Raw genomic sequence first — 84,041 nt, 5'->3', positions numbered from 1 at the left:
GCCGATGGTACTGCAGGGGGGACCCTGTGGGAGAGTAGGACACCGCCGAACAATCATTCAAAGGGCTGGACCCGGAACTTCCGTTCCGGGTCCAGCCCTTTTTTGGTATGCGTAACGCAAAGTTCACGTTGCGCGCCGAGCATCCCAGCATGGGTACTGCTGCAATGCTCAGGGCCGCCGGCGTCGGAGTCGGTGACGAGGTCATCGTGCCTGCCTTCGGGAACGCGGAAGTCGCCGAGGCTGTGACACTCGCCGGTGCGCTTCCGGTGTTCGCCGACATAGATCCGGTGACCTACTGCCTCGACGCCTCGGCGGTGGAGGCGGCGGTAACTGCCCGGTCCGCGGCCGTGGTTGTCGTACACCGCTTCGGACGGTGGGCCGGCATCCGGGAGTTGCATGCGCTGGGGCAGCGGCACGGGCTGCTGGTGCTGGAGCAGGGCGAGTCCGAGGTGCCGTACGACGAGGTCGCTCAGCGGCGGCAGCGGGCCGCCTACCTCGATGCGAAGCTGCGCGGGGTGCGGACGCCGGACGGTGGCGACGGGCACACCTACCAGCAGTACGTCGTGCGGGTGCCGGGGAACGGCCGGCCGGACCGGGACGCCTTCGCGCGGGCCCTGCGGGGCAAGGGAGTCGACTGCCGGGTGCCGGTGAAGACGCCCGTGCACCGGCTGCCGGAATTCCGGCGCTGTGTCTCGCTGCCGGAGACCGAGCTGGCCGCCGACGTGACGCTGGCGCTGCCCGTGGACGCCTCGCTGACGAAGCGGGAGATGCAGCGGATCGTCTCCGCCTGCAATGCCCTCGGCGGACTGCTGCAGCCCGCCTTCTGAACGAGTTTGGGAACTCGGGTCCGTTCAGGGTATGATCTATTCCGTTGCCGCGGGGGAAACCCCGAAAAGGCAACTGGCCCCTATAGCTCAGTCGGCAGAGCGTCTCCATGGTAAGGAGAAGGTCAACGGTTCGATTCCGTTTGGGGGCTCCGACAGGAAAAGTCCCGCCCGAAAGGGCGGGACTTTTTTGCGTCCTCTTCCGTCCCCGCCCTCAGTCCTTCTGAAGGCCGGGGACTCGCATCGCCAGAATCGCCATGTCGTCCGACGGAGCGTCCGACGCGAAGCGCTCCACCGCGCGCATGATGCGTGCGGCGACCGCGCCCGCCGTCAGACCCGTGCAGGTCGTGAGGACGTCGGCGAGGCCGTCGTCGCCGAGCATGCGGGCGCCCTCCCGGCGTTCCGTCACGCCGTCGGTGACGCACAGGAGGACATCACCCGGGTCGAGGGTGATCGTCTGCTCGTAGAGCTCCAGGTCCTCGATGACACCGAGGAGCGGCTGGGGTTCGGCGGCGGCCTCCACCGTGCCGTCCTGGCGCAGGCGCAACGGCAGCGGATGGCCGGCGCACACCACCTTCATCTCCGCGCTGCCGTCCTCCTGCGGGCGCATCTCGCCGTACAGGAGGGTCAGGAAGCGGCTGCGGGCGCCCTCGTCCAGGATGGCCGAGTTGAGGCGCTCCAGGACCGCCGGGCCGCTGAGGCCCTCCCGGGCCAGCAGGCGCAGCGCGTGCCGCGCCAGGCCCGTCACGGCGGCCGCGTTGGGGCCCGTACCGCAGACGTCGCCGATGGCGAAGCCGTACGTGCCGTCGGAGATGGGGAAGACGTCGTAGAAGTCGCCGCCGACCTCGTTGCCCTCGCCGGCCGCGCGGTAGATGACCTCGACCTCGACGCCCTCGATGTGCGGGGTGCCCGGGGGCAGGAGGCTGCGCTGGAGGGCCTGGCTGATGGCCGTGCGCTCCGAGTACAGGCGGGCGTTGTCCAGGGCCAGGGCGGCCCGGCGGGACAGGTCCTCGGCCAGTTCCAGGATTTCCTGGCGGAAGTGTTCGTCGGTGGGCTTGCCCAGGGTGAGCATGCCGATGACGCGGTTGCGGGCGACCAGGGGGAGGACCACGGTCTCGCCGCCCACGGCGGATGCCGTGGCGAGCGTCGGGCCGATGGCGGAGGAGATCTGGCGGGCGGGGCCGCCGGTCAGGCCCAGGCTGCGCATGGAGCTGCGCAGGGCGGCCTGGTGGGCGTGCTCGCCGGGGGCCGTCCAGACCCGGGCGCCCGGGGTGGGTACCGGGTCCGGCGGGGGCACCTTGGACAGCAACGACTTGATGCCGTCGATGAGTTCCTCGTCCTCGTGCAGGACGTACGACAGGTACGGCTCGGAGGCCTGGTCGGCGATCGTGTAGACCGCGCACCAGGTGGCGAGGGTCGGGACCGTCATCTGTGCCATCAGGGCGAGGGTCTGGTCGCGGTCCAGGGTGCCGGCGAGCAGGTCGGAGGCCTCGACCAGGAAGCTGAGCGAGCCGCGGCGCAGCCGCTCCAGCTCGCCCAGGCGGGCCGACTCGACGGCCAGGGCGATGCGGTCGGCGGCGAACTGGAGGCGCAGTGCCTCCTCGTTGGAGTATCTGCCCGGGGCCTCCGCGGCGACGCCCAGGGAGCCCGTCAGACGGCCCTCGACCTTCAGCGGGACCGTGACGACCGAGCGCATGCCGGTGCCGCCCAGGAGGGGGACCGCGCCCGGAACGGCCGTCAGATCCTCGTGGACGGCCGGCATGCGGGCCGAGCCGTAGCGGCCGGGGCCGGCTTCGACGGGCACGCGCGCGAAGCGCTGGCGGGCGGACGGCAGCCCCGTGGAGGCGCGGACCTCCAACTCGGTCTCGTCGTCGGTCGCCAGGAGCAGGAACGCGGAGTCGCCGTCGAGCATGTCGCGGGCGCGCTCGACCGTGCGCTGGAGGAGGCCGTCGAGGTCGTCCGGGGCCGGCGAGCCGATGAACACCTCGAAGGGGTCGGTGCTCTGGCCGTCGGAGGAGCCGCCGGCGTCGGAGGCGGGGAGGCGCAACGGGGTCTGGAGTACGGCGCGTTCGTGGTCGCGTACCAGCAGGCAGACGGTGGAGGGCTCGCCGCCGGTGTCGCGGACCCTCAGGTGCGAGGCGTAGACGGAAGTGACCCGGCCGTCGGCGCCGCGGATGCCGTAACTGCCCTCCCAGCGGGAGAGCTGGAGGGCCTCGGCGACGCCGGTGCCGGTGCCCGGGGTGTGCGGCCAGGCGGCGAGGTCGGTGAGCGGCTTGCCGGTGACCTCGGCCGCGGTGTGGCCGAAGAGTTCCTCGGCGTCCTCGTTCCAGGCCGTGACGGAGCCCTTGCGGTCGATCTGGACGACCGCGACCCGGACCCGGCCGTCGGCGAGGGGCAGGAGGTCGGCGGGGAGGGACGGGCCGGCCGCGCGGGTGCCCACGGGGCGTTCGGGGAGATCGAGCTGGAACCAGACATTCTTGTACGTGGGCGTGTACTCGACACCCCAGCGGGCGGCGAGGGCCGCGCAGAGCTGGAGGCCGCGGCCGCCCTCGCGGTCGGGGCTGCCCATGTTGACGGCGGAGCCCTGGAGCGGGACCTCGCGTTCCGGGTAGCGGTCGGCGACCTCGATGCGCACCCCGTCGTCCGAGCGCAGGCACAGGACGTCGGCATGGGTGCCCGCGTGCACGACCGCGTTGGTCACCAGTTCGCTGGTGAGGACGACGGCGTCGTCGATGACGTCCGCGAACCCCCAGCCCTGGAGCGTGTCGCGGACGAAGGCCCGGGCGGTCGCGACCGATCGCCCGACGGGCTCGAAGCTGGCGGCCGCGCGCGCGGTGATCACAGAACTCCTCGACCGGTTCTCGGCATACGGGCTTCCCTGGCCGGCCGACTCGTGCCGCTGCTGCGGCATCCGCTCGCCCGTGGGCCGTGGCTCCGGGGTGTGTCCCCCGGGGATCACTCCGGTGGTCATGGTCTGCGGCCGCCCCTCCGAATGCCCGCTCGTTCTCCTGCCACCGCCCAGGCCGAACAAACCGGCGCGGCTGGACAGCCGCATGCAAGGTTACTTACCTTCGCCGTCCGAGCGGATGCCGGTCGCCAGTGTTTACGTCCCCAGGGTGTGCGGACGATGTGCGAAGCTGCCGAACTGTTATGGCCTGGTTCGGCCAGGGTGAAACACTGGGCAAGCTTCTGATGAAGGTACGGGCAGGCTGAATGCGTTGCGTGTACGGCGGGCAGCAGCCCCTGGTGTGGCCGGATCCGATCCGGCAGAAGGACGCAGCAGTAACGGGTACGCCGAAGTAAGCGGTACGCCGACTAGGGCGGTATCCGAGCACAGTGGTACGGGCACAGTGGTAACGGTCTACCCCTGCGGGAGGGACACAGTGGAGTCTGGCGCAGCGGCGCGGGGCACTAAGGCGCGCGCGAAAGGCGGACCGTCCCTGAGCAGGCAGCGGGGCGGCGACGGGACCACCGCGGTGGACACGGCTGCCCTGAACCGGCTGCTGGTGGCTCTCACGTCGATGAGGGACGGCAACTTCCGCAAGCGGCTCACGGTGTCCGGGGACGGCGTGATGTCGGAGATCGCGGCGGTCTTCAACGAGGTCGCCGACCGCAATCTCCACCTCACGGGTGAGCTGTCACGGGTACGGCGGGTGGTCGGACGTGAGGGAAAACTCACGGAACGGCTGGAGACGGGCGCCTGCGAGGGCTCCTGGGCGACCGCCGTGGACAACTCCAACGCCCTCGTCGACGACCTCGTACGGCCGGTCTCCGAGGTGGGCCGGGTCCTGACGGCGGTGGCCGAGGGCGATCTGTCGCCGCGGATGGATCTGCGGTCGCCGTCGCCGGACGGGGCCGGGCATCCGCTGCGCGGTGAGTTCCTGAAGGTCGGCCGGACCGTCAACAACCTGGTGGACCAGCTGTCGACGTTCACCGACGAGGTCACGCGCGTGGCCAGCGAGGTGGGTACCGAGGGCAAGCTGGGCGGACAGGCCCGGGTGCGCGGTATGTCCGGTTCGTGGCGGGACCTCACGGACTCGGTCAACACGATGGCGTACCGGCTGACGGCCCAGGTGCGGGACATCGCGCTGGTGACGACCGCGGTCGCCAAGGGTGATCTGTCCCGGAAGGTCACGGTTCAGGTCGCCGGCGAGATGCTGGAGCTGAAGGAAACCGTCAACACGATGGTGGACCAGCTGTCGGCCTTCTCCTCCGAGGTGACCCGGGTCGCCCGTGAGGTGGGTACGGACGGCATCCTAGGCGGCCAGGCGCATGTGCCCGGGGTCGCCGGTACGTGGAAGGAACTCACCGACTCCGTCAACACCATGGCCGGAAATCTGACGGCCCAGGTGCGCGGGATCTCCGAGGTGACCACCGCGGTCGCCAGCGGTGACCTGTCGCGCAAGGTGACCGTGCCGGCCCGCGGTGAGGTCGCGCAGCTCGCCGAGACGATCAACCAGATGACCGAGACGCTGCGGATCTTCGCGGACGAGGTCACGCGCGTGGCCAACGAGGTCGGTGCCGAGGGGCAGCTCGGCGGGCAGGCGAACGTGCCGGGGGCGGCGGGTACCTGGAAGGACCTGACGGACTCCGTCAACACGGTCTTCAGGAACCTGACCACGCAGGTGCGGGACATCGCCGCGGTGACGACGGCGGTGGCCAACGGTGACCTCTCGCAGAAGGTCACCGTGGACGTGGCCGGCGAGATGCTGGAGCTGAAGAACACCGTCAACGGCATGGTCGACCAGCTGTCGTCGTTCGGTGCCGAGGTCACCCGGGTGGCCCGGGAGATCGGTGTCGAGGGTGAACTGGGCGGCCAGGCGCAGGTGGCCGGGGCCGCCGGTACCTGGAAGGACCTGACCGACTCCGTCAACACCGCGTTCCGCAACCTCACCGGCCAGGTGCGCAACATCGCCCAGGTGACGACGGCGGTGGCCAACGGCGACCTCTCGCAGAAGGTCACGGTCGACGTCTCCGGCGAGATGCTCCAGCTGAAGAACACCGTGAACACGATGGTGGACCAGCTCTCCAGCTTCGCCGACCAGGTGACGAGGATGGCCAGGGACGTGGGCACGGAGGGCCGGCTCGGCGGTCAGGCCCGCGTGGACGGCGTCTCGGGCACCTGGAAGGAGCTCACGGACTCCGTCAACTTCATGGCCGGCAACCTCACCTCGCAGGTGCGGCAGATCGCCCAGGTGACGACGGCGGTGGCGCGGGGCGACCTGTCCCAGAAGATCGACGTCGACGCGCGCGGCGAGATCCTGGAACTGAAGAGCACCATCAACACGATGGTCGATCAGCTCTCCGCCTTCGCCGACCAGGTCACCAAGGTGGCGCGTGAGGTGGGTACGGAAGGCCGTCTGGGCGGGCAGGCGCAGGTGCCCGGTGTGGCCGGTGTGTGGCGGGACCTGACGGATTCCGTGAACGGCATGGCCGGCAACCTCACGGCCCAGGTGCGCAACATCGCGCAGGTCGCGACCGCGGTGGCCCGCGGTGACCTCTCCCAGAAGATCACCGTGGACGCGCGCGGTGAGATCCAGGAGCTGAAGAACACCCTGAACACGATGGTCGACCAGCTGTCGTCGTTCGCCCAGGAGGTCACGCGCGTGGCGCGCGAGGTGGGCACCGAGGGCATCCTGGGCGGTCAGGCCGAGGTGCAGGGGGTGGCGGGCACCTGGAAGGACCTCACCCAGTCCGTGAACTTCATGGCCAACAACCTGACCATCCAGGTCCGCAACATCGCCGAGGTCACGACGGCGGTCGCCAAGGGCGACCTGTCGAAGAAGATCACCGTTGACGCGAAGGGCGAGATCCTCGAACTCGTCACGACGGTCAACACGATGGTCGACCAGCTGTCCAGCTTCGCGGAGCAGGTGACCCGGGTGGCCCGTGAGGTGGGTACCGAGGGCATCCTGGGCGGTCAGGCGCACGTTCCGGGTATCACGGGTATCTGGAAGGACCTCAGCAACAACGTGAACCTGATGGCCAACAACCTGACCACGCAGGTGCGCAACATCTCGCAGGTCTCCGCGGCGGTCGCCAACGGCGACCTGACCCGGCAGGTCACCATCGAGGCGAGCGGTGAGGTGGCCCAGCTCGCCGACACCATCAACACGATGGTCAAGACCCTGAGTTCGTTCGCCGACCAGGTCACCAAGGTGGCCCGTGAGGTGGGCACGGACGGCATCCTCGGAGGTCAGGCGCACGTACCGGGTGTGGCGGGTACGTGGAAGGACCTCACCGAGTCGGTGAACGGCATGGCGTCCAACCTGACCGGCCAGGTGCGCAACATCGCGATGGTCACCACGGCCATCGCCAAGGGCGACCTGACCAAGAAGATCGACATCGACGCCCGTGGCGAGATCCTCGAACTCAAGACGACGATCAACACGATGGTCGACCAGCTGTCCAGCTTCGCCGAGGAGGTCACCCGGGTGGCCCGTGAGGTGGGCACCGAGGGGCAGCTGGGCGGTCAGGCACGCGTGCGTGACGTCGACGGCACCTGGCGGGACCTCACCGAGTCGGTGAACGAGATGGCCGGGAACCTGACCCGGCAGGTGCGTGCCATCGCGCGCGTGGCGACCGCGGTGACCCGCGGCGACCTGAACCTGAAGATCGACGTGGACGCCTCCGGCGAGATCCAGGAACTCCAGGACTACATCAACAAGATGATCGCCAACCTGCGCGACACCACGGTCGCCAACCAGGAGCAGGACTGGCTCAAGGGCAACCTTGCGCGTATCTCCGCGCTGATGCAGGGCCGCCGCGACCTGGCGGACGTGGCCTCGCTGATCATGAGCGAGCTGACGCCGGTGGTCACCGCGCAGCACGGCGCGTTCTTCATGGCGATGCCCCTGGTCGACGGCAAGGACCTGAGCGCGGAGACCGAGGAGGCCTACGAGCTGCGCATGCAGGGGTCGTACGGCTACTCGATGGGCTCCATGCCGACGTCGTTCCGGCCCGGTGAGGCGCTGATCGGCACGGCCGCCCAGGAGAAGCGCACGATCCTGGTGGAGAAGGCGCCCACCGGCTATCTGAAGATCTCCTCCGGGCTCGGCGAGGCCCCGCCGGCGCAGGTGATCGTGCTGCCGGTGCTGTTCGAGGGCAACGTCCTCGGCGTGATCGAGCTGGCGTCCTTCACGCCGTTCACGCAGATCCAGAAGGACTTCCTCAACCAGATCGCCGAGATGATCGCGACCAGCGTCAACACCATCTCCGTCAACACCAAGACCGAGGTGCTGCTGAAGCAGTCGCAGGAGCTGACGGAGCAACTGCAGGAGCGGTCGGCAGAGCTGGAGAACCGGCAGAAGGCCCTCCAGGCGTCCAACGCCGAACTGGAGGAGAAGGCCGAGCTGCTGGCCCAGCAGAACCGCGACATCGAGGTGAAGAACACCGAGATCGAGGAGGCCAGGCAGGTCCTGGAGGAGCGTGCCGAGCAACTCGCGGTCTCGATGCGCTACAAGAGCGAGTTCCTCGCCAACATGTCGCACGAGCTGCGCACCCCGCTCAACTCGCTGCTGATCCTGGCCAAGCTGCTCGCCGACAACGCCGAGGGCAACCTCTCCCCGAAGCAGGTGGAGTTCGCCGAGACCATCCACGGTGCCGGCTCCGACCTGCTCCAGCTGATCAACGACATCCTCGACCTGTCGAAGGTCGAGGCGGGCAAGATGGACGTCTCCCCGACGCGTATCGCGCTGGTCCAGCTCGTGGACTACGTGGAGGCCACCTTCCGGCCGCTGACCGCGGAGAAGGGCCTCGACCTGTCGGTACGGGTCTCCCCGGAGCTGCCCGCCACTCTGCACACCGACGAACAGCGGCTGCTGCAGGTGCTGCGCAACCTGTTGTCCAACGCGGTGAAGTTCACCGACTCCGGTTCGGTGGAGCTGGTGATCCGCCCGGCGAGCGGCGATGTGCCGTTGGGGATCAGGGAGCAGCTGCTCGAGGCCGGTTCGCTCAGCGATCCGGACGCGCCGCTGATCGCCTTCTCGGTGACCGACACCGGCATCGGTATCGCGGCCAGCAAGATGCGGGTCATCTTCGAGGCGTTCAAGCAGGCCGACGGCACGACCAGCCGCAAGTACGGCGGTACGGGCCTCGGCCTGTCGATCTCGCGGGAGATCGCGCAGCTGCTCGGCGGTGAGATTTACGCGCAGAGCGAGCCGGGCCGTGGGTCGACGTTCACGCTGTACCTGCCGCTGCACCCCAGTGAACTGCCGCCGCAGGGCTATCAGCAGTCCGTGCCCGCGCTGGAGGCCGGGGACCTGGTCGCCTCGCAGAACCACGGCTCGGAGTTGTCCGGCGTGGAGATCGAGACGCCGGCGGAGGTGAAGTCGTACCAGGAGACCCAGAACGGTGCCGCCGCGCTCTTCAGGCGCCGCCGGCGGGTCATCCCGCAGATCGCCGAGTCGTGGCCGGTGCTGGCCGAGCAGGAGGCGACGTCCCCGGCGCCGCGCCGGGGCGTACGGTTCACCGGGGAGAAGGTGCTGATCGTCGACGACGACATCCGCAACGTCTTCGCGCTCACCAGCGTCCTGGAGCAGCACGGTCTGTCGGTGCTGTACGCGGAGAACGGTCGTGAGGGCATCGAGGTCCTGGAGCAGCACGACGACGTCGCGGTCGTCCTGATGGACATCATGATGCCCGAGATGGACGGCTATGCGACGACCACGGCGATCCGTCGGATGCCGCAGTTCGCCGGGCTGCCGATCATCGCGCTGACCGCCAAGGCGATGAAGGGCGACCGGGAGAAGGCGATCGAGTCCGGCGCCTCCGACTACGTCACCAAGCCGGTCGACCCCGATCACCTGCTGGCGGTGATGGCGAAGTGGATGGGCGAGGAGTGACCGGAACGGACGGATGTGATGTGAACGTTTCGGGAACCTTCCGTGTGCACGGGGAGTTGCTGACTCAGGGTTGCGGAACCCGTGTAGAAGTGCGGGATTGGGGGAACCTTCTGGTCCCCGGCTGCGTTTCTGCTACGTGCACAGTGACATCGCGGTGACAGGGTGTGGCGACAGGCGGGGTGCGGCTACCATGACCGGCACAAGGACGGGCGGCGAAAGGGAGTCGTCCCCTGGGGCGGCGCCCGGTGCACATCCGGGGCGAGGAGGGCGGGCCATGGTGCAGAAGGCCAAGATCCTCCTGGTCGATGACCGGCCGGAGAATCTGCTGGCGCTGGAGGCCATCCTCTCTGCGCTCGATCAGACACTGGTGCGGGCATCGTCCGGGGAGGAAGCGCTCAAGGCACTGCTCACGGACGACTTCGCGGTCATTCTGCTGGACGTCCAGATGCCGGGCATGGACGGTTTCGAGACCGCGGCGCACATCAAGCGGCGGGAGCGGACCCGGGACATCCCGATCATCTTCCTCACGGCCATCAACCATGGCCCGCATCACACCTTCCGTGGGTACGCGGCGGGCGCGGTGGACTACATCTCCAAGCCCTTCGACCCGTGGGTGCTGCGCGCCAAGGTCTCGGTGTTCGTCGAGCTGTACATGAAGAACTGCCAGCTCCGTGAGCAGGCGGCGCTGCTTCGGCTCCAGTTGGAGGGCGGCGGCAAGGGTGCGGTCGCCGGCAAGGAGTCCGCGGGGCTGCTCGCCGAGCTGTCGGCGCGGCTCGCGGCCGTCGAGGAGCAGGCCGAGGCGCTGTCCAAGCAGCTGGACGACGAGTCCGCGGACGCGGCGGCGGTGGCCACGGCGGCCCATCTGGAGCGCAAACTCACCGGCCTGCGCCGGGCGCTGGACGCCCTGGAACCGGGCACCGGTGGCGGCGCTCCACCGCTTCCCTCGCAGAACTGACCACGAGGGCGGCCACAGTTGCCGATGAGCGCGCGTCAGTTTCGCGCCCCCGTAAGGGCGACACGAACGGGTGAAGCAGTGGGCACACGTGTCCCCTGTCGCATCCCCCGGTAACCTCACACCCATGGCCTCACGTCCCTCGGCAGCCAAGAAGCAGCCCCCGAAGAAGGCCGCTCCCTCGAAGGCGCCGGCGAAAAAGGCCGCCGCGAAGAAAGCCCCGGCCAAGAAGGCGCCTGCCAAGAGGGCCGCGGCGAAGAAGTCCGCGCCGGCGCCCAAGCCGGCGCCCAGCCCGACCGGGGGCGTCTACCGCCTGGTGCGCGCCCTCTGGCTCGGCCTCGCGCACGCCGTCGGCGCCGTCTTCCGCGGCATAGGACAGGGAGCCAAGAACCTGGACCCGGCCCACCGCAAGGACGGCATCGCGCTGCTCCTGCTCGGTTTCGCCCTGATCGTCGCCGCCGGCACCTGGGCCGACCTGCGCGGCCCGGTCGGCGACCTGGTGGAGATCCTGGTCACCGGCGCTTTCGGCCGCCTCGACCTGCTGGTGCCGATACTGCTCGCGGCGATCGCCCTGCGGTTCATGCGCCACCCCGAGCAGCCGGAGGCCAACGGCCGGATCGTGATCGGCCTGTCCGCGCTCGTCATCGGCGTGCTCGGCCAGGTCCACATCGCCTGCGGCTCGCCCGCCCGCAGCGACGGCATGCAGGGCATAAGGGACGCCGGCGGCCTCATCGGCTGGGCGGCGGCGACCCCGCTGACGTACACCATGACCGAGGTCCTCGCCGTACCGCTGCTGGCGCTGCTCACGGTCTTCGGGCTGCTCGTGGTCACCGCGACCCCGGTGAACGCGATCCCGCAGCGGCTGCGCGCGCTCGGCATCCGCCTCGGGCTGCTGCACGACCCCGAACCCGACGAGTACAGCGAGTACGACGAGCACACCGACGACGAGCGTTACGACGAGCAGTGGCGCCAGGCGCTGCCCGCACGCTCCCGCAGGCGCTCCGGCGCCCCCCAGGACTACGACCCGGACATCGCCGAGCAGGAGGCCCTCGCCAAGCGCCGGGGCCGCCCGCGGCGCTCCGCCGTGCCGCAGCCCGAAATGGGCCGTCAGATGGACGCCGTGGACGTCGCCGCGGCCGCCGCTGCCGCCCTCGACGGCGCGGTCATGCACGGCATGCCGCCCTCGCCGCTCGTCGCCGATCTCACCCAGGGCGTCAGCGTCGGCGACCGCGAGGACACCACGCCCACGCCCGTGCCGGCCCCCAGCCCCAGTCCGAGTCCGGTCCCGGCCGCGCGGCCCAAGCAGGAGATGCTCAAGGTCGAACCGGTCGTCGCCGACCTGACCAAGCCGGCCCCCGCAGAGCCCCGCGACCTGCCCCCGCGCGCCGAGCAGCTCCAGCTCTCCGGCGACATCACCTACTCGCTGCCCGCCCTGGACCTGCTCACCCGGGGCGGCCCGGGCAAGTCGCGCAGCGAGGCCAACGACAAGGTCGTCGCCTCGCTCTCCAACGTCTTCTCCGAGTTCAAGGTCGACGCGCGCGTCACCGGCTTCACCCGCGGCCCGACGGTCACCCGGTACGAGGTCGAGCTCGGCCCCGCCGTGAAGGTCGAGCGGATCACCGCCCTCACCAAGAACATCGCGTACGCCGTCGCCAGCCCGGACGTGCGGATCATCAGTCCGATCCCCGGCAAGTCCGCGGTCGGCATCGAGATCCCCAACACCGACCGTGAGATGGTCAACCTCGGTGACGTGCTGCGGCTCGCCGAGTCCGCCGAGGACGACGACCCGATGCTGGTCGCCTTCGGCAAGGACGTCGAGGGTGGCTACGTCATGCACTCGCTGGCCAAGATGCCGCACATGCTCGTCGCGGGCGCCACCGGCTCCGGCAAGTCGTCCTGCATCAACTGCCTGATCACCTCGGTCATGATGCGGGCGACCCCGGAGGACGTCCGGATGGTCCTGGTCGACCCCAAGCGGGTCGAGCTGACCGCCTACGAGGGCATCCCGCACCTGATCACGCCGATCATCACCAACCCGAAGCGGGCCGCCGAGGCGCTCCAGTGGGTCGTCCGCGAGATGGACCTGCGCTACGACGACCTGGCGGCGTTCGGGTACCGGCACATCGACGACTTCAACCAGGCCATCCGCGACGGCAAGCTGAAGACGCCGGAAGGCAGCGAGCGGGAGCTCAAGACCTATCCGTATCTCCTGGTGATCGTCGACGAGCTCGCCGACCTGATGATGGTCGCGCCCCGGGACGTCGAGGACTCGATCGTGCGTATCACGCAGCTCGCGCGGGCGGCCGGCATCCACCTGGTGCTCGCCACCCAGCGCCCGTCGGTCGACGTGGTCACCGGCCTGATCAAGGCGAACGTGCCCTCCCGGCTCGCCTTCGCGACCTCCTCGCTCGCCGACAGCCGCGTCATCCTCGACCAGCCCGGCGCCGAGAAACTCATCGGCAAGGGCGACGGGCTCTTCCTGCCGATGGGGGCGAACAAGCCGACCCGTATGCAGGGCGCGTTCGTCACCGAAGAAGAGGTCGCGGTGATCGTCCAGCACTGCAAGGACCAGATGGCGCCGGTCTTCCGGGACGACGTCACCGTGGGCTCCAAGCAGAAGAAGGAGATCGACGAGGACATCGGCGACGACCTCGACCTGCTGTGCCAGGCGGCCGAGCTGGTCGTCTCCACGCAGTTCGGCTCCACCTCCATGCTCCAGCGCAAGCTGCGCGTGGGCTTCGCCAAGGCGGGCCGGCTCATGGATCTCATGGAGTCGCGCGGGGTGGTCGGGCCGAGCGAGGGGTCCAAGGCGCGCGACGTTCTGGTGAAACCCGATGAGCTGGACGGAGTGCTTGCTGTGATCCGTGGGGAGTCTGAGGGGTAGGTCTGTCTCAGGGCCACGGGCGCCTGTGGACCGGGTGGAGGCTGTCGTGATCCACCCGTTAGAGATCGTCGGGCAACCGTTTCCCTTTGACGTACGTCAAGTTGAGCGAGAGGAAAGGTGGATACCCCACCCTGGGGCGCACGCCTGACCCGTCATCGGGATGCCCGGCCATACCGATGGCGTACAAAGTCCCACCGCCCGGTTGCCCCACCCTTTCGTACCCCCCATAGACTGAACTTCCAGCACAGGTGGCTACACGCTCGAAAGGCGCCCCCGTGTCCATCGGCAGCAACTCCCCTGAAGACGAGCGTCCGTTCCCAGACGTGTCCGAGGAAAACCGCCCCTCCGTAGGCCGAGCCCTCAAGCAGGCCCGCATCGCCGCCGGGCTGACCGTCGACGAGATCAGCGGGAGCACCCGGGTCCGCATCGCCATCGTGCATGCCATCGAGGCCGACGACTTCGCCCCCTGTGGCGGCGACGTCTACGCCCGCGGGCACATCAGGACCCTGGCCAGGGCCGTCGGCCTCGACCCCGAGCCGCTGCTGGCGCAGTTCGCGGCCGAGCACGGTGGTGGGCGGCCCGCGCCGACGCCCGCCGCCCCGCTGTTCGAGGCGGAACGTATCCGCCCCGAGCGCCGAGGACCCAACTGGACGGCGGCCATGGTCGCCGCCATCGTCGTCGTGATCGGATTCGTCGGCTTCACCGCCTTCAAGGGCGGCGACGGCGACGACGCCAAGCAGTCGGTCGCCGGGGGAGCCGCCCCGACGACCAGCAAGCCTGCCTCGCCGACGCCCAAGGAAAGCAAGCCCGACAAGACCCCCGAGCCTTCCGACAGCGCGATCGCCGCCGCACCCCAGGACAAGGTCACCGTCCAGGTCAGCGCGGTGGACGGACGCAGCTGGATCTCGGCCAAGGACCACAACGGCCGGATGCTGTTCGACGGGCTTCTGAAGAAGGGCGACTCCAAGACCTTCCAGGACAGCTCCAAGATCAACCTGATCCTCGGTGACGCCGGAGCCATCCAGCTCTACGTCAACGGCAAGAAGATCGAGGACCAGTTCCGGCCCGGAGCCGTGGAGCGTCTCACCTACACCAAGGGTGACCCGGAAGTCGGATAACCGTTCGGATCGAGCACGTGCCCAAGGGGTTGGCCATGATCGGCCAGCCCCTTCGACGTGGGCTGTCGGTGGGACGAAGTAGTCTTGAGCCCATGCCTGAACGCCGTACCGTCGCACTAGTCACTCTCGGCTGCGCCCGTAACGAGGTGGACTCGGAGGAGCTCGCAGGCCGTTTGGAGGCGGACGGCTGGCAGCTCGTCGAGGACGCCCAGGACGCGGATGTCGCCGTGGTCAACACCTGTGGATTCGTCGAGGCCGCCAAGAAGGACTCCGTCGACGCCCTGCTCGAGGCCAATGACCTCAAGGGTCACGGCAGAACCCAGGCCGTCGTGGCGGTGGGCTGCATGGCCGAGCGGTACGGCAAGGAACTCGCTCAGGCGCTGCCCGAGGCGGACGGCGTGCTCGGCTTCGACGACTACGCCGACATCTCCGACCGGCTGGGGACCATCCTCAACGGCGGCATCCACGCCTCGCACACCCCGCGCGACCGGCGCAAGCTGCTGCCCATCAGCCCGGCCGAGCGGCAGGACTCGGCCGCGTCGGTGGCACTGCCCGGGCACGGCCCGACCGACCTCCCGGACGGCCTGGCGCCCGCCTCCGGCCCGCGCGCGCCCCTGCGCCGCCGGCTGGACGGCGCCCCGGTCGCCTCGGTCAAGCTCGCCTCCGGCTGCGACCGGCGCTGCTCCTTCTGCGCCATCCCGTCCTTCCGCGGCTCCTTCATCTCACGCCGCCCCAGCGACGTGCTGAACGAGACCCGCTGGCTGGCCGAACAGGGCGTGAAGGAGGTCATGCTGGTCTCCGAGAACAACACCTCCTACGGCAAGGACCTGGGCGACATCCGCCTCCTGGAGTCGCTGCTGCCGGAGCTGGCCGAGGTCGACGGCATCGAGCGGGTGCGCGTCAGCTACCTCCAGCCGGCCGAGATGCGCCCCGGCCTGATCGACGTCCTGACCTCCACACCGAACGTCGTGCCGTACTTCGACCTGTCCTTCCAGCACTCCGCCCCGGGCGTGCTGCGGGCCATGCGCCGCTTCGGCGACACCGACCGCTTCCTGGAGTTGCTCGACACCATCCGGACCAAGGCCCCGCAGGCCGGCGTCCGCTCCAACTTCATCGTCGGCTTCCCCGGGGAGTCCGCGTCCGACCTGGCCGAGCTGGAGCGCTTCCTGAACGGCGCACGGCTCGACGCGATCGGCGTCTTCGGGTACTCCGACGAGGAGGGCACCGAGGCGGCGACGTACGAGAACAAGCTCGACGAGGACGTCGTCGCCGAGCGTCTCGCCCGGGTCTCCCGGCTCGCCGAGGAACTCGTCTCGCAGCGGGCCGAGGAGCGCGTCGGAGAGACCGTGCACGTCCTCGTGGAGTCCGTGGACGACGAGGACGGCATCTACGGCCGGGCCGCCCACCAGGCCCCGGAGACGGACGGGCAGGTGCTGCTCACGAGCGGCGAAGGGCTGCGCGTCGGCCGTATCGTCGAGGCGAAGGTGGTCGGTACGGAAGGTGTCGACCTGGTGGCCGAGCCGCTGCAGGGCGTGCCCGCGTGGAGTGAGGAGGCCGGCAGATGACCGGAGTCCCGGCGTCCGCCGCGGGCGGCTCCTCCGGCGCACAGGGCGCCCCGGGCTCCGCCGCCACCTCCGGTGCCGCTCCGGATCCCTCCGGTCCTCAGAACGCTGGTGCGGAGAACTCCGGTACGGACAACTCCGGTGCCGAGAGCGCTGGTGCCGGGAACGGCGGTGCCGGGAGCGTCGGGGCCGAGGGTTCCGGTTCCCTTGACGGGGAGAGGCCCGTGCGCGGTGGGAGGAAGATCGCCGCTGCCGCCGTCAACCAGGCCAGCCTGTGGAACGTCGCCAATCTGCTGACCATGCTCCGGCTGCTCCTGGTCCCCGGCTTCGTCGCCCTGATGCTGGCCGGCGGCGGATACGACCCGGCCTGGCGCTCGCTCGCCTGGGCCGCCTTCGCCATCGCCATGATCACCGACCTGTTCGACGGGCATCTGGCGCGCACCTACGACCTGGTCACCGACTTCGGGAAGATCGCCGACCCCATCGCCGACAAGGCGATCATGGGGGCGGCGCTGATCTGTCTCTCCTCGCTGGGCGATCTGCCCTGGTGGGTGACGGTCGTGATCCTCGGCCGGGAACTCGGGATCACCCTCCTGCGTTTCCTGGTCATCCGCTACGGCGTGATCCCGGCCAGCCGCGGCGGCAAGCTCAAGACCCTCACCCAGGGCGTGGCCGTGGGGATGTACGTACTGGCACTGACGGGGTGGCTGGCGACCCTGAGGTTCTGGGTGATGGCCGCGGCCGTCGTGCTGACGGTCTTGACGGGTCTCGACTATGTGAGACAGGCCATTGTGCTGCGGCGGCAGGGAATCGCCGAGCGCGCAGCGGCGCTGGAGGAGACGGAAGCGTGAATTCCACGGCCGCCGAACTGGTGCGACTACTGACGGTGAGGGGTTGGACCCTGGCTGTCGCCGAGTCGCTGACCGGCGGTCTGGTGGCGGCGGAGATCACAGCGGTCCCTGGGGCGTCCAAGGTGTTCCGGGGCTCGGTCACCGCCTACGCCACCGAGCTCAAGCACGAGGTGCTGGGTGTCGACGCCACCCTGCTGGCCCAGCGCGGCGCGGTGGATCCGCAGGTCGCGGCCCAGATGGCGGCCGGAGTGCGGAAAGCGCTGGGCGCCGACTGGGGCCTCGCGACCACCGGAGTCGCCGGCCCCGAACCCCAGGACGGCCGCCCGGTCGGCACGGTCTTCGTGGCCGTCGACGGCCCTTCCGGCGCCGGTTCGGGTTCTGCCGCTGGCGGAAAAGTGGAGGCCCTGCGGTTGAACGGCGACCGTGCGGAAATTCGTAGAGAGAGTGTACGGAGCGTACTCGCACTGCTTCTGAGGGAGCTTGCGAGCGAACAGACCGGGAATGAGCGGACACAGGATACGGAACAGAACGGGGGGTTTTGATGTTTGCAGCCCTGAGTGAACACGACATCGCTCCCCGCACGGCCGCGGCGCAAGGCGGTACGGTGGGGCGTGAAGGATGCGGCTACGCGGTCCGAGGAGGGAGCCACCGATGATTCTGCTCCGTCGCCTGCTGGGTGACGTGCTGCGTCGGCAGCGCCAGCGCCAGGGCCGTACTCTGCGCGAAGTCTCCTCGTCCGCCCGAGTCTCACTCGGCTATCTCTCCGAGGTGGAGCGGGGGCAGAAGGAGGCTTCCTCCGAGCTGCTCTCCGCCATCTGCGACGCGCTGGACGTACGGATGTCCGAGCTCATGCGAGAAGTGAGCGACGAACTCGCTCTCGCCGAGCTGGCCCAGTCCGCTCAGGCCACCGAGTCCGTGCCCACGTCGGTTCGCCCGATGCTGGGAAGCGTCTCGGTGACCGGTGTGCCACCGGAACGGGTGACCATCAAGGCGCCCGCCGAGGCAGTGGACGTGGTCGCCGCGTGACGCCTGTGCGGGCGTAGACCGACGCGGCGCCGACCCGGCGTCGAAGAAGTGTGCGAGGCCCCGGCCGGGGCTTCTCCAGGCAGACCTGGGGAGGCGTGGCCGGGGCCTTCGTATGCGTGCCGGCGGTGTGCGTCCATTTGCCGGTGTCCGGTGGTGCGGTCATGGTGGAGGGACCGACAGGGGGCGAAACGACCGGAGAGACGCATGTACGTCGTGAAGAGCCCGCTGTCCGACGCGGACCTGAAGACCGTGGCCGAGGCGCTCCAGGGCGCCCTCGTCGATCTCGTGGACCTGGCACTGATCGCCAAGCAGATCCACTGGAACGTGGTCGGCCCCCGCTTCCGGACCGTCCACCTCCAGCTCGACGAGGTCGTCGGCACGGCCCGGACACACTCCGACACGGTCGCCGAGCGGGCCTCGGCGCTGGGCGTCTCACCGGACGGACGCGCGGCCACGGTGGCCGCCGACAGCGGCATCGCCAACGCCCCCGGGGGCTGGGTCAAGGACTCGGACGCGGTGGGTGCCCTGGTGGACGCGCTGGGCGCGGTGATCACCCGGATGCGGGGGCGGGTCATGGCCACCGCGGAGCCGGATCCGGTCTCCCAGGACATCTTCATCGGGATCACGGCGGATCTGGAGAAACATCACTGGATGTTCCAGGCGGAGAACGCGTAGCTGTGGCCGACGCCGGCCGACGGCCGTTGCATCGGTGAGCCCTCGGTGCGCCTCCCCGGTGGACCGGGCGGCGTTCTAGCGTCCGGCTGGAGGTGGCGGCCATGGTGGGACGGATAGTGCGCTGGGGGGTTGCCCTGGGATTCGCGGCGGTGTGGTGGTGGGCCGTGCTGCGGATCACCTTCGCCGACGGCGCCGGGGCCCTGGAGGGGGCCGTGGCCGCCGGGGGGTGGGGACTGAGCCTGCTGCCGGTCAACTGCGTGCCGAGGACCCGGGCGGCGGGGGCCCTGGGCCCCGGGCGGTGGCGGGCCGCCTGGCGGATACCGGGCGCTACCAGGGCATCGCGACCCCTCCGTTCGGGCGCAGGATCTGGCCCGTCGTGAACGAGGAGGCGTCGGAGGCCAGATACAGCACGGCGTGTGCGACGTCCGCCGCCTCGCCGACCCGGCCCAGGGGCGACATCCGGGCCATCCACGCCTCCGTCTGCCGCTGCTCCTCGCCGTCGTCGCGATCCGTCATGGGGGTGCGGGTCCAGCCCGGGGCGACCGCGTTGACGCGGATGCCGTGCCGGCCGACCTCGTTCGCGAGCGTCTTGGTCAGCTGGACCACGGCCGCCTTGGCGGCGCCGTAGCAGAGCAGGCCGGGGCCGCCGGTGTCGATCGCACCGGAGGCCATGGTGACGATGCTGCCCCCGGTCTGCCGGTCGAGCATCAGGCGTGCCGCCTCCTGGCAGGAGTGCAGGACGCCCTTGAAGTTGACGTCCAGCACCCGGTCGAGGTCCTCGTCGCGGGTCTCCAGCACCGGGCTGCGGTGCATGATCCCGGCGATCGCCGCCATGACGTCCAGCCGCTCGCAGGACCGTACGGCCTGTCCGAGCTGCGCCCGGTCGGTGACGTCGACGGTGTGGGTGTGGGCGGTGCCGCCGGCGTCCTTGATCAAGGTGGCTGTCTCGTGCAGGCCTTCCGCGTTCCGGTCGGCACAGTGCACGGTCGCGCCCGCCTCGGCGAGCAGCACGGCGGAAGCCCGGCCGATACCGCCGGCCGCCCCGGTGACGAATGCGGTGCGTCCGGTGAGGTCGTACGCCTTGAGGGACATGAGGGGACGGTACGAGCGTTTCTGACGGGTCGTCAATCAGTCGGGCGGGAGCGGCTTCTCGGGGTGCCCAGAGAGCCGGGGGCGGGGCCGGTCTGGCAGACGGGGCACCAGTAGGTGGGGCGCTCACGGGAGCCGTCGCCCTGGTCGGCCACCCGGATCGGGGTGTGGCAGCGCAGACAGGGGCGGGGTGCGCGGCCGTAGACGAACAGGTCCTGGTTGCGCAGGCCCGTGGTCTGGCGGACCGGGCGGTCGCGGTTGGCCTCCAGGAGGCGCTTGGCGAGGCCGGGGAGTTTCGCGGCCCGGTCGGCGGGGAGCGCACCGACCGGGAGCCAGGGCGTCGCGCCGATCAGGAAGCAGAGCTCGCTCTTGTAGATGTTGCCGATGCCGGCGAGGTTGCGCTGGTCGAGCAGGGCCTCACCGAGCTGGCTGGCGGGGTCGGCGAGCAGGTTGGCGAGGGCGCGGTCGGGGTTCCAGTCGGGGCCCAACAGGTCGGGGCCGAGGTGGCCCACGGCGCGTTCCTCCTCGCCGGTGCGCAGGAACTCCAGGACCTGGAGACGGTAGCCGACGGCCGTGCGGTCGGCGGCACCGAGAACGGCCCTGATCTGGTGGGCGGGGCCGCCCTTCCAGCGCTCGCTGCTCCCGTAGACCTTCCACGCGCCCTCCATCCGCAGATGCGTGTGCAGGGTCAGGCCGCCCTCGAAGCGGGTGAGCAGATGCTTGCCGCGCGGGATGGTGCCGAGGACGGTACGGCCGGTGAGGTCGACGGTGGCGTACTTGGGCACCCGGAAGTCGCTGCGGGTCAGCACCTTGCCCGCGAGCGCGTCGTGCAGGCGCCGCGCGGCCTGCCAGACCGTGTCACCTTCGGGCATGGGTCAAGGGTGACACGGGGGCGTGGAGCGCGCGGTGGGGGCACGGGCGCGGGTGGCGGTGGCGCGTGCGGCGCACGGGGGTGCGGTGTTCATGTTCCTGGCGGGTCACGCCCGCAGGCGCAGGCCGCGCGGGGTCGCGATGAAGCCCGCTCCTTCCAGCAGGGTGCCCAGGGGTGAGGTCAGGGCCGTGGCGCCGTTGACGCGCTCCACCGTCACCGTGCCGAGGGTGCCGGCGCGGGCGGCGGCCGCGAGTGCCTCGGCTGCCGTACGCAGGCGGGGGTCGTCGCCGGTGTCCATGTCCGGGGCGGACGGCCAGGCCAGCAGGGTCTTGCCGCCGCGCTCCATGTAGAGGGTCAGTTCGCCGTCCACCAGGACGACCAGCGAGCCCGCCTTGCGGCCCGGCTTGTGACCGGCGCCGGTCGGGGGCTCGGGCCAGGGGAGGGCGGCGCCATAGGCGTTGGCGGGGTCGGCGGCGGCGAGGACCACGGCTCTGGGGTCGGGGACGGCCGGGGTGCGGGTGTGGTGGTTGCCGTAGGTGTACGGGTTCGCGGGGCTGCCGCCGCGGGGGCCGCCGTAGCCGGGGGCGGCGAAGGGGTCGGCCGGGGCGAGGTCCTTGGGGGAGACGTAGTCGCCGGGGGCGGAGGGGGGCTCGGGGGGCCAGGTGAAGTCGCCGTCCAGGCCGGGGAACTCGGCTTCGTCGATGGGGCCGAGGGGGGTCTCGGTGCCGAAGGCGGCGGAGGTGACCGAGCCGCCGTTTCCGAAGGCCGCGTGAGCCGCTGGGCCGCCGTTCTTGAAAGAGGTGCCCGGCAGCGTCTCGCCGCGCTCGCGGGCGTTGGACACAGCGCGCAGCCGGTCCACCGCGCCGTCCATCGCGAACTGGGCCGCGCCGAGCCCCTCGACGACGTAACCCCGGCGGGCCTGCCCGCTCTCCTCGAACGCCGACAGGATGCGGTACACCGCCGAGAAGCCGCCCTCGACGCCCTCCGCCGCGACCGCTCCCCGGGTGACCACGCCGTGCCGGTCGAGCAGGGTGCGGGCCAGGGCATGGGCGCGCACTGTGGTGTCCGGCTCGCGCTGCGGGAGCAGGGACCAGCGGCCGGCGACGGTCGGCGGGCCGGTGCGGGAGGCGGTGCGGGCGGCGGCCGTCAGGGAGCCGTAGCGGCCGCGCGGGACGGTGCGCTTGGCGCGATGGGCCGTGGCACCCGCGGTACGACCCGAGCCCAGCAGGGCGCGCATCGGGGACAGCGTGTCGTTGGTGAGCCGGCCGGACCAGGCCAGGTCCCAGACGGCGTCGGCCAGTTGGGGGTCGGTGGCGTCGGGGTGGGTGGTGGCGCGGACCTGGTCGGCGATCTGGCGGAAGAACAGGCCGTAGCCACCGGAGAGGGTGTCCAGGACGGACTGGTGGAGGGCCGTCAGCTCCAGGGGGTGCGGCGGTGACAGGAGCAGCGGGGCCGCGTCCGCCAGATACAGCGAGACCCAGCCGTCCTTGCCCGGCAGGGCGCCCGCGCCGGCCCACACGATCTCTCCGGCGGCGGTGAGTTCGTCGAGCATCGAGGGCGTGTAGCCGGCCACCCGGGACGGCAGGACCAGCTTCTCCAGGGCCGACGCGGGCACCGACGCGCCCTGCAACTGCTCGACGGCGCGCACCAGTCCGTCGACGCCCCGCAGCCCGTGCCCCTTGCCGATGTGCTGCCACTGGGGCAGGAACTGGGCGAGCGCGGCCGGTGCCACCGGCTCCAGCTCGTGCCGGAGCGCGGCCAGGGAGCGGCGTCGCAGCCTGCGCAGCACGGCCGCGTCGCACCACTCCTGGCCGATGCCCGCCGGATGGAACTCGCCCTGCACCACCCGGCCACCCGCGGCGAGCCGCTGCAGCGCGCCGTCCGTGACCGCGGCTCCGAGCCCGAACCGGGCCGCCGCCGTGGCCGACGTGAACGGGCCGTGCGTGCGCGCGTACCGGGCGAGGAGGTCGCCGAGCGGGTCCTTCACCGGCTCGGTGAACGCCTCGGGGACACCGACCGGCAGGGCCGTGCCGAGCGCGTCGCGCAGCCGGCCCGCGTCCTCGATCGCCGCCCAGTGGTCGGCGCCGGCGATCCGGACCTTGATCGCCCGGCGGGCACCGGCCAGCTCCTTGGCCCAGTGCGGCTCGGCGCCCCGCTCGGCCAACTCGGCGTCCGTGAGCGGCCCGAGCAGCCGCAGCACGTCGGCGACGCCTTCCGGGTCCTTGATCCGGCGGTCCTCGGTGAGCCACTGCAGCTCGCGCTCCAGCTCGGTCAGCACGTCCGCGTCGAGCAGCTCGCGCAGCTCCGCCTGGCCGAGCAGCTCGGCCAGCAGCCGGGAGTCCAGGGAGAGCGCGGCCGCGCGGCGCTCGGCGAGCGGGGAGTCACCCTCGTACAGGAACTGGGCGACATAGCCGAACAGGAGGGACCGGGCGAAGGGGGACGGCTCCGGAGTGGTGACCTCGACCAGACGGACCTTCCGGGACTCCAGGTCACCCATCAGCTCGACCAGGCCCGGCACGTCGAAGACGTCCTGGAGGCACTCGCGGACCGCTTCCAGGACGATCGGGAAGGACCCGAACTCGCTCGCCACCTGGAGCAGTTGGGCGGCACGCTGACGCTGCTGCCACAGCGGGGTGCGCTTGCCGGGGCTGCGGCGGGGCAGCAGCAGCGCGCGGGCCGCGCATTCGCGGAACCGGGCGGCGAACAGGGCCGAGCCACCGACCTGGTCGGTGACGATCTGGTCGACCTCGCCCTTGTCGAAGGCGACGTCCGCGGCGCCGACGGGTGCCTGCTCGGCGTCGTATTCGGTGCCCGCCTTCGTGGGGGCCTGGTCGAGCAGGTCCAGGCCCATCAGGTCGGCGTCCGGCAGGCGCAGCACGATGCCGTCGTCGGCGTGCATGACCTGGGCGTCCATGCCGTACCGCTCGGACAGCCGGGCGCCGAGCGCCAGCGCCCACGGGGCGTGGACCTGCGCGCCGAACGGGGAGTGGACGACGACCCGCCAGTCGCCCAGTTCGTCGCGGAAGCGCTCCACGACGATCGTCCGGTCGTCGGGGACATGGCCGCAGGCCTCGCGCTGTTCGTCGAGGTACGACAGCACGTTGTCCGCCGCCCAGGCGTCCAGGCCCGCCGCGAGCAGGCGCAGCCGGGCGTCGTCCTTGGCGAGCGAGCCGACCTCGCGCAGGAACGCGCCCACCGCGCGGCCCAGTTCGAGCGGGCGGCCCAGCTGGTCGCCCTTCCAGAAGGGCAGACGGCCCGGCACCCCGGGCGCGGGGGAGACCAGGACGCGGTCGCGCGTGATGTCCTCGATGCGCCAGGAACTGGTGCCCAGGGTGAAGACATCGCCCACCCGGGACTCGTACACCATCTCCTCGTCCAGCTCGCCGACCCGGCCGCCGCCCTTCTTGGGGTCGGCACCGGCGAGGAAGACGCCGAAGAGGCCGCGGTCGGGGATCGTGCCCCCGGAGGTGACGGCGAGGCGCTGGGCGCCCGGGCGGCCGGTGACGGTGCCCGCGACCCGGTCCCAGACCACGCGCGGGCGCAGCTCGGCGAAGGCGTCGGACGGATAGCGGCCCGCGAGCATGTCGAGGACCGCGGTGAACGCCGACTCCGGGAGCGAGGCGAAGGGAGCCGCGCGGCGGACCATCGCCAGCAGGTCGTCGAACTGCCAGGTGTCCAGCGAGGTCATCGCGACCAGCTGCTGTGCCAGCACGTCGAGGGGGTTGGACGGGACCCTCAGGGACTCGATGGAGCCGGTGCGCATCCGCTCGGTGACCACGGCCGCCTGCACCAGGTCGCCCCGGTACTTGGGGAAGACCACGCCGGTGGAGACCGCGCCGACCTGGTGCCCCGCGCGGCCGACGCGCTGCAGGCCGGAGGCCACCGAGGGCGGGGACTCGACCTGGACGACCAGGTCCACCGCGCCCATGTCGATGCCCAGTTCGAGGCTGGACGTGGCCACCACGGCGGGCAGCCGGCCGGCCTTCAGGTCCTCCTCGACCAGGGCCCGCTGCTCCTTGGAGACCGAGCCGTGGTGCGCGCGGGCGATGACCGGCGGGGCACCCTGGGCCGCGCCCGAGCCGCCCATCAGCTCGGCGGGGGAGTGGTGCTCGTCCAGCGGCTCGCCGGTCACGCGCTCGTACGCGATTTCGTTGAGCCGGTTGCACAGCCGCTCCGCCAGCCGCCGCGAGTTGGCGAAGACGATCGTCGAGCGGTGGGCCTGGACCAGGTCGGCGATCCGCTCCTCCACATGCGGCCAGATCGACGGCCGGTCCCCGCCCTCCTTGGCGTCGGTGGCCGGGGAGCCGCCCAGCTCGCCCATGTCCTCCACGGGGACTACGACGGAGAGGTCGAACTCCTTGCCGGACTCGGGCTGGACGATCTCCACCTTGCGGCGCGGCGAGAGATAGCGGGCCACCTCGTCGACCGGGCGGACGGTCGCCGACAGGCCGATGCGGCGGGCGGGCTTCGGCAGCAGCTCGTCCAGCCGCTCCAGGGAGAGCGCGAGATGCGCGCCGCGCTTGGTGCCCGCGACCGCGTGCACCTCGTCCAGGATCACCGTCTCGATGCCGGTCAGCGCGTCGCGCGTGGCCGACGTCAGCATCAGGAACAGGGACTCCGGGGTGGTGATCAGGATGTCCGGTGGGCGGGTGGACAGGGCGCGGCGCTCGGCGGGCGGGGTGTCGCCGGAGCGGATGCCGACCCTGACCTCCGGCTCGGTCAGACCGAGGCGCACGGACTCCTGGCGGATACCGGTCAGCGGACTGCGCAGGTTCCGCTCGACGTCGACCGCGAGGGCCTTGAGCGGCGACACGTACAGCACCCGGCAGCGCTTCCTGGGGTCGGCCGGGGGCGGGGTCGAGGCCAGCTGGTCCAGGGCCGCGAGGAAGGCGGCCAGTGTCTTGCCGGAGCCGGTCGGGGCGACCACCAGCACGTCCGAGCCCGCCCCGATGGCCTGCCACGCGCCCGCCTGGGCCGCGGTGGGCGCGGAAAACGCCCCCGTGAACCAGCCGCGGGTCGCGGGGGAGAAGCCGTCGAGGGCCCGGTGTGCGGATTTCGCCATGGGTCAATCCTGCACCCGGCCACTGACAATAAGCCTGACCTGCGAAAACGGGGATGCGGACGGAGTCGGGCAGGGTGGACAATGGCCGCATGGCGGGATCCGGGGAGCGGGCGCGGCACTGGCGGTACGAGGCGCTGCCCGATGTCGATCTGCTGCGCGCCCGGTATGTCCGGAAGACGTTTGTCCGGCACACCCACGAGCACTTCGTGATCGCCGGGATCGTGGACGGGGTCGAGGTCTTCCGGCACCGGGGGTCCGACGTGACCGTCGGCGCCGGGGCGCTCGCGCTCGTCAATCCCGACACCGCGCACACCGGCCGGGCCGCGGTCCCCGAGGGCTGGCGGTACGGGGCGGTCTACCCGTCCCCGGAACTGGTGGCGGCGATCGCCGCGGAGACCACCGCGATCCGGGGCACCCCCGGCTTCGTCAGCCCGATGCTCGACGACCCGTACTGCGTCGCCCTGGTGCACCGGGTACTGCGCGCCGCCGACGAGGGCAACGCGCTCGCCGCCGACACCCTGCTCCGGGTGGCGGTGACCCGGCTGCTGCGGTCGAACGGCGGCCCGCTGCCGCAGCGGCAGGTCCGCACCGCCGGCGCGCAGCTCGCCGCACGCGCGCGTGCCGTGCTGGAGGAGCGGATGGCCGGGCCGCCGACCCTGGAGCGGCTCGCCACCGACCTCGGCACCAGCCCCTTCGCGCTGCTGCGGGCGTTCCGCGACGCCTACGGCATGCCCCCGCACACCTGGCTGACCGACGCCCGGGTGCGCCGCGCCCGGCTGCTGCTGGACGCGGGCACGGCACCCGCCGAGGCGGCCGTCGCCGTCGGCTTCACCGACCAGCCGCACCTCAACCGGCACTTCGCCCGGATCGTCGGCGTCCCACCGGGGGCCTACCAGCGCGAACGCGGTCCCGGAGCGGACCCGCGCGGGCGCGATCCGGTGGCGCACCAGCGCAAGCGCGGTCCCGGTGCCCGCCCGAGCGGGCGCAAGAACGTACAAGACGCGCGGGACGGCGGTACGTAGCGTCCTGGGCGTGGCACAGCAGACAGCACTCACAGACATACGCGGCGAAGGCGAGCCGAAACCGGACTCCGCCGTCGTCCGGGACGCCCTCGGAGTCGGCGTCGCCGTGGGACTCTCCGGGTTCGCCTTCGGAGTGACCTCGGCCGGCAGCGGGCTCGGCCTGCTCCAGACCTGCGTACTCAGCCTCCTGGTGTTCACCGGCGCCTCCCAGTTCGCCCTGGTCGGGGCACTCGCGGCCGGCGGCAACCCGCTCACCGCGGCGGCCGGCGCCTTCTTCCTGGGGGTGCGCAACGCGTTCTACGGGCTGCGTCTGTCGCAGGTGCTGGCCCTCCCGCGCGCGCTGCGGCCGCTGGCCGCCCAGTGGGTGATCGACGAGACCACCGCGGTGACGCTCGCCCAGCCGACGCGGCGCGCCGCGCGGATCGGCTTCACCGTCACCGGACTCAGCCTGTACGTGCTGTGGAACCTCACCACCCTGCTCGGCGCGCTCGGCGCCAAGGCCGTCGGGGACACCGGTGTCTGGGGCCTGGACGCGGCCGGGCCCGCTGTCTTCCTGGCGCTGCTCGCCCCCATGCTGAAGACCACGACCGACCGCGCGGTCGCCGCGCTCGCCGTGCTGCTGGGGCTCGGCCTGCTGCCCGTGCTGCCCGCCGGGGTGCCGGTCCTGGCGGCCGCGCTGGCGGCGCCGGCCGCCCTGTACGTCTCCGGCCGCCGGTCCGGCCGTACCCGCGACGACGCTTCCGAGGAGACCCGTTGAACACCTGGATCGCGATCGCCGCGACCGTCCTCGGCTGCTACGCCGTCAAGCTCGCCGGGCTGCTGGTGCCCGCGGGCGTCCTGGAGCGGCCGATGGTGCGGCGGCTGGCCGCCCTGCTGCCGGTGGCCCTGCTCGCCGCCCTCACGGCCCAGCAGACGTTCGCCGACGGGCACACGCTCGTGCTGGACGCCCGGGCCGCGGGGCTCGGGGCGGCCGCCGTGGCGCTGGTGCTGCGCGCGCCCTTCCTGGTCGTCGTCGGCGCGGCCGTGCTGGTGACGGCGGGGGTGCGGGCCATCGCGGGCTGAGCGGGGCTGAGCGGGGCTGGGGTGGGCGGCTGAGAGATGGGTCACCCCACGAAGTGGCCGTACGCCTTGAGGGTGCGCAGCGCCGAGATCGTCACCACCGGGCGGGCCTCCAGGGCGGTGGTCGGCGCCCACGGGAGCCAGCCGATCGGCCAGCCGCCGTCCTCCTGCTGCTCGGCGGCGAGGTGGTCCAGCGAGCGGGCCATCTCCTCGTCGGTGAACCACGCGCGCGCGAGCGAGTGCGGGGCCTTCGCGAAGTCGTGCGGGAAGTGGTGCTCGCCGGGGGCGTAGCCGGGCGCCACCGGGTACGCGTCCAGATGCTCCGGGTCCAGCGCGGCCAGCCGGTGCTCGCGCACCAGGCGGCCCAGCCGGTCGGCGGCCGCCTCCGCCCGGGCGCGGTCGGGTACCGCGTCCAGGAAGGCGACGGCGGCCTCGATCTCGTAGGGATGCGACTTCTCCAGGGACTCCACGGCCTCCCAGCAGAAGTCGGTGGCCCGGAACAGCCAGGCGTGCCACACCTCGTTGCGGTGCAGCAGCCCCACCACAGGGCCGGTGGCGAGCAGCTCACTGGGCGGGTCGTCGTTGATCGGGATGAACGGGGCGGCCGGATAGCCGCGCTGGCTCGGACGGATCGCCGGCAGCGCCCCGTCCGCCGTGGAGACGGACGTCAGATAGCGGCACACCCGCTCCACCCGCTGCCCGCCGCAGCGCCCGATGGCGTCCAGGACGGCCAGCGCGTGCCCGGTGTGCAGCGGCTGGCTCACCGGACCGCGCAGATCGGGCTCCAGCGCATGGCCGTACCCGCCGTCCTCGTTGCGGTAGGCGTCCAGCGCCGTCTCCACCGGATCGGGGCTGCCGTTCAGGAAGTGGTACGCGAAGAGGCGCTGCTCCAGCACGCGCGCGGTGAGCCACATGAACTGTTCGGCGCGGAGGAGCGGGGAGTGCGCCGGGGGCGTAGGGGGGAGTGGGGAAGCTCCGGTTTCGGCCATGCGTCAGACCGTAGGGCGGAAAGCGGTCTCGGCAGGCGGTCCCGGGCAGGGCCCACTCTCAGGGGCGGGATACTGGTGTCATGCGGTTGACGGTCTTCTGTCAGCGGATGGCGGAACACTTCGGTTCCGGGTACGCCGACACCTTCGCGCGCGATCATGTGATGACGGAGCTCGGCGGACTCACGGTGCACGAGGCGCTGAACGCCGGCTGGGAGGCCAAGGAAGTGTGGCGTGTGGTCTGCACGGTCATGAACATTCCCGGGGAGAAGCGCTGAGCGTGCACAAAGATCGGATACGGGCCACGCGTTGTCAGTGCCGTCGGCGAGACTTGCACCGTGGCACCCACTGACGACGACGGGCGGACCGCCCAGGACGCATCCCCGGTCGACACGGTCGACACGACGCCGCCCGCCGGACCCCCGGCCGCCGGCGCCGCGGTACCGGGCGCCCGCATGCCGCGCTGGCTGCCGCGCGCCATGGTGCTGGCGCTCGCCCTCATCGCCGCCTTCCAGCTGGGCAGCTGGGCCTTCCACCAGCTCACCGGCCTGCTGATCAACATCCTCATCGCGTTCTTCCTGGCGCTCGCCATCGAGCCCGCGGTGAGCTGGATGGCCGCACGCGGAACGCGCCGGGGGGTCGCGACCTTCCTGGTCTTCCTCGGCCTGGCCATCGCCACTGCGGGATTCGTCACGCTGCTCGGCTCGATGCTGGCCGGCCAGATCATCAAGATCGTCGAAGACTTCCCGGACTACCTGGACTCGGTCATCAACTGGGTCAACCACACCTTCCACACCGACGTGAAGCGGGTCGACGTCCAGGAAGGCCTGCTGCACTCCGACTGGCTGCGCAAGTACGCGCAGAACAGCGCGGCCGGCGTGCTCGACGTCTCCGGGCAGGTGCTCGGCGGCCTCTTCCAGCTGCTGACGATCACGCTGTTCGCCTTCTACTTCGCCGCCGACGGCCCCCGGCTGCGCCGCACCCTGTGCTCCGTTCTGCCGCCCGCCCGCCAGGCCGAGGTGCTGCGCGCCTGGGAGATCGCCGTGGACAAGACCGGCGGCTATCTGTACTCGCGCGGTGTGATGGCGCTGATCTCCGGCATCGCCCACTACATCCTGCTGGAGGCCCTGGGCGTGCCGTACGCGCCCGTGCTCGGTGTCTGGGTGGGCCTGGTCTCGCAGTTCATCCCCACCATCGGCACCTATCTCGCGGGCGCGCTGCCGATGCTGATCGCGTTCACCGTGAACCCGCTGTACGCGGTGTGGGTGCTGGTGTTCGTCGTGATCTACCAGCAGTTCGAGAACTACATGCTCCAGCCCAAGCTGACCTCCAAGTCCGTCGACATCCACCCGGCGGTCGCCTTCGGCTCGGTCATCGCGGGCACCGCGCTCCTCGGCGCCGTCGGCGCCCTGATCGCGATCCCCGCGGTCGCCACGCTCCAGGCGTTCCTGAGCGCCTATGTGAAGCGGTACGACGTCACGGACGACCCCCGGGTGAACGGGCGCCCCCGACGCGACACGGGCGGCCCCGGGCTGCTCACGCGCGCGTGGCGGGCGATATGGCAGCGGCCGGCCGAGGACTCACGGGAGGGCTCGGCCTGACGGCCGCCACGATCAGTGATGGCCGTCACGATCAGTGCGGCCACGGGATCAGCGACGGGTCATCGCGACCAGGGGCGGCCACCGGGATCAGTGACGGACCATCGTGGCCAGGGGCGGTCACCACGATCAGTAGGTGAGCACCGCCCACACCCCGGCGGCGGCCACGGCGGCCGCGTAGCAGCCCACCGCCGTGGCCACGACCCGCCACCGGACCTGTTCGCTCCAGGCGGTACGGGAGAGCAGCCAGGCCAGTGCGGGCAGGACCAGCACCGCGTGCAGACTCACCCCGTGCAGCGGCTTGAGCGGGGCCGTCGAGTCGTACGCCGCCTCCTGGTGACCGGTCCGGACGAGCACCACCCCGCGCGCGATCATCGCGGCTCCCGAGGCCAGCGCCACGAGCAGGACCGCGAACCCGGAGCGCACGGCTAGCGCCATGCCCACGGGACCGGCCGGTCGCCGCCGGAACGACACCACGGCGAAGACGGTGAGCAGCACCACCAGGACCCCGCCGCCCACCGCGAGCATCATCGACACCGCCGTGTCGAACGGCGTCTCCATGTCGAGGTGCGAGGGCACCCGGCGCCACGCCTGCAGGGTGATCCCGCCGACCTCCACCACACAGTCGGCGGCGAACACGACGAGCAGCACGGTCCGCAGCCGCTCCCCGATCCTCAGATACGAGGTGACCCAGGTGACCGCGATCAGCGTCAGCCCGAAGGAGAGCCCGAACGTGACCGGCTTGCGCCAGGAGACCGGGCCGTACCAGGGGCCGCCGTCCACCGCGAACACCACCAGGTGCACCAGGCCGGAGAGGACGAGGAGCACCCCGGTCGCATGACAGAGACGCTCGGCGGGACGGGCCCCGCGCAAGGGGCTCGCCGGTGGCTTCCGGTGCGGACTTTCCAGGGCGGCCGGAGTTTCCGCGGAGGACGGACTTTCCAGGGGGGAGGGCATGCGCCCACCCTTGCGGGGGCCGTCCGCGCGGTCGTCGTCCGGCCGAAGACACCCGCCGTACGCCGTGGGGAGTAGGCGTGCGGACGGTCAGGAGACCGTGGCGGCCGGCGGGGTCCACCGCCGGGTGCGGGGCACCGCGCCCGGGACGCCGTAGTCCTTCCTGAGGTGTTCGGGGATGGCGTAGTGCATGACGCGGCCACGGGTGAGGGAGGACAGCTCGAAGACGGCGGTGAGGTGGCCGAGGCGGTCCAGTGCCCACGCGCCGAGCGGGGAGCGGTCCTCGATGGTCTCCAGGACGCCGAGGAGGTGCGGTACGGCCTTGACGACGGTGTCCCACGGGGTGCGCGGCACCTCCAGCCAGTCCGCGCAGGTGTCGCCGACGAGGTGGCGGACGAGGGCCGAGACGATCGGGTCGAAGAAGGTGCCGGGGACGACCTCCTCGTAGAGGTCGATGAGCTGCCGGGTCAGGTGCGTGCCCTCCTCGGAGGGGCCCATGGACCGGATCATGTAGAGGTCGAGGAAGCGGCGCGCCTCGTCGAGGGTCTTGGGCACGGCCTCCTGGTCGACGCCGAGCATGGCGCCGACCACCCGCCACGCGTAGTAGTACGCCTCCGCGCCCTCCGTGGACAGATGGATGCCCAGCCGGTGCAGGCTGTCGAGGACCAGCAGCGAGAAGAACATCTGCCCGGCGATCATGTCCTCCTGGCAGATCGGCGTGCCGAGCGCCTCGGTGTCCCAGCGGTTCTCGCGCTTGAGGTGATGCCGGATCGAGGCGTGCAGCAGACGCACCTTCTGCGCGGCCGGGATGAAACGGCTGCCGGCTTCGAACGCGTCCGGCTGCATCAGGTAAACGGTGAACTGGCCGGTCTCCGCCATGCGTTTGGAGGGGTACTTCAGCCCGTGGGTGGCCGACAGCAGCTTCGCCATGCGCGGGACGACGTAACAGGCGGGCATGGAGGCGAAGGAGAGCGCGGTCGCGATGTGCACGTTGTTGTCGATGAAGAACAGCCGGGCCTTCTCCATCTCGCCCCAGTCCACCCACGACGGCGGGACCCGGGTGGCCTCCAGATACTCCCGCGCGACGTCGGGCAGCCCGTCCGGCAGGGGAGCGCCGGCGGTGGACACATAGCGCATCAGGGTGTTGAACGTGCCCACCTCCCCGCGCTCGAAGAGTGCGGCGACCGTGGCGTCGGCGAGTTCGTCACCGGCGTGCCGGAGGGCGTCCAACGATGCCTCGGTGTGGGTCACGGCAGGGCTCCTTGTCTTCGCGGGTCTCTCGCGGGTCTCTTCGGGAGTCTCTTCGCGGGGTCGTCCGTGCCACCGGGTGGGTGTCAGGACAGGCGGACCGCCGCCGAGTGGGCCAGCGCGGTCAGGGCGCCGGCGGCGGGGGCCGGCACGTTCAGTGCGTGCAGGGCGTCGAGCGCTTCCGTGACCCGCGCGCCGATCATGCGCTCGATCCGGTCGGGCGCCCCGAGCCGGCACATCACCTCGCGGACCGCGTCCAGGCCCTCCGCACCCAGATCGCGGCTGCCGAGCAACGCGCCGAGCCGCTCCCGGTCCTCGTCACGGGCGAGCCGCCAGGTCTCCGCGAGCAGCGCGGTGGGCCGCTGGCCGCGCACGTCGTCGGCGTTGGCCTTGCCGGTGTGCTCCGGCTCCCCGAACAGGCCGAGCAGGTCGTCGCGCAGCTGGAACGCCTCGCCCAGCGGCAGCCCGTACGCGGAGTACCCCTCCCGCAGCCCCTCGCCCGCCCCGGCCAGGGCACCGCCGATCAACAGGGGCTGCTCGACGGTGTACTTGGCGGTCTTGTAGCGGATCACCTTCAGCGAGGCCGTGGTGTCCGGGCCGGTCCCGGTGCGCAGGATCTCCAGGCACTCGCCCGCGATCAGCTCCCGGGCCAGCAGCGACCACAGGGGGCGGGCCCGGGCGAGATAGGCGGCGGGCAGACCGCAGGTCGCGAACAGCTGCCCGGCCAGTGACATCAGCAGATCGCCCACGAGCATCGCCAGCGACCGCGCGGTGCCGTCGGCGCACGGATGAGCCGGTACGGCGGTACGCAGGGCGATGTGCGCCGTGGGGCGCCCGTGCCGCAGCGGGCTGTCGTCGATGAGGTCGTCGTGCACGACGGCGGCGGCGTGCACCAGCTCCATGGAGGCCGCCGCCCGCACCAGCGCGTCGCTGTCCGGCTGCCCCACCGCACGCCAGCCCCAGTAGCAGAACGCCGCCCGCAGCCGTTTGCCGTCCGCGACCGCCGCCTCCAGCTGTTCGGCCACCGGGCCCAGGAGCGGATCGACCGCCGCGAACAGGTCGGCCTCCTGGGCGACGAACCGGCGCAGTACCTCGTCGACGCGGATCTTGAAGCCGGCCGGGTCCCACCGGTCAGTCATCGGCGGTGGTCCGCCGGGCGAGGGCATGCCGGGCGAGGATCTCCAGATGGGCCGGGGGAACGGTCGCGTACCGATCCAGGACCAGGCGTCCGCGCGCGGTGAGGTCGTGCTCGGCCTCCGCGGCAAGCGCTCCGGCGTCCGAGCGGCGCAGCAGCCCCCGGACCGTACCGACGGCGGTGCCCAGGGTGCTCACCGCCAGATCGGCCAACCCCGCCGCCAGCAGCACGGCCTGCTCGTCCAGGCCGCGTCGTCCCGTCTCACGTGTCATGCGCTCTCCCACCCACGGCACACAGGGGCGCCGCCTACCGGCCGCCTCTTCGAGCATCGCGGCACGACGGGCGCGGGCATGCGGAAACTCACGATCGGGTGAACGCCTTGCCGGGTTGTGTGGATCGCCGTGCCGCGCTTCCGTTTCCGGCGGCCGCCCCCCAGCGCGCCGCGCGCTCCCGCCCGCGTGCCGCGTACGCCCGATTTCCGGCCGTCGCCCGTCCCCGCCCCGCGCGCCCGCACCGCGTCCCCGCCCTTCGCCCCCCGTCCCCGCCCCGCGTCTCGCGCGCCCGGTCCCTGTCCGAGCACCGCCCGGAGTCCGTGGGTGAGCGGTGGGTGAGCACCCTGCGGGGAAGTACAGGAGTAGCGCGTGGTGCGCTTGACACGAAAATCGAACATCCATTCTTATGGAGGCTCCGGCGGGGTTCTCGGCGGGGACTCCAGTGGTATTTCGGCATGGTTTCGGCGGAGAAGTCCCCGAGTTATCCACAGGCTGGACCGGCGTCGGGGCGCATTGTCAGTGGCAGGCGTTAGCGTCTTTGACGTGAAGCGATCGACTCAAGCAAACCGGGTGGAACCCATGGCAGGTACCGACCGCGAGAAGGCTCTCGAAGCCGCCCTCGCACAGATTGAACGGCAGTTCGGCAAGGGCGCGGTCATGCGCATGGGCGACCGGACGAAGGAGCCCATCGAGGTCATCTCGACCGGGTCGACCGCGCTCGACGTCGCCCTGGGCGTCGGTGGCCTGCCGCGCGGCCGGGTCGTGGAGATCTACGGACCGGAGTCCTCCGGTAAGACGACCCTGACCCTGCACGCCGTGGCCAACGCGCAGAAGGCGGGGGGTCAGGTCGCGTTCGTGGACGCGGAGCACGCCCTCGACCCCGAGTACGCGCAGAAGCTCGGCGTCGACATCGACAACCTGATCCTCTCCCAGCCGGACAACGGCGAGCAGGCGCTGGAGATCGTGGACATGCTGGTCCGCTCCGGCGCTCTCGACCTCATCGTCATCGACTCCGTCGCCGCGCTCGTCCCGCGCGCGGAGATCGAGGGCGAGATGGGCGACAGCCACGTCGGCCTCCAGGCCCGGCTGATGAGCCAGGCCCTGCGGAAGATCACCAGTGCGCTCAACCAGTCCAAGACCACCGCGATCTTCATCAACCAGCTCCGCGAGAAGATCGGCGTGATGTTCGGCTCCCCGGAGACCACGACCGGTGGCCGGGCGCTGAAGTTCTACGCCTCGGTGCGACTCGACATCCGTCGCATCGAGACGCTGAAGGACGGCACGGACGCGGTCGGCAACCGCACCCGCGTCAAGGTCGTCAAGAACAAGGTCGCCCCGCCCTTCAAGCAGGCCGAGTTCGACATCCTCTACGGCCACGGCATCAGCCGCGAGGGCGGTCTGATCGACATGGGCGTGGAGAACGGCTTCGTCCGCAAGGCCGGTGCCTGGTACACGTACGAGGGCGACCAGCTCGGCCAGGGCAAGGAGAACGCGCGCAACTTCCTCAAGGACAACCCCGACCTGGCCGACGAGATCGAGAAGAAGATCAAGGAGAAGCTGGGCGTCGGTGTCCGCCCGGAGCAGCCCGCCGCCGAGCCGGGCGCGGACGCGGCGGTCGTCACCGCGGCCCCGGTCGACCCGGCGAAGACGGTGCCCGCCCCGGCCGCCGCCAAGGTCACCAAGCCCAAGGCCGCCACCGCCAAGAGCTGACGCCGTGACACGACGAACCGACTGGGCCGACTACGAGTACATGTCCCCCGGTGGCCCACGGGGGAGGGGCGCCGGGGACGGTACCGGGCCCTACGGCACGGGCGGCGACAGGTACGGGGGCGACGGCGGGGGACACCCGGTGGCAGGCCTGCACCGGGACGGGGGTGCGACACGGGGGAGCGATGGCTCATACGGGCGTGACGGCTCGTACGAGGACGACGGCCCGCCCGACTCGTACAGCGCGTACGAGGACGGCACGCACGGCGGTCCGGCCGGGCCCCGCGGACACGGATCACCCGGCCGTGGCTCGCGGCGGCCCGGGACGCGCCGCCGGCGTGGCTCCGGGGAGCCGTCAGGTGAGGACGGGGGTTCCTCCTCCTTGTCGAGGGCCGAGCAGGGGGAGCCTCCGGCGGACCCGGCTGAGCGGGCGCGGGCGATCTGTCTGCGCCTGCTCACCGGGACCCCGCGCACCCGGAAACAGCTCGCGGACGCCCTGCGCAAGCGGGAGATCCCGGACGACGTCGCCGAGGAGGTGCTGTCGCGGTTCGAGGAGGTCGGGCTGATCAACGACAGCGCGTTCGCGGACGCGTGGGTGGAGTCCCGGCACCACGGCCGGGGGCTGGCCCGGCGCGCGCTCGTCCAGGAACTGCGGACCAAGGGCGTCGACTCGGCGCTCATCGACGAGGCCGTCGGCCGGCTCGACTCCGAGCAGGAGGAGGAGACGGCCCGCGAACTCGTCGCCCGCAAGCTCCGCTCCACCCGGGGCCTGGACCGGGACAAGCGCATCCGCCGCCTCGCCGGCATGCTCGCCCGCAAGGGATACCCCGAGGGCATGGCCCTCAGGGTCGTCCGGCGAGCCCTCGAGGAGGAGGGCGAGGACGCGGACTTCCTTGAGGGCGGGGACTTCTGACGGACGGGCAGGTCTGACGGGCGGCCGGCTCGAAGGACCCACCGGCCTGTCGGGGCGGTGGGGTTAACCCCCTCCCAAGACACCGGACCACCGCAGTGCCCGGAGACCCGTGTGTGCACAACCGTGTACGCCATGATGCTGCGTTACGCCCTCAGGACCGTCCGTGCCCGCAAGGCCGGGTTCCTCGGTGCCTTCCTCGCCCTGCTGTGCGCGGCCGCGCTGATCTCCGCCTGCGGCACCCTCCTCGACACCGGTCTGCGCGGCACGATCCGCACCGAGCGCTATGCGGCGACCCCCGTCGTGGTCTCCGGCGACCAGCACGTCCACCGGACCACCGTCAAGCACAAGCACGGCAAGACCAAGGTCAAACACAAGGCGAAACCCATCGCCGAGCGCGCCTGGCTGCGGGCGGACCTGGAAGCCGCACTCACCCACACACCCGGTGTCGCCCGGGTCGTGCCCGAACTGACCTTCCTCGCCCAGCCGTCGACTCCGGCCGGCACCGGTGGCCGTACCGCCTACGGGCACGCCTGGGAGTCCGCCGTACTCACCCCGTACCGGCTGGTCACCGGCACCGCGCCCAGGGCCGCCACCGACCTGGTCGTCGACCGCGACCTTGCCGCACGCGCCCGGCTGCGCCCCGGCGACACCCTCACCGTGCAGTCGACGCAGGCCCCGCGCGCCTACCGGATCACCGGAATCGCCGCCCCGGCCACCGAAGTACGCCACCAGACGTCCCTCTTCTTCTCCACCGCCGAGGCCCACCGGCTGGCCGGACACCCCGGGCAGGTCACCGCGTTCGGCGTGCTGCCCGCCCACGGCACCGACCCGGACCAGCTGAAGCGGGCCCTGACACGGGCACTGCGCGGCACCACCGCCCAGGTCTCCACCGGGGACGCCCGCGGCCCCGTCGAGTTCCTGGACGCGGCCGCCGCCAGGGTCCGGCTGGTCAGCATGGGCGGTGCCATGGGCGGCACCGCGCTGCTCGTGGCGATCCTGGTGGTCGTCGGCACCTTCGCGCTCACCGTCCAGCAGCGCCACCGCGAACTCGCCCTGCTGCGGGCCATCGCCGCCACCCCCGGCCAGATCCGCCGGCTGCTCGGCCGCGAGGCACTGATCGTCGGCGCCGTCGCCGGCACCGTAGGCGCACTCCTCGGGCTTCCGCTCGGCGCCTGGCTGCACACCAGATTCGTCGCCCTGGGCGCCGTACCGGCCACGCTTCAGCACACCACCGGTGTCTTCCCGCCGTTCGCCGCGCTCGTCGCGACCCTGATCGGCGCCTGGGCCGCCGCCCGTATCGCCTCCCGGCGCATCACCCGGATCCGGCCGACCGAGGCGCTCGCCGAGTCCCGGACCGAGTCCGCCCGGCCCGCCTGGGGGCGGATCGCCGCCGGGCTGCTGCTGCTCTCCGGCGGAGTCGTGCTCGTCGTCCTGCTCACCTCCCTGCGCACCGAACCCGCATCGACTCCCGTCACCTTCCTCGCCGTCGTGGTCCTCTCCACCTCCGTCGCCCTGCTCGGCCCGCTGCTGGTCAAAGCGGCCGCGCTGCTGCTCGCCGGACCGCTGCGGCTCACCGGCCACGGCGGCCGGCTCGCCACCGCCAACCTGCGCGGCAACGCCGCCCGGATGGCCTCCGTCGTCACCCCTCTCACCCTGCTCATCGGCATGACCTGCACCGTGCTGTTCGTCCAGTCCACCCTCGGCGACGCCGCCCGCGCCCAGGCCCGCGCAGGGGTCACCGCCGACTGGGTCGTCGCCGCCACGGGACCGGGCGTCCCGGCCGAAGCCGCACAGCGGTTGCGTACCCACCACGACGCCGTCACCGAAGTGGTCCGTACGACCGTCCGCGTCGGGCTCGACAAGTACCCGGCCCAGGGCGTCACCCCCGAGGGCCTCACCCGCACCTGGGACCCCAGGGTCACCGCAGGCTCCCTCGGCCGCCTCACCGACCGCACCGTCGCCGTCAGTGAACTGGCCGCGGATCAGCACCATTTGGCGCCCGGCAGCACCCTGAAACTCACCCTCGGCGACGGCACGCCCGTCACCCTCACCGTCGCCGCCGTCTACGCCCGGGGTCTGGGCTTCGGCGATCTCACCTTCGCCCACGACCTCGTCTCGCACCACGTGGACAACCCGCTCGCCTCCTCCGTCCTCGTCAGCACGGCCCGTACACAAACACAACTCGCGACTACGCTCCGTGAGTTCCCGGGGCTGCGGATTCTTTCGCCGGCCGCCGCCGACTCCCTCCAGGCCGACCGGCAACAGGACAACGCCGAGGTCAACTACCTGGCCATGGGGCTGGTCCTGGCGTTCACCGCCATCGCCGTCGTCAACACGCTGGCGATGTCGGTCGCCGCGCGAGTCCGGGAGTTCGCGCTGCTCAGGCTGGCCGGGGCCACGCGCCGTCAGGTGCTCCGGATGCTGCGGACCGAAGTGCTGTCCGTACTGGCACTGGCGACGGCCCTCGGCAGCGGCATCGCGCTCGCCGTACTGACCGCGTTCAGCGTCGGCATGACGGGCCGGGCCGCACCGACGGTCACGCCGTTGCTGTACGTGACCGTCGTCGCCACCGCCGCACTGCTCGCGCTGGTGGCCGCCGCCCTTCCCGGCCGGGTGGCGCTGCGGGTGCCGGCGGTGACGGTGGCGACGGCCAAGGACTGACCGTCAAGGAGTGATGATCAAGGACTGACGTTCAAGGACCGGAGATCGGTGCCGTCGTCAGGGTGTGATCGGGAGGCCCGCTGCCTTCCAGGCCTGGAAGCCGCCGATCAGGTCTGTCGCGCGGTGCAGGCCCAGCTGGTGCAGGGAGGCGGCGGCGAGACTGGAGGCGTAGCCCTCGTTGCAGATCACGACTATCCGGAGGTCGTGGCCGGTGGCCTCGGGGGTCTTGTGGCTGCCCTGGGGGTCCAGGCGCCACTCCAGCTCGTTGCGCTCTATGACGAGGGCGCCCGGGATCACCCCGTCCCGCTCGCGCAGCGCCGCGTACCGGATGTCGACCAGCAGGGCGTCTCCGGTCCGCGCGGCCTCGTGCGCCTCGTGCGCCGCCACGCGCTGGTAGCCGGTCCGCACCCGCTCCAGCAACTCGTCGATGCCCACGGGGAGGTGTCCGGAGCCGCTCACTGCCAGTCCTCCGGGCGTTCGACCTGCTCCAGGCGCAGCACCGGTCCGCTGCGGCTGTAGCGGCGGATCCGCGGCAGCGGTGGGTAGTAGGCGTGGACGGAGACCGCATGGTGCTCGGTGGACTCGTTGAGCACCTCGTGGACGTGGTCGCGGCCGAAGGAGCGGCCCTTCCCGGCGGGCAGCCGGCGCTCGCGGTCGATGTCCTCGGAGAGTTCCAGGGTCTTCCAGCCGTCGGTGGGCAGCCGGGTGGCGAGGGAGTACTCCTTCAGCTCACCGGTGGCGGTGAGGAAGGCGCCGACCGACTCGGCGTGGTCGTGCCAGCCGGTGCCGGAACCGGGCGGCCAGCCGATCAGCCAGGCCTCGCTGCCGCCGGGACCGTCGAGCCGTACCCAGGTGCGGCCCTCCGGGTCGAGCGGGAGCGAGGAGACCAGCTCGGTGTCGGCGGCCGTACGCCGGACGAAGTCGAGGAGGTCCGCCTGGGTGGGCGCGGCGCCGGGCGCGGAGGCGGACGGAGAGACGGGGGAGGACGGGGTGGAGAGAGAAGCAGACACGTGCACCGTTCCTGATGAGGATTCGCCGAAGGGGGCGCAGACGGCGCCCCTGAGAAGGAAGGAGAAATAGCGAATTCAGCAGGACGGAAGACACACGCAGCCTGCGTAGCGGACCAGGTCGACATGGACCTTCCGCCACAGGCGCACAGTGGTGTCGTTCACGTTGCGGAGTACACCACGCCGGTGCGGGCGGGTCAACTCACCGTCAGCATGTGGACCGCGCGATCACCGCGCGCCGGATCCGGCCGGTGCCTCCGCCTCTGCTTCCCTCTTCTCCGGGTCCTTGCCGCCCAGCGTGGCCTCGGCGGCCGCGTACAGATCGGCCGGGCGGACCCCGTTGAGGGCGGTGACCAGATGGCCGTCGGGGCGCACGAGCAGCACGGAGTGCGCCGGCGCGCCCGGGTAGGCCTCGGCGACCAGCAGCTCGGCGGGGTGCGGCAGAGCGGTCACGGCCGCGGCGAGCCGGGGCATGATCCCGGCGGAGACCCAGTGCTTGCGGTCCCACACGCCCGTGCCGGGCGCGATGAGGACGACGAGCAGCGCACCGCGGCCGAGCCGTGAGCGCAGCTGTACGAAGGTGCCGTCCTCCGCGGTGACCCGGACGTCGGTGACCGGCGCCCCCGGCGGGGTGTCGACCGGGATCTCGTGCTCCAGGTGCCGGGGCGCGAGCGGCGACTCGGCGTACGTCCCCGGTGCCCCGAGCGGGCCGTGCCCCAGGTGACCGTCGGTGAGGAGCGCGTCGTGCCCCCGGGCCGTGCCGGGCACGATCCCGCGCAGCCCGCCACCGCCGCGCAGCACCGGCAGCACCTGGTCGGCGGCGCGCAGCCGGGCGGCGACCACCGCCCGCCGCTCGGTCTGGTAGCTGTCCAGCAGCGCCTCGTGCGGGCCGTGGTGCCAGGCCGGGGCCAGCTTCCAGGCGAGGTTGTCCGCGTCCCGCAGACCCTCCTCCAGCCCGTGCGTGCCGAACGCGCCGAGGAGGTGCGCCGCGTCCCCGGCGACGAACACCCGGCCCACCCGCCACCGGCGGGCGAGACGGTGGTGGACGGTGTGCACCCCGGTGTCGAGCAGGTCGTACGGCGGTGTGGTGCCGTCCGTCCAGCCCGCGAGGGTCTCGCGGATCCGGTTCACCAGGAGCTCGGGGGTGACCAGGTCCTTGCCGGGCGGCAGCAGCCAGTCCAGGCGCCAGGCGCCGTCCGGGAGGGGGCGGGCGGTCACCTCCCCGGCCGAGGGCCCGGACATCCGCCACGGCGGGGTCCGATGGAGCAACGCCTGACCGGGCCACGGAAGTTCCGTGCGCAGCGCGGCGACCGCGTGCCGCTCCACCGCCGTACGGCCCGGGAAGCGGATGTCCAGGAGCTTGCGCACGGTCGAGCGGGGGCCGTCGCAGCCCACCAGGTAACTGCCGCGCCACCAGGTGCCCTTGGGGCCACGGGTGTGCGCGGTGACACCGGAGCGCTCCTGCTCCACGGTGTCCAGCCGGCTGTCCGTGGCGACCCTGACCAGCGGCTGGTCGGTGATCGCGGCGCGCAGGGCGTTGGTGAGCGTGTGCTGGGCGATGTGCAGCGGGGACGGTTCGCCGGCGTCGTCGAAGACGACCTCCCGCATCACCTGCTTGCGGCGCATCGAGCGCCAGCCGGTCCAGCGGGTGCCCAGTTCGTCGAGCGGGGCGCCGGACAGCCGCGTCAGCAGGGCGGCGGTGTCCTCGCGCAGCACCACCGTGCGTGCCGGGCGCGGCTCGTCCTTGCCCGGGCCCTCGTCCAGGACGACGGACGGCACCTCCTGACGCGCCAGCGCCAGGGCGAGCGTAAGCCCGACGGGCCCCGCTCCGACGATGATCACCGGGTCCACGGCGCGGCGCCCCCTGCCCGTACGCAAGTCCCGACGGACACGGATGAACAGGTTGGTGGAGCAGGGTGCACGATCACAGAACGTATGCAACAGACTGGGCGCCACCCGGTCAAGCGGCGCACCCGGGGACACGCCAGCATGGCGGGCGCGCGGGCCCCGGAACCCGGGTGAAAAAGGGAGAGGCAGCGGCCGGGCAGCCGCTGCCTCCGTGTCTGTCATCCGGGTTGACCCGGTGTCAGGGGTTGGCGCCGCCCGCCCCCGTGGCGAAGGTGCCGGCGACCTCGCCCGCGTTGATGTCGTCGATGTCGGGGCCGAGGATCGCGCCCGTGCCGCGCTTGCTGCGCCGCAGTCGGCGCTCCAGCCAGGAGGCGAACGTGGTGAGGATGAGGTTCAGGACGATGAACACGACCGCCACGACGATGAAGCTTGGGATGACGTTGGCGTAGTTGGCGGCCAGGGTGCCGCGGGCGTTGAGCAGATCGGTGAACTGGAGCATCACACCACCCAGCGCGGTGTCCTTCACGATCACCACGAGCTGGCTGACGATGGCCGGCAGCATCACGGTGACCGCCTGCGGCAGCAGGATGCCGGTCATGGTCTGCCCCTTGCGCAGACCGATCGCGTACGCCGCCTCCGTCTGCCCCTTGGGCAGGGCCAGGATGCCGGCCCGTACCACCTCGGCGAGCACCGAGGCGTTGTAGAGCACCAGACCGGTGACGACCGCGTACAGCGGCCGTTCGTCACTGCCGACGTCGGTGGAGCGGACGTAGAACTCCATGGCGAACACCATCAGCAGCAGGACCGGGATCGCGCGGAAGAACTCCACGACGGCGCCTGCCGGGATGCGTATCCACGCGTGGTCGGACATCCGGGCTATGCCGAAGACCGCGCCCAGCGGAAGGGCGATGACCATGGCGAGGGCCGCGGCCTTGAGGGTGTTGCCGAGGCCGGGCAGCAGATATGTGGTCCACGCCTCGGAGGTGGTGAACGGCTGCCACAGGGCCCATTTCAGCTGGCCCTTGTCGTCCATCTTCTGCCAGACCCACCAGAGCAGGAGGGCGAGCAGCAGGACGAAGACGACGGAGAGGAGGACGTTGCGCCGCTTGGCGCGGGGCCCGGGGGCGTCGTACAGAACCGAGCTCATCGCTTCACCGCCAGGCGCTTGGCGAGCCAGCCGAGGATCAGGCCGGTCGGGAGGGTCAGGACCACGAAGCCGAAGGCGAAGACCGCGCCGATGGGCACCGTCTGGGCCTCGTTCTCGATCATCGTCTTCATCAGGGCGGCGGCCTCGACGACGCTGATGGCGGCGGCCACGGTGGTGTTCTTGGTCAGGGCGATCAGGACGTTGGCCAGCGGGTTGATCACCGCGCGGAAGGCCTGCGGCAGCACGATCAGCCGCAGGGTCTGCGTGAAGTTCAGCCCGATCGCGCGGGCCGCCTCGGCCTGTCCGACGGGCACGGTGTTGATGCCGGAGCGGATCGCCTCGCAGACGAAGGCCGCGGTGTAGGCGCTGAGACCGAGCACGGCCAGCCGGAAGCCCTGGACCTTGAAGTCGTGGGCGCCCAGGGTGACGCCGAAGATGTCGGCGAGACCGAGCGAGGTGAAGATGATGATGACCGTCAGGGGGATGTTCCGGACGATGTTGACGTAGGCCGTGCCGAACCCGCGCATCAGCGGGACCGGGCTGACCCGCATCGCGGCCAGCAGGGTGCCCCAGACCAGGGAGCCCACGGCGGAGAAGACGGTCAGTTTCACCGTCGTCCAGAACGCCCCTAGGACGTCGTAGCCTTGAAGAAAGTCGAACACGATTTCCCGCGCTTCCGGGTGTGTGGCGTAGGTGGAGGGCATGGCGTGCCGCCGCCAGGGGAAGCGGTGGCGGCGGCGCGCCCGAGGAACCGTGCGACCTGCCGGATCCCTGCGTCGGCGGAGCTCCGCGGGGCGCGCGGAACCACGCCTTACTTGACGATCACGCCGACCTTCGGGGCGGGCTCGTTCTTGTACTCGGCCGGGCCGAAGTTGGCGTCGACCGCCTTCTGCCAGGAGCCGTCGCTGACCATCTTCTCCAGCGCCGTGTTGATCTTGTCGAGGGTCGCGGAGTCGCCCTTCTTGACGCCGACGCCGTAGTTCTCGTTGCTCAGCTTCAGGCCCGCGAGCTTGAACTGGCCCTTGTACTTGTCCTGTGAGGCGAAGCCCGCGAGGATCGAGTCGTCCGTGGTCACGGCGTCGACGGAGCCGCTCTGCAGGCCGGCGATGCACTCCGAGTAGGTGCTGACCTCCTTGAGGTTGGCCTTCGGGGCGATGGAGTCGTGGAGGTTCTGCGCCGAGGTCGAACCGGTCACCGAGCAGAGGTTCTTGCCGTTGAGGTCGGTGCCCTTGGTGATCGTCGAGGCCTTCTTGACCAGCAGGTCCTGGTGGGCCAGCAGGTACGGACCGGCGAAGTCCACCTTCTGCTTGCGCTCGTCGGTGATCGAGTAGGTGGCCGCGATGAACTTCACGTCACCACGCGCGAGGGCGTTCTCGCGGTCGGCGCTCTTGGTCTGCACGAACTCGATCTGGTCCGGCTTGTAACCGAGCTGCCCGGCGACGTACGTGGCCACGTCCACGTCGAAGCCCGAGAAGGAGCCGTCGGGCTCCTGGAGGCCCAGACCGGGCTGGTCGTACTTGATGCCGATCTTGATCTTGCCGCCGCCCGACGAACCGCTGTCGTCGTCCTTGTCGCCGCTGCCGCACGCCGTGGCGGACAGGGCGAGCGCGAGCACGGCGGCCGAGGCGGCGGTGACCTTGCGGAGCTGCATGATGAACATCCCTCGTTTTGGTGAAGACGGCTGGGAAAGGAAGCGGGTCCTGCGGCGTCTCAGTGGTGCAGGATCTTCGACAGGAAGTCCTTGGCCCGGTCGCTGCGCGGGTTGCTGAAGAACTGGTCGGGCGTGGCCTGTTCGACGATCCGGCCGTCGGCCATGAAGACCACCCGGTTCGCGGCCGACCGCGCGAAGCCCATCTCGTGAGTGACGACGATCATCGTCATGCCGTCCCGGGCCAGCTGCTGCATGACCTCCAGGACCTCGTTGATCATCTCGGGGTCGAGGGCCGAGGTCGGCTCGTCGAAGAGCATGACCTTCGGGTCCATCGCCAGCGCCCGCGCGATCGCCACGCGCTGCTGCTGGCCGCCGGAGAGCTGTGCGGGGTACTTGTCGGCCTGGGTGCCCACGCCGACCCGGTCGAGCAGGGCGCGGGCCTTCTCCTCGGCCTGCTTCTTGCCCGCCCTGCGGACCTTCACCTGACCGAGCATCACGTTCTCGAGCACCGTCTTGTGCGCGAAGAGATTGAAGGACTGGAAGACCATGCCGACGTCGGCGCGCAGCCGGGCCAGCTCCTTGCCCTCCTGGGGCAGCGCCTTGCCGTCGATCGTGATCGTTCCGGAGTCGATGGTCTCCAGACGGTTCACGGTGCGGCACAGAGTCGACTTACCGGACCCGGAGGGCCCGATCACCACGACGACCTCGCCGCGGGCGATCGTCAGGTCGATGTCCTGGAGCACGTGCAACGCGCCGAAGTGCTTGTTGACGCTCTTCAGGACGACCAGTTCGCCGGTCCCGGCCACATCTTCCTTGGCCACCGATACTTCGGTCATCGCTATCGGGCTCCGTCCTCCTCGGTTGCGGAGGAATGTATTTGGCGCGAATGACCAGCGTCATTACATCTGAGGGAGATCTGAGCATCACGATCCGATAGCCTTCGGGCACATGTCGTAGCAGCCGTGGCCTGTGCGCGTATCGGCCGGGTAACGGAACCCGCGCGCCGCCGGAACCCACTTGACGCCGTCGTCGTCCATCAGCGTGACTGCCATCGTGCACGCGCGCGTACGCGCGCTTTCTACAAGGCACAGGTTTTTCGCGGGCAAGCGGAGAACGAACCAGGACGAAACGACCGCTGAACCGGAGGGGGCCGGGATGAGACTGCTGCTCGTCGAGGACGACAACCACGTCGCCGCCGCACTCTCCGCGGTCCTGGCCCGGCACGGGTTCTCCGTCACCCACGCCCGCAGCGGCGAGGAGGCCCTCCAGGCCCTCGTCCCCGAGAGCGACGGCTACGACGTCGTCCTGCTCGACCTCGGACTGCCCGACCAGGACGGTTACGAGGTCTGCGGCAAGATCCGCAAACGCACCAGCACCCCGGTCATCATGGTCACCGCCCGCGCCGACGTCCGCTCCCGCATCCACGGCCTCAACCTGGGCGCCGACGACTACGTGGTGAAGCCGTACGACACCGGGGAACTGCTCGCCCGGATCCACGCCGTCAGCCGGCGCACCCACCACGAGGACGGCCCGGCCGGTGGCGACGACGCGCTCCGGCTCGGCCCCGTCCACATCGAACTGCCCACCCGCCAGGTCAGCGTGGACGGCACGGTCGTCCAGCTCACCCGCAAGGAGTTCGACCTGCTGGCGCTGCTCGCCCAGCGGCCCGGCGTGGTCTTCCGCCGGGAACAGATCATCAGCGAGGTCTGGCGCACCAGCTGGGAGGGCACCGGACGCACCCTGGAGGTGCATGTCGCCTCCCTGCGCGCGAAGCTGCGCATGCCCGCGCTCATCGAGACCGTACGCGGCGTGGGTTACCGGCTCGTCGCCCCGGCCGCGTAGCGGGGACGGGTGAGTACACGTCTCCTCCCGCTGCTCATCGTCCTGCTGGCGGCCGTCCTGCTCGCGCTCGGCATCCCCCTCGCCGCCAGCGTGGCCGCCGCCCAGCAGCAGAAGGTCGTTGTGGACCGGATCGACGACACCGCGCGGTTCGCGGCCCTCGCCCAGTTCGTCACCGACGCGTCCACCACGTCCCGCCCCACGGGGACCGACGAGCGCCGGCAGACCCTCCGCCGCGAACTCGCCAGCTACTACGGCGTCTACGGCATCCGTGCGGGCGTCTTCTACCGCAACGCGTCCTCCATGGCCAATGCGCCCGACGACTGGGTCCTGCCGAAGACGGGCGAGGTGCGCGAGGCATACGACGAGGCGCTGCTCAGCCGGCGCAGCCATGACCCGCGGCAGGTGTGGCCCTGGCAACGTACCCGGCTCGTGGTGGCCTCGCCGGTGATCCGTGACGGTGACGTGGTCGCCGTGGTGGTCACCGACTCGCCCACCGGGCCGATGCGTTCACGGACCCTGCGCGGCTGGCTGTTCATCGGCGCCGGCGAGATCGCCGCGATGCTGCTCGCCGTCGGCGCGGCGCTGCGGCTGACCGGGTGGGTGCTGCGGCCCGTCCGGGTGCTCGACGCCACCACCCACGAGATCGCCAGCGGCCGGCTCAAGTCCCGGGTCGCGGCGGCCGGCGGTCCGCCGGAACTCAGACGGCTGGCCCGTGCGTTCAACGAGATGGCGGACAACGTCGAGGACGTGCTGGAGCAGCAGCGGGCGTTCGTCGCCGACGCCTCCCACCAGCTGCGCAACCCGCTGGCCGCGCTGCTGCTGCGCATCGAACTGCTCGCCCTCGAACTCCCCGAGGGCAACGAGGAGATCGCCTCGGTGCGCACCGAGGGCAAGCGGCTCGCCCAGGTCCTGGACGACCTGCTCGACCTCGCGCTGGCCGAGCACGCCGAGGCGGACCTGATGCTGACGGACGTCGGGCGGCTGGCGGCGGAGCGGGTCGCGGCGTGGGCGCCGGCCGCGGCGGCGAAGGGGGTCCGGCTGAGCGGTGAGTGCCCGGCGACCACCGGGTGGGCCGATCCGATAACGCTGTCCAGCGCGCTGGACGCGGTGATCGACAACGCGGTGAAGTTCACGCCGGAGGGGGGCGTGGTGGAGGTGGACGTCGCGCCCGACGGTGCCAGGGCGACGGTCGTGGTGACCGACACGGGGCCGGGGCTGACCGATGAGGAACTCGCCCGGGTCGGCGACCGGTTCTGGCGCAGTGGGCGGCATCAGAACGTGAAGGGGTCGGGGCTGGGGCTGTCGATCACGCGGGCGCTGCTGGCGGCGGGTGGGGGCGCCATCGCGTACGAGCACCATGCGCCGAGCGGACTGCGGGTCACGGTGGCGGTTCCGAGGGATTCATCCGGGTGAGGGGGTGAAGCACGGTCGGACGGCGGTCGAGTGCCGGCTGCCGGTCGGCGGGGGCCTGTCGCGCCCACGCGGCGGAGCCGCACCTCGGATACAGCCCCGCGCCCGTCGGGGCGCTTCGATCAGGGCGTTCACGGTTTCACCGAGCGGTAGTACCGTCGTGCGCCCTCCTGCAAGGGCAGGGGGTCCGTGTAGATCGCCGTGCGGAGGTCCACCAGTTGGGCCGAGTGGACGTGGGCACCGATGTCGTCGCGGCTCTTGATGACCGTGCGGGTCACCCACTCGGTGAGGCGTGGGTCCATGTCCTTGCGGGTCATGAGGAGGTTGGAGACCGCGATCGTCGCCACCGTCGTGCCCTTCTGCACCGACGGGTACGCCGACTCGGGCATGTTGGTCGCCCGGTAGTAGCGCGCGGCCTCGCCCTCGGAGTGCAGCTTGTCGACGAGACTGCCGTCTATCGGCACAAAGGTGAAACCGAACTTCTTCGCGAGGTCCAGCAGTCCCTTGGTGGGCAGCCCGCCCGACCAGAAGAACGCGTCGATCTTGCCGCGCCGCAGCTCGTCCGGGCCGGTGTCGATGCCCTCTGCCACCGGGGTGACGTCCTTCGCGGGGTCGATCCCGGCGGCCCTGAGCACCCGGTTGGCGATCAGCCGCACACCCGAGTTGGGCAGTCCTATCGCCACCCGCTTGTGCCGCAGCTGGGCGATGCTGGTGATGTCCGAGTCACGCCGCACGGCGATCTGGACGTAGTCGTCGTAGAGCCGCGCCACCCCCCGCATCCGGTCGGCCCCCCGGCCGCCGTTCAGTTGATACGTCTCCACCGCGTCGGCCGCCGCGATGGTGAAGTCGGCCTGACCGTTCGCCACCCGCCGCACGTTCTCGTACGACCCGGCGCTCTGGACCAGTTTCACCTTCAGGCCCGGCATGTCCCGGCCCAGCTCGGTGCGCAGCCGCTCGCCGTACTCCTGGTAAACCCCGGCCAGCGTCCCGGTGCTGAAGGTGATCGTCCCGGTCGGCGGCTCCTCGCCCAGCGGCAGCAGCCACCACAGCAGCAGGCCGAACGCGACGAAGCCGGCGGCCGAGCCCTGGAGCGCGCGGCGCCTGCCGATACGGGGGAACACCATTGACATGCGCGCGATCCTGCCAGCCGGTCCCGCTCCTGACCAGGGCCGGGCCCGGACGGCGGACCGGGAGGGAGTGTCAGTGGCGGCGGCTAGAGTCGTTCGCATGACCAGCTCCTCGCCCGCCCGCCTCGTCCGAGAGTTCCACCACACCTTCGGTCTGGACGCCCGCACCACGCCGGCCGAGGTGTCTCCCGAGCTGGCCGCGCACCGGGGGGAGTTGCTCGCCGAGGAGGCCGCGGAGGTCGCCGAGGTGGCGGTCGACGGGCCCCTCGACCGGCTCGCGCACGAACTGGCGGACGTGGTCTACGTGGCGTACGGCACCGCGCTGGTGCACGGCATCGACCTCGACGCGGTGATCGCCGAGATCCACCGGTCCAACATGAGCAAGCTGGGGCCCGACGGGCAGGTCGCCCGCCGGGCCGACGGAAAGGTGCTGAAGGGCGAGCACTACCGGGCGCCGGACGTCTCGGCCGAGCTGCGCCGCCAGGGCTGGATACCGGGCGACGCGGACTGACCCGGGCTCAGAGGGTGCCGCCCGCCAGCTTCCACTCGCGGTGCAGGGCGCCCAGCGGGATGCTCCGCTGCAACACCGGCGTACCGAAGATCGACAGCTGGAGGCGCAGGGTGCCGGAGAGGTCGACGCCGCCGTAGAGGTTCCAGGCGCCGTGGGCGTCCGCACCCGGGGTCGCGGAGGTGGCGGTGACCGTGCCGGAGGCCTCGCCGCGCAGGTAAGGGGCCAGATCGGCGGTGACGCCGACGGTGCCGTAGAGGCCGACCGAGGCCTCGGCGCCCAGCGCGGTCTTGACGCCGCCGGCGGTGGTCACCGAGGTGCGCACCGGCGTGCTCGTCATGTCGGAGCTGCTCACCGGCGTCCAGCCCTCGGCCGTGCCGAAGGAGCCGCCCGCCTTGAAGTCGCCCTTGAGGCTCTGCTCCACATCGACGGTGATCCTGCCGTCGCCGCTGATCTGGAGATAGCAGGTCAGGTCGAGGTTGACCACGACGGGGACCGGGCCGACCTGGAGGACGGGGTCGGCGTGCAGCTTGGCGAAGGGGATGCGCAGCGGGGTGGCCGTGCTCGCCGCGGCCCGGCCCCTGACCGCCCAGCCCGAGTCCCAGTCGCCGGACACGCCGAGGTAGGCGGAGCCGGGCGCGGTGCCGGTGCCCGCGCCGCCGTAGGCGAAGTCGACCTGCGGGGCGACCTGGACGAAGCCGGACACCGAGGCCGAGGCGGAGGCCGGAGCGCCGGTGGCGGTCGGGACCTCGGCGCTGACGTCCAGCCGGAGGCTGCCGAGCGGCACGGTGGCGCCCGCCGGGCCGACGTGCACATCACCGGACTTGGCCCAGGACACCTTGACGTCGGGCAGCAGCTTGTCCACGTCGAAGGCGTCCGGATCGACCGGCACGGTGCCCTTCGCCGTGTCGTCGCCGAGCAGGGCGTCGAGCGTGGCGGGGGCGGTCTGCACCTCGGTGCCCTCGTCGGTCTCGCCGATCACCTTGGTGACCTTGGCCAGCAGTCCGTCCGGGGCGCCGGGAGCGGGGGCACTGGCGATCACATCACCGACGGCGGCCTGTCCGGTCGCGGCCGACGCCGACGGAGACGCCGATGGCGATGTCGATGTCGAGGGGCTGGGGGAGACGGTCGGGGATGCCGAAATCCCCTTGGCCGCCTTGGATATGACGGCTCGCCGGGTCTTGCTGTCGTACGAGCTGACGGTGAGCGTGGTGCGGTGCGCCGGGCGGCCCGAACCCGCCGAACCGGCGGCCGCGGTCGTGGTGGCGGCGGGCGCGGCGGCGACGGCGAGGACCTGGCCGTCCGTGCGGGCGTCGGCGGCGGTGGTGGTGTCGTCGGAGGCCCGGGCGGTCTCCTGGGCGCGGTCCCCGGCGGAGCTCTGGTGCTGGGGTGCGGAGCAGCCCACGGCGAGAAGGAGGGCGGTCACGGCGAAGGCGGGCATGAGGGCATGCCCGGGCCTCGTGCGTCTGCGCAAGGTCAGTCCTGAGGGTGGGGGGTGACGAAGAGGCACCGACAATGGCTACCGACGGGTAGAACCGGCCGGTAACTCGGTGCGGCCCCGAGCATGCCACGCCCGCGGACACCTGGCCTCCACAATCCGGCCACAGCCCAACGTGACCTGAACCACGGCGACTTCAGGCCGCCGTGGCCGTTTCCTGGAAGGTCAGCCCTGCTGCGCGGCCGCCCGGCGCTGCCGCTTGCCGAGGGGAGCCTGGGAGAGGTCCTCCGCCCTGGACCGGAGGTTCTTGTAGCCGTAACCGCGCTCGCCCAGCCACGCCCTGGCCGCCTCCTCGGCGCGTTCGGTGGCCTCCAGGATGTCCTCCTCTTCCTCCCCGGTGTCCAGGAAACGGAAGGTGAAGGCGGTCCGTGCGGCGATGTCGTAACTCAGATGGCCCTCGCGGGTGAAGGCCGCGCGCAGCACGTCGTGGTCGGCGGCCCGGGACAGCAGCTCGGCGCGCTGCTCGGTGCTGAGGCCGTCGAAGACGCCGCGGACGGTGACGCGGAAGGTGCGGGTGGTCATGCCGCGACCCTAGGCAGGGCAGGGCGCGCCGTTCCAGCGGATTTACGGCACCCCGCCGGCCTGGCCGGCCGCAGGTTCCAGCGGCCGGCCCGCCCCCTTAGCCGCCGGCCTGGCCGAGCCGGAGGTTCCAGCGGCCCGGGCCGCCGGTGACCTCCGTTGCCGCCAGCGGCGGGACGTCCACGCGCCAGAACGCCGTCTCGGGCGCCCCGAGCGCGTGCAGCGCCACGGCCCGTACCACCTCCGGCTCCACCACCGCGATCGTCCGGCCGGTCGTGCGGCCCGTCGCCTCCAGCCACTCGGTGACCCGCGCGCAGAACTCCCGTACCGATTCGCCTCCGTGCGGTGCGGTTCCCGGCTCGGACAGCCACCTGACCAGCGCCTCGGGTTCGGCGGTGCTGACCTCCTCCAGCGTCCGGCCCCGCCAGCGGCCCGCGTCAAGGCCGGCCAGGCCGGGCTCCGCCGAGGCGTCCAGGCCAAGGGCGGCCGCCGTCTCACGGCAGCGCACGCTGGGGGAGCTGACCGCCCGGCCGGCGGGCAGCGGCAGCGGCAGCGCCACCGACTCCGGGTTCTCGATGGAGTCGCCGTCGTCGAAGCGGGCCCGCCGCAGCGAGGGGGTGATCGCCGGGGCTATGAGGATGACTCGGCAGGTCACGGGGCGGTTCCTCCTGGGGCGTCCATCGCGTACGGGTGCCGGACGCGCACGACAGTACGCCGTGCGGCGCCCGGACCGGCACGGCACCCACACCCGTACCGGCCCACCGCCCCGCGCGTATCGGCCCACCGCTCCGCGCGTACCGGCCGCGCCGCCGTGAGCCGGGCGGCCCTAGGCGGACAGCTCCCCCTCGATCTCCCGAGCCACTCCGGCCAAGGTCGCCACCAGCGTCCCCAGCCGGTCCTTTTCGTAGCGCACGCTCGGCATCGACACCGAGACCCCCGCCACCGCCCTCCCGTCCGCCCCCCGCACCGGCACCCCCACCGCCACCAGCCCCCGCTCCGAGCGCTCCCGGTTCACGGCGAAGCCGCCCCGGCGCGCCCGCGCCAGCTCTCTGCGCAGTGCCCCGAGGTCCGGGCGCTCACCCGGCCGGTCCCGGTACCGCTCCTCGGCGTACACCTCCGCCAGCTCCTCCTCCGGCAGCTCGGCCAGCAGCAGCAAGCCGCCCGTGGTCCGGTGGGCCGGGAACACCATCCCTTCCCGGGACCCCACCCGCAGCGCCTGCCGGCACTCCGCACTGGCGATGAACCGGACGGAGTCGCCCGTGCGGATGACGAGGTTGGCCGTCTCCTCGACCAGTTCCATCAGCCGGTGCAGATGCGGCAGCGCGATCGCCCGCAGCCGGGACACCGCCGACTGCGAGTGCGCGGCCAGCTCCAGGACGGGCCCGGCCCGGTAGACCCGGTCCTCGCCCTGCACGGCGAAGTCCCGGTACACGAGCATCGCCAGCAGCCGGTGCGCGGTCGACCGGGCCACGCCCAGCCGCCCGGCGACCTGCGACACGGTCAGGCCGCCCTCCAACTGGAGCATCGCCGCGGCCCGCAGCGCGTGGTCGACGCTGGTGATGGCGTACGGCGGCGGATTCTTCAGCGGCTTGTCCATGACCCAAGGGTGACACGGCATTCTGCTGTCCAGAATCTCCATGTCTTCCAGATGAACACGGCGCACCCTGAGGACTGTGACGCAGACCTACACCTCAGAGCACGCCACGGACTCCCCGGTCCGCCTCCAGGCCGTCTCGGCACCGGGTCAGCCCGAGGTCACCCCGGCCCTCGAAGAGCTGTACCGGGGCTTCGAACAGGAACTCCTCGTCCCCCTGTGGACCGAGATCGGCGATCTGATGCCGGCCCGTCCGCGGTCCCGGGCCGTGCCCCACCTCTGGCGCTGGGAACAGCTGCGGGCGCTGGCCGCACGGGCCGGCGACCTGGTCCCGGTGGGCCGGGGCGGCGAGCGCCGGGCCATCGCGCTGGCCAACCCGGCGCTCGGCGGCCGCCCCTTCGCCACCCCGACGCTGTGGGCCGCGATCCAGTACCTGATGCCCGGCGAGGACGCCCCCGAGCACCGCCACACCCAGCACGCCTTCCGGTTCGTGGTGGCGGGCGAGGGCGTGTGGACGGTCGTCGGCGGCGACCCGGTCGCCATGCGGCGCGGCGACTTCCTGCCGCAGGCGGGCTGGAACTGGCACGCCCACCACAACGCCACCGCCGAACCGATGGCCTGGATCGACGGGCTGGACATCCCGTTCCAGTACGTCACCGACGCCCAGTTCTTCGAGTTCGGCCGGGACGAGATCAGTGACGCCGAACGCACGACCCCAAAGCGGTCGCGGTCCGAGCGGCTGTGGGGCCACCCGGGCCTGCGGCCGGTCGCGGCCGGCCGGCTCACCCCCGGCTCGCCCCTGCTGGCGTACCGCTGGGAGCACACCGACCGCGCCCTCGCCGACCAGCTCGCCCTGGAGTCCGAAGGCTTCGCCGGCACCGTCGGGCCCGGTCACGCGGCCGTCCGCTTCACCGACCCGGCGAGCGGCGCCGACGTGCTGCCGACCCTGCGCGCCGAGATGCACCGCATCACCCGTGGCACCGAGACCGCCCCCGTCCGGGAGACGGGCTCCTCCGTCTACCAGGTCTTCGACGGCTCCGGCACCGTCACCGTCGGCGAGACGTCCTGGTCGGTGACGCGCGGCGACCTGTTCGCCGTCCCCTCCTGGCAGCCGCTGTCCATCCGCTCCGAGGCCGGTGCCACCGACTCCGACTCCGGCGCCCTGGACCTGTTCCGGTTCAGCGACTCTCCCGTCTTCGAGGCCCTCCGGCTCGACCGCACCCAGGTGGAAGGAACCCCCCGATGAAGCTCGCGACCCTCCGCACCGGCGGCACGACCAGGGCCGTACGGCTCGACGGCGAGACGCTGGTCGACCTCGGCCTCCCGGACGTGGGCGCCCTGCTGCGCCAGGACGGCTGGCCGGAGTCGGCCGCCGCCGCGACCGGGCCGACCTATCCGGTGGCCGGCGCCGACTTCGCGCCCGTCGTCCCCTCCCCCTCCAAGGTGGTGTGCGTCGGTCTCAACTACCGCAACCACATCCAGGAGATGGGCCGCGACCTGCCCGAACACCCCACCCTCTTCGCCAAGTTCGCGGACAGCCTGATCGGGGCGGGCGACGACATCGTGCGGCCCGACGAGACCGGGCAGCTCGACTGGGAGGCCGAACTGGCCGTCGTGGTCGGGCAGCCGGTACGGCGGGCCCGCGGGGCGGCGGCCGAGTCGGCGATCGCCGGGTTCACCGTCCTGAACGACATCACCTGCCGGGACTGGCAGTTCCGCACCCGGGAGTGGCTCCAGGGCAAGACGTGGGACTCCAGCACACCGGTCGGGCCCTGCCTCGTCACCCCGGACGAGCTGCCGGGCGGCGTCCGCCCGGCCCTCGGCGTACGGCTGCTCGTCGACGGCGAGCTGATGCAGTCCGACTCCACCGGGGACCTGCTCTTCGACCCGGTCGCGCTGGTGGAGTACGTGTCGACGGTGATCCGGCTCAACCCCGGGGACATCATCGCCACCGGTACGCCCGGCGGTGTCGGCCACGCCCGCGAGCCGCAGCGCTTCCTGACCGGCGGCGAGAGTGTCGTCACGGAGATCGAGGGCATCGGGCGGCTGGCCAACCGGGTCGTACGGGAGACGTCCGCCTGATGGGCCGTACCCTCGCGGACGCCCGGCACTGGGTCAGGTTCGGCACCGAGCTGTTCGTCCGGGCCGCCGAGGAGGGCCCGGACGGGCCCAGCACGCTGCCCGGCTGGACCCGCAGGCACCTGGTCGCCCATGTGGCCGCCAACGCCGACGCGCTGGGCAACCTCGTGCACTGGGCCGCCACCGGCGAACCGACCCCGATGTACTCCTCGCCCGGGGAACGCGCCGCCGGCATCGAGCACGGTGCCCGGCGGCCCGCCGCCGAACTCACCGCGTGGCTGCGGCTGTCCGCCGACGCCCTCGCCACCGCCATGGACGCGCTCGACGACGGCCAGTGGCGCTCGCCGGTCGTGACCGCGCAGGGCCGCACCGTGCCGGCCACCGAACTGCCCTGGCTGCGCGCCCGCGAGGTGTGCGTACACGCCGTCGACCTGGGCACCGGGGTCTCCTTCGCGGACCTGCCGGCCGGCTTCCTCGCCGCGCTCTGCGACGACGTGGTCGGCAAGCGGGCCGCCGCGGCGACCGGCCCGGCCCTGATCCTGACGGCCGCCGGCCACCGCTGGGAACTGCCCGGCGCGGACGGACCGGCCGAGCTCACCGGCGGACTCCCCGAGATCGCCGCCTACCTCACCGGACGCCCGGCCGCCGTCGACGGCGCGCCCGTCCTGACCCCCTGGCTCTGAGCCCGCACCGGTACTCAAGGAAGAGACCATGACCGCATCCACACCCCCCAACGGCCCGCGCCACCCCGACGTTCTCGTCGTCGGCGGTGGGATCGGCGGCCTCAGCACCGCGTTCGCCCTCGCCCGGACCGGACTGCGGGTGCGCGTCCTCGAACGCGCCGAGGAGTTCGGCGAGGTCGGTGCCGGCATCCAGCTGGCGCCGAACTGCACCCGCATCCTCGACGACTACGGCCTGCTCGACGAGGCCAGGACCCTCGGCGTGATCCCCGAGACCATGGTGATGCGCGACGCCCTGGACGCCCGCGAACTCACCCGGCTCGACCTGGCCGACCTGGAACGCCGTTACGGCTACCCGTACCTGGTCATCCACCGCAGCGACCTGCACGCCCTCTTCCTGCGCGCCTGCCGGGCAGCCGGCGTCGAACTCCGCACCGGCCGGCAGGTCGTGGCGTACGAGAACACCGGCGCCGGGGCCCGGATCCGGCTGGCGGACGGCCGTACCGAACGGGCCCCGCTGGTCGTCGCGGCCGACGGGCTGCACTCCGTGGCACGGCGCGAACTGGTCGGCGACGACGTGGTCAGCTCGCGCTATGTCGCCTACCGGGCCGCCGTGCCCATCGAGCAGGTGCGGGGCAACGGGGTCGCGGAGAAGGACGTCGTCGTGTACGTCGGGCCGCGCTGCCACTTCGTGCAGTATCCGCTGCGCGGTGGGGAGATGCTCAACCAGGTCGCCGTCTTCGCGTCGCCGTCGGCCGAGGCGGGCGGCACGGGCTGGGGCGGCCCCGGGGAACTCGACGCGGCCTTCGAGGCGACCTGCGACACCGTCCGCCGGGGGATCCCGCTGATGTGGCGCGACCGCTGGTGGCAGATGCTCGACCGGGACCCGGTGGACACCTGGGTGCACGGCAGGATCGCCCTGCTCGGCGACGCCGCCCACCCGCCGCTGCAGTACATGGCACAGGGCGCGATCATGGCCATCGAGGACGGCTGGGTGCTCGCCCACCACCTCACCCGGTCCGCCTCCGACTGGGACGCGGCCCTCGCCGCCTACCAGGCGGTCCGTGTCGAGCACTGCCGCCGGGTACAGACCACCGCCCGCGCCTGGGGCGACCTCTGGCACCTCGACGGCGAGCGACGGCTCCGCCGCAACGCGATCATGCGGGCCCGCGACCCGTACGACTACGGCTTCACCGACTGGGTGTACGGCCCGACCGCCCTGACCCCCGACCAGGAACCGGCGATGTTCACACCGATCCCGCTGACTTCGGCGTCACCGGCCGGAGCGTAGCGCCCGGGACAGGCCCAGGGCCGCTGTTCGTACCGCCGGTGCCAGTTGGGCGGGGCGGAAACGGTCGCACGGTACGGCCACCGAGAGGGCCGCTACCGCCGTGGGGCCGGCGAAGACGGGGGCCGCGATGCAGCTGACGCCCGGTGCGGCCTCTTCCTCCTCGTAGGCCAGGCCGGCGACCTGGGCCTGTTCGACCGCCGTGCGCAGCCGGCCGGGGTCGGTGACGGAGTGCGGGGTGAGGCGGGGGAGCGGCCCGGCGAGCACCTCCTCGACCAGGTCGGGGCCCGAGAACGCCAGCAGCGCCTTGCCGACCCCCGTGCAGGTCAGCGGGAGCCGGCCGCCGATGCGGGACGGCAGCCGCAGCGCGTCGTGGCCGTGGATGCGCTCGACGTAGACCACCTCGTGGCCCTCGCGCACGCCCAGGTGCACGGTCTCGTGCGTGGCCTCGAAGAGGTCCTGGAGGAACGGCAGGGCCGCCTCGCGGAGATCGTGCCGGCGCGGCACCAGCGAGCCCAGTTCGAAGAGGGCGCCGCCGAGCCGGTAGGTCTCCCCGTCCCGTTCCAGCAGGCCGAGCCGGACCAGCTCGGCGCAGAGCCGGAACACGGTGGTCTTGGACAGCTTGGACCGCTCGGTCAGTTCCGTGAGGCGGAACGCGCCGCCGTCCGGGCGGTAGCAGTCCAGAACCGCCATCGCCTTGTCGAGCATGTTTCCCTGACCACTGTTCCGTACCACGGAACAGATTTTGCCAGGTCTTCCGGCGCCCGCCTATACCTGTCGGCATGAGCCCCGACCTCGTGACCAAGGTGGCCGACGTCCTCGACGAGGCCACCCGCACCCGTACCCCCTGCGCCCCCGTCCGGGCCCTCCTCCCCGAGGGCGACATCGAGACCGCCTACGCGGTGCAGCGGCTGCACGTGGAGCGGGGCGTGGCCGCCGGCCGCCGCCTCGTGGGCCGCAAGATCGGGCTGACCTCGCCCGCCGTACAGCGTCAGCTCGGCGTCGGCCAGCCCGACTTCGGCGCGCTGTTCGCGGACATGGCGGTCGCCGAGGGGGAGCCGATCGCGCCCGGGCGGCTGCTCCAGCCCAAGGTGGAGGCCGAGGTCGCCCTGGTACTGGGCGCGGATCTCCCGTACCGCGAGCCGACCGTCGCCGACCTGCTGCGGGCGACCGCCTTCGCACTGCCCGCGCTGGAGATCGTGGACAGCCGGATCGCCGACTGGGACATCACCATCGTCGACACCGTCGCCGACAACGCCTCCTGCGGACTGTTCGTCCTCGGCGGCACGCCGGTCCCGCTGGACCGTGTCGACCTGCGCGGGGTCCGGATGACCCTGGCCAAGAACGGCGAGACCGTCTCGCAGGGGACCGGCGCCGACTGCCTGGGCAGCCCGCTCACCGCCGCCCGCTGGCTGGCCGCCACCCTGGCCGGCCTCGGCGACCCGCTGCGGGCCGGCGACATCGTCCTGACCGGCGCGCTCGGCCCGATGGCGGCCGCCGCCCAGGGCGACGAGTTCACCGCGCACATCGAGGGCCTCGGCACGGTCGGGGCCGCGTTCGCCACGGAAGGGGCCGGCGCATGACCACGAAGGCTGCCGTCATCGGGTCCGGGAACATCGGCACCGATCTGATGATCAAGATCCTGCGGCTCTCCGAGACCCTGGAGATCGCCGCCATGGCCGGTATCGACCCGGACTCCGACGGCCTGGCCCGGGCCCGCCGCCTGAAGGTGGCCACGACCCATGAGGGGGTGGCGGGGCTGGTCGCCCTCGACGCCTTCGAGGACGTGTCGATCGTCTTCGACGCCACCTCCGCGGGCGCCCACCGCCGCCACGACGAGGTGCTGCGCGCGCTCGGCCGTACGGTCGTCGACCTCACCCCGGCCGCGCTCGGCCCGTACGTCGTCCCGCCCGTGAACGGCGACGCCCATCTGGACGCCCCGAACGTCAACATGGTCACCTGCGGCGGCCAGGCCACCATCCCGATCGTCGCCGCGGTGAACGCGGTCACGCCGGTCCACTACGGCGAGATCGTCGCCTCCATCTCCTCCCGCTCCGCCGGTCCCGGCACCCGCGCCAACATCGACGAGTTCACGGAGACCACGGCCTCCGCCGTGGAGAAGGTCGGCGGCGCGGCCCGCGGCAAGGCGATCATCGTGCTCAACCCGGCCGAACCGCCCCTGATCATGAGGGACACCGTGCACTGCCTGGTCGGCGCGTGCGACGACGCGGCGGTGACCGCCTCGGTGGAGGAGATGGTCGCCCGCGTGCAGACGTACGTCCCCGGCTACCGCCTCAAGCAGAAGGTGCAGTTCGAGCGGGTGGCCGCCGACGACCCGCTGCGCACGCTGGCCCCCGGCGAGGCCGTGAAGGTGTCCGTCTTCCTGGAGGTGGAGGGCGCCGCCCACTACCTGCCCGCCTACGCCGGCAACCTCGACATCATGACCTCGGCCGCGCTGCGCACCGCGGAACGCATGGCCGCTTACAGCGCCCCGGAGGTGGCGTCCCGATGACCCGTCTGTACGTCCAGGACGTCACCCTGCGGGACGGCATGCACGCCGTCCGCCACCGCTACACCGTCGACCAGGCCCGCACCATCGCCGGCGCCCTCGACGCGGCCGGGGTCCGCGCGATCGAGGTCGCGCACGGCGACGGCCTCTCCGGCTCCAGCGTCACCTACGGCGTGGGCGCGCACACCGACTGGGAGTGGATCGAGGCGGTCGTGGGCGCCGTACACCAGGCGATCCCGACCACTCTCCTCCTCCCCGGCATCGGCACACTCCACGACCTCAAGCAGGCGCATTCCCTGGGCATCCGCTCGGTCCGGGTGGCCACCCACTGCACGGAGGCCGACATCTCGGCCCAGCACATCGCCGCCGCCCGGGAACTGGGCATGGACGTGGCGGGCTTCCTGATGATGTCCCACCTCGCCGAACCCGCCGAACTGGCCCGCCAGGCCAAGCTGATGGAGTCCTACGGCGCGCACTGCGTCTACGTCACCGACTCCGGCGGCCGCCTGACGATGGACGGCGTCCGCGACCGCTTCCGCGCCTACCGGGACGTACTCGACCCCGAGACCGAACTGGGCATCCACGCCCACCACAACCTCGGCCTGGGCGTGGCCAACTCGGTCGTCGCCGTGGAGAACGGCGTCACCCGCGTCGACGCCTCCCTCGCCGGGCAGGGCGCCGGGGCCGGCAACTGCCCGCTGGAGGCCTTCGTCGCGGTCGCCGACCTGATGGGCTGGGAGCACGGCTGCGCGCTGTTCCCGCTGATGGACGCGGCCGACGACGTCGTACGACCGCTGCAGGACCGTCCGGTGCGGGTGGACCGCGAGACCCTCACCCTCGGCTACGCCGGTGTGTACTCCAGCTTCCTGCGGCACGCCGAGGCCGCCGCCCGCAGGCACGGCCTGGACACCCGGGCGATCCTGGTCGAGGTGGGCCGCCGCAAGCTGGTCGGCGGGCAGGAGGACATGATCACCGACATCGCCCTGGACCTCGCCGCAGGCTGACCCGCGGCGACGGGCTGTCTCGATCCCGGTACCGGCGGACGCGCCGCGACCGGCGGCCCCGTTGTCAGTGCCGGCTGACAGACTGGGCGGCGTGGACACTCAACGCCGGGAACTGGCCGCACGCTTCGTCGAGTTGCACCGGGAGGGCTGCTTCCTGCTCCCCAACGCCTGGGACGCGGGAAGCGCCCGCGTCCTGGAGTCGGCCGGTTTCCCGGCCGTGGCCACCACCAGCGCGGGGGTGGCCTTCTCCCTGGGCCGCCCGGACCACGACTACGCCGACACCTCGTCGGACGGCGACCGGGTCGACCGTACGACCATGATCCGCCGGATCGGCGAGATCGCCGCCGAGGTGCGGATCCCGGTGAGCGCTGACCTGGAGGACGGGTTCGGCGCGGCACCCGGGACCGTGGCCGAGACGATCTCGATGACCCTCGCGGCCGGCGCGGCCGGCGGCAACATCGAGGACTTCACCGGCGACCGCTCCCGGCCGCTCTACGACCCGGAGCTCTCGGCGGACCGCATCCGTGCCGCCCGGGAGGCGGTCGGCACGGCCGGCGAGCCGTTCGTCCTGGTCGGCCGTACCGACGTGCTGCTGACCGGAGGACCGCTCGACGAGGCCGTCCGGCGGGCCAACGCCTATCTGGCGGCGGGCGCGGACTGCGCGTTCGTGCCGGGTGCGGCCGACGCCGGGACGATCGGCACACTGGTGCGCGAGATCGACGGCCCGCTGAACGTGGTGATGGGCCTGACCGGCAACGCCCTGTCCCTGGCCGACCTGCGCGACCTCGGGGTGCGCCGGGTCACGGTGGGCGGCAGCATCGCCCGGGCGATGTACGCGCAGCTGCTCGGCGCGGCGAAGGAGCTGGCGGACCGGGGCACCTTCTCCTACGCCGAGCACCAGATCCCGCAGACAGAACTGAACGAACTCTTCCGGCGGACGCCCGAGGCGGGCTGAGCCGGCCGGCCCCGGCGGTGCGCACCTGTCAGGGACTCACCCGTCGTCGCGTTCCTGCCGTTGGCGCCGGTACGCGCCGACGAGGAACACCCAGATCTCGCTGACCGTGGGGAACGGCGCGATGGCGTGCCGGAGCCGCTTCAGCGGGACCTCGCCGGCGACCGCGATCGTGGCCGAGTGCAGCAGCTCGCTGACCCCGGAGCCGACCATGGTCACCCCGAGCAGCACATCCCGGTCCACGTCCACGACCAGCCGGGCGTGGCCGGTGTAGCCGTCGGCGTAGAGGTTGGCGCCCTGGGCGGCGTTGAAGTCGAGGTCGACCGTCTCGACGCGGTGTCCGGCGGCGGCCGCCTGCTCGGCGGTCAGGCCCACCGCGCCCGCCTCCGGGTCGGTGAAGAAGACCTGGGCGACGGCGTGCTGGTCGGCGGTGGTGGCGTGGTCGCCCCAGTCCCCGTCGTCCAGCGGCTGCCCGGCGGCCCGGGCGCCGATGGCGTCCCCCGCCGTCCGCCCCTGGTACTTGCCCTGATGGGTGAGGAGCGCGCGGTGGTTGACGTCCCCGAGGCCGTACAGCCACTCGCCCTCGACCCCGTCGACCAGGCAGGTCGTGTCCACGTCCAGCCAGGAGCCGGGGGTCAGGCCCACGGTCTCCAGGCCGATGTCGTCGGTGCCGGGGGTCCGTCCGGTGGCGAACAGGATCTCGTCGGCCTCCAGCTCGCTCCCGTCGTCGAGCGTGGCGGTCACCGGTCCGGCGGGGTCCGGGCGGCGCAGGGCGGTCACCTGGACGCCGATCCGCACGTCCGCGCCCGCCTCGGTCAGCCCCTGGACGACCAGCTCGCCGGCGAAGGTCTCCAAGCGGGGGAGCAGCCGGCGGCGGGCGAGCAGGGTGACCTGTGACCCCAGCCCCTGCCACAGCGTGGCCATCTCCACGCCGACCCCGCCACCGCCGACCACGATCAGCCGGGCGGGCACGGTGCTGGAGTCGGTGCCGTGCCGGTTCGTCCAGGGCCGGGCCTGCTCGATGCCCGGGATGTCGGGCAGCACCGGCCGGCTGCCGGTGGCGACGGCCACCGCGTGCCGGGCGACGAGGGTCCCCCGGGCGCCGTCGTCCCGGGTGACGGTGACCCGGCGCGGCCCGTCGAGCCGGCCGTGGCCGCGGAAGAGGTCGGCGCCGATGGACTTGACCCACAGCGCCTGCCCGCTGTCGTCCCAGTCGGTGACGTAACGGTTGCGGCGGGCGAAGACGGCGTCGTTGTCGAGCCGGCCGGTGACGGCCTGCCGGGCGCCGTCCACGCGGCGGGCGTCGGCGACCGCGATGACCGGACGCAGCAGCGCCTTGCTGGGGACGCAGGCCCAGTAGGAGCATTCGCCGCCGACGAGCTCCCGCTCCACGACGGCCACGGAGAGACCGGCGGTCCGGGCCCGGTCGGCGACGTTCTGCCCGACCGGGCCGGCGCCCAGGACGATAAGGTCGTAAGTACCGTTTGTATCGGTTTGGTGTGATGCGCTCATTGCTGCCTCGCATGACGATCGGTGCCGGTCCGAGCTGCTGGGTCACCACCTCGGAGGCGGCGACTCCCTGTGCCGTACGGGTCATGTAACCGCTGGACGCGCGGAGTTGATCGCCCTACGACCATACGCCTCACAAAGACCCGCCATAAGCGCAACCTCTGACCGTCCGGCTCCCCTGACCGGCGCAAACGCGGTACGGCCGGGGCGGTGGCGGCGGGGACGGCGCATCGGTCGGCGCGCTTATGGGGGCCATCGGATCCGCCGATGGCGGGACCGGAATCCGCGGCGGGACCGGGCGCTTGTGGACTCCCGTCACCTCACGGACGAGGCGACGGGACGACCGGTTCGTCCCCTGCATTTCATACCTGAGGACATCTCATGGGAACTGTTGATCTGACCGGACGCGTGGCCCTGCTGACCGGCGCCACCAGCGGTATCGGCGCCGCGACCGCGACCCTGTTCGCCGAACGGGGCGCCCATGTGCTGGTCGCGGGACGGGACGCGGAGCGCGGCGAGAAGGTGGTCGCGGCCGTCCGGGAGCAGGGCGGCAAGGCCGACTTCCTGGCGGCCGAGCTGCGGGACGCCGACTCGGTGCGGCAGCTGGCCAGGCGGGCCGCCGAGCTGGGCGGCGGCCGCGTGGACATCCTCGTCAACAACGCCGGCATCTTCCCGTTCGGCGCGACGGCCGAGACGCCGTCCAGCGATGTGGACGCCGTCTACGACCTGAACGTGAAGGCGCCGTTCTACCTGGTCGCCGAGCTGGCACCGGGCATGGCCGAGCGCGGGCAGGGCGCGATCGTCAATGTCAGCACGATCGTCGCCGAGTACGGCCTCGCGGGCATGGCGCTGTACGGGTCGAGCAAGGCGGCGGTCAACCTGCTGACCAAGGCCTGGGCCGCCGAGTTCGGCCCGCGGGGCGTGCGGGTCAACGCCGTGGAGCCCGGCCCGACCCGCACCGAGGGCACGGCCGCCATGGGCGACGACCTCGACGCCCTGGCCGCCCAGGCGCCCGCCGGCCGGCCCGCCGAGGCACGGGAGATCGCCGAGGCGATCGCCTACCTGGCGAGCGACGCGGCGAGCTTCGTACAGGGAGCGATCCTGCCGGTCGACGGCGGCCGCACGGCCGTCTGACGCATCGAGGGGCGCCGGAACATGCCGCCCGGCGCCCCGGCCGAGTCCGGCGGCGTCCCCCGCGGCCGTGTCCGGCGGGGCGCTCGGCCGTGTCCGGTGGTTTCCCGGCCGGCTTCGGCGATGCGGTGGCCGTGTGCGGAGGGGTGGCCCCGATGCGCGGTCGGGCGGGGGCGTGCGGGTTCAGGTCCGTGGTGGACGGTCCAGGGCCGTGATGAAGCGGCCCAGGTCGCGGCGGCGGGAGTCGGACGGCCATACCGCCCAGGTGCGCCGCACCAGCGGGTGGCCGACCAGCGGTGACCAGGTCACATGGTCGGGCAACGGCTGCTGCCAGCCCGGCGGAGCCAGTGCGAAGGCCTGCCCGGAGGCGACCGCGGCCAGCTTCACGTCGGCGATCAGTGCCTGCCCCTCGGGTGCCTCGGGACCGAGATCGAGGCCGTGCCCGCGCAGGATCGCGGTCAGCTCGTCGTACCAGGCGGGGCTTCCGGCCCGCGGGAACCCGACCCACTGCAACGTGCCGAGCGCGTCGAGCGGGATGCCGTCGGGCCCGGCCAGCTCGGCGGCCTGCTCGACGGCGACCAGCACACCGAGTTTCTCCCGTACGACGAGCAGCGCGTCGAACTCCGTCCCCGACGGCCGCTCCCGCAGAAAGCCGACGTCGAGGCCGGCGGCGCGCAGCGCGGTCAGCTGCTCCGCCGTGGACAGATGCCGGGCCTGCACCCGCGTCTGCGGATACGCCTCGGCCAGTTCGGCGAGCGCCGGGTCGAGCAGCCCGGACGGCAGCTCCAGAGGGATCCCGATGCGCAGCGCCCCGCCGCCGGGACCGGCGTACCCGGCCATCACCCGCAGCGCCTGATCGTGCCGCGCGAGCACCGCCCGTGCCTCGCCGGCCAGCGCGGTCCCCGCTTCGGTCGCCCGCACCCCGCTGGGCCCGCGCACCAGCAGCCGCACGCCCAGCTGCCGTTCCAGCCCGCTGATCGTCTGGGACAGAGCGGGCTGGCTCACATGCAGCCGCCGCGCGGCAGCGGACAGCCCGCCCTCCTCCACCACCGCCACGAACGCCCGCAGCTCCCGCAACTCCATACCGCCCATGTCATCACGCCCGCCGGCAGGAGTCACGCGCTTGCGTAATTGCCGCGTAGTCCATCTTTCATTGCGATAACACTTATCTATGACTATCTATCCCAAATGGGAAACAGTGCCGCTTTCCGTGCGTTGGTATGTACGACGGTGAATAACCGGATGGTCTGTATTCGCCGTCGATGGAAACCACCATCGAGGATCGGAGCGCTGTGATGTCACTGACGTCATCCGAACGGTCGTACACCGCTCGTGCGGGCACGGTGAACGCCGAGACCGGGAACCCCGCCGAGCGCGGCGACCGAGCGCGGCACGGCGACCGCTCGGGCGCCCTGCGCGCCGCGGTGTTCGGCGTCAACGACGGCCTGGTCTCCAACACGGCCCTGGTGATGGGCTTCGCCGGATCCGGCGTCCCCGGTGCGGCCGTCCTGTTCGCGGGAGTCGCCGGACTGCTGGCCGGAGCCTTCTCCATGGCCGCCGGCGAGTACATCTCCATGCGCAGCCAACGTGAGGCCTACGAGCGGGAGATAGCGGTCGCCGCCGGCCGGCTGCGCGCCGACCCGGGCGCCCACGAGGCCGAACTCGTCCAGGTCTACCGGGACAAGGGACTGGACGCGGACGACGCCCGGCATGTCGCGACGACCATCATGCGGGACCACGACACCGCCCTGAACACCATGGTCCGCGAGGAACTCGGGCTGGACCCGGACGAGTTGGGTTCGCCGTGGTCGGCGGCGTTCTCCAGCCTCGCCTCGTTCTCCGTCGGCGCCCTGGCCGCCGTACTGCCCTTCCTCTTCCTCTCGGGAACGGCCGCGCTGCTCCTGGCCATCGCCCTGGCGGGCAGCGCCCTGTTCGCCGTCGGCGGTGCGATCGGCCTGCTCACCGGCCGGGCGCCGCTGCGCTCCGGGGCACGCCAGCTCTTCGTGGGCGCCCTCGCCGCCGCGGCCGTCTTCGGGATCGGGCATGTGATCGGCGCCAGAGTCGGCTGACCTCGACCGACAGCACAACCGAGGACCGACAGCACAACCGAACGAACTCATCACGCACGGAGGACAGTCATGCGCAGCACCACACTGGGATCGACCGGACTGCGGGTCTCCCGCATCGCCTTCGGTACCTGGCAACTCGGCGGGGACTGGGGCACCTTCGCCGAGGACGACGCCAGGAAGGCGATCCACCGGGCCCGCGAGCTCGGGGTGAACTTCTTCGACACCGCCCAGGGATACGGCTTCGGCGCCTCGGAGCGCCTGCTCGGAGCCGCCCTGCGGGGCGAACTCCGCGAGCACCGCGACGAGTTGGTGATCGCCACCAAGGGCGGCCTGCGCCGCACCGGCACCGGAGTCGCCCGGGACGCGAGCCCCGCCGCCCTGCGCGCCGGCGTCGACGCCAGCCTGACCGCGCTCGGCGTCGACCACATCGACGTCTACCAGGTCCACTGGCCCGACCCGGACGTGCCGCTCGCCGAGACCGCCGGCGCGCTGAAGGAGCTGGTCGCGGCCGGCAAGATCCGGCACGTCGGCGTGTCCAACTACTCCGCCGAGCAGATGGCCGAGTTCTCCCGCACCCTGCCGGTGGAGACGCTGCAGCCGCCGTACCACCTCTTCCGCCGCGGGATCGAGGACACCGTCCTGCCCTACACCCACCGGCACGGCATCGGCGTCCTGGTCTACGGCCCGCTCGCGCACGGCCTGCTGACCGGCACCCTCGGCGAGGACACCGTCTTCCCCGCCGACGACTGGCGGGCGAAGAGCGAGGTCTTCCGCGGCGAGACCTACCGGCGCAACCTCGGGGTCGTCCACGCACTGGAGGAGTTCGCGGCCTTCCGCGACATGACGGTCAGCCAGCTGGCCATCGCCTGGACCCTGGCCCGGCCGGGCGTGGACGCGGCGATCGTCGGCGCGCGGCGCGTCCACCACGTCGAGGACAGCCTCGCGGCCGCGGACCTCACGCTCGACGAGACCGACCTCAAGGACATCGACTCGATCATGGTGGCGGCCACCCCGGTCGCCGGACCTTCCCCGGAGAGTGTGTGATGACCACATCGACCGAACGGACCGAAGGGACCGGACAAGCGCGAAGGACCCGGGTCGCCGTCCTCGGCACCGGTGTCATGGGCGCCCCCATCGCGCGCAATCTGCTGCGCGCCGGGTTCGACGTGACGGTGTGGAACCGGACCCGGCAGCGGGCCGAGGCGCTGGCCGGCCTTGGCGCGCGGGTCGCCGGGACCCCGGCCGGGGCGGCCACGGAGGCCGGGTTCCTGATCACCATGCTCACCGACGGCGCCGCTGTGGAGAGCGCGATGACCGGGGCCGACGGTGCCCTGACCGCGCTCGGCCCGGACACGGTCTGGATCCAGATGAGCACCGTCGGCGTCCACGCCACCCAGCGGCTGGCGGAACTCGCCGAGGGGACGACCGCGTTCGTCGACGCCCCCGTCTCCGGGAGCTCCGAGCCCGCGGAACGGGGCGAGCTGCTCGTCCTCGCCTCCGGGGATCCGGCACTGCGCCCCCGCGTACAGCCGCTGTTCGACGCGCTGGGCCACCGGACGCTGTGGCTGGACCGCCTCGGCGACGGCAGCCGCTTCAAGCTGGTGCTGAACAACTGGCTCGCGGTCCTGGTCGAAGGCATGGCCGAGACCGTCAGCCTGGCCGGCGCGCTCGGGCTGGAACCCGGACTGGTGCTCGGCACCCTCACCGAGAGCCCGCTGGGATCCCCGTATGCGACGGCCAAGGGCCGGGCCATGGTCGAGCACGACTTCGCCCCGGGTTTCCCGCTGCACCACGCGGGCAAGGACGCGGCCCTCGCCCTGGCGGCCGCCGACCACCGCGGGCTCGAACTGCCGCTCACCGAGGCGCTGCTGAAGCGCTGGGACGAGGCGATCGCGTCCGGCCACGCCGCGGACGACGTGGCCGCGGCCATCACCGCGGCCGGCCCGGCCCGGCTCTGAGCCCGGCACGGCCCTGGGGCCGGCGCGGCTCTGAGCCTGGCACGGCCCTGGGCCCGGCGCGGGAGGACGCGCGGGAGGCCGGCCTGGAGCCCGCCGTGGGAGGGGGCGGGCCGGTGGTGGTGTCCGTTGTTCCCGGTGCCTGCGGTTCGCCCCTCGGGTCCCGGCAGGAACATGGCGTGGGCACGCCGCCGCCGTCACGCGCCCTCGGTTCCCGCACGCCCTTCACGGGCATCGCCCGCCCCAATAGCGCCGCTTGTCCCCTTATCGTCCGCGCACCTAGCCTTACACGGGTGCGCCGAAAGGGAACTCGGCCGACACGTGCGTACGGAATTTCCGTTCGCCGCCGAGCAGAAGAATCCTGACGCGGATTTCCCGGCGCCACGGCACTGCCTTTTCCCGTCCTTCGAAGGAGAAATCCTGCATGGATGTCGAGCCCATCGCGTTGGTAGGGATCGGGTGCACGCTCCCCGGTCGAGTGCACGGGCCGGACGACCTGTACACCGTGCTGCGGGAGGGGCGGGACTGTGTCGAGGAGATCCCCGCCAGCCGCTGGGACGTGGACGGACTCTATGATCCCGACCCGCTGGCTCCGGGCAAGACCTACATCCGGCACGGCGGATTCGTGGACGACGTCGACCGCTTCGACGCGGCGTTCTTCGGAATCTCGGACGCCGAGGCGGTCCGGATGGATCCGCAGCACCGGCTGCTTCTGCAGACCGTGTGGCACGCCCTCGAAAACGCCGGACAGGACCCCGCGGAATTGCGGGGCACCGACACCGGCGTATTCCTCGCGCTGATGAACACCAACAACTACGGCACCCTCAAGCGCGACATCGAAGGGCTGAAGGGTGTCTCGGCCTACGACGCGATGAGCGACGCGAACAGCATCAGCGCCGGCCGGGTCGCCCACTTCCTCGATGTGAAGGGGCCCTGTTTCGCGGTCGACACCGCCTGTTCCGGTTCGCTGGTCGCCCTGCACCTGGCCCGGCAGTCCCTGCTCACCGGCGAGTGCGACTCGGCCGTCGTCGCCGGCGTCAACCTGATCCTCCACCCCGATGTCCATGTCGCCTTCTGCAAACTGGGGCTGTTCTCCCGCAGCGGGCAGTGCCGGGCCTTCGACGCCAAGGCGGACGGCTATGTCCGCAGCGAGGGCTGCGTGGCCGTACTGCTGCGCCGGCAGTCGGTCGCGGAGGAACGGGGCGACCCCATCCTGGCCACCGTCGTCGGCAGCGCGATCAACCACGACGGGCACACGCCCGCGCTGACCGCCCCCAACGGCCGTACCCAGGAGCAGGTGATGCGCACCGCGCTCGCCCGCAGCGGCGTCGACCCCGCCGAGGTCGACTACGTCGAGGCACACGGCACCGGAACCCCGGTCGGCGACCCCATCGAGATGGGCGCCATCTCCCGGGCCTACGCCCGCTCGCGCACCGCCGACCGGCCGCTGTACGTCGGCTCGGCGAAGAGCAACTTCGGCCACACCGAGGCCGCCGCCGGACTCCTCGGCGTCGTCAAGGCCGCCCTCTCGCTGCACCGCGAGACCATCTACGCCAGCCTCCATCTCGACCGGCTCAACCCCAGGATCGACCTCGACGGCGCCCCGGTGGAGGTCCCCACCGAGGCCGTGCCCTGGCCCCGGACGGACGTCCCGCGGCTGGCCGCCGTCAACTCCTTCGGCTACAGCGGCACCAACGCCCACGCCATCCTGCGGGAGGCACCGCGGCCGAAGCCGCGAGGCGGGGCGGTCGCCGCGAAGCCGCGCCCGGCCGAGCTGCTGGTGCTGTCCGCCAAGTCCCCCGAGAGCCTGGACGCACTGGCCGAGCGCTGGGCGGAGTATCTGTCCAGGACCGACCGGGAGACCCTGCCGGCGGCCGTCTTCACCGCCGCCGCCGGACGCGCCGCGCACCGCCACCGCCTCGCGGTGACCGGACGGGGCGGTATCGAGATCGCCAACGACCTGCGGCTGTGGCGGACCCGCCGGACCTCGCCGTCGGTCAGCGGCGGACACCCCGCGAAGCCCGCCAGGACCGCCTTCGTCTTCACCGGCCAGGGCGCGCAGTACCCGGGCATGGCCCGCGAACTGTACGGCGGCGAACCGGCCTTCGCCGCCGCCCTCGACCGGTGCGCCGAACTGCTCGACCCCGAACTTCCCGTACCGCTGCGGCAGTTGCTCTTCGAGGACCAAACACCGCAGGCGCTCGACGACACCCGCCTCGCCCAGCCGGCGCTGTTCGCCGTCGAGTACGCGCTCGCCGCCCTGCTGCGGTCCTGGGGAGTCGTCCCGGACGCGGTGGTCGGGCACAGCATCGGCGAGGTCGTCGCCGCGTGTGTCGCCGGCATGCTCCCCCTGGAGGACGCCGCCCGGTTCAGCGCGGTGCGCGGCCGGCTGATGGGCGAACTGCCGCGCGACGGAGTGATGCTGGCCGTGGCCGCCGACCCGGAGACCGTGCGGGGCTGGCTGTCGGGACGGGAGGCGGACGTCTGCGTCGCCGCCGTCAACGGCCCGCGCGCCGTGGTCGTCTCCGGGCGGGCGGCGGCCGTCGACGAGGTGGCCCGCCGCGCCGAGGCCGCGGGCAGCCGCACCACCCGGCTGCGTACCTCGCACGCCTTCCACTCGCCGCTGATGGACCCGGTCCTGGCCGAGCTGGGCAAGGCGGCCGCCGGGCTGCGTACCACCACGCCGGCCGTCCCCGTGTTCTCCAATGTCACGGGCGAGGCGCTGACCGGCGCGGAGGGCCCGGAGTACTGGAGCCAGCAGGCGCGCCGGCCGGTCCGGTTCCACGACGGCATGCGTGCGGTGGCGGCGCTGGGCTGCGGCGTGGTCCTGGAGATCGGCCCCCATCCCGCTCTGGGGCCGTACATCGCCGAGGCCTTCGGCGACACCGGCGTGACGGTGATCCCGACCCTGCGCCGCGACGGACGGGACACCCGCAACCTTCTCGCCGCCGCGGGTGCCCTGTTCACGGCGGGGGCCGCCGTCGACCTCCCCGCCCTCTACCGGGGCCCGCACCACCGCCGTACCTCCAACGCCCCGCGCTACCCGTTCCGCAAGGACCGGTACTGGGTGGTGCCCGCGCCGGACGCCGGACCCGGCGAGACGGCGGCCGTGGCGGCACCGCGGTCGCAGGTGCCGGCCGTGGCGCCGGCGCCCGTACCGCGGCAGGCCGCCCGCCGGATCGTGCGCCGGCACGAGGTGCGGGCGGGCACGCCCTGGGCGGACCACCGGGTTCTCGGGGCGACCGTCTTCCCGGCCACCGGCTATCTGGAACTGGTCCTCGACGCCTGCGCGGCGGACACGGCCGTCCAGTTCACCGACGTCGACTTCCTGCGCCCGCTGGTCCTGGCCCCCACGCGACCCAGCACCGTCCGGGTCGACCTGGAGGACTCCTCGACCGAGGGCGGCCACCGGTTCACGGTGGCCGGCGACGGGGACGGCGAGCCCCGCTACTGCCAGGGGAAGGCCGGTCCGGCCGAGCGGCGGGACACCCCCGTGACACCACCGGAGCAGCTGCGCGCGGCGATGTCCACGGCACTGCCGGCCGGCCGGCTCTACGGGCTGCTCCGCGAGGACGGCATGGAGTACGGCGCGAGCTTCTCCACCGTCCGCGAGCTGTGGCTCGACGAGACGGGCGGGCAGGCGCTCGGCCGGATCACGGCCGCCCCCGACGGCGCGTCCCCCGTCAGTCACGCACACCGCTTCGCCACCCTGCTCGACGGCTGTCTGCACCTGACCGCCGCCGCGGCGCGGGAGGGCGCCGCCCGGGGCGCCCACGTCCCGGTCGGCATCGGCCGGATGACCCTGCACCGACCGTTGCCCGACCAGGTCTGGGGCCACCTCCGGCTGCGCCCGAACCCCGACGGGACCGCCTTCTCGGCGCGGTTGAGCGTGCTGGACGACTCCGGGAACCTCCTCGCGGACCTCGACGACATCGAGTTCCGGCGCATCGCCTCGCTGACCGGCACCTCGGCCGGCCCCGCCGCACCGGCCGACGGCCGCCCCCGGGAGAGCGGCGACTCACGGGCGGAACTGCGGGCCCGCGTCGAGCCCCTCCCGGCCGCCGAGCGCCGCCAGGTGGTCATCGGCTGGCTCGCCGACGAGATCGCCGACACCCTCGGCCGGATGTCGGCCGAGATGGAGATCGACCTGCACGACCTCGACCCGTCCCTGGCCCTGCTGGAGATCGGTCTCGACTCACTGAGCATCACCGAACTCCAGCGCCGCATCCAGGAGAAGCTCGACTTCCGCTTCAAGGCGATGGAGGCACTGGAGTACCAGAGCATCGAGGAACTGGCGGAGTACCTCCTCCAGCGCGTGATCCTGGCGGACCCGGCCGCCACCGCCCGCCAGGGCTCCTGACCGCCACCCTGCTGCCGATCCCACCCAGAGGGGAAGTGCCGGCCACCGTGTTGAGCCCCGAGCACGTCAACGACTACCTCGACAGCCATCTCACCGAACGCCAGGTCAACAAGATCCAGCACGGCTTCCCGTCCCCGCGGTACTGGAACGAGCTGTCCGTGCCCCTGGACGAGGTCGGCGCGGACCGCCGGCACCTGCGCGCCACCGGCGAGCAGTCCCACGCGTTCCTCTACGTCGGCGTCCCGTACTGCATCCAGACCGACCCCGGGAAGTGCGGCTACTGCCTGTTCCCCGTCGAGGAGTTCCAGGGCAACGCCGCGCTGGAGGACTACTACGGCTATGTGGAACGCGAAGCCGAGATGTACCGGGAGCAGATGGCGGGCTCCGTCCTCGTCGGAGCCTACTTCGGCGGGGGCACCTCCAACCTCTACCGGGCCCCGGTCTACCACCGGCTGATGGACATGGTGCGCCGCCTCTTCCCCGAGATCGAGGACGGGGCGGACCTCACCCTGGAGGGCATCCCGCAGCTCTTCTCCCGGGAGAAGATGGCGGCCATCCGGGACTCCGGGATGAACCGGATCAGCATGGGCGTCCAGCAGGTCAACGAGCGGCTCAACAGCTTCAGCGGCCGCAAGCAGACCACCAAACACGTCATCCAGAGCCTGGAGTGGGCCCGCGAACTCGGCCTGGCCGCCAACGTCGACATCATCTTCGGCTGGCCCCAGCAGACCGTCGACACCATGCTGGAGGACCTGCGGACCCTGGTCTCCTGGGAGGTCCACGACATCACCCACTACGAGCTGAACGTCGGCGGACCCACCGACTTCGCGCTCAACCGCTTCCACGAACTGCCCAGCACCCTGGCCAACCTGGAGATGTACCGGGCGGGCCGCGACTTCCTGCTCGACCAGGGCTACGAGCAGCTGTCGACGTACAACTTCCGCCGCCCCGGGGACCCCGCGGTCAAGGACTTCCGCGAGGGCTACACCAGCCGCGTCGAACAGGTCGACAGCCTCGGACTCGGCTACGCGGCGATCACCTTCTTCGGCAACCCCACGCTCCCCTCGGGCCGTTCGTGGTCGTTCATCAACCACCGCAGCCTGCCGCAGTACAAGGCGGCGGTCGACGCCGGCCGGTTCCCGGTCGAGCGCGGCTTCCGCCACACCCCCGACGACCTGCTGCTGCTGGCCCTCTTCCGGGATCTCATCAGCACGCGGATCGACCGGGCCCAGTACCGCACGGGCTTCGGCGTCGACGTGTACGAGAAGTTCGCCACCGTCTGGGACGCGCTCGCCGAGCGCGGGTACGCGGAGATCACCGCGGAGCGGATCAGGCTGGTCGGCGACGGCGCGTTCTACGTGCCCATGATCTCCACACTGATCGCCGAGGAGCGCTACCGCGAACTGCGCGAGGAGGCCGCCCGGCGCAAGAAGGAGGCGCGCCGGCCCGCCGCCGTGACACCGGAGGCGGGCCGTGACGGCTGAACTCCCGCTGGCGGGCCGCGGCTGCGTGGTCACCGGAGGCTCGCGGGGCATCGGCGCCGCCGTCGTCCGGCTGGCGCTGGCGCAGGGCGCCGATGTCGTCTTCGGCTACCACAGCGACGAGAAGCAGGCCCGCGCCCTCGCCGACGAGCTGCGCGCCGCCCACCCGGAGCGCCGCTGCACCCCGCTGTACGCGGACGTCGCCGACACCGAGGCGGCGGCACGGTTCGCCGCCGCGGCGCTGGACCGGCTGGACCGCTTCGACATCCTCGTCAACAACGCGGGCATCACCCGCGACACCCTGTTCGCACGGATGGCCCCCGAACAGTGGCACCAGGTCATCGGCACCAACCTCGACAGCATGTACACCATCACCAGACCGCTGCTGATGCCCCTGGTGAAACAGCGCAGCGGTGCCATCGTCAACATCGCCTCCTCCGCAGGGCTGCACGGCACCCCCGGCCAGACCGCCTACTCCGCCGCCAAGGCCGGGATCATCGGCTTCACCAAGGCACTGGCCAAGGAGATCGGCACCCGGGGCGTCACCGTCAACGCCGTCGCGCCCGGACTCATCGAGACCGACATGACCGCCGCGATACCCGAAGACCGGGCCGAGTTCCTCAGATCCCTGATCCCCGGCCAGGAGTTCGGCTCCCCGCGGGACGTGGCCCACCTGGTGTGCTTCCTGGCCTCCGACCGGGCCCGCTACATCACCGGGCAGGCCATCGAGATCTCCGGCGGCCTGGTCGTATAGCCCCCTCAGCCGGCCTCCGCACGGTCGCCGCTCACGCGCAGCAGGCCTTCCTGGGCGAGGGTGGCGACCAGCACCCCGTCGCGGGTGAAGACCCGGCCGAGGACCAGTCCCCGGCCGCCGGCGGCCACCGGGGTCTCGTGGGCGCACAGCAGCCAGTCGTCCGCGCGGAACGGACGGTGGATCCACACGGTGTAGTCGAGGCTCCGGGCGGTGGCGTGGAACCACGACACCCCGTGCCGGACCGCGACCGTCTCCAGCATGGTCACATCGCACACGTACACCAGCAGACAGGCGTGGAGCAGCGGTTCGCCGCCGCCCGGCGCCTCGCCCCTGATCCGCACCCAGACCCTCGTCCGCGAGGACACCAGCGCCGGGTCCTGCTCGGCGTCGAAGCTCAACGGCCCCACGAAGCGGGTCTCGTACGGCTTCCCGAGCGGGGCGACGGCCTCGCCGAACGCCTTCGTCAGCCGCTCCTCGTAGGTCGGCAGGTCCTCCGGGTCCGGGACGGCCGGCATCGGCTCCTGGTGGGCGAGGCCCGGCTCCGGGCGGTGGAAGGAGGCGGTCAGCGCGAACACCTCACGGCCGCGCTGGGTGGTACGGACCCGCCGGGTGGCGAAGGACGGGGTGGTCTTCACCCGGTCGACCCGGTGCTCGAAGGGGGCCGTCGGCAGGCCGGGCCGTACGAAGGAGCAGTGCACCGCGTGCACCGGCGGCCCGCCGGGCACCGTACGGCCGGCGGCGGCCAGTGCCTGGGCGGCCACCAGCCCGCCGTACACCGGGGAGGTCCGCTCCAGGGGCGGGCGCCCCAGAAAGCACTCCTCGTGTTCCCGGTGCTGGCCGTGTTCCCGGTGCTCCCCGTGTTCGCCGTGCCCTCCGTCGTCGCGGCCGGGTGCGGGGGCCGGATCGAGGAGGCCGAGCAGTTCCAGCAGTGCGGGTTCCTGGTGCATGGGCCTCGCTTCGCTCGCCTCGGCGACAGTGCTCGGTCGGGTCAGTATCGCCAGCTCGGAGCCCGTCCATCAATCGAACTGGCTGACGGCGAGCGGCAGTTCACCACGCCGCCGGTCCGTTGCCCGGAGCGCCTCAGGGAGGCCCTGTCATGCTGGACCGCGTCAGCGCGGTGCTCTACCGGCGGCGCGTCGCCGTGCTGTGGGTGAGCGCGGTCGCCGTCGTCCTCGCCTGGATCGGCGGCCTGGGCGTGGAACACCGCCTGGTCCACGGGGGTTTCTCCGACCCCGGCGCGCAGTCCGCCCGCGCCGAACGCCTGGTGGCCGAGCACTTCCCGGCCGCCGCCGACGACCTGGTGCTGCTGCTCAGCGGCACGACGTCCGTCGACTCGGCGGAGATGACCTCCCTGGGCACGGCCCTGACCCGGCACGCGGCACGGATCCCGGGCGTCCGGGAGGCCACCTCGTACTGGACGGCGGGCCGCGCGCCCGCGCTGCGCTCCCGCGACGGTGCCATCGGGCTGGTCACGCTCTCCCTCAGCGGTGACGAGGACGACCGGGCGAAGACCGCCGGCCGGGTCCTGCCGGACGTCCGGCGGCACGCCCGGGGGCTGATGGTCCTGGCGGCCGGCCCCGCGCAGGTGCAGTCGGAGGTCGGCGCGCGCACCGCACACGACCTGCTGCTCGCGGAGGCGATCGCCGCGCCGATCACCCTGGTCCTGCTCCTGCTGGTCTTCGGCGGCGCGGTCGCCGCCACCCTGCCCCTGGTCGTCGCGCTGCTGTCGGTCCTGATGAGCCGGGCCGTGCTCAACGCGCTCGCGGGCGTGGTGCCGATCTCGGTGTACTCGATGAACTCCACCACCTCGCTCGGCCTCGGACTCGCCATCGACTACAGCCTGTTCGTCCTCGCCCGCTTCCGGGAGGAACTGCGCGGCGGCGCCACCGTGCGGGAGGCGCTCGGCCCCACCGTGCGCCGGGCCGGGCGGACGGTCGCGTTCTCCGCGCTCACCGTGGCCCTGTCCCTGGTCGCCCTGCTGGTCTTTCCGCAGTTCTTCCTGCGGTCCTTCGCCTACGGCGGTATCGCCGTCGTGCTCTCGGCGGCGGCGGGCGCGGTCCTCGTACTGCCCGCCCTGCTCGCTGTCGTCGGCCGTCGGGTCGACCGCTACGACGTGTTCGCCCGGCTGCGCGGCCCGGCACGCCCGACGGGGGCCCCGGAGGACGGACGCTGGTACCGGTTCGCGCTGGCGGTGACGCGCCGCCCCCTGCTCTACGGCGGTGGCGCGGTGCTGCTGCTGGCGTTCCTCGCGTCCCCGTTCCCCCGTGTCTCCGCGGGCCTCTTCGACGACCGCTCGCTGCCCGCCTCCGCCCAGGTGCACCGGGCCACGCAGCTGCTGCGCGACCGGTTCGACGCCGACGCGCTGGGCACCGTCCCCGTGGTGATCGAGGGCGTACGGCCCCGGGCGGTGGAGCCCTACGCCCGCGCGCTCTCCGCGGTGCCCGACGTCCGCCGGGTGACCGCGGCGACCGGGAGTTACGTCGCCGGGCACCGGGTCCGGGGACCGGCCCCGGCGGCTTCGGCGGACGGCGACAGCACTCGCGTCACCCGCGTCACCCGTGTCATCCGCGTCTCCGATGACACCCGCGTCACACTCGTCACCGTGGTCTCCGGGGTCGAACAGGACTCCCCGGCCGGCACCCGGCTGGTCCGCGGGCTGCGGGAGGTGGCCGCGCCCGCCGGAGCCACGGTGTCGGTGGGCGGCCGGGCCGCCGAGGTCCAGGACAGCACCGCCGCCGTCGCCCGGGCCACCCCCGCCGCGATCGGCATCGTGGTGGGCGCCTCCCTGCTGCTGCTCTTCCTGTTCACCGGGAGCGTCCTGATGCCGGTGAAGGCGCTGGTGCTCAACACCCTCAGTCTCAGCGCCACGTTCGGGGCGATGGTGTACGTGTTCCAGGAGGGGCATCTGTCGTTCCTCGTGGGCAGCCCGGCGCACACCGGCACGCTGGACGCCACCATCCCGATCCTGACCTTCTGCGTGGCCTTCGGGCTCTCCATGGACTACGAGGTCTTCCTGCTCGCCCGCATCCGCGAGCGTTACCTGCTCACCGGCGACAACACGGAGTCCGTCGCCTTCGGCCTCCAGCACACCGGCCGCATCATCACCGCCGCGGCCGTCCTGGTCGCCGCGGTGCTGTTCGTCTTCTCCGTCTCCGGGGTGACCATGCTGAAGCTCCTGGGCGTCGGCCTGGCCCTGGCGGTGGTGCTGGACGCGACGCTGGTGAGGGCCGTACTCGTCCCGTCGTTCATGCGGCTGGCGGGCCGCGCCAACTGGTGGGCCCCGGCCCCGCTGCGCCGCCTCCACGACCGCGTCGGACTGCGCGAGGACACCGGCGCCCCGGACCTGCCGAGGGCGGAGCGGGCCGGTGTTCCGCCGGGAACACCCACCCCCGGCCCATGACCGGCGCGCCTTCCCGGAGAGGGACGCGCCGGTCGGGGATCAGTGTGGGTCCGGCGTCCGCGCCACCGGATCGGCTACCAGCCGACGGCGACCAGGAGCCATTGCGGGTTGGCGTGGGAGACGAAGGAGGACTGGCCCGCCACGTCGTCGTAGGGGAAGCCGTAGGCGAGGTGGTTGATGGCGTTGTCGTGCCAGAACTTGGCGTAGTAGTTCGCCGGTGCCGCCGTGTAGAACTGGGCCGGGTCGGACTGCTGGGAGGCCGGCAGGGTGGCGACATGGCGGTTGAGGGCGGCGCACATGTTCGGGTCGGCCGCCAGGGAGGCCGCGCAGCCGAAGATGTCCGAGGTGGCTGCGGTCACGCCCACCGACTGGGCGTACGAGGTGAAGTAGTTCGCGTTGGCGCCGCCCGCGCGGAAGCTCGGGTCGCTGCCGGGCGCGATGATCCGGTACGGGGCCTGGGTCTGGGCCAGCACGTCGAACTGGGACGGCACCGCGTCGGTGAAGCGCTGGAAGGTGGTGGCGCGGTCCTCGGCGAACGTCTGCCGGTTCTCGCCGACCTCGACGTCGTAACCGTCCTTGGTGTGCAGGCGCATGGCCAGCTTCAGGCCGAAGGCGTCGACCCGGGTGGTGTTGCCGTTGAAGACGTTGTTGCCGACCGTGAACTCGATGAAGTCGTAGTACGCACTGTTGGGCGAGCCCAGGTAGAAGTACATGCGGCCGGCGGAGTTGGCCGGCATGTCGAGGTAGGGCTGTTCGGCGATGGAGTGCACCTGGCCGTTGAAGCTCCAGTACACCTGGCTGTCGGGGTACTTGCCGTTGGTGCGGTTGAGGATCTTCACCTCGACGGCGTTGTTCGCCGCGGGTATGTCGCTGGTGCTGCCCCAGAAGTCGTCCGGCGGGGTGGTGGCGCCGGGACCGTAGACCTGGAACTCCCACAGGGAGTAGCCGTACGGGGTGCCCCGCGCGGTGCCGTAGAGACGGACGTAGCGCCCGCTGCCGGTGATGGCGAGGTTCTGGGTCCCGCCGGTGGCGGTGGCCGTCGAGTAGACGGTGGTCCAGGTGGTGGCGTCGGTGGAGGTCTGGATCTGGAAGGCGGTCGCGTAGGCGGCCTCCCAGTTCAGCGTGACGCGGGTGAGCTGCTGGAGCGACCCGAGGTCGACCTGCAGCCACTGCGGGTCGGAGAAGGCCGAGGACCAGCGGGTGCCGGTGTTGCCGTCGACCGCGGCGCCTGCGGGGAAGGAGGCGTTCTCGGTCGAGGAGGCGGTGGCGGGCCTGCCCTGGGACAGCAGCTGGTCGGCGGCGTGGGCGGGCGACGGTGCGAGCACCGCGAAGAAGGCGGCGATCAGGACGACGACCAGACCGAGAGCCGTGCGTGGGCGTACGGCGCCGGCCGGTGGTCTGCGGGTGGGTGCGCTGGCGGAACTCTGCATGCGGAGTCTCCTCAAGCCGGTTCGGCGTGCGTGGGGATGGAGCAACAGCAGACATGAGAGCGCTCCCTCGGGTTGTAGACCTGGCGCTGTCCGCCGTCAACAACTGAAGCCGAAATCAATCGAGTTGGGATCCCGCTGACGACACGGTGCTGATCCCGGCGCTGGTATCGCGCACAACGCGTTGGCAGCCTTCAGCTTCCGACCGTTTGGGCGGCCCCGGGCCGGTCCGCTTTTACAACCCTTGACGCAGCCGGTACGGACCTTTCCGTGCCGTCCTGTCACCGCCCCGGAAGATCACGAGCAGGCGTGACCGGGACCGAGGCCGGTTGCGTTACCCGACAGGGGATGCCGTGGGGCGTTCCTGGTCCCGCGGGCGGACCTCCGGAGGGACCCGCGGCAGGCGTGGCAGGCACAGCCGGCGACGTGCGGGCGGGCCGTCCTGGTGCCGGACGCTGTCGTGCCGACGCCTGGCTGGTCTGTGGGTATCCGCGGGCCGGCTCGGGCCGCGCCTGGACCCACCCCCCTACGGGGCGGGGGCGGCTGTCGTCCCTGGTCCGTAGGCGAAGCGGCGGCGGCCGCGACAGGCCCCGTTCGCGACCGCCTACTCTTGACTCATGACCAGCAGCAGTGACCGGAGCGCGGCAGTGGACGTTCGTTCATCTCAGACCTATGAAATCCGCACCTACGGGTGCCAGATGAACGTCCACGACTCCGAGCGATTGTCCGGGCTGCTGGAGGAGGCCGGATACGTCCGCGCCCCCGAGGGCTCCGACGGCGACGCGGATGTCGTCGTCTTCAACACCTGCGCCGTCCGGGAGAACGCCGACAACCGCCTCTACGGCAATCTCGGCCGCCTCGCCCCGATGAAGACGAAGCGCCCCGGCATGCAGATCGCGGTCGGCGGCTGCCTCGCGCAGAAGGACCGCGACACCATCGTGAAGAAGGCCCCCTGGGTCGACGTCGTCTTCGGCACGCACAACATCGGCAAGCTGCCGGTCCTGCTGGAGCGCGCCCGGGTGCAGGAAGAGGCGCAGGTCGAGATCGCCGAGTCGCTGGAGGCGTTCCCCTCCACACTGCCGACCCGGCGCGAGAGCGCGTACGCGGCCTGGGTCTCGATCTCCGTCGGCTGCAACAACACCTGCACCTTCTGCATCGTCCCGGCCCTGCGCGGCAAGGAGAAGGACCGCCGCACCGGGGACATCCTCGCCGAGATCGAGGCCCTGGTCGGCGAGGGCGTCTCCGAGATCACCCTGCTCGGCCAGAACGTCAACGCGTACGGCTCCGACATCGGCGACCGCGAGGCCTTCAGCAAGCTGCTGCGGGCCTGCGGGAAGATCGACGGCCTTGAGCGCGTCCGCTTCACGTCCCCTCACCCCCGCGACTTCACCGACGACGTCATCGCCGCCATGGCCGAGACGCCGAACGTGATGCCGCAGCTGCACATGCCGATGCAGTCCGGCTCGGACACGGTCCTCAAGGCGATGCGCCGCTCGTACCGGCAGGACCGCTACCTGGGGATCATCGAGAAGGTCCGCGCCTCGATCCCGCACGCGGCGATCACCACCGACATCATCGTGGGCTTCCCCGGCGAGACCGAGGAGGACTTCGAGCAGACCATGCACGCGGTCCGCGAGGCCCGCTTCACCCAGGCCTTCACCTTTCAGTACTCCAAGCGGCCCGGCACCCCGGCCGCGACCATGGAGAACCAGATCCCCAAGGAGGTCGTCCAGGCGCGCTACGAGCGTCTCGTCGCCCTTCAGGAGGAGATCTCCTGGGACGAGAACAAGAAGCAGGTCGGCCGCACCCTGGAGCTGATGGTCGCCGAGGGCGAGGGCCGCAAGGACGGCGCCACCCACCGCCTCTCCGGCCGCGCCCCCGACAACCGCCTGGTCCACTTCACCAAGCCCGACCAGGAGGTCCGCCCCGGCGACGTCGTCACGGTCGAGGTCACCTACGCCGCCCCGCACCACCTCCTCGCCGAGGGCGCCGTGCTGGACGTGCGCCGGACCCGCGCGGGCGACGCCTGGGAGAAGCGCAACGCCGCCGAGGCGGCCAAGCCGGCGGGCGTGCTGCTCGGGCTGCCGAAGATCGGCGTACCGGAGCCCCTGCCGGTGGCCTCGGGAAGCGGCTGCGGCTGCGACTGACGGCCTGCCACAACACGGGTGCTCAGGTTGATCGACCTGACCGACGTGCTGATCGAGGACTGACCGTGGGCGGCCGACGCCGCTGACCGACCTTCGGCGGCCGTCGCCGCTACCCTGCCGATCATGCTTGTCGCCGCCGCAGTCTGCCCCTGCCCGCCGCTCCTCGTGCCCGAGGTCGCCGCGGGTGCCGCCCCCGAGCTGGACGTCGCCCGTGCCGCGTGCGCCGACGCACTGGGCGTGCTCGCCGCCGCGCGGCCCGACCTGCTGGTGGTGGTCGGGCCCGCGGAGAAGCCCGGGCGGGGCGTGTTCCCGCAGGGCAGCCGGGGCTCCTTCCGCGGCTTCGGCGTCGACGCCGACGTGTGGCTCGGGAGCGGCGAGGCCGGTGAGCGGGAGCTGCCGGCCTCGCTCGCCGTCGGCGCCTGGCTGCTGGAGCGCACCGGCTGGGCCGACGCGCCGATCGAGGGGCTGGGCGTGGGCGAGCCCCTGGAGGCCGAACGGTGCGTCCGTACCGGCCGGGAGATCGCCGGCCGGGCCCCGCGGGTGGCGATGCTGGTCATGGGCGACGCCAGCGCCTGCCGCACCCTCAAGGCACCGGGCTACCTCGACGAGCGGGCGGCCCCCTTCGACGCCGAGGCGGCCCGCGCGCTCGGCACCGCCGACCTCGCGGCGATCAAGGCCCTCGACGCCGACCTGGCGTACCAGCTCAAGGCCTCGGGCCGGGCCCCCTGGCAGGTCCTGGCCGGCGCGGCCGAGGACGCGGGCCTCGCCGGAGCGCTGCTCCACGACGACGCGCCGTACGGCGTCTGCTACCTCGTGGCGACCTGGTCCTGAGCTGACCTGAGCCGGCCTGTCCTGGCCCGACCGCTCCGCGGAACGGCGGACGGCCGGGAGTCGGGTGACTCTCGGCCGTCCGCCGATCTGCGTGGGTCCGCCCGGCTCAGGAAGCCGGCGGCGGGCCCTCCGGCCGGGTCGGCGCGGTGGGGTCGGTCGCGTCCGGGTGCACAAACCGGTCCATGGCGTCCTTGGCCCTGCCCGTACCCGTCTGGATCTTGTCGCTGTACTTGCCCTTGGTCTTCTCGTCGACGACCCGCGCGGCCTTGTCGATGCCGTGCTGGAGCTTGTCGATCTTGTCCTCGTGCTGGTGCGCGAGATCAGAGACCCGGTCCTTGGCCGGGGCGAGCTTGGCCTTCAAATTGTCCAAAAGACCCATGGCTACCTTCCCTATGGCTTCCCTCGCGGGCCGCTATGTGCGGGCGCCTTCGCCGACCTCGTTGTCGGCGGCCTCCTTGGCGGACTGCTGCTGGGGGATCTCGGTGCTCTCGGCGCCGGCCACCGCGACGGGCTCGGGTTCCGTCCGCGCCTGCGCGCTCCCGCCGTCGTCCTCGCCCGGCTCCTTCGCCGCCGTCGCCCCGGCCGTCTCCTCCGCCGCGTTCTCCGCCGTCTCCTCCGCCTCGTTCTCCGCAGCGCTCTCCACGGCGTTCTTCACCGTGTCCTCCGCCGCGGACCCGTCCGGCTCGGTACCGGCCGGCGCCTCGGTGTCCGGCTCCTCCGTGGCCTTCGGCTTCTTTCCGAGGAATCGTGCAAAAAAACCCATATCCACTCCATACGTTACTCGTGTGAGCGAAATCCCGCGTGACCCGGTGCGTCCGTTTGCGTCACCCCGGTCACCGCCTCTCGCCGGCGGCGGGAACCTCCCAACGGGCAACGAAGCCGGACACGGACTGTCACGTAACTCGTTCGAGACCCGCCGCCGAGGTTTGCGAGACTGGTGCGGTGAGCAGCGCACCCCCCACACCCCGTGTCATCGCCGTCGTCGGCCCCACCGCGGCCGGA

Annotated in this window: 69 protein-coding genes and 1 tRNA gene (1 of these 70 only partly in view); 41 read left to right on the top strand and 29 right to left on the bottom strand. The window is 72.1% G+C overall.

What is annotated here, in order from left to right:
- Positions 1–164: 164 nt before the first annotated feature.
- Both ACFWXC_RS11425 and ACFWXC_RS11420 read left to right on the top strand, forming a co-directional pair.
- Positions 165–827, top strand: coding sequence for a DegT/DnrJ/EryC1/StrS family aminotransferase (locus ACFWXC_RS11425; protein ID WP_384476691.1), 663 nt, complete (start codon positions 165–167; stop codon positions 825–827).
- A gap of 76 nt (positions 828–903) precedes the next feature.
- Positions 904–976: transfer RNA gene (locus tag ACFWXC_RS11420), tRNA-Thr, on the top strand.
- Between the two features lie 62 nt (positions 977–1,038).
- Here ACFWXC_RS11420 and ACFWXC_RS11415 read toward each other — a convergent pair.
- The gene (locus ACFWXC_RS11415) at positions 1,039–3,795 is read right to left on the bottom strand and encodes a SpoIIE family protein phosphatase (protein ID WP_384476672.1); all 2,757 of its coding nucleotides are present in this window, start codon (positions 3,793–3,795) and stop codon (positions 1,039–1,041) included.
- A gap of 412 nt (positions 3,796–4,207) precedes the next feature.
- Here ACFWXC_RS11415 and ACFWXC_RS11410 point away from each other — a divergent pair, with 412 nt between their 5' ends.
- The 9 genes from ACFWXC_RS11410 to ACFWXC_RS11370 all read left to right on the top strand — a co-directional run bounded on the left by ACFWXC_RS11410 (position 4,208) and on the right by ACFWXC_RS11370 (position 18,735).
- Positions 4,208–9,667, top strand: a complete 5,460-nt coding sequence (locus tag ACFWXC_RS11410; RefSeq protein WP_384476669.1) for a HAMP domain-containing protein — start codon at positions 4,208–4,210, stop codon at positions 9,665–9,667.
- Positions 9,668–9,941: 274 nt separating this feature from the next.
- Positions 9,942–10,622, top strand: coding sequence for a response regulator (locus tag ACFWXC_RS11405; RefSeq protein ID WP_351728264.1), 681 nt, complete (start codon positions 9,942–9,944; stop codon positions 10,620–10,622).
- Positions 10,623–10,746: 124 nt separating this feature from the next.
- Positions 10,747–13,503 carry a DNA translocase FtsK gene (locus tag ACFWXC_RS11400; protein WP_384476666.1) on the top strand — a complete coding sequence of 919 codons (2,757 nt, stop codon included), beginning with the start codon at positions 10,747–10,749 and terminating at the stop codon, positions 13,501–13,503.
- Positions 13,504–13,778: 275 nt separating this feature from the next.
- A complete protein-coding gene (locus tag ACFWXC_RS11395) occupies positions 13,779–14,621 on the top strand; it encodes a helix-turn-helix domain-containing protein (RefSeq protein ID WP_384476663.1) in 843 nt (280 codons plus the stop codon).
- Positions 14,622–14,713: 92 nt separating this feature from the next.
- A complete protein-coding gene (gene rimO, locus ACFWXC_RS11390) occupies positions 14,714–16,186 on the top strand; it encodes a 30S ribosomal protein S12 methylthiotransferase RimO (protein WP_384476660.1) in 1,473 nt (490 codons plus the stop codon).
- Complete coding sequence (pgsA, locus tag ACFWXC_RS11385; protein WP_384476657.1) at positions 16,183–17,034, top strand: CDP-diacylglycerol--glycerol-3-phosphate 3-phosphatidyltransferase; 852 nt, start codon at positions 16,183–16,185, stop codon at positions 17,032–17,034. The genes rimO and pgsA overlap by 4 nt, the downstream gene beginning before the upstream one ends.
- Positions 17,031–17,576, top strand: coding sequence for a CinA family protein (locus ACFWXC_RS11380; protein WP_384476654.1), 546 nt, complete (start codon positions 17,031–17,033; stop codon positions 17,574–17,576). Before pgsA ends, ACFWXC_RS11380 begins: the two co-directional genes overlap by 4 nt.
- 109 nt (positions 17,577–17,685) lie before the next feature.
- Positions 17,686–18,060, top strand: coding sequence for a helix-turn-helix transcriptional regulator (locus ACFWXC_RS11375; RefSeq protein WP_351709886.1), 375 nt, complete (start codon positions 17,686–17,688; stop codon positions 18,058–18,060).
- Between the two features lie 204 nt (positions 18,061–18,264).
- The gene (locus ACFWXC_RS11370) at positions 18,265–18,735 is read left to right on the top strand and encodes a Dps family protein (RefSeq protein ID WP_384476651.1); all 471 of its coding nucleotides are present in this window, start codon (positions 18,265–18,267) and stop codon (positions 18,733–18,735) included.
- A 327-nt stretch (positions 18,736–19,062) separates the two neighbouring features.
- Here the strand turns inward: ACFWXC_RS11370 and ACFWXC_RS11365 are convergent, their stop codons facing one another.
- The 3 genes from ACFWXC_RS11365 to ACFWXC_RS11355 form a co-directional block, all read right to left on the bottom strand.
- Positions 19,063–19,827, bottom strand: a complete 765-nt coding sequence (locus ACFWXC_RS11365; RefSeq protein ID WP_384476649.1) for an SDR family NAD(P)-dependent oxidoreductase — start codon at positions 19,825–19,827, stop codon at positions 19,063–19,065.
- Between the two features lie 32 nt (positions 19,828–19,859).
- Positions 19,860–20,696: an Fpg/Nei family DNA glycosylase gene (locus ACFWXC_RS11360; RefSeq protein WP_384476646.1), complete on the bottom strand. Its 837-nt coding sequence runs from the start codon at positions 20,694–20,696 to the stop codon at positions 19,860–19,862.
- A 105-nt stretch (positions 20,697–20,801) separates the two neighbouring features.
- Positions 20,802–25,757, bottom strand: a complete 4,956-nt coding sequence (locus ACFWXC_RS11355) for an ATP-dependent helicase (RefSeq protein WP_384476643.1) — start codon at positions 25,755–25,757, stop codon at positions 20,802–20,804.
- Between the two features lie 89 nt (positions 25,758–25,846).
- On the opposite strand from ACFWXC_RS11355, the gene ACFWXC_RS11350 reads away from it, so the two are divergent.
- Genes ACFWXC_RS11350 through ACFWXC_RS11340 form a run of 3 tightly spaced genes read left to right on the top strand, consistent with a single transcriptional unit; the run spans position 25,847 to position 27,841 of the window.
- Positions 25,847–26,779 (top strand): AraC family ligand binding domain-containing protein, encoded by a 933-nt coding sequence (locus ACFWXC_RS11350; protein ID WP_384476640.1) that lies wholly within the window; start codon positions 25,847–25,849, stop codon positions 26,777–26,779.
- A 10-nt stretch (positions 26,780–26,789) separates the two neighbouring features.
- The gene (locus ACFWXC_RS11345) at positions 26,790–27,536 is read left to right on the top strand and encodes an AzlC family ABC transporter permease (RefSeq protein ID WP_384476637.1); all 747 of its coding nucleotides are present in this window, start codon (positions 26,790–26,792) and stop codon (positions 27,534–27,536) included.
- Complete coding sequence (locus ACFWXC_RS11340; protein ID WP_384476635.1) at positions 27,533–27,841, top strand: AzlD domain-containing protein; 309 nt, start codon at positions 27,533–27,535, stop codon at positions 27,839–27,841. The genes ACFWXC_RS11345 and ACFWXC_RS11340 overlap by 4 nt, the downstream gene beginning before the upstream one ends.
- A 41-nt stretch (positions 27,842–27,882) precedes the next feature.
- Here the strand turns inward: ACFWXC_RS11340 and ACFWXC_RS11335 are convergent, their stop codons facing one another.
- Positions 27,883–28,827 (bottom strand): hypothetical protein, encoded by a 945-nt coding sequence (locus tag ACFWXC_RS11335; protein WP_384476632.1) that lies wholly within the window; start codon positions 28,825–28,827, stop codon positions 27,883–27,885.
- 80 nt (positions 28,828–28,907) lie between these two features.
- Between ACFWXC_RS11335 and ACFWXC_RS11330 the strand changes: the two genes are divergently transcribed.
- Both ACFWXC_RS11330 and ACFWXC_RS11325 read left to right on the top strand, forming a co-directional pair.
- Positions 28,908–29,102 (top strand): DUF3046 domain-containing protein, encoded by a 195-nt coding sequence (locus ACFWXC_RS11330; protein ID WP_384476629.1) that lies wholly within the window; start codon positions 28,908–28,910, stop codon positions 29,100–29,102.
- Between the two features lie 60 nt (positions 29,103–29,162).
- Complete coding sequence (locus ACFWXC_RS11325; protein WP_384476626.1) at positions 29,163–30,425, top strand: AI-2E family transporter; 1,263 nt, start codon at positions 29,163–29,165, stop codon at positions 30,423–30,425.
- Between the two features lie 126 nt (positions 30,426–30,551).
- Here ACFWXC_RS11325 and ACFWXC_RS11320 read toward each other — a convergent pair whose 3' ends face one another.
- From ACFWXC_RS11320 to ACFWXC_RS11305, 4 genes are all read right to left on the bottom strand, one after another.
- Positions 30,552–31,379, bottom strand: coding sequence for a hypothetical protein (locus ACFWXC_RS11320; protein WP_384476623.1), 828 nt, complete (start codon positions 31,377–31,379; stop codon positions 30,552–30,554).
- An 87-nt stretch (positions 31,380–31,466) separates the two neighbouring features.
- Positions 31,467–32,627: an oxygenase MpaB family protein gene (locus ACFWXC_RS11315; protein ID WP_384476620.1), complete on the bottom strand. Its 1,161-nt coding sequence runs from the start codon at positions 32,625–32,627 to the stop codon at positions 31,467–31,469.
- Positions 32,628–32,710: 83 nt separating this feature from the next.
- Entirely contained in the window at positions 32,711–33,763 is a 1,053-nt protein-coding gene (locus ACFWXC_RS11310; protein WP_384476617.1) for a polyprenyl synthetase family protein, read from the bottom strand.
- Positions 33,756–34,031 carry a polyprenyl synthetase gene (locus ACFWXC_RS11305; RefSeq protein ID WP_384476614.1) on the bottom strand — a complete coding sequence of 92 codons (276 nt, stop codon included), beginning with the start codon at positions 34,029–34,031 and terminating at the stop codon, positions 33,756–33,758. The genes ACFWXC_RS11310 and ACFWXC_RS11305 overlap by 8 nt, the downstream gene beginning before the upstream one ends.
- Positions 34,032–34,610: 579 nt before the next feature.
- Between ACFWXC_RS11305 and recA the strand changes: the two genes are divergently transcribed.
- The 3 genes from recA (at position 34,611) to ACFWXC_RS11290 (ending at position 39,312) form a co-directional block, all read left to right on the top strand.
- Complete coding sequence (recA, locus tag ACFWXC_RS11300) at positions 34,611–35,741, top strand: recombinase RecA (RefSeq protein WP_384476611.1); 1,131 nt, start codon at positions 34,611–34,613, stop codon at positions 35,739–35,741.
- Between the two features lie 4 nt (positions 35,742–35,745).
- Positions 35,746–36,651: a recombination regulator RecX gene (gene recX / locus ACFWXC_RS11295; RefSeq protein WP_384476609.1), complete on the top strand. Its 906-nt coding sequence runs from the start codon at positions 35,746–35,748 to the stop codon at positions 36,649–36,651.
- Positions 36,652–36,783: 132 nt separating this feature from the next.
- Positions 36,784–39,312 carry an ABC transporter permease gene (locus ACFWXC_RS11290; protein WP_384476606.1) on the top strand — a complete coding sequence of 843 codons (2,529 nt, stop codon included), beginning with the start codon at positions 36,784–36,786 and terminating at the stop codon, positions 39,310–39,312.
- A 57-nt stretch (positions 39,313–39,369) separates the two neighbouring features.
- On the opposite strand, the gene ACFWXC_RS11285 is transcribed toward ACFWXC_RS11290, so the two are convergent.
- The 8 genes from ACFWXC_RS11285 to ACFWXC_RS11250 form a co-directional block, all read right to left on the bottom strand.
- On the bottom strand, positions 39,370–39,771 hold the full coding sequence (locus ACFWXC_RS11285; RefSeq protein WP_384476603.1) for a rhodanese-like domain-containing protein: 402 nt from the start codon (positions 39,769–39,771) through the stop codon (positions 39,370–39,372).
- Positions 39,768–40,322, bottom strand: a complete 555-nt coding sequence (locus tag ACFWXC_RS11280) for a cysteine dioxygenase (RefSeq protein WP_384476600.1) — start codon at positions 40,320–40,322, stop codon at positions 39,768–39,770. The genes ACFWXC_RS11285 and ACFWXC_RS11280 overlap by 4 nt, the downstream gene beginning before the upstream one ends.
- Before the next feature lie 75 nt (positions 40,323–40,397).
- Positions 40,398–40,469, bottom strand: a complete 72-nt coding sequence (locus ACFWXC_RS11275; RefSeq protein WP_311737274.1) for a putative leader peptide — start codon at positions 40,467–40,469, stop codon at positions 40,398–40,400.
- 78 nt (positions 40,470–40,547) lie between these two features.
- Positions 40,548–42,170, bottom strand: coding sequence for an FAD-dependent monooxygenase (locus tag ACFWXC_RS11270; RefSeq protein ID WP_384476688.1), 1,623 nt, complete (start codon positions 42,168–42,170; stop codon positions 40,548–40,550).
- Between the two features lie 235 nt (positions 42,171–42,405).
- Entirely contained in the window at positions 42,406–43,314 is a 909-nt protein-coding gene (locus ACFWXC_RS11265) for an amino acid ABC transporter permease (protein ID WP_384476598.1), read from the bottom strand.
- On the bottom strand, positions 43,311–43,976 hold the full coding sequence (locus tag ACFWXC_RS11260) for an amino acid ABC transporter permease (RefSeq protein WP_384476595.1): 666 nt from the start codon (positions 43,974–43,976) through the stop codon (positions 43,311–43,313). Before ACFWXC_RS11260 ends, ACFWXC_RS11265 begins: the two co-directional genes overlap by 4 nt.
- 149 nt (positions 43,977–44,125) lie before the next feature.
- Positions 44,126–44,965, bottom strand: coding sequence for a glutamate ABC transporter substrate-binding protein (locus ACFWXC_RS11255; protein ID WP_384476593.1), 840 nt, complete (start codon positions 44,963–44,965; stop codon positions 44,126–44,128).
- Positions 44,966–45,024: 59 nt separating this feature from the next.
- Positions 45,025–45,801 carry an amino acid ABC transporter ATP-binding protein gene (locus ACFWXC_RS11250; RefSeq protein WP_351709814.1) on the bottom strand — a complete coding sequence of 259 codons (777 nt, stop codon included), beginning with the start codon at positions 45,799–45,801 and terminating at the stop codon, positions 45,025–45,027.
- A 319-nt stretch (positions 45,802–46,120) separates the two neighbouring features.
- On the opposite strand from ACFWXC_RS11250, the gene ACFWXC_RS11245 reads away from it, so the two are divergent.
- The gene (locus ACFWXC_RS11245) at positions 46,121–46,807 is read left to right on the top strand and encodes a response regulator transcription factor (protein ID WP_384476590.1); all 687 of its coding nucleotides are present in this window, start codon (positions 46,121–46,123) and stop codon (positions 46,805–46,807) included.
- Between the two features lie 9 nt (positions 46,808–46,816).
- Positions 46,817–48,220, top strand: a complete 1,404-nt coding sequence (locus tag ACFWXC_RS11240; protein ID WP_384476587.1) for a sensor histidine kinase — start codon at positions 46,817–46,819, stop codon at positions 48,218–48,220.
- A 128-nt stretch (positions 48,221–48,348) separates the two neighbouring features.
- Here ACFWXC_RS11240 and ACFWXC_RS11235 read toward each other — a convergent pair whose 3' ends face one another.
- The gene (locus ACFWXC_RS11235) at positions 48,349–49,347 is read right to left on the bottom strand and encodes a TAXI family TRAP transporter solute-binding subunit (protein WP_384476584.1); all 999 of its coding nucleotides are present in this window, start codon (positions 49,345–49,347) and stop codon (positions 48,349–48,351) included.
- Positions 49,348–49,444: 97 nt separating this feature from the next.
- On the opposite strand from ACFWXC_RS11235, the gene ACFWXC_RS11230 reads away from it, so the two are divergent.
- Positions 49,445–49,855, top strand: a complete 411-nt coding sequence (locus ACFWXC_RS11230) for a MazG nucleotide pyrophosphohydrolase domain-containing protein (protein WP_384476581.1) — start codon at positions 49,445–49,447, stop codon at positions 49,853–49,855.
- A gap of 7 nt (positions 49,856–49,862) precedes the next feature.
- Here ACFWXC_RS11230 and ACFWXC_RS11225 read toward each other — a convergent pair whose 3' ends face one another.
- The 4 genes from ACFWXC_RS11225 to ACFWXC_RS11210 all read right to left on the bottom strand — a co-directional run bounded on the left by ACFWXC_RS11225 (position 49,863) and on the right by ACFWXC_RS11210 (position 53,466).
- The gene (locus ACFWXC_RS11225) at positions 49,863–51,293 is read right to left on the bottom strand and encodes a hypothetical protein (RefSeq protein ID WP_384476579.1); all 1,431 of its coding nucleotides are present in this window, start codon (positions 51,291–51,293) and stop codon (positions 49,863–49,865) included.
- Positions 51,294–51,515: 222 nt separating this feature from the next.
- The gene (locus ACFWXC_RS11220) at positions 51,516–51,872 is read right to left on the bottom strand and encodes a DUF6204 family protein (protein WP_384476577.1); all 357 of its coding nucleotides are present in this window, start codon (positions 51,870–51,872) and stop codon (positions 51,516–51,518) included.
- A 97-nt stretch (positions 51,873–51,969) separates the two neighbouring features.
- Positions 51,970–52,524, bottom strand: coding sequence for a histidine phosphatase family protein (locus ACFWXC_RS11215; RefSeq protein WP_384476575.1), 555 nt, complete (start codon positions 52,522–52,524; stop codon positions 51,970–51,972).
- Positions 52,525–52,695: 171 nt separating this feature from the next.
- Entirely contained in the window at positions 52,696–53,466 is a 771-nt protein-coding gene (locus ACFWXC_RS11210) for an IclR family transcriptional regulator (protein ID WP_384476572.1), read from the bottom strand.
- A 76-nt stretch (positions 53,467–53,542) separates the two neighbouring features.
- Between ACFWXC_RS11210 and ACFWXC_RS11205 the strand changes: the two genes are divergently transcribed.
- From ACFWXC_RS11205 to ACFWXC_RS11190, 4 genes are read left to right on the top strand one after another with little or no spacing between them, the layout of a single operon-like run.
- Positions 53,543–54,709, top strand: coding sequence for a cupin domain-containing protein (locus tag ACFWXC_RS11205; RefSeq protein WP_384476570.1), 1,167 nt, complete (start codon positions 53,543–53,545; stop codon positions 54,707–54,709).
- Positions 54,706–55,545, top strand: coding sequence for a fumarylacetoacetate hydrolase family protein (locus tag ACFWXC_RS11200; protein WP_384476568.1), 840 nt, complete (start codon positions 54,706–54,708; stop codon positions 55,543–55,545). Before ACFWXC_RS11205 ends, ACFWXC_RS11200 begins: the two co-directional genes overlap by 4 nt.
- Positions 55,545–56,225, top strand: a complete 681-nt coding sequence (locus tag ACFWXC_RS11195) for a maleylpyruvate isomerase family mycothiol-dependent enzyme (protein WP_384476565.1) — start codon at positions 55,545–55,547, stop codon at positions 56,223–56,225. The genes ACFWXC_RS11200 and ACFWXC_RS11195 overlap by 1 nt, the downstream gene beginning before the upstream one ends.
- A 28-nt stretch (positions 56,226–56,253) precedes the next feature.
- Positions 56,254–57,513 (top strand): FAD-dependent oxidoreductase, encoded by a 1,260-nt coding sequence (locus ACFWXC_RS11190; protein ID WP_384476562.1) that lies wholly within the window; start codon positions 56,254–56,256, stop codon positions 57,511–57,513.
- Here ACFWXC_RS11190 and ACFWXC_RS11185 read toward each other — a convergent pair.
- A complete protein-coding gene (locus ACFWXC_RS11185; RefSeq protein WP_384476559.1) occupies positions 57,496–58,218 on the bottom strand; it encodes an IclR family transcriptional regulator in 723 nt (240 codons plus the stop codon). The genes ACFWXC_RS11190 and ACFWXC_RS11185 overlap by 18 nt on opposite strands.
- Before the next feature lie 74 nt (positions 58,219–58,292).
- Here ACFWXC_RS11185 and mhpD point away from each other — a divergent pair, with 74 nt between their 5' ends.
- From mhpD to ACFWXC_RS11165, 4 genes are all read left to right on the top strand, one after another.
- A complete protein-coding gene (gene mhpD / locus ACFWXC_RS11180) occupies positions 58,293–59,093 on the top strand; it encodes a 2-keto-4-pentenoate hydratase (RefSeq protein ID WP_384476556.1) in 801 nt (266 codons plus the stop codon).
- A complete protein-coding gene (locus ACFWXC_RS11175; RefSeq protein ID WP_384476553.1) occupies positions 59,090–60,022 on the top strand; it encodes an acetaldehyde dehydrogenase (acetylating) in 933 nt (310 codons plus the stop codon). Before mhpD ends, ACFWXC_RS11175 begins: the two co-directional genes overlap by 4 nt.
- Positions 60,019–61,023, top strand: coding sequence for a 4-hydroxy-2-oxovalerate aldolase (gene dmpG / locus ACFWXC_RS11170; protein WP_384476550.1), 1,005 nt, complete (start codon positions 60,019–60,021; stop codon positions 61,021–61,023). The genes ACFWXC_RS11175 and dmpG overlap by 4 nt, the downstream gene beginning before the upstream one ends.
- A gap of 91 nt (positions 61,024–61,114) precedes the next feature.
- The gene (locus ACFWXC_RS11165; protein WP_384476547.1) at positions 61,115–61,978 is read left to right on the top strand and encodes an isocitrate lyase/phosphoenolpyruvate mutase family protein; all 864 of its coding nucleotides are present in this window, start codon (positions 61,115–61,117) and stop codon (positions 61,976–61,978) included.
- 36 nt (positions 61,979–62,014) lie between these two features.
- On the opposite strand, the gene ACFWXC_RS11160 is transcribed toward ACFWXC_RS11165, so the two are convergent.
- Positions 62,015–63,487, bottom strand: coding sequence for a dihydrolipoyl dehydrogenase family protein (locus ACFWXC_RS11160; RefSeq protein WP_384476544.1), 1,473 nt, complete (start codon positions 63,485–63,487; stop codon positions 62,015–62,017).
- Positions 63,488–63,865: 378 nt separating this feature from the next.
- On the opposite strand from ACFWXC_RS11160, the gene ACFWXC_RS11155 reads away from it, so the two are divergent.
- Positions 63,866–64,618 (top strand): SDR family NAD(P)-dependent oxidoreductase, encoded by a 753-nt coding sequence (locus tag ACFWXC_RS11155; RefSeq protein ID WP_384476541.1) that lies wholly within the window; start codon positions 63,866–63,868, stop codon positions 64,616–64,618.
- Positions 64,619–64,798: 180 nt separating this feature from the next.
- Here the strand turns inward: ACFWXC_RS11155 and ACFWXC_RS11150 are convergent, their stop codons facing one another.
- Complete coding sequence (locus ACFWXC_RS11150) at positions 64,799–65,698, bottom strand: LysR family transcriptional regulator (RefSeq protein WP_384476539.1); 900 nt, start codon at positions 65,696–65,698, stop codon at positions 64,799–64,801.
- A gap of 212 nt (positions 65,699–65,910) precedes the next feature.
- Here ACFWXC_RS11150 and ACFWXC_RS11145 point away from each other — a divergent pair, with 212 nt between their 5' ends.
- The 6 genes from ACFWXC_RS11145 to ACFWXC_RS11120 all read left to right on the top strand — a co-directional run bounded on the left by ACFWXC_RS11145 (position 65,911) and on the right by ACFWXC_RS11120 (position 75,234).
- A complete protein-coding gene (locus ACFWXC_RS11145; RefSeq protein WP_384476536.1) occupies positions 65,911–66,684 on the top strand; it encodes a VIT1/CCC1 transporter family protein in 774 nt (257 codons plus the stop codon).
- A gap of 69 nt (positions 66,685–66,753) precedes the next feature.
- Positions 66,754–67,728, top strand: coding sequence for an aldo/keto reductase (locus ACFWXC_RS11140; RefSeq protein ID WP_384476533.1), 975 nt, complete (start codon positions 66,754–66,756; stop codon positions 67,726–67,728).
- Entirely contained in the window at positions 67,728–68,642 is a 915-nt protein-coding gene (locus tag ACFWXC_RS11135; RefSeq protein ID WP_384476530.1) for an NAD(P)-dependent oxidoreductase, read from the top strand. The genes ACFWXC_RS11140 and ACFWXC_RS11135 overlap by 1 nt, the downstream gene beginning before the upstream one ends.
- A gap of 421 nt (positions 68,643–69,063) precedes the next feature.
- Entirely contained in the window at positions 69,064–72,999 is a 3,936-nt protein-coding gene (locus ACFWXC_RS11130) for a type I polyketide synthase (RefSeq protein WP_384476527.1), read from the top strand.
- 35 nt (positions 73,000–73,034) lie between these two features.
- Positions 73,035–74,483 (top strand): coproporphyrinogen-III oxidase family protein, encoded by a 1,449-nt coding sequence (locus ACFWXC_RS11125; RefSeq protein WP_384476525.1) that lies wholly within the window; start codon positions 73,035–73,037, stop codon positions 74,481–74,483.
- On the top strand, positions 74,473–75,234 hold the full coding sequence (locus tag ACFWXC_RS11120; RefSeq protein ID WP_384476522.1) for an SDR family oxidoreductase: 762 nt from the start codon (positions 74,473–74,475) through the stop codon (positions 75,232–75,234). Before ACFWXC_RS11125 ends, ACFWXC_RS11120 begins: the two co-directional genes overlap by 11 nt.
- A gap of 5 nt (positions 75,235–75,239) precedes the next feature.
- Here ACFWXC_RS11120 and ACFWXC_RS11115 read toward each other — a convergent pair whose 3' ends face one another.
- Entirely contained in the window at positions 75,240–76,181 is a 942-nt protein-coding gene (locus tag ACFWXC_RS11115; protein WP_384476519.1) for an acyl-CoA thioesterase, read from the bottom strand.
- Between the two features lie 149 nt (positions 76,182–76,330).
- On the opposite strand from ACFWXC_RS11115, the gene ACFWXC_RS11110 reads away from it, so the two are divergent.
- Positions 76,331–78,634 (top strand): MMPL family transporter, encoded by a 2,304-nt coding sequence (locus tag ACFWXC_RS11110; protein WP_384476516.1) that lies wholly within the window; start codon positions 76,331–76,333, stop codon positions 78,632–78,634.
- A gap of 74 nt (positions 78,635–78,708) precedes the next feature.
- Here ACFWXC_RS11110 and ACFWXC_RS11105 read toward each other — a convergent pair whose 3' ends face one another.
- A complete protein-coding gene (locus tag ACFWXC_RS11105) occupies positions 78,709–80,064 on the bottom strand; it encodes a beta-1,3-glucanase family protein (protein WP_384476513.1) in 1,356 nt (451 codons plus the stop codon).
- A 614-nt stretch (positions 80,065–80,678) separates the two neighbouring features.
- On the opposite strand from ACFWXC_RS11105, the gene miaB reads away from it, so the two are divergent.
- Both miaB and ACFWXC_RS11095 read left to right on the top strand, forming a co-directional pair.
- Positions 80,679–82,208 (top strand): tRNA (N6-isopentenyl adenosine(37)-C2)-methylthiotransferase MiaB, encoded by a 1,530-nt coding sequence (gene miaB / locus ACFWXC_RS11100; protein WP_384476510.1) that lies wholly within the window; start codon positions 80,679–80,681, stop codon positions 82,206–82,208.
- Between the two features lie 123 nt (positions 82,209–82,331).
- Positions 82,332–83,039: a class III extradiol dioxygenase subunit B-like domain-containing protein gene (locus tag ACFWXC_RS11095; protein ID WP_384476507.1), complete on the top strand. Its 708-nt coding sequence runs from the start codon at positions 82,332–82,334 to the stop codon at positions 83,037–83,039.
- A gap of 106 nt (positions 83,040–83,145) precedes the next feature.
- Here the strand turns inward: ACFWXC_RS11095 and ACFWXC_RS11090 are convergent, their stop codons facing one another.
- Positions 83,146–83,418: an antitoxin gene (locus tag ACFWXC_RS11090; RefSeq protein ID WP_384476504.1), complete on the bottom strand. Its 273-nt coding sequence runs from the start codon at positions 83,416–83,418 to the stop codon at positions 83,146–83,148.
- Positions 83,419–83,451: 33 nt separating this feature from the next.
- A complete protein-coding gene (locus ACFWXC_RS11085) occupies positions 83,452–83,802 on the bottom strand; it encodes a hypothetical protein (RefSeq protein WP_384476501.1) in 351 nt (116 codons plus the stop codon).
- A gap of 179 nt (positions 83,803–83,981) precedes the next feature.
- Here ACFWXC_RS11085 and miaA point away from each other — a divergent pair, with 179 nt between their 5' ends.
- Positions 83,982–84,041, top strand: partial view of a tRNA (adenosine(37)-N6)-dimethylallyltransferase MiaA gene (gene miaA / locus ACFWXC_RS11080; protein ID WP_384476499.1) — the start only. It continues 879 nt past the right edge of the window; 60 of the gene's 939 nt are visible here — the first part of the coding sequence; the start codon lies at positions 83,982–83,984; the stop codon falls past the right edge of the window.

This window comes from Streptomyces sp. NPDC058683 (assembly GCF_042716195.1).
GTDB lineage: Bacteria > Actinomycetota > Actinomycetes > Streptomycetales > Streptomycetaceae > Streptomyces.
Note: the sequence above shows the minus strand (reverse complement) of the source record. Positions and strands in the feature narration are given on the sequence as shown.

Excerpts from the sequence above, each read along its gene's own strand:
- ACFWXC_RS11330 (WP_384476629.1), top strand. The coding sequence starts at position 28,908 with ATGCGGTTGACGGTCTTCTGTCAGCGGATGGCGGAACACTTCGGTTCC.
- ACFWXC_RS11290 (WP_384476606.1), top strand. The coding sequence starts at position 36,784 with ATGATGCTGCGTTACGCCCTCAGGACCGTCCGTGCCCGCAAGGCCGGG.
- ACFWXC_RS11185 (WP_384476559.1), bottom strand. The coding sequence starts at position 58,218 with ATGCTCGACAAGGCGATGGCGGTTCTGGACTGCTACCGCCCGGACGGC.
- ACFWXC_RS11210 (WP_384476572.1), bottom strand. The coding sequence starts at position 53,466 with ATGGACAAGCCGCTGAAGAATCCGCCGCCGTACGCCATCACCAGCGTC.
- mhpD (WP_384476556.1), top strand. The coding sequence starts at position 58,293 with ATGAGCCCCGACCTCGTGACCAAGGTGGCCGACGTCCTCGACGAGGCC.
- ACFWXC_RS11415 (WP_384476672.1), bottom strand. The coding sequence starts at position 3,795 with ATGACCACCGGAGTGATCCCCGGGGGACACACCCCGGAGCCACGGCCC.
- recA (WP_384476611.1), top strand. The coding sequence starts at position 34,611 with ATGGCAGGTACCGACCGCGAGAAGGCTCTCGAAGCCGCCCTCGCACAG.
- ACFWXC_RS11130 (WP_384476527.1), top strand. The coding sequence starts at position 69,064 with ATGGATGTCGAGCCCATCGCGTTGGTAGGGATCGGGTGCACGCTCCCC.
- ACFWXC_RS11365 (WP_384476649.1), bottom strand. The coding sequence starts at position 19,827 with ATGTCCCTCAAGGCGTACGACCTCACCGGACGCACCGCATTCGTCACC.
- ACFWXC_RS11335 (WP_384476632.1), bottom strand. The coding sequence starts at position 28,827 with ATGGCCGAAACCGGAGCTTCCCCACTCCCCCCTACGCCCCCGGCGCAC.
- ACFWXC_RS11310 (WP_384476617.1), bottom strand. The coding sequence starts at position 33,763 with ATGACTGACCGGTGGGACCCGGCCGGCTTCAAGATCCGCGTCGACGAG.
- ACFWXC_RS11230 (WP_384476581.1), top strand. The coding sequence starts at position 49,445 with ATGACCAGCTCCTCGCCCGCCCGCCTCGTCCGAGAGTTCCACCACACC.
- pgsA (WP_384476657.1), top strand. The coding sequence starts at position 16,183 with ATGACCGGAGTCCCGGCGTCCGCCGCGGGCGGCTCCTCCGGCGCACAG.
- ACFWXC_RS11370 (WP_384476651.1), top strand. The coding sequence starts at position 18,265 with ATGTACGTCGTGAAGAGCCCGCTGTCCGACGCGGACCTGAAGACCGTG.
- dmpG (WP_384476550.1), top strand. The coding sequence starts at position 60,019 with ATGACCCGTCTGTACGTCCAGGACGTCACCCTGCGGGACGGCATGCAC.
- ACFWXC_RS11085 (WP_384476501.1), bottom strand. The coding sequence starts at position 83,802 with ATGGGTTTTTTTGCACGATTCCTCGGAAAGAAGCCGAAGGCCACGGAG.
- ACFWXC_RS11355 (WP_384476643.1), bottom strand. The coding sequence starts at position 25,757 with ATGGCGAAATCCGCACACCGGGCCCTCGACGGCTTCTCCCCCGCGACC.
- ACFWXC_RS11350 (WP_384476640.1), top strand. The coding sequence starts at position 25,847 with ATGGCGGGATCCGGGGAGCGGGCGCGGCACTGGCGGTACGAGGCGCTG.
- ACFWXC_RS11220 (WP_384476577.1), bottom strand. The coding sequence starts at position 51,872 with ATGACCACCCGCACCTTCCGCGTCACCGTCCGCGGCGTCTTCGACGGC.
- ACFWXC_RS11305 (WP_384476614.1), bottom strand. The coding sequence starts at position 34,031 with ATGACACGTGAGACGGGACGACGCGGCCTGGACGAGCAGGCCGTGCTG.
- ACFWXC_RS11105 (WP_384476513.1), bottom strand. The coding sequence starts at position 80,064 with ATGCAGAGTTCCGCCAGCGCACCCACCCGCAGACCACCGGCCGGCGCC.
- ACFWXC_RS11225 (WP_384476579.1), bottom strand. The coding sequence starts at position 51,293 with ATGCCCGCCTTCGCCGTGACCGCCCTCCTTCTCGCCGTGGGCTGCTCC.
- ACFWXC_RS11245 (WP_384476590.1), top strand. The coding sequence starts at position 46,121 with ATGAGACTGCTGCTCGTCGAGGACGACAACCACGTCGCCGCCGCACTC.
- ACFWXC_RS11200 (WP_384476568.1), top strand. The coding sequence starts at position 54,706 with ATGAAGCTCGCGACCCTCCGCACCGGCGGCACGACCAGGGCCGTACGG.
- miaB (WP_384476510.1), top strand. The coding sequence starts at position 80,679 with ATGACCAGCAGCAGTGACCGGAGCGCGGCAGTGGACGTTCGTTCATCT.
- rimO (WP_384476660.1), top strand. The coding sequence starts at position 14,714 with ATGCCTGAACGCCGTACCGTCGCACTAGTCACTCTCGGCTGCGCCCGT.
- ACFWXC_RS11155 (WP_384476541.1), top strand. The coding sequence starts at position 63,866 with ATGGGAACTGTTGATCTGACCGGACGCGTGGCCCTGCTGACCGGCGCC.
- ACFWXC_RS11175 (WP_384476553.1), top strand. The coding sequence starts at position 59,090 with ATGACCACGAAGGCTGCCGTCATCGGGTCCGGGAACATCGGCACCGAT.
- ACFWXC_RS11135 (WP_384476530.1), top strand. The coding sequence starts at position 67,728 with ATGACCACATCGACCGAACGGACCGAAGGGACCGGACAAGCGCGAAGG.
- ACFWXC_RS11195 (WP_384476565.1), top strand. The coding sequence starts at position 55,545 with ATGGGCCGTACCCTCGCGGACGCCCGGCACTGGGTCAGGTTCGGCACC.
- ACFWXC_RS11400 (WP_384476666.1), top strand. The coding sequence starts at position 10,747 with ATGGCCTCACGTCCCTCGGCAGCCAAGAAGCAGCCCCCGAAGAAGGCC.
- ACFWXC_RS11145 (WP_384476536.1), top strand. The coding sequence starts at position 65,911 with ATGTCACTGACGTCATCCGAACGGTCGTACACCGCTCGTGCGGGCACG.
- ACFWXC_RS11150 (WP_384476539.1), bottom strand. The coding sequence starts at position 65,698 with ATGGAGTTGCGGGAGCTGCGGGCGTTCGTGGCGGTGGTGGAGGAGGGC.
- ACFWXC_RS11140 (WP_384476533.1), top strand. The coding sequence starts at position 66,754 with ATGCGCAGCACCACACTGGGATCGACCGGACTGCGGGTCTCCCGCATC.
- ACFWXC_RS11235 (WP_384476584.1), bottom strand. The coding sequence starts at position 49,347 with ATGTCAATGGTGTTCCCCCGTATCGGCAGGCGCCGCGCGCTCCAGGGC.
- ACFWXC_RS11375 (WP_351709886.1), top strand. The coding sequence starts at position 17,686 with ATGATTCTGCTCCGTCGCCTGCTGGGTGACGTGCTGCGTCGGCAGCGC.
- ACFWXC_RS11265 (WP_384476598.1), bottom strand. The coding sequence starts at position 43,314 with ATGAGCTCGGTTCTGTACGACGCCCCCGGGCCCCGCGCCAAGCGGCGC.
- ACFWXC_RS11115 (WP_384476519.1), bottom strand. The coding sequence starts at position 76,181 with ATGCACCAGGAACCCGCACTGCTGGAACTGCTCGGCCTCCTCGATCCG.
- ACFWXC_RS11405 (WP_351728264.1), top strand. The coding sequence starts at position 9,942 with ATGGTGCAGAAGGCCAAGATCCTCCTGGTCGATGACCGGCCGGAGAAT.
- ACFWXC_RS11320 (WP_384476623.1), bottom strand. The coding sequence starts at position 31,379 with ATGCCCTCCCCCCTGGAAAGTCCGTCCTCCGCGGAAACTCCGGCCGCC.
- ACFWXC_RS11360 (WP_384476646.1), bottom strand. The coding sequence starts at position 20,696 with ATGCCCGAAGGTGACACGGTCTGGCAGGCCGCGCGGCGCCTGCACGAC.
- ACFWXC_RS11190 (WP_384476562.1), top strand. The coding sequence starts at position 56,254 with ATGACCGCATCCACACCCCCCAACGGCCCGCGCCACCCCGACGTTCTC.
- ACFWXC_RS11095 (WP_384476507.1), top strand. The coding sequence starts at position 82,332 with ATGCTTGTCGCCGCCGCAGTCTGCCCCTGCCCGCCGCTCCTCGTGCCC.
- ACFWXC_RS11255 (WP_384476593.1), bottom strand. The coding sequence starts at position 44,965 with ATGCAGCTCCGCAAGGTCACCGCCGCCTCGGCCGCCGTGCTCGCGCTC.
- ACFWXC_RS11250 (WP_351709814.1), bottom strand. The coding sequence starts at position 45,801 with ATGACCGAAGTATCGGTGGCCAAGGAAGATGTGGCCGGGACCGGCGAA.
- ACFWXC_RS11110 (WP_384476516.1), top strand. The coding sequence starts at position 76,331 with ATGCTGGACCGCGTCAGCGCGGTGCTCTACCGGCGGCGCGTCGCCGTG.
- ACFWXC_RS11090 (WP_384476504.1), bottom strand. The coding sequence starts at position 83,418 with ATGGGTCTTTTGGACAATTTGAAGGCCAAGCTCGCCCCGGCCAAGGAC.
- ACFWXC_RS11425 (WP_384476691.1), top strand. The coding sequence starts at position 165 with ATGCTCAGGGCCGCCGGCGTCGGAGTCGGTGACGAGGTCATCGTGCCT.
- ACFWXC_RS11160 (WP_384476544.1), bottom strand. The coding sequence starts at position 63,487 with ATGAGCGCATCACACCAAACCGATACAAACGGTACTTACGACCTTATC.